At 59.4% G+C, this 87,060-nt stretch carries 79 protein-coding genes, 4 tRNA genes and 1 pseudogene (1 of these 84 running past the window's edge); 47 read left to right on the forward strand and 37 right to left on the reverse strand.

What is annotated here, in order from left to right; translation table 11 throughout:
- From mshE to tldD, 18 genes are all read left to right on the forward strand, one after another.
- Positions 1 to 1,016, forward strand: the 3' portion of a protein-coding gene (mshE, locus tag BN1123_RS19020) for an MSHA fimbrial ATPase MshE (protein ID WP_042029025.1). Its footprint begins 694 nt before the window's first position; 1,016 of the gene's 1,710 nt are visible here — the last part of the coding sequence; its start codon lies beyond the left edge, outside the window; its stop codon occupies positions 1,014 to 1,016.
- A gap of 3 nt (positions 1,017 to 1,019) precedes the next feature.
- A complete protein-coding gene (locus BN1123_RS19025; protein ID WP_042029026.1) occupies positions 1,020 to 2,240 on the forward strand; it encodes a type II secretion system F family protein in 1,221 nt (406 codons plus the stop codon).
- A gap of 145 nt (positions 2,241 to 2,385) precedes the next feature.
- The gene (locus BN1123_RS19030) at positions 2,386 to 2,850 is read left to right on the forward strand and encodes a hypothetical protein (protein ID WP_042029097.1); all 465 of its coding nucleotides are present in this window, start codon (positions 2,386 to 2,388) and stop codon (positions 2,848 to 2,850) included.
- Between the two features lie 73 nt (positions 2,851 to 2,923).
- The gene (mshB, locus tag BN1123_RS19035) at positions 2,924 to 3,595 is read left to right on the forward strand and encodes an MSHA fimbrial major subunit MshB (RefSeq protein WP_026455899.1); all 672 of its coding nucleotides are present in this window, start codon (positions 2,924 to 2,926) and stop codon (positions 3,593 to 3,595) included.
- A gap of 14 nt (positions 3,596 to 3,609) precedes the next feature.
- A complete protein-coding gene (locus BN1123_RS19040; RefSeq protein ID WP_042029027.1) occupies positions 3,610 to 4,089 on the forward strand; it encodes a prepilin-type N-terminal cleavage/methylation domain-containing protein in 480 nt (159 codons plus the stop codon).
- A 57-nt stretch (positions 4,090 to 4,146) separates the two neighbouring features.
- A complete protein-coding gene (locus BN1123_RS19045; protein WP_042029028.1) occupies positions 4,147 to 4,632 on the forward strand; it encodes a type II secretion system protein in 486 nt (161 codons plus the stop codon).
- Positions 4,619 to 5,179, forward strand: a complete 561-nt coding sequence (locus BN1123_RS19050) for a type IV pilus modification PilV family protein (protein ID WP_042029029.1) — start codon at positions 4,619 to 4,621, stop codon at positions 5,177 to 5,179. The genes BN1123_RS19045 and BN1123_RS19050 overlap by 14 nt, the downstream gene beginning before the upstream one ends.
- Positions 5,180 to 5,247: 68 nt before the next feature.
- Positions 5,248 to 6,066, forward strand: a complete 819-nt coding sequence (locus tag BN1123_RS19055) for a PilW family protein (RefSeq protein ID WP_231555619.1) — start codon at positions 5,248 to 5,250, stop codon at positions 6,064 to 6,066.
- Positions 6,056 to 6,529, forward strand: a complete 474-nt coding sequence (locus BN1123_RS19060; RefSeq protein ID WP_042029030.1) for a pilus assembly PilX family protein — start codon at positions 6,056 to 6,058, stop codon at positions 6,527 to 6,529. Before BN1123_RS19055 ends, BN1123_RS19060 begins: the two co-directional genes overlap by 11 nt.
- Entirely contained in the window at positions 6,526 to 9,372 is a 2,847-nt protein-coding gene (locus tag BN1123_RS19065) for a DUF6701 domain-containing protein (protein ID WP_156130739.1), read from the forward strand. Before BN1123_RS19060 ends, BN1123_RS19065 begins: the two co-directional genes overlap by 4 nt.
- A 206-nt stretch (positions 9,373 to 9,578) precedes the next feature.
- Positions 9,579 to 10,619, forward strand: a complete 1,041-nt coding sequence (locus BN1123_RS19070; RefSeq protein WP_005340051.1) for a rod shape-determining protein — start codon at positions 9,579 to 9,581, stop codon at positions 10,617 to 10,619.
- 42 nt (positions 10,620 to 10,661) lie between these two features.
- Positions 10,662 to 11,555 (forward strand): rod shape-determining protein MreC, encoded by an 894-nt coding sequence (gene mreC, locus BN1123_RS19075; protein ID WP_042029031.1) that lies wholly within the window; start codon positions 10,662 to 10,664, stop codon positions 11,553 to 11,555.
- Positions 11,555 to 12,040, forward strand: coding sequence for a rod shape-determining protein MreD (gene mreD / locus BN1123_RS19080; protein WP_026458460.1), 486 nt, complete (start codon positions 11,555 to 11,557; stop codon positions 12,038 to 12,040). The genes mreC and mreD overlap by 1 nt, the downstream gene beginning before the upstream one ends.
- Positions 12,041 to 12,042: 2 nt before the next feature.
- Positions 12,043 to 12,630 (forward strand): Maf family protein, encoded by a 588-nt coding sequence (locus tag BN1123_RS19085; RefSeq protein WP_042029032.1) that lies wholly within the window; start codon positions 12,043 to 12,045, stop codon positions 12,628 to 12,630.
- A 93-nt stretch (positions 12,631 to 12,723) separates the two neighbouring features.
- Positions 12,724 to 14,193: a ribonuclease G gene (gene rng, locus BN1123_RS19090; RefSeq protein ID WP_042029033.1), complete on the forward strand. Its 1,470-nt coding sequence runs from the start codon at positions 12,724 to 12,726 to the stop codon at positions 14,191 to 14,193.
- Positions 14,194 to 18,090 (forward strand): YhdP family protein, encoded by a 3,897-nt coding sequence (locus BN1123_RS19095; RefSeq protein ID WP_042029034.1) that lies wholly within the window; start codon positions 14,194 to 14,196, stop codon positions 18,088 to 18,090.
- A gap of 28 nt (positions 18,091 to 18,118) precedes the next feature.
- Positions 18,119 to 18,940, forward strand: a complete 822-nt coding sequence (locus tag BN1123_RS19100; protein WP_042029035.1) for a carbon-nitrogen hydrolase family protein — start codon at positions 18,119 to 18,121, stop codon at positions 18,938 to 18,940.
- A gap of 409 nt (positions 18,941 to 19,349) precedes the next feature.
- On the forward strand, positions 19,350 to 20,798 hold the full coding sequence (gene tldD, locus BN1123_RS19105; RefSeq protein ID WP_042029036.1) for a metalloprotease TldD: 1,449 nt from the start codon (positions 19,350 to 19,352) through the stop codon (positions 20,796 to 20,798).
- Positions 20,799 to 20,942: 144 nt separating this feature from the next.
- Here the strand turns inward: tldD and BN1123_RS19110 are convergent, their stop codons facing one another.
- The 3 genes from BN1123_RS19110 to BN1123_RS19120 form a co-directional block, all read right to left on the reverse strand.
- Complete coding sequence (locus BN1123_RS19110) at positions 20,943 to 21,146, reverse strand: hypothetical protein (protein ID WP_026457710.1); 204 nt, start codon at positions 21,144 to 21,146, stop codon at positions 20,943 to 20,945.
- A 168-nt stretch (positions 21,147 to 21,314) separates the two neighbouring features.
- The gene (locus BN1123_RS19115) at positions 21,315 to 22,025 is read right to left on the reverse strand and encodes a MarC family NAAT transporter (RefSeq protein WP_042029038.1); all 711 of its coding nucleotides are present in this window, start codon (positions 22,023 to 22,025) and stop codon (positions 21,315 to 21,317) included.
- 142 nt (positions 22,026 to 22,167) lie between these two features.
- Positions 22,168 to 23,484, reverse strand: a complete 1,317-nt coding sequence (locus BN1123_RS19120) for an MFS transporter (protein WP_042029040.1) — start codon at positions 23,482 to 23,484, stop codon at positions 22,168 to 22,170.
- 166 nt (positions 23,485 to 23,650) lie between these two features.
- Between BN1123_RS19120 and BN1123_RS19125 the strand changes: the two genes are divergently transcribed.
- Together BN1123_RS19125 and aphA are read left to right on the forward strand one after the other, a co-directional pair.
- Positions 23,651 to 24,325 carry a Dph6-related ATP pyrophosphatase gene (locus BN1123_RS19125; RefSeq protein ID WP_042029041.1) on the forward strand — a complete coding sequence of 225 codons (675 nt, stop codon included), beginning with the start codon at positions 23,651 to 23,653 and terminating at the stop codon, positions 24,323 to 24,325.
- Between the two features lie 103 nt (positions 24,326 to 24,428).
- Positions 24,429 to 25,148, forward strand: a complete 720-nt coding sequence (gene aphA, locus BN1123_RS19130) for an acid phosphatase AphA (RefSeq protein ID WP_042029042.1) — start codon at positions 24,429 to 24,431, stop codon at positions 25,146 to 25,148.
- A gap of 81 nt (positions 25,149 to 25,229) precedes the next feature.
- Here aphA and BN1123_RS19135 read toward each other — a convergent pair whose 3' ends face one another.
- A complete protein-coding gene (locus tag BN1123_RS19135) occupies positions 25,230 to 25,496 on the reverse strand; it encodes a hypothetical protein (protein ID WP_042029043.1) in 267 nt (88 codons plus the stop codon).
- A gap of 169 nt (positions 25,497 to 25,665) precedes the next feature.
- Here BN1123_RS19135 and BN1123_RS19140 point away from each other — a divergent pair, with 169 nt between their 5' ends.
- Both BN1123_RS19140 and BN1123_RS19145 read left to right on the forward strand, forming a co-directional pair.
- Positions 25,666 to 26,487, forward strand: a complete 822-nt coding sequence (locus tag BN1123_RS19140; RefSeq protein ID WP_042029044.1) for an HDOD domain-containing protein — start codon at positions 25,666 to 25,668, stop codon at positions 26,485 to 26,487.
- 126 nt (positions 26,488 to 26,613) lie between these two features.
- The gene (locus BN1123_RS19145; protein WP_042029045.1) at positions 26,614 to 27,135 is read left to right on the forward strand and encodes a GNAT family N-acetyltransferase; all 522 of its coding nucleotides are present in this window, start codon (positions 26,614 to 26,616) and stop codon (positions 27,133 to 27,135) included.
- Positions 27,136 to 27,252: 117 nt separating this feature from the next.
- On the opposite strand, the gene BN1123_RS21545 is transcribed toward BN1123_RS19145, so the two are convergent.
- Positions 27,253 to 27,429 carry a hypothetical protein gene (locus BN1123_RS21545; RefSeq protein WP_124239471.1) on the reverse strand — a complete coding sequence of 59 codons (177 nt, stop codon included), beginning with the start codon at positions 27,427 to 27,429 and terminating at the stop codon, positions 27,253 to 27,255.
- Between the two features lie 556 nt (positions 27,430 to 27,985).
- Between BN1123_RS21545 and BN1123_RS19150 the strand changes: the two genes are divergently transcribed.
- The 3 genes from BN1123_RS19150 to mdtD all read left to right on the forward strand — a co-directional run bounded on the left by BN1123_RS19150 (position 27,986) and on the right by mdtD (position 32,007).
- Positions 27,986 to 29,380 (forward strand): D-arabinono-1,4-lactone oxidase, encoded by a 1,395-nt coding sequence (locus BN1123_RS19150; RefSeq protein ID WP_042029046.1) that lies wholly within the window; start codon positions 27,986 to 27,988, stop codon positions 29,378 to 29,380.
- 43 nt (positions 29,381 to 29,423) lie between these two features.
- Complete coding sequence (locus tag BN1123_RS19155; RefSeq protein WP_042029047.1) at positions 29,424 to 30,551, forward strand: CobW family GTP-binding protein; 1,128 nt, start codon at positions 29,424 to 29,426, stop codon at positions 30,549 to 30,551.
- Between the two features lie 61 nt (positions 30,552 to 30,612).
- Positions 30,613 to 32,007: a multidrug transporter subunit MdtD gene (mdtD, locus tag BN1123_RS19160; protein WP_042029049.1), complete on the forward strand. Its 1,395-nt coding sequence runs from the start codon at positions 30,613 to 30,615 to the stop codon at positions 32,005 to 32,007.
- On the opposite strand, the gene BN1123_RS19165 is transcribed toward mdtD, so the two are convergent.
- The 4 genes from BN1123_RS19165 to folB form a co-directional block, all read right to left on the reverse strand.
- Positions 31,992 to 33,827, reverse strand: a complete 1,836-nt coding sequence (locus BN1123_RS19165) for a methyl-accepting chemotaxis protein (RefSeq protein WP_042029050.1) — start codon at positions 33,825 to 33,827, stop codon at positions 31,992 to 31,994. The genes mdtD and BN1123_RS19165 overlap by 16 nt on opposite strands.
- A 303-nt stretch (positions 33,828 to 34,130) precedes the next feature.
- On the reverse strand, positions 34,131 to 34,619 hold the full coding sequence (locus BN1123_RS19170) for a YbaK/EbsC family protein (RefSeq protein WP_042029051.1): 489 nt from the start codon (positions 34,617 to 34,619) through the stop codon (positions 34,131 to 34,133).
- A 108-nt stretch (positions 34,620 to 34,727) separates the two neighbouring features.
- Positions 34,728 to 35,237 carry a 2-amino-4-hydroxy-6-hydroxymethyldihydropteridine diphosphokinase gene (folK, locus tag BN1123_RS19175; protein ID WP_042029052.1) on the reverse strand — a complete coding sequence of 170 codons (510 nt, stop codon included), beginning with the start codon at positions 35,235 to 35,237 and terminating at the stop codon, positions 34,728 to 34,730.
- Positions 35,237 to 35,608, reverse strand: a complete 372-nt coding sequence (folB, locus tag BN1123_RS19180) for a dihydroneopterin aldolase (protein WP_042029053.1) — start codon at positions 35,606 to 35,608, stop codon at positions 35,237 to 35,239. The genes folK and folB overlap by 1 nt, the downstream gene beginning before the upstream one ends.
- Positions 35,609 to 35,766: 158 nt before the next feature.
- Between folB and plsY the strand changes: the two genes are divergently transcribed.
- From plsY to BN1123_RS19215, 7 genes are all read left to right on the forward strand, one after another.
- Positions 35,767 to 36,429, forward strand: a complete 663-nt coding sequence (gene plsY / locus BN1123_RS19185; protein WP_042029054.1) for a glycerol-3-phosphate 1-O-acyltransferase PlsY — start codon at positions 35,767 to 35,769, stop codon at positions 36,427 to 36,429.
- Between the two features lie 47 nt (positions 36,430 to 36,476).
- Positions 36,477 to 36,552: transfer RNA gene (locus BN1123_RS19190), tRNA-Phe, on the forward strand.
- Positions 36,553 to 36,604: 52 nt separating this feature from the next.
- Positions 36,605 to 36,680, forward strand: a tRNA-Thr gene (locus BN1123_RS19195).
- Positions 36,681 to 36,683: 3 nt separating this feature from the next.
- Positions 36,684 to 36,759: transfer RNA gene (locus BN1123_RS19200), tRNA-Phe, on the forward strand.
- An 8-nt stretch (positions 36,760 to 36,767) separates the two neighbouring features.
- Positions 36,768 to 36,843: transfer RNA gene (locus BN1123_RS19205), tRNA-Asn, on the forward strand.
- A 393-nt stretch (positions 36,844 to 37,236) separates the two neighbouring features.
- The gene (locus BN1123_RS19210) at positions 37,237 to 38,274 is read left to right on the forward strand and encodes a sensor domain-containing diguanylate cyclase (RefSeq protein WP_026455834.1); all 1,038 of its coding nucleotides are present in this window, start codon (positions 37,237 to 37,239) and stop codon (positions 38,272 to 38,274) included.
- 160 nt (positions 38,275 to 38,434) lie between these two features.
- The gene (locus BN1123_RS19215) at positions 38,435 to 39,013 is read left to right on the forward strand and encodes a hypothetical protein (RefSeq protein ID WP_042029055.1); all 579 of its coding nucleotides are present in this window, start codon (positions 38,435 to 38,437) and stop codon (positions 39,011 to 39,013) included.
- Between the two features lie 217 nt (positions 39,014 to 39,230).
- On the opposite strand, the gene BN1123_RS19220 is transcribed toward BN1123_RS19215, so the two are convergent.
- Positions 39,231 to 39,548 (reverse strand): DUF6968 family protein, encoded by a 318-nt coding sequence (locus BN1123_RS19220; RefSeq protein WP_042029056.1) that lies wholly within the window; start codon positions 39,546 to 39,548, stop codon positions 39,231 to 39,233.
- Between the two features lie 325 nt (positions 39,549 to 39,873).
- On the opposite strand from BN1123_RS19220, the gene BN1123_RS19225 reads away from it, so the two are divergent.
- The gene (locus BN1123_RS19225) at positions 39,874 to 40,761 is read left to right on the forward strand and encodes a sensor domain-containing diguanylate cyclase (RefSeq protein ID WP_026455836.1); all 888 of its coding nucleotides are present in this window, start codon (positions 39,874 to 39,876) and stop codon (positions 40,759 to 40,761) included.
- Positions 40,762 to 41,429: 668 nt separating this feature from the next.
- A complete protein-coding gene (locus tag BN1123_RS19230) occupies positions 41,430 to 42,485 on the forward strand; it encodes an amino acid permease (RefSeq protein ID WP_224212328.1) in 1,056 nt (351 codons plus the stop codon).
- Between the two features lie 64 nt (positions 42,486 to 42,549).
- On the opposite strand, the gene BN1123_RS19235 is transcribed toward BN1123_RS19230, so the two are convergent.
- Together BN1123_RS19235 and BN1123_RS19240 are read right to left on the reverse strand one after the other, a co-directional pair.
- Complete coding sequence (locus tag BN1123_RS19235; RefSeq protein WP_026455838.1) at positions 42,550 to 43,188, reverse strand: exopolysaccharide biosynthesis protein; 639 nt, start codon at positions 43,186 to 43,188, stop codon at positions 42,550 to 42,552.
- 138 nt (positions 43,189 to 43,326) lie between these two features.
- Positions 43,327 to 43,632, reverse strand: a complete 306-nt coding sequence (locus BN1123_RS19240; protein WP_026455839.1) for a monooxygenase — start codon at positions 43,630 to 43,632, stop codon at positions 43,327 to 43,329.
- A 119-nt stretch (positions 43,633 to 43,751) separates the two neighbouring features.
- Between BN1123_RS19240 and BN1123_RS19245 the strand changes: the two genes are divergently transcribed.
- Together BN1123_RS19245 and amt are read left to right on the forward strand one after the other, a co-directional pair.
- Entirely contained in the window at positions 43,752 to 44,084 is a 333-nt protein-coding gene (locus BN1123_RS19245; RefSeq protein WP_026455840.1) for a winged helix-turn-helix transcriptional regulator, read from the forward strand.
- Between the two features lie 621 nt (positions 44,085 to 44,705).
- Positions 44,706 to 46,121, forward strand: coding sequence for an ammonium transporter (amt, locus tag BN1123_RS19250; protein WP_042029058.1), 1,416 nt, complete (start codon positions 44,706 to 44,708; stop codon positions 46,119 to 46,121).
- A gap of 76 nt (positions 46,122 to 46,197) precedes the next feature.
- On the opposite strand, the gene BN1123_RS19255 is transcribed toward amt, so the two are convergent.
- From BN1123_RS19255 to BN1123_RS19295, 9 genes and pseudogenes are all read right to left on the reverse strand, one after another.
- A complete protein-coding gene (locus BN1123_RS19255) occupies positions 46,198 to 46,665 on the reverse strand; it encodes an outer membrane lipoprotein (protein ID WP_026455841.1) in 468 nt (155 codons plus the stop codon).
- A 98-nt stretch (positions 46,666 to 46,763) separates the two neighbouring features.
- Positions 46,764 to 47,261, reverse strand: coding sequence for a GNAT family N-acetyltransferase (locus tag BN1123_RS19260; RefSeq protein ID WP_042029059.1), 498 nt, complete (start codon positions 47,259 to 47,261; stop codon positions 46,764 to 46,766).
- A 101-nt stretch (positions 47,262 to 47,362) separates the two neighbouring features.
- Positions 47,363 to 47,767, reverse strand: coding sequence for a nitrous oxide-stimulated promoter family protein (locus tag BN1123_RS19265; RefSeq protein WP_026455843.1), 405 nt, complete (start codon positions 47,765 to 47,767; stop codon positions 47,363 to 47,365).
- Between the two features lie 88 nt (positions 47,768 to 47,855).
- The gene (locus BN1123_RS19270) at positions 47,856 to 49,658 is read right to left on the reverse strand and encodes an aminopeptidase P family protein (protein WP_042029060.1); all 1,803 of its coding nucleotides are present in this window, start codon (positions 49,656 to 49,658) and stop codon (positions 47,856 to 47,858) included.
- Between the two features lie 32 nt (positions 49,659 to 49,690).
- A complete protein-coding gene (locus BN1123_RS19275; RefSeq protein ID WP_042029061.1) occupies positions 49,691 to 50,356 on the reverse strand; it encodes a GntR family transcriptional regulator in 666 nt (221 codons plus the stop codon).
- A 190-nt stretch (positions 50,357 to 50,546) separates the two neighbouring features.
- Positions 50,547 to 52,171, reverse strand: a pseudogene (gene pckA, locus BN1123_RS19280) (phosphoenolpyruvate carboxykinase (ATP)).
- A 148-nt stretch (positions 52,172 to 52,319) separates the two neighbouring features.
- Positions 52,320 to 53,204: an Hsp33 family molecular chaperone HslO gene (gene hslO / locus BN1123_RS19285; RefSeq protein WP_042029062.1), complete on the reverse strand. Its 885-nt coding sequence runs from the start codon at positions 53,202 to 53,204 to the stop codon at positions 52,320 to 52,322.
- Between the two features lie 86 nt (positions 53,205 to 53,290).
- Complete coding sequence (gene hslR, locus BN1123_RS19290; RefSeq protein WP_026455848.1) at positions 53,291 to 53,689, reverse strand: ribosome-associated heat shock protein Hsp15; 399 nt, start codon at positions 53,687 to 53,689, stop codon at positions 53,291 to 53,293.
- Positions 53,690 to 53,933: 244 nt separating this feature from the next.
- A complete protein-coding gene (locus BN1123_RS19295) occupies positions 53,934 to 54,311 on the reverse strand; it encodes a hypothetical protein (RefSeq protein ID WP_042029063.1) in 378 nt (125 codons plus the stop codon).
- A gap of 193 nt (positions 54,312 to 54,504) precedes the next feature.
- Between BN1123_RS19295 and BN1123_RS19300 the strand changes: the two genes are divergently transcribed.
- A complete protein-coding gene (locus tag BN1123_RS19300) occupies positions 54,505 to 55,902 on the forward strand; it encodes a bifunctional NUDIX hydrolase/phosphatase PAP2 family protein (protein WP_042029064.1) in 1,398 nt (465 codons plus the stop codon).
- Entirely contained in the window at positions 55,899 to 56,990 is a 1,092-nt protein-coding gene (ydiK, locus tag BN1123_RS19305; RefSeq protein WP_042029066.1) for an AI-2E family transporter YdiK, read from the forward strand. Before BN1123_RS19300 ends, ydiK begins: the two co-directional genes overlap by 4 nt.
- A 248-nt stretch (positions 56,991 to 57,238) precedes the next feature.
- Here the strand turns inward: ydiK and BN1123_RS21095 are convergent, their stop codons facing one another.
- From BN1123_RS21095 to BN1123_RS21555, 3 genes are all read right to left on the reverse strand, one after another.
- The gene (locus BN1123_RS21095) at positions 57,239 to 58,621 is read right to left on the reverse strand and encodes a hypothetical protein (RefSeq protein WP_082037579.1); all 1,383 of its coding nucleotides are present in this window, start codon (positions 58,619 to 58,621) and stop codon (positions 57,239 to 57,241) included.
- Positions 58,618 to 59,097, reverse strand: a complete 480-nt coding sequence (locus tag BN1123_RS19315) for a membrane protein (protein ID WP_042029068.1) — start codon at positions 59,095 to 59,097, stop codon at positions 58,618 to 58,620. The genes BN1123_RS21095 and BN1123_RS19315 overlap by 4 nt, the downstream gene beginning before the upstream one ends.
- A gap of 154 nt (positions 59,098 to 59,251) precedes the next feature.
- Positions 59,252 to 60,064 (reverse strand): hypothetical protein, encoded by an 813-nt coding sequence (locus BN1123_RS21555; protein ID WP_156130741.1) that lies wholly within the window; start codon positions 60,062 to 60,064, stop codon positions 59,252 to 59,254.
- 454 nt (positions 60,065 to 60,518) lie between these two features.
- Between BN1123_RS21555 and dhaR the strand changes: the two genes are divergently transcribed.
- The gene (gene dhaR, locus BN1123_RS19325; protein ID WP_042029102.1) at positions 60,519 to 62,420 is read left to right on the forward strand and encodes a dihydroxyacetone kinase operon transcriptional regulator DhaR; all 1,902 of its coding nucleotides are present in this window, start codon (positions 60,519 to 60,521) and stop codon (positions 62,418 to 62,420) included.
- Between the two features lie 87 nt (positions 62,421 to 62,507).
- Here dhaR and BN1123_RS19330 read toward each other — a convergent pair whose 3' ends face one another.
- The 7 genes from BN1123_RS19330 to BN1123_RS19360 all read right to left on the reverse strand — a co-directional run bounded on the left by BN1123_RS19330 (position 62,508) and on the right by BN1123_RS19360 (position 69,619).
- The gene (locus BN1123_RS19330; RefSeq protein ID WP_042029071.1) at positions 62,508 to 63,590 is read right to left on the reverse strand and encodes a glycerol dehydrogenase; all 1,083 of its coding nucleotides are present in this window, start codon (positions 63,588 to 63,590) and stop codon (positions 62,508 to 62,510) included.
- A 136-nt stretch (positions 63,591 to 63,726) separates the two neighbouring features.
- Positions 63,727 to 64,443, reverse strand: coding sequence for a dihydroxyacetone kinase phosphoryl donor subunit DhaM (dhaM, locus tag BN1123_RS19335; RefSeq protein ID WP_042029073.1), 717 nt, complete (start codon positions 64,441 to 64,443; stop codon positions 63,727 to 63,729).
- Positions 64,444 to 64,445: 2 nt separating this feature from the next.
- A complete protein-coding gene (dhaL, locus tag BN1123_RS19340; protein ID WP_042029074.1) occupies positions 64,446 to 65,075 on the reverse strand; it encodes a dihydroxyacetone kinase subunit DhaL in 630 nt (209 codons plus the stop codon).
- Positions 65,076 to 65,084: 9 nt separating this feature from the next.
- Positions 65,085 to 66,155 carry a dihydroxyacetone kinase subunit DhaK gene (dhaK, locus tag BN1123_RS19345; protein WP_042029076.1) on the reverse strand — a complete coding sequence of 357 codons (1,071 nt, stop codon included), beginning with the start codon at positions 66,153 to 66,155 and terminating at the stop codon, positions 65,085 to 65,087.
- A gap of 230 nt (positions 66,156 to 66,385) precedes the next feature.
- Entirely contained in the window at positions 66,386 to 67,744 is a 1,359-nt protein-coding gene (locus BN1123_RS19350) for an NCS2 family permease (RefSeq protein ID WP_042029078.1), read from the reverse strand.
- 301 nt (positions 67,745 to 68,045) lie between these two features.
- Positions 68,046 to 68,258: a transcription antiterminator/RNA stability regulator CspE gene (cspE, locus tag BN1123_RS19355; RefSeq protein WP_026458175.1), complete on the reverse strand. Its 213-nt coding sequence runs from the start codon at positions 68,256 to 68,258 to the stop codon at positions 68,046 to 68,048.
- 458 nt (positions 68,259 to 68,716) lie between these two features.
- On the reverse strand, positions 68,717 to 69,619 hold the full coding sequence (locus tag BN1123_RS19360) for a cation diffusion facilitator family transporter (protein ID WP_042029080.1): 903 nt from the start codon (positions 69,617 to 69,619) through the stop codon (positions 68,717 to 68,719).
- Between the two features lie 424 nt (positions 69,620 to 70,043).
- On the opposite strand from BN1123_RS19360, the gene BN1123_RS21930 reads away from it, so the two are divergent.
- Positions 70,044 to 70,166 (forward strand): hypothetical protein, encoded by a 123-nt coding sequence (locus tag BN1123_RS21930; RefSeq protein WP_005306071.1) that lies wholly within the window; start codon positions 70,044 to 70,046, stop codon positions 70,164 to 70,166.
- Positions 70,167 to 70,240: 74 nt separating this feature from the next.
- On the opposite strand, the gene BN1123_RS19365 is transcribed toward BN1123_RS21930, so the two are convergent.
- On the reverse strand, positions 70,241 to 70,984 hold the full coding sequence (locus BN1123_RS19365) for a substrate-binding periplasmic protein (protein ID WP_042029081.1): 744 nt from the start codon (positions 70,982 to 70,984) through the stop codon (positions 70,241 to 70,243).
- A 124-nt stretch (positions 70,985 to 71,108) separates the two neighbouring features.
- Positions 71,109 to 71,675, reverse strand: coding sequence for a single-stranded DNA-binding protein (locus BN1123_RS19370; protein ID WP_026456622.1), 567 nt, complete (start codon positions 71,673 to 71,675; stop codon positions 71,109 to 71,111).
- 381 nt (positions 71,676 to 72,056) lie between these two features.
- On the opposite strand from BN1123_RS19370, the gene uvrA reads away from it, so the two are divergent.
- From uvrA to BN1123_RS19395, 5 genes are all read left to right on the forward strand, one after another.
- Positions 72,057 to 74,882 carry an excinuclease ABC subunit UvrA gene (uvrA, locus tag BN1123_RS19375; RefSeq protein WP_042029082.1) on the forward strand — a complete coding sequence of 942 codons (2,826 nt, stop codon included), beginning with the start codon at positions 72,057 to 72,059 and terminating at the stop codon, positions 74,880 to 74,882.
- A gap of 117 nt (positions 74,883 to 74,999) precedes the next feature.
- A complete protein-coding gene (locus BN1123_RS19380; protein WP_042029084.1) occupies positions 75,000 to 76,706 on the forward strand; it encodes a sensor domain-containing diguanylate cyclase in 1,707 nt (568 codons plus the stop codon).
- Positions 76,707 to 77,140: 434 nt separating this feature from the next.
- Complete coding sequence (gene ompW / locus BN1123_RS19385; RefSeq protein WP_042029086.1) at positions 77,141 to 77,755, forward strand: outer membrane protein OmpW; 615 nt, start codon at positions 77,141 to 77,143, stop codon at positions 77,753 to 77,755.
- A gap of 220 nt (positions 77,756 to 77,975) precedes the next feature.
- Positions 77,976 to 79,955: a HAMP domain-containing methyl-accepting chemotaxis protein gene (locus BN1123_RS19390; RefSeq protein WP_042029087.1), complete on the forward strand. Its 1,980-nt coding sequence runs from the start codon at positions 77,976 to 77,978 to the stop codon at positions 79,953 to 79,955.
- An 8-nt stretch (positions 79,956 to 79,963) separates the two neighbouring features.
- Entirely contained in the window at positions 79,964 to 81,343 is a 1,380-nt protein-coding gene (locus tag BN1123_RS19395; RefSeq protein WP_042029089.1) for an ABC transporter substrate-binding protein, read from the forward strand.
- A gap of 76 nt (positions 81,344 to 81,419) precedes the next feature.
- On the opposite strand, the gene BN1123_RS19400 is transcribed toward BN1123_RS19395, so the two are convergent.
- The gene (locus tag BN1123_RS19400) at positions 81,420 to 82,217 is read right to left on the reverse strand and encodes a GNAT family N-acetyltransferase (protein WP_042029091.1); all 798 of its coding nucleotides are present in this window, start codon (positions 82,215 to 82,217) and stop codon (positions 81,420 to 81,422) included.
- A gap of 324 nt (positions 82,218 to 82,541) precedes the next feature.
- On the opposite strand from BN1123_RS19400, the gene metF reads away from it, so the two are divergent.
- Positions 82,542 to 83,438, forward strand: coding sequence for a methylenetetrahydrofolate reductase (gene metF, locus BN1123_RS19405; protein WP_026456938.1), 897 nt, complete (start codon positions 82,542 to 82,544; stop codon positions 83,436 to 83,438).
- 162 nt (positions 83,439 to 83,600) lie between these two features.
- On the opposite strand, the gene BN1123_RS19410 is transcribed toward metF, so the two are convergent.
- Positions 83,601 to 84,767, reverse strand: a complete 1,167-nt coding sequence (locus tag BN1123_RS19410) for a benzoate/H(+) symporter BenE family transporter (protein ID WP_042029092.1) — start codon at positions 84,765 to 84,767, stop codon at positions 83,601 to 83,603.
- 108 nt (positions 84,768 to 84,875) lie between these two features.
- On the opposite strand from BN1123_RS19410, the gene BN1123_RS19415 reads away from it, so the two are divergent.
- Positions 84,876 to 85,445 carry a helix-turn-helix domain-containing protein gene (locus tag BN1123_RS19415; protein ID WP_042029093.1) on the forward strand — a complete coding sequence of 190 codons (570 nt, stop codon included), beginning with the start codon at positions 84,876 to 84,878 and terminating at the stop codon, positions 85,443 to 85,445.
- A gap of 16 nt (positions 85,446 to 85,461) precedes the next feature.
- Here BN1123_RS19415 and BN1123_RS19420 read toward each other — a convergent pair whose 3' ends face one another.
- Together BN1123_RS19420 and BN1123_RS21745 are read right to left on the reverse strand one after the other, a co-directional pair.
- The gene (locus tag BN1123_RS19420) at positions 85,462 to 86,658 is read right to left on the reverse strand and encodes an NnrS family protein (RefSeq protein ID WP_042029094.1); all 1,197 of its coding nucleotides are present in this window, start codon (positions 86,656 to 86,658) and stop codon (positions 85,462 to 85,464) included.
- Positions 86,659 to 86,725: 67 nt separating this feature from the next.
- On the reverse strand, positions 86,726 to 87,060 hold a 335-nt coding region (locus tag BN1123_RS21745), incomplete at its 5' end, for a hypothetical protein (RefSeq protein ID WP_197064531.1).

The following is an 87,060-nucleotide window of genomic DNA, read 5'->3' on the forward strand; positions in this document are numbered from 1 at the left end:
TCGCTCAGGCGCTGGTGCTGCGCCTCAAGCTGGTGGCGGGGCTCGACATCTCCGAGAAGCGCCTGCCCCAGGATGGCCGCTTCAACATGAAGGTGCGTGGCCGCGATGTGGACGTGCGGATCTCCACCATGCCTGTGCAATACGGTGAGTCGGTGGTGATGCGTCTGCTGGATCAATCCTCCGGCATCCTGTCGCTGACCGAGACCGGCATGCCGCCGGAGATCCTGACCCGCTTTCGCCGCCAGCTCAAACGTCCCCACGGCATGATCCTGGTGACGGGCCCGACCGGGAGCGGCAAGACCACCACCCTCTACGGCGCCCTCTCCGAACTCAATCAGGCGAGCCAGAAGATCATCACGGTGGAAGACCCGGTGGAGTATCGCCTGCCGAGGATCAGTCAGGTGCAGGTCAATCCCAAGATAGGGCTCACCTTCTCCCATGTGTTGCGCTCCACCCTGCGTCAGGATCCGGACATCCTGCTGGTGGGGGAGATGCGGGACAACGAGACGGTGGAGATAGGTCTGCGCGGCGCCATCACGGGTCACCTGGTGCTGACCACGTTGCACACCAACGATGCGGTCACCAGCGCCTTGCGCCTCATCGACATGGGGGCTCCCGGCTATCTGGTTGCGAGCGCGCTGCGGGCCGTGGTGGCCCAGCGCCTGGTGCGGCGGGTGTGCGAACACTGCGTCGAGGAGAAGGCGCCGGACGAGGGGCAGGCCACCTGGCTTACCGTGCTCTCCGGCGAAGCGCCCGGCCAGCACCGCTATCACAAGGGGCGTGGCTGCCAGAGCTGCAACTTCACCGGCTATTCCGGCCGGATCGGGGTCTACGAGCTGCTGGAGCTGGATCAGCCCATGATGGATGCCCTGCGCCGCAACGATGCGGAAGGATTCGCCAAAGCTGCCCGCGAACACGAACACTATCGGCCGCTGGCCCTGACCGCGCTCGATTATGCCCGCAAGGGGATCACCTCGGTGGATGAGGTGTTGAGGTTGGCCGAGGATCTGGGGTAAGCGATGGCCAACTTTGCCTACAAGGGACGCGACAGCCAGGGCAATGCCACCAGCGGCGTGGTGGAGGCCGCCAACGAGATGGCGGCAGCCGAGCAGCTGATGCGCCGCGGGGTGATGCCCACCGAGCTGAAAGCCAGCAAGGCCAAATCGGCGTCCATCGACTGGTCACTGTTGCTGGAGGGGGGCGTGCGGCTCGAGGAGCTGGTGATCTTCAGCCGCCAGATGTATGCCCTGACCCGGGCGGGGATCCCGATCCTGCGCGCCATCGCCGGGCTGGAGGAGAGCACCCACAGCAAGCCCCTCAAGCGGGCACTCCACGCGCTGGGGGAGGATCTGGGCAACGGCCGGCCGCTGTCGAGCTCGATGCAGGCCCATCCCAAGGTATTCAGCAGCCTGTTTGTCGCCATCATCCATGTGGGGGAGAACACGGGTCAGCTGGAGGAGGCCTTCCTCCAGCTCGCCACCTATTTCGAGCTGGAGCTGGAGACCCGCAAGCGGATCAAGACCGCCATGCGCTATCCCAGCTTCGTGCTGATCGCCATCGGTATTGCCATGGTGATCCTCAATGTCATGGTGATCCCGGTGTTTGCCGGCATGTTCGCCAAGTTCGGGGTGGAGCTGCCGCTGGCGACCCGGATCCTGCTCGCCACCTCCCACTTCTTCGTCCACTACTGGTGGCTGCTGCTCGCCATCCTCAGTGCCATGGTATTCGGCTGGCGGCGCTGGACCGCCAGTGAGCAGGGCAAGCTGACCTGGCACAGATGGCAGCTGAAACTGCCCATCGTCGGCACCATCATAGAGCGCTCCCTGCTGGCCCGTTTTGCCCGCAGCTTTTCCATGATGCTCAAGGCCGGGGTGCCGCTGAACACGGCGCTGACCCTGGTGGCCGACGCGGTGGACAACGCTTACATGGCGGGGCGGATCCGCGATATGCGGGCCGGCATTGAGCGGGGCGAAAGCCTGCTGCGCACCGCCGGTGGCAGCGGCCTGTTCACCCCGCTGGTGATGCAGATGATCGCCGTGGGGGAGGAGACAGGTCAGGTGGACGATCTGCTGCACGAGGCGGCCGAGTATTACGAGCGGGAGGTGGATTACGACCTCAAGAGCCTCACCGCCCGCATCGAGCCCATCCTGATCGGGATAGTGGCGGTCATGGTGTTGATCCTGGCGCTCGGTATCTTTACGCCCATGTGGGACATGATGCGGGCCGTTCGAGGTCAATAGGCTGCATCTTTACGGTCATATGGTGGGACATGATGGGCGCCGTTCGCGGTAAATAGACGCATCTTCACAGCCATAGGATGGGATATGTATTGCAAGTGGTGATGGAGTCGTCGCGGCAATGGATGGCCGGGGAGTGCGGGACGAGATGAGCAGGCAGTCACAACAGGATGAACGCTGGTTGAGCGGCTATCGGCTGGGGATCACCCTGATCCTGCTGATGATCATCGTCGCTAACCTGGTGCAGAACTATCAGGGCAACCGGGAGGAGGCGCAGCGGGTCACCCTCACCCTGCTCGGGGAGCAGTTTGCCGAGCGGGTACAGCGCTTGCACGGTCTCTGGCTCGACGAGCGACGGCCGTCACTGCTCCATGCCGGTGAGCTGACGTGGCAGTTTGATGAACGGGGTTGGCCGCTTGCGGTGATGCCGCCGCAATCTCCCTCCGGCAACTGCCGTCAGCTTTGGTTGACACTGGTCGGGGAGGCGGAGAGCGGCATGCCACCTCTGCAGTTTCTGGCCCGTCCGGATGGCAGCGGATGCGAAATTGGTTGGGACGGTTATTGGCTGATGTATCAATTTTCTGACGGGCGTGTGACGAAGCGCTCTGAATGAGGCCTGATAAATGGGTCAACTACATGATTTTTTTGAACTCACATGAAATAATAACGTCCATTTCGGAGGGAGTATGGCAATGAAATCAAGGGCATCAACAATCCCGCACAGAGGGATGGTGAAGCTGGCTGCCGGCTTCTCCCTGATCGAACTGGTGATCGTCATCGTGATCCTGGGGATCCTGGCGGTGACGGCGTTGCCACGCTTTCTCGACGTGACCGACGAGGCCAAGAAGGCGAGCGTGGAAGGGGTTTCTGGCGGCTTTGCCACCGGCGTGTCGCTGGTGCGGGCCCAGTGGGAGGCCGAGGGGCGTGCCAAGCAGGACGGGCTCAATACCGTGCTCTATGACGGTTCCCGCTTCTACCTGACCACGCCGACCGAGACCCAGATCAGCAATGGCGAGCTCTCGCCAGGCTATCCCATGGATACGTCCGCTGAGGGTGGCATCGATGTGGATCCGGCCAACCTGAGCGCCCAGCGCTGCCTCAAAATTTGGGAGGGGTTGTTGCAAAACCCGCCCAAGGCGACGGCAAGTTTCAGTGAAGTGCGCAGTAGTGGCAATGACCTGAAATATTATGTCAGCGTGACCAATAACGGTCTGGATTCGGTCTGCCGTTACTATCTGGTCAACAGCCTGAGCAAGGGCAGCGATGGCAAGTATCAGGATCCGCAGGGCAGCACGGATGCCTTTATGAGTTTCAGTTACCGTCCGGCCTCCGGCCAGGTGACCACCAACATCAATTAACAGAGGAAAATGAAATGAAAAAACAGGCGGGTTTTACCCTGATCGAGCTGGTCATCGTGATCATCATTCTGGGCATTCTAGCGGTGACTGCTGCACCCAAGTTCCTGAATCTGCAGGATGATGCCAAGAAAGCCGCAGCAGATGGCGTCCTGGCTGCAGTACAGAGCTCAGCTCAACTGGTCTATAGCAAGTCTGCGCTGGAAGGTGAAGAACGCTCTGATGATGCGGCAGTGTCAAGCTCTGATGGCACTTCTATCAAGACAGCTTATGGTTATCCCAAGGCTTCTGATGACGGTATCAAGCTTGCGGTAACTATTGATGGTTCTTGGAACGGCAGTGTGGTTGCAAATGCAACACCGGCTCAGTACCAGTTCAAAGCAGACAATGATTTGAAAAAAGATGCCAAGTGTGTGTTGTATACCGAAGCGAGTAGCACGGCTACAGCAACCTCTAAAATTGGTAAACTAGCAGCCGATAAAGGCGATTGCCAGTAACCTCTTGAATTAGCGAGGCTTCGGCCTCGCTTTCTCTTTCACCTGATGAGAAGACCCATGGCTGCAACCAAGGGCTTTACCCTGATTGAACTGGTCGTGGTGATCCTGCTGCTCGGGATTCTGGCCGCCTTTGCCGTGCCCAAATGGCTGGGCAAAGGCGGCGTTGAAACCCAAAGCCTGCGCGATGAACTGCTGACCCGGCTGCGGCTGGTACAGACAGTTAATATGCATGAACCCGCCGACCGCTGTACCCAGCTGGTGGTTGTCTCCCCCCGTTTTGCCCATCGTACCTATGCTAGCTGTCCTGCCAGCGATAACTTGAGCGGCTGGAGCGACAACATGTTGACTCGTGGCCGGCTGGTGAGCGCCTCGCAGGGCTTGCAATTTTCCTTGAACGGTAGCGGCAGTTTTGTGTTGCGCTTCGATCGGATGGGGCGCCCGCTGGGGGTTTGCAGCAATGGGTGCATAGTGCAGGTCAGTGATGGGCGGGAAACCGGTCGTATCCAGATCGAATCCGAGGGGTATATCCATGAGATCCCCTGAGCGCGGCTTTACCCTGATTGAGCTGATCGTTGGCATAGTGCTGCTGGCGGTGGCGCTGACCGGCATACTCGGGTTGCTTATCAACCAGGCCCCCAGGGCGGTGGATCCGGTACAGCAGGTGCGCGCCGCCCAACTGGCCCAGCGTCTTGCCGGCGAGATCCTGCAAAAGTCCTTCGATGAGCAGTCGGATCACAACGGTGGCCGCTACCGCTGTGGCGAGACGGTCACCGGTGTCACCATCCCGGCCTGCTCGACCAGCTATGGCCCGGACGGTGAACCGGCTCCCTACGCCTACAACGATGTGGATGACTTCGATACGGCAGGCAACTGGGTCGATGCCAATCGCTTCACCCAGACCTCGGCGGGCGTCAGTGGCGACGAGTACCCCAACTATCAGGTAAAGATCGCGGTGAGCGGCGTCGATTTCAGCGATGGCAGCTTTCAAAGCTGTAGCGAACCCTGCTCGGTGGGCAAACGTATCGAGCTGCAGGTACGGCTGCCCGATCGCAGCGTACTCGACTTCTCCCTCTATCGGGGGAACTACTGATGGGCAATCCGATATTCACGAGACACTCCGCAACCGGGTCGTGCAGACTTGGCGCCCCCCGGCAGTCCGTGCGCGGGTTTACCCTGGTCGAGCTGGTGATGGTGATCCTGCTGCTTGGCATCATGGCGACCTTCAGCAGCCAGTTTATCGGTATCGGCAGCCAGATCTACGGCGAGGCCAGCAGTCGCGAGCAGCTGATGAGCGATGCCCGCTTTGCCATGGAGCGACTCAATCGCGAGGTGCGCGATGCCGTGCCCGGTTCGGTGCGTATTGAAACGGCGACAGGTGACTGGGTGGATAGCGGCACCTGCCTGCGTTTTTGGCCCATCAGTGCCACCAGTCGTTATCTCATCCTGAACCGTGCCGTCTCCGGCAGTGCCGGCACCCTGGAACTCTTGATGCAGACCCCGGCCTCGGCGGCCAATCCGTTGCAGGATGATGGCGATGCCGTGGCGGCAAACCGTGATCTGCTGGTCGTGTTTCCCATCCCCCGCAGCGATGGTGACTCCCTCACACAGGGATGCGTCTATGGCAACTGCGTAGCCAGGGTGAACGCAGTACAGGCACCGGTGACCGGCGTACAAGCGGTTCATTATGCCGCTTCCGAGCTGCTGGATGGCCTCTCCCCCGCCAACCGGGTCTACTTCGCGCGCCAGCAGGTGCGTTATTGCGTGGAAGGGGGTCGATTGCTTCGCAGCAGCGGGCCGATTGACGGGGTTCTCTCCTCTCCGGCTAGCCTGATGGCGGAGTGGATCCGTACCGGCAGCTTCTATCGGGAACCGGCCGCCTTCAATGCCTCGGGGGAGGTTGGTATCCGGTTCGTGTTCGAGCGCAAGGGGGAGTCGGTTACCTTCAACCACAAGATAGGGGTGAGCAATGTGCCCTGACGTGAGAAGGCCGACCCGCGCAAGAGGCAGCGCCCTGATGATCGCTCTGTTCGTCATCGTGGTGATGGCCCTGCTGGCGGCGGCGCTCGGTCGCATGCTGACGGACAGCAGCGAGAAAAATACCGTGGAGGTGCGCAGTGTGCGTGCCTTGCTGGCGGCCCAGAGCGGGCTGGAGATGGCCTTGTCTCAACTATTTCCCAAGCTCCCAGCCGCACCAGCCCCGGCCAACCTCTGCGATCTGGTCAATGTGCCCCCGACCTTTGGCAACGATCAGGGCCTGGCCAGCTGTCAGGTGCGGGTCGAGTGTGTGCAACTCCCCATCACCTATCAGGGAGAGACAGTAAACGGCTATCGTCTGCTCAGCACGGGGATCTGCGGCCAGGATGATCTGGCCAGTGCCAACCCGGATTTTGCCGTCAGTCGCACCTTGGTTATCGAAGTTTTTGATGGAGTATCCCCATGACAATAAAAGGGATGGCGCTGGCCTGCCTGGCGATGTTGGCCTCAGGATGGGCGGTCGCTTTCGATGCGGTGGATATCGGCACCTATTTTCCCGATGTGGTTCAGGGGCATCATGGTGACAACAGCAACCTCTGCCATCAGATCAACTCTCCCCAGTTCAAGCAATACAACAGCAGCCGGATCAATGGCACCCTGGGTAGGGATCTGAAATTTTGCGGCATCAACTCCACTTATGAGCGCCCCGCCACCGGCTGTGATACGGCCTTGGGGGGAAACCGCTATTGCTCCGATACCAACTACGATATTCGTGGCTTGAAAGTCGATGGTTACAACTATTTTCTGGGGAGCAGTGGTGCTGCCGGCAGCGTCTGGAGTTGCAGCAATGGCGACACGCTATCGCTGGGCAGCAACGGCAATCAGTATGGTACAGTGCAGCTCTATGCTCGCTGCACGGCCTCGGTCAGCGCCCGCTACTCGGAGTATCGCTTCAACACTCTGGAGCTTGGTAACGGTGCCCGCTTGGTCCTGACTCAGGGGGATTACTGGGTTGATCGGCTCTCCATCACTGACGGGGGAGAACTCATCCTGCAGGGGGATGCGCGGCTCTTTATCAACAAAAATGCCGTCATCAGCAGTGGCTTGATGAATATGGATGGCAAACGCAGCCTGCTGTTGGTTGCTTATGGCGATCTGACCATGACAGGCAACAGCCAGATCAACGGCTATGTCTACTCCGACAACAAGCTTGCCATGAACAACAATTCCTTGATCAACGGTCGTGTGACCAGCCGCTACCTGTTTATGGAAGGGCAATCGCAGATCAACAAGAAGGACTATGTTGGCGACAGCTTGGATCATTACGAGCTTTACTACCCTTCGCAGTCATTGACCTGCGAAGGGGCATCAATCCAGCTGTTGGCCTGCCAGAACAATAATTGCAGCCAGCGTTACGTCAACGGAGCCCAGGTGACCCTGTCTCCAGCCAGTGGCTGGAGCAGTAATCCGGTGACTATTGGGGCGTCTGGCCTGGCGGCGCTGACTCTCTCCCGCCTGACCAGCGGGAATGTCACCCTGGGACTGACGAGCAGCGCCCCGAGCGCACCATTGCGCTGCTATCGGGACGGAGTGTTTGATAACAGTTGTTCCATGAGTTTTACCGATGCGGCCTTGCGCTTTGATTTCTCTACCTTTTATGCCGGTGACACGGCCAGCACGACGATCCGGGCTATCCGTTCCAACGATGCCGGATCAACCCGGGTCTGCGTCCCCCTGCTGACGGGTAACCAGACCCTTCAGTTTGGCCACGCCAAGCTGGTGTCCGAGCCGACCAGCAGTTCAGTCCCGTCGATCAATGACAGTGCGTTGACGCCAACTGGCAGCGTAAGCGTGCTGTTCGATGGCAACGGGGTGGGCCAGCTGGCGCTGAAGTATCCGGATGCCGGCGTGTTGCGGCTGGATGCCACTTTTCAGAAGAGCGATACCACCGGTACCCTGACCCTGACCGGCAGCGATACGGTGGCCGTGTTGCCAAGTGCCATTCTCTTGCGCGGTCAGGATCAACCGGCCTGTAGTGGTTCGGATGATGCCAGCTATATGGGGAATTGTGGCGTATATCGCAAGGCGGGGGAAACCTACACACTACTGGCTCAGGCGATCAATCGACAGGGCGTGACCACGGTCGGCTTCGGGGCGACAAACTTGCCTTTGCAGTGGGCGACCTTGGCTCCGAGCTCAGGGGGTAGTGGCACACCGTCACCGACATCTCTATCTGTCGCTAACGGTATGAGTCTTACCGCTGCGCAATGGGATGAGGTGGGGGTGCTCAAAGCGGGGGTCAGCAATTTTATCCCCTATCCCGGTTATCAGACCGAGTCACCACAACTGGAGGTGCCTCTGCGCTGGAGCAGTCCCATTGGGCGCTTTGTGCCCTGGGATTTTAATCTGGTTCGCGGGGATATCATCCCGGCCTGTGGCCAGTTCAGCTATATGGGTCAGCCTTTTGGTGTCCAGCTGGAGATCATGGCGCGCAATCGGGCCGGGGGGCAGACTCAAAACTACAAGGATGCCTTTGCCAAGGGCAGTGCTTATCTGACCACGGCCAATGACAGGGATGGTCACTCCCTTTCAACCCGGCTGCGCAGCTTGCCATCCCTTTCCTGGGAAAACGGGTTGGCCCGGCTGGATGATGTGAGCGAGTTTGTGCGCCTCTCCGATACCCAGCCGGATGGGCCCTACCGCTCCTTGTTATTCGGCCTCTATATGCACGATCACGATGGTGACCATACCCTGATTGCCGATCCGGATTTCAACGAGGCGCTGCAGGGAGCGTGCAGCAGCGGCCAGTGCAATGCCAGATTGATCGATTCTGCCGCCATGATCGCCTATTTTGGTCGCGTGAGTGCGGGTACGGAGGCGGGGCTTGCCTCGGCCCCCCTCGCCATTGTCCAGCAGATGCAATATTACCAAGCCGGTAACTGGCAGTTGAACACGCAGGATCAATGTACCGCACTCTCGCTGGCCAATGGGGGATTCAGCTTCCCTGGCGCGGGCCAGCACTTCGATGAAGTCAGCCGGGATCTCGATTTGGGTGATAACCGCAAGATCAGGCTGGGGCTGGGGCGCTCGGCCCCAGGTGGCGTATCTGCCATCGCCAGCGATGGCGAGCTTCTGTTCCACTTCGCCCCGCCCGGGATAGCGGTGCGCATTCCCTACCGGATCGATCTGGCCAGGCAACCTGCGGCACCCCTCTGGCTGAGCGATCCCGATTCCCTGCAGGGGGAGGCCATTTTTGGCTCGGCGCGGGGCAATGACCGGATTATTTATCGACGCGAGGTTTTGAACTGACAGAATCCGACAGGGGGGGACAGGTGAGTACCTTTACCCTGATTTTCGGTTTATGAGCGTTTATAAGCCCGGGACAGTGAGTGACGACTCGCATTTTTGTCGTGTGTGATTGATTGGCGACAGTTTGAGCGCTTGCCCATTGGGGTGGGCATTGGTAAAGTTAGCCGATTTTCTGCACCTCCCAATTCTTAGGATTTCCCGTAGCCATGTTCAAAAAGCTCAGAGGCGTTTTTTCCAACGATCTGTCGATCGACCTGGGAACTGCCAACACCCTGATCTATGTAAAAGATCAAGGGATCGTCCTTAACGAACCCTCAGTTGTCGCCATTCGCCAAGAGCGCGGGAACGCCAAATCGGTCGCTGCCGTTGGCCATGCCGCCAAGCAGATGCTGGGCCGTACCCCGGGCAATATTTCCGCGATTCGCCCGATGAAAGACGGCGTGATCGCCGATTTCTACGTGACCGAGAAGATGTTGCAACACTTCATCAAGCAGGTTCACGACAACAACTATTTCCGCCCCAGCCCGCGCGTGCTGGTGTGCGTACCGTGCGGCTCCACCCAGGTGGAACGTCGCGCCATCAAGGAATCCGCACTGGGCGCCGGCGCCCGTGAGGTTTACCTCATCGACGAACCCATGGCTGCCGCCATCGGTGCCGGCCTGCCGGTCTCCGAAGCGACCGGTTCCATGGTGGTGGATATCGGTGGTGGTACCACCGAAGTGGCCATCATCTCCCTGAACGGTGTGGTCTACTCCCAGTCCGTACGCATCGGTGGCGACAAGTTCGACGAAGCCATCATCAGCTATGTCCGTCGCAACTACGGCAGCCTGATCGGTGAAGCCACCGCCGAGCGTATCAAGCACGAGATCGGCTCCGCCTATCCGGGTGAAGAGGTGCGCGAGATCGAAGTCCGTGGCCGCAACCTGGCCGAAGGGGTACCGCGCAGCTTCACCCTGAACTCCAACGAAATCCTGGAAGCGCTGCAAGAGCCGCTCTCCGGCATCGTCGCGGCCGTCATGGTAGCGCTGGAGCAGTCTCCGCCCGAGCTGGCCTCCGACATCTCCGAGCGCGGCATGGTGCTGACCGGTGGCGGTGCCCTGCTTAAAGACATCGACCGCCTGCTGATGGAAGAGACCGGCATCCCAGTGGTCGTCGCCGAAGATCCCCTCACCTGTGTGGCCCGTGGTGGCGGCAAGGCGCTGGAGCTGATCGATATGCACGGTGGCGATCTGTTCCACTACGAATAAGACCCAAAGCCGGCCAGCGTGCCGGCTCTTTTTTGACGACCCATGAAACCCATTTTTGGTAGAGGCCCTTCGCTTCAGTTACGGTTGTTTCTCGCCGTCATCATCTCTATTGCAGCCATCGTCGCGGACTCACGCTTCGGTGTGTTCACCCATGTCCGCGTCTATCTGAGTTCACTCGTCAGTCCGTTGCAATACATGGCCAATGCCCCCGGAACCCTGCTCGACACCATGTCGACCCAGGTGCAGACCCGGGCCGATCTCATCGAGCAGACCAAGCAGCAGGAGCAGCAGCTGTTCACCCTGCGCTCGCGCCTGCTGAAGATGGATCATCTGGAGCATGAGAACCAGCGCCTGCGCGAGCTGCTCGGTTCTCCGGTGCACAAGGATTCCCGCAAGATGGTGGCCGAGCTGCTGTCGGTGGATTCCGACCCCTTCAGCCACCAGGTGCTGATCAACAAGGGGGCGCTGGATGGCGTCTACAACGGCCAGGCGGTGATCAATGATCAGGGGGTTATCGGTCAGGTGCTGCATGTGGGTTCTACAACCAGCCGGGTGCTGCTCATCACCGACTCCAGCCACGGCATTCCGGTGCGGGTGCTGCGCAACGATCTGCGCGCCATCGCCTCCGGCAGTGGTGAGCTGGACAAGCTGGAGCTGCGCAACCTGCCGCGCAATACCGACGTGCAGGTCGGCGATCTGCTGGTTACCTCCGGCCTTGGCGGACGCTTCCCGGAAGGCTACCCGGTGGCCACAGTGACCCGCTCCGACTATGTGGAGGGTAAGCCCTTCGCCCAGGTCGAGGCCAAGCCGCTGGTGGAGCTTGATCGCCTGCGCTACCTGCTGTTGCTGTGGACTGACAAGAAACCTGACGTACGAGATGATGAGGAAGGCGAACGGGCCGCATCGGCAGCGTCCGCCGCAGGAGCCACCCGCTGATGTTACAACCCGCCAGCGGCAGGGTCTGGATCTGGATTTCCATCCTGCTGGCCTTGAGCCTGTCGATCCTGCCGCTTCCTTTCGAATTTGATCCTTTCCGCCCCGACTGGTTGGCCATGGTGCTGATCTACTGGGCGCTGGCGCTGCCGCACCGAACCAACGTCGGCACCGCCTGGGTGGCCGGCCTGCTGCTGGACGTGCTGCTGGGCAGCACGCTCGGGGTGCGGGCCATGGCGATGGCCATCACCACCTATCTGGCGGCCTTCCAGTTCCAGAAGATCCGCAACTTTTCTCTGTGGCAACAGGCGCTGATCATCGGCGGCCTGTCACTGGTGGGCAAGGTGACGGTATTCTGGGCAGAACACCTGTTCAGCCGGGCCAGCCTCAACTTCGCCTATTTTTGGTCGACGTTGACGACGATGCTAATATGGCCCTGGGTGTTTCTGGTGCTGCGCAAGGTGCGGCGCCGTTTCAATATCAGGTAAATATGAACAAGAACAACGAACCGCAACTCTATCTCGCCTCGGGCTCGCCCCGCCGTCATGAACTGCTGACCCAGCTGGGCTACCGCTTTGAGGTACTCAGGCTGGACGTGCCGGAACAGCGCGAGGAGGGGGAAAAGGCGCAGGATTACGTCTGCCGCCTCGCCCGTGACAAGGCGATGGCCGGGCTGGCGTGTGCGCCGACGGCGTTGCCGGTGCTGGGGGCCGACACCATAGTGGTGCTGGGCGACCGGGTGCTGGAGAAACCGTCCGATCTGCTGGATGCCAAAGACATGCTGGAGGCGCTCTCCGGCAAGGTGCACCAGGTGATGACGGCGGTGGCGCTGGCCACCCCGGAGCGCTGCGACGTGCGGCTGGTCACCACCAACGTGGCCTTTCGCAAGCTGGATGAGGCCGAGATCGAGGCCTATTGGCAAACCGGTGAGCCCTGTGACAAGGCCGGGGCTTACGGCATTCAGGGTATTGCGGGCAAGTTCGTCAGCCGCATCGAGGGGAGCTACAGCGCCGTAGTCGGCCTGCCCCTGCTGGAGACGGATCTGCTGATCAAACACCATCTGGAACAGCTCAAATAATTTCCCGTCAGCTGGGCTCTGCTGCGTCTTCCTTGCGCGAGTTGTGCCGGATTGGCTTCATAGAATTCAAAACTGGAACAGGCAAGGTTACTTATGTCGGTAGAACTACTGGTTAACGTTACCCCCTCCGAAACCCGGGTCGCTCTGGTCGAAAACGGCCAACTGCAGGAAGTGCACGTCGAACGTCAGGCCAAGCGCGGCATCGTCGGCAATATCTATAAAGGCAAGATCAGCCGGGTGCTGCCCGGCATGCAGGCGGCCTTCGTTGATATCGGCATGGACAAGGCGGCCTTCCTGCACGCCTCCGACATAGTCCCGCACACCGAATGCGTGGCGGTGAAGGAGAAGGAGCAGTTCCAGGTCGGCAATATCGCCGAGCTGGTGCGCCAGGGGCAGGATATCATGGTGCAGGTGGTCAAAGACCCGCTGGGCACCAAGGGGGCGCGCCTCACCACCGATATCACATTGCCTTCCCGCTACCTGGTGTTTATGCCGGGCAGCGCTCACGTGGGGGTTTCCCAGCGCATCGAGTCCGAAGCGGAACGGGAGCGACTCAAGCGCACCGTGGCTGGCTATGTGGACGAGCTGGGTGGCTACATCATCCGCACCGCCGCCGAAGGGGTGGGGGAGCAGGAGCTGGAGCAGGATGCCGCCTTTTTGAAGCGCCTGTGGCGCAAGATCCTCGAGCGCAAGCAGAAGTATCCCCCCTGCAAGATCCTCTATGAGGATCCCAGCCTCGCCTTTCGGGTGGTGCGCGACTTCGTCGGCACCGAGCTCGACAAGATCCGGGTCGATTCGCGCCAGAGCTTCGAGCAGCTCAAGCGCTTCACCGAGGAGTACGTGCCCGAGCTCGCCGGCAAGCTGGAATACTACCCCGGCGAGTCTCCCATCTTCGATCTCTACGACGTGGAGAACGAGATCCAGCGCGCTCTGGAGCGCAAGGTGGAGCTCAAATCCGGCGGCTACCTCATCATCGACCAGACCGAGGCGATGACCACGGTGGACATCAACACCGGTGCCTTCGTCGGCCATCGCAACCTGGAAGAGACCATCTTCAACACCAACGTCGAGGCGACGGCGGCCATCGCCCGTCACCTGCGGCTGCGCAATCTCGGCGGCATCATCATCATCGACTTCATCGACATGCAGTCGGAAGATCATCGTCGCCGGGTGCTGCACAGCCTGGAGCAGGCGCTGGCCAAGGACAGAGCCAAGACCAACGTCAACGGCTTCTCCCAGCTCGGCCTGGTGGAGATGACCCGCAAGCGCACCCGCGAGAGCCTGGAGCACGTGCTCTGCTCCGAGTGTCCCGAGTGCAAGGGGCGCGGCCGGGTCAAAACGGTGGAGTCGGTCTGCTTCGAGATCCTGCGGGAGATCATCCGGGTCAACCGCGCCTACGATGCGGATCAGTTCACCGTCTATGCTGCCCCGGCGGTGGCCGACTATCTTCACGGCGAAGAGTCCCACAGCCTCGCGGAGCTGGAAGTCTTCATCGGCAAGCAGGTACGGGTGGTGAGCGAACCTCTCTGTGGTCAGGAGCAGTTTGACGTGGTGATGATGTAATTGGTCTATCGCTGGCTGAGTCGGGGCTGGCTGGCCCTGGGGATCCTGTTCGTACTGCTGGCCATGATGGTCACGCTGGTACGGGTTGGGGGTCCTTTGCTCAATCAGCACCGTCAGGCACTGCTCGATACCCTGCTGGCCGACAGCCAGCTGAAGGTAAGTGTGGGAGAGGTAGGGCTGGATTGGACCCGTGCCGGCCCTGCCCTCGAACTGCAGCAACTCTCCATCGCCCCGGACTCGGGGCGTTTTGCCGTCAAACTGGGCAAGGTCTGGGCCCATCTCGACTTCTGGCGCTCCCTCAACGAACTCAAGCCGGTCTTTGGCGAGTTGATTCTGGGGGATGGGGAGATCACCCTCGATTTCAGCCAGCCGGCCGATAAGACCCCATCCAGCCACGATCCCCAGCAGCGGGCGCTGTTGCGCTTCCTGCTGACCCAGCTCTCCACCTTCGATGTGCTCAATACCCGCCTCAACGTCACCACCGCTCTCGGCGAGCTGCGTGCGCTGGATATCGCCCAGCTGCGCTGGCAGAACCGGGGCAAGCGTCATCAGGGGGTCGGCAAGGCCTATCTCATCAACGGGGTAGGCGAGAGCACCCTCGATCTTATCCTGGATGTGGATGCGTCGAGTACCCGGCTCGATACCCTCAAGGGGCGGCTCTATCTGGGGGCCAGCCAGCTCGACATCACCCCCCTGCTGGCGCGGATCCATGCCGGTGAGCCCAAGATTGCGGGCCAGCTCGACTTCCAGCTCTGGAGCGAGTTTGCCGATGGTCAGCTGGGGGATAGCCTGCTGGCCTTTGGCAACAACTACCTGATCTGGAAAGATCCCAAGAAGCGCAAACTGCATCGCCTCGCCCTCGACGGCGGCAAGATCCAGCTGCGCCGGGATGGCGAGGATTGGCAACTGGCCAGCCACAACGTGACCTTCAAGCTCGATGACAAGCCCTGGCTGCGCAGCCGGTTGCAGCTCGAACGGGTCGGTTCGCGGATCCGCGGCTATGTGCCGCAGATCGATCTCGATCAGGTTACCAACCTGAGCCAGCTGGTCTCCGGCCTCTATCCCGAGCTGGCCGAGACCCTCAAACGCACCAGCCCGAGCGGCAAGATCCAGGATCTCGTCCTGCAGGCAAAGGCCGACTGGCAGGAGCTGTCGCTGAGCGGAAACCTCTCGCACATCAGGGTCAATGCCTGGCAGGATGTGCCCGGGGTGCAGGACCTCAACGGCGAGTTCTGGCTCACCCCGAGCGGCGGCAGCGCCAGGCTGGCGCTGGGCAAGGACAAGCTGGATCCGGCCCGTCACTTCAAGGAAGTGATCCCCATCGACAGCTTCTCGGCCCGCCTCGACTGGTGGCGCGAGTCCCAGGGCTGGGTGCTCTATGGCCAGGACATAGCGCTGGACAACCCGGATCTGCGCCTCGCCAGCCGTTTTCGGCTCGATCTGTTCGAGCACCCCTTTCTCGCCCTGACCGGTCGCATCGACGTCAAGAATGCGGGCAACGCCGATCGCTACTTCCCGCTGCAGGCGATGGACAAGGAGCTGGTGGACTACCTGAGCGGTGCCATCAAGGGGGGCAAGGCGAAGGGGGCCGACCTGCTCTGGTACGGCGAGTTCCGGGATTTCCCCTACAGCAAGGGCGAGGGGATTTTCCAGGTGGCGGTGCCGCTGGAGAAGGCCACCTACGAGTTCTTTCCCGGTTGGCAACCGCTCACCGACCTGCAGATAGATCTCCTGTTCCAGAACGCCAGCCTGGACATGCGCAGCCGTTCCACCCGCCTCGGCAAGGCCAGCTCCGACTCGGTCCATGCCTGGATCCCGGATCTCTATCCGGGGGCCCATCTCTATGTGGATGCCAGGGTGGCGGGCGAGGGCAAGGCCATCAGCGACTACCTGCAGGACTCCCCGCTGGGGGGGACCGTGGGGCAGGCGCTGCGGGAGGTCGAGGTGCGCGGCCCCTTGAAGGGGACAGTCAAGCTGGATATCCCCCTCGATGGCGAGAGCGAGGTGAAGGCGAGCGGCGATGCCACCTTCAACAACAACAAGGTACGGGTTGCCAGCCTGGATCTGCCGCTGGAGCAGGTGCAGGGCAAGCTTGAGTATGACAACGAACAGACCCGTTTCAGCAATCTCAAGGCGACCCTGTGGAACCAGCCGCTGACCCTCAACTATCAGGGCCGTCAGCACCCGGATCGCTATCAGGTCGACCTCGGCTTCAAGGGGGAGTGGGACAGCCGTCGCCAGCCCCCCGCCATCGCCTCGTACGGCATCCTCGCCGGCCGCAGCAACTGGAGTGGAAAGCTCGATCTGGCCCTGCCCGATGACAAGCCATTCAGCTTCCATCTGGCGCTCGACTCCAACCTGCAGGGGATGGGGCTGGACTTGCCCAAACCGCTAAACAAGGCGGCGCCGGACCGGTTGCCGCTCAAGGTGACCGCGCGGGGCCGCGACGGCAGTGCCGACATTCGCGCCGTGCTGGGAGCCGATGTGGATATGCAGACCCGGTTGGTGTACGGCGAGGGGGAACCTCATCTCAGCCGGGTGCGGGTCGATGTGGGGCAGCCCGGTGCCAGGATATTGCGGGATGTGCCCATGTTGCTGGCCATCAACCAGCAGGAGGCCGATGTGGGAGGCTGGCTGGCCCGCCTCAAGCAGTGGCTGCCAGCCCAAGGCAAGGGCGGCAACGCCGTGGTCGGTCCCTCCTTCCTGCCGCAGGATTGGTGGGTGGATGGCCAGCTGGCCCGAGCCAATATCGGCAGCGCCACTCTCAAGGCGACCCGTTTCACCGTGGGGCCGGTCAAGCAGGCCACCGAGGTGATGATCGACAGCCCCGACGTGATGGGGGTGATCCGCCTGCCGGTTGTCCCCAATCAGCCGGTCGATGCCAAGTTTGCCCGCATCTATTGGTCAGGCAAGAGTTCGGATCTGCGCCCCGAGCCCGATGCGAAGCAGGACAAGGCCATCATGGACGCCATCCCCTGGCTCACCTTCAGCTGCGTGGATTGCCGTTTCGGCGAGTTGCCGCTGGGCGAGGTCAAGGGGGAGCTGCTGCCCGGTGCCGACAGGCTGACCCTCAAGGGACTGGACATGCGACTGGCGGGCAGCCAGCTGACCGGCAGCGTCGATTGGCGCAACGATGGCGGGCGGATGCAGACCCGGGCCCGTGGCAAGCTGACCAGCAACAACAGCGAGCTGCTGGTCAAGCGCCTTGGCTATACCTCCCCCATCAGCGACGCGCCGGGCTCACTATCGTTCGATGTGAACTGGCAGGATGCTCCCTATCGTCTGAGCCTGCCCACCCTGGCGGGCAGCGCCAACTACCAGCTGGAGGGGGGGACAGTGCGGGAGGTCAGCGACAAGGGGGCACGGCTGCTCTCATTGCTGAGTCTGGACTCCCTGATCCGCAAGCTGCGCCTCGATTTTCGCGATGTGTTCGACAAGGGCTTCTACTTTGAATCCATGTCGGCCTCGGTCAACATCAAGCAGGGGCAGGTGAGCAACGACGATTTCTACATGAAGGGCGCCGCAGGCAACCTGCGCGGGGAAGGGGTGGCTGATCTGGTGCGCTGGCGGCTCGACTACGAGCTGAGCTTCTCCCCCAATCTGGGGGGAACCCTGCCGGTGGTGGCGGCCTTCTCCCTCACCCCGGTGACCGGCCTCTATGTGCTGGCTCTCTCCAAGTTGCTGGAGCCCGTGGTGGATGTGGTGACCCGCATCGATTTCTGGATCTCCGGTCCCCTCGACGCTCCCAAACTGGTCGAGGCGGGGCGTGACAGGGCCAGGATCAAGCTCAACCAGCAGCAGAAAGAGGCGGTGGAAGAGGTCGCGCCCACCCTGCCTGCCAACGAGGTCAGCCCCTTCCTGCTGACCCCCAAACACAGCGGGCCGGACCAGCGTTGATGGTGCCCCCAATCTCAAGGAGTGAGTCATGTGGTTAGCCGCAATACAGCTGGTGTCTGGCCGTCACTGGCAGGATAACCGGGCGCAGATTGCCGCCGAGCTGGCGGCATTGCCGGCCGAACGGCCGCTGCTGGTGCTGTTGCCTGAGAATTTTGCCCTGTTTGGCGAGCGCCAGGGCTATCTGGACGGGGCCGAGACGATCGGCCCCGATCTGAGCGGAGCAGCGCCGATCCAGCAACAGCTTGCCGCGTGGGCCCGCGAACATGGCATCTGGCTGGTAGCCGGGGCCATGCCGACCAGGATCCCGGGATCGGATCACATCCACACCAGCTCGCTGGTGTTTGATCCGGCTGGCGTGCTCAAGGGGCATTACCACAAGATCCACCTGTTCGACGTGGATGTGGCCGACAATCAGGGGCGTTATCGGGAGTCGGAGACGTTCAGCCCGGGGGATGCTGCCGTTACGGTGGACTCCCCCTTTGGTCCCCTCGGCCTCTCCATCTGTTATGATTTGCGCTTTCCCGAGCTCTATCGCCAGCTGGCCCGTGCCGGTGCCCGGGTGCTGCTGGTGCCCGCTGCCTTCACCGCCGTGACCGGTGAGGCGCACTGGGAGCCGCTGCTGCGGGCCCGTGCCATCGAAAACCAGTGTTATGTGGTGGCCGCCAACCAGGGGGGCACCCATGAGACGGGACGCCGGACCTGGGGTCACAGCATGGTGATCGACCCCTGGGGTCGGGTGCTGGCCTGCCAGAGCGCGGGGCGCGCCACCGTGCTGGCGCAGATGGATGGCGGGCTTGTCGATGAATTGAAACGCACCATGCCCGTGATGGAGCACGCCCGTTTGCTCTGATGCTGTGGTGAAGAATTGAAACGCAGTCGTTTGCCGGTGCTGCAACACACCCGTTTGCTCTGATGGTGTGGTGAAGAACTGAAACGCAGCCGTTTGCCAGTGCTGTAACACGCCCGTTTGCTCTGATGGTGTGGTGAAGAACTGAAACGCAGCCGTTTGCCAGTGCTGTAACACGCCCGTTTGCTCTGATGCTGTGGTGAAGAATTGAAACGCAGCCGTTTGTCGGTGCTGCAACACGCCTAGTGGCTGTGAACATGCGCAGGTTCGATCCGCCCTGTGGCGGGGGGAGCGGATGCTCGCGAACCCGATGGTGTCTTTGACGTCCGATTACGCTTCGCCAATCGACCCTCTGGTCGATTCGCACGAATTAACTGTTACGACATCTCGCATCGAGATTGGAGAGAAAGATTTGAGTCTATTGAGCCAGGTTAGTGCCTCCCTGTTGGCCCCGAACGATCTCGACGAAGGACGCCTGCAACAGCTGCTCGGCAGCCTGATGAGCCATCAGGTGGAGTTCGGCGACCTCTATTTCCAGCGCAGCTGGCATGAGTCCTGGATGCTGGAAGATGGCATCGTGAAAGATGGCAGCTACAACATCGATCAGGGGGTCGGGGTGCGCGCCGTCTGCGGCGAGAAGACCGGCTTCGCCTACTCGGACGAGCTGAGCCTGCTGGCGCTGCAGCAGTCGGTGACCGCTGCTCGTGGCATCGCGGCTGCCGGTGCGCAGGGCAAGGTGAAGGCGTGGGCCAGAACCTCGGCAAACCTGCTCTACCCGGCGCTGGATCCGCTGCAGACACTCGACAAGCAGCAGAAGATCGCCCTGCTGGAGCAGATGGACAAGTTTGCCAGAAGTCTGGAGCCCGCCATCAATCAGGTGATGGCCTCCATCAGCGGTGTCTATGAAGAGGTGCTGGTGGCCGCCACCGATGGCACCCTGGCCGCCGACGTGCGTCCGCTGGTACGCCTCTCGGTGACCGTCATCGCCGAGAAGGGTGAGCGCCGTGAACGCGGCAGCGCCGGCGGTGGTGGCCGTTTCGGCTACGACTACTTCCTCGAGCTGGACGGGCTGGAGAGCCGGGCGTTTGGCTATGTGCGCGAAGCGGTGCGCCAGGCGCTGGTCAATCTGGAGGCCATCGACGCACCGGCCGGCACCATGCCGGTGGTGCTGGGCTCCGGCTGGCCCGGCGTGCTGCTGCACGAGGCGGTGGGCCACGGTCTGGAGGGGGATTTCAACCGCAAGGGCTCCTCTGCCTTTGCCGGTCGCATCGGCGAGCAGGTCGCCTCCAAACACTGCACCATCGTCGATGACGGCACCCTGCAGGGTCGGCGCGGCTCCGTCTCCATCGACGACGAGGGGACACCGGGCGGCTACAACGTGCTGATCGAGAACGGCATTCTCAAGGGCTATCTGCAGGACAAGCAGAACGCCCGTCTGATGGGCGTGCCGCTGACCGGCAACGGCCGCCGCGAATCCTACGCGGCCCTGCCGATGCCGCGCATGACCAACACCTACATGCTGGCGGGTCAGTACGATCCGGCGGAGATCATCGCCTCGGTGAAGAAGGGGATCTATGCCCCCAACTTCGGCGGCGGTCAGGTGGACATCACCTCCGGCAAGTTTGTCTTCTCCGCCTCCGAGGCCTACCTCATCGAGGATGGCAAGATCACTGCGCCCATCAAGGGGGCGACCCTGATCGGCAACGGCCCCGAGGCCATGAGCCAGGTCTCCATGGTAGGTTGCGATCTGGCGATCGATCGCGGGGTGGGTGTCTGCGGCAAGGAGGGGCAGAGCGTGCCGGTCGGAGTGGGTCAGCCCACCCTCAAGCTGGATCAGCTCACCGTGGGCGGCACGTCGTAAGTCGGCTTGGCCAGCTCACAGCGTCAATCGATGCGGTGAGCGCAAACTCAAACCCCGGCCTTGTGCCGGGGTTTTTGCTGGCGGGTTGGCGGCGGGCAACAAAAAGCCCCGGTCAGCTGGCCGGGGCGGATCCAATCATTGGCATCAATTGACCGAGATGGCGCGGGCGTCGATGAAGTAGCGGGCATTGCCCTGCTTGTCGATCTGGATCTTGGCGACCAGGTGCTCCTGATCCTTGTACTCCCAGCGCTGCTCGATCTTGGCAAGGGAAGGGCTAGTGATCCCAACTACATTCAGGTACTCGTGAAACAGGCTATGGCTCCCTATTTCGGTCAGCATCTTGTCCATCAGCATACTCTCCTGAAATTGAATGGGTATTCACCAACAAACCTACCAGCGTCCTTCTGAATAGAGTCTGTATGAAAAACAGACTAACTCATTTGTGTGTCAATAACATGATCAGGGACAAGATCAATGCAGATCGTCAGCCTGTTCTGACAACGCTTTCACTCAGTGCTAGCGGGCACCCGGCAGTTGCTCGAGATTGACGGGAGCCGGCGCGGGAGCCGTGATCGCCTGGGTAGCCGGCACTTCATGGAATACCGGGTCCTGCGCTACCTCCTTGATTCCATTGATACAAAATTGCATACCCATGCACACCAGCAGAAAACCCATGATCCGGGTCATGGCGTCGATGCCGGTGGCGCCCAGGATCTTGCAGACCGGATCCGCCAGCTTCAGCACGCCCCAGCTGAGCAGGCTCATCAGGGCGAAGGCGGTGACCATGGCGGCATAGATGGTCATGCGGTTGTAGTCATCGGGCAGTTCCGCGATCTGGGCGGCGCCGCTGATCACCAGCGCCATGGTTCCCGGCCCGCACATGCTGGGCATGGTGAGCGGCACGAAGGCGATGCTCTGGTTGATATCTACCCCGTCGGCCTGGCTCGGTGCCGGGAACAACATGCGAAAACCGATGAAGCCGATGATGAGACCTCCCGCCAGCCGCAGACCCGGGATGGAGATCCCGAACAGATCCAGGATGGAAGAGCCGATAAAGAAGGTGATGCAGAGGGTGCAGAACAGGTAGATGGCGGCCAGATTGATCTGGCGGCGGACATGTTCTCGCGACATTCCCTTGCTCAGCCCCAGCAACAGGGTGGCCGTGGTGGGCGGATTGACCATGGGCAGCAACGCCAGTAAGGCGAGCAGAACGACCTGAAAGTACATGTATTGCCTCGGATGAACAGGGGTAGATGGATGAAGCCGGCACCAGGCCGATTTCGAAAGGGTGGTTATATTATGCCCTGCAAACTGAACCCAGGCCGTATAAAAAGCCCCGACCTGGGTCGGGGCTGAACTGAGAGTGGTATCAGGCCGCCTGGGGCAGCGTCTGGCGCTGGTTGCGCTGCTGGACCCAGAGCCAGAGGCCGATGACAAAGCCGAGGGCCGACAGGCTCATCACATAGTGGGAGGGGGCCAGCACGTCGCTCTTCATCCACAGGGTGACCAGCATGGGGGTCAGGCCGCCGAAGATGGCGTAGGCCACGTTGTAGGAGAAGGAGAGGCCGGAGAAGCGCACCACCGCCGGGAAGGCGTTGACCATTACATAGGGGACAGCGCCGACGATGCCGACCGCAAATCCTGCCAGCATGTAGAGGGGCACCAGCTGGGCCGTGCCCGCCACCAGACCGTGGTAGAAGGCATAAGTGGAACCCGCCAGCAGCAGGGAGCCCAGCATGAAGGTCAGACCGCTGCCGAGGCTGTCGATGAGGCGACCATAGGCGATGCAGCCCAGGGTGAGCGCGACTATGGCCAGGGAGTTGGCGGTCAGCGCCTCGGCGGGAGTGATGCCATACACCTTCTGCAGGTAGGTGGGGGTCATCAGGATCACCACCACGATCCCGGCGGAGAGCAGCCAGGTCAGCAGCATGGAGACGACGACGCTGCCCTTGTGCTCGCGCAGCACCGTCTTGAGCGGCAGCTCCTCGGCCAGGGACTTGTTGGCCTGCATCTCGGCAAAGACCGGGGTCTCGTGCAGCCAGCGGCGCAGGTACATGGCGACGATGCCGAATACCCCGCCGAGGATGAAGGCCAGGCGCCAGCCCCACTCGCTCACATCGCTCGGGCTCATGCTGCGGTTGATGGCGGTGGCGACCAGGGAGCCGAGCAGAATGCCGGCCGTCAGCCCGGCGGTCAGGGTGCCGCAGGCGAGGCCAATCCGGCGGGTGGGCACGTGTTCGGCCACAAATACCCAGGCCCCTGGCACTTCACCACCGATGGCGGCCCCTTGCAGGATCCGCAACAGCAGCAGCAGCAGCGGGGCGGCGATGCCGAGGGCCGCATAGGTGGGCAGCAGGCCAATCAACAGGGTTGGCAGCGCCATCATGATGATGCTCAGGGTGAACATGCGCTTGCGGCCGATGAGATCGCCGAAGTGGGCCATGATGATGCCCCCCAGCGGGCGGGCCAGATAGCCGGCGGCGAAGATGCCGAAGGTCTGGAACTGGCGCAACCATTCGGGAATATCGGCCGGGAAGAAGAGCTCGCCGATGACCACGGCGAAGAAGACGAAGATGATGAAGTCATAAAATTCCAGCGCGCCGCCCAGCGCCGCCAGGCTCAGGGTCTTGTAATCCTGTCGGTTGAGGGGGCGACTGTGATCGTAGTGTTGTGTGGCTGTCGTCATATCCTTATGTTTCCCATCGCTTTTTTTAGTTATTGTTCCCCATCCTTGCCGGGGACACGCTCCTCTTCGAGGGTATGCTTTTGCATCCCGGTATGTAAATCGCGCAATTCGCAACACTGTCTTGCATCTTTTTGGGGCATATTGACGCCCGTCAGGGGGAAGAATCATGGAAAAGAAACGGGTATTGCTCTCATGGAGCAGCGGCAAGGATTGCGCCTGGGCGCTGCATCGCCTGCGCCAGGATCCGGCCATCGAGGTGGTGGGGCTGTTCACCACCCTCAATCAGGCCTTTGAGCGGGTTGCGATGCACGGTGTGCGCAAGCAACTGTTGTTGCAGCAGGCCGAGTGCGTGGGGCTGCCCATCATCTGCATCGATCTGCCCTGGCCCTGTAGCAACGAGGATTATGCGCGCATCATGGAAGGCTTCATCGCCGATGTGCTGGCGCAGGGGATCCGTCACATGGCGTTTGGTGATCTCTTCCTTGAGGATGTGCGGGCCTATCGCGAGCGGCAGCTGGCGGGAACCGGTATAGAGCCGCTATTTCCGCTGTGGGGCAGCAAGACGCCCGAGCTGGCGCGGGAGATGATGGCGGCAGGCATGAAGGCCAGGATCAGCACGCTGGATCCGAAGAAGCTGGATGCCGGTCTGGGTGGCCACGATTTCGATCCGGCCCTGCTCGCCGCCTTGCCCGAGGGAGTGGATCCGTGTGGCGAAAACGGCGAGTTTCACACCCTGGCCTACGACGGGCCCATGTTCCGGCGCCCGCTGGCGATCCGGGTGGGGGAAACCGTGGAGCGGGACGGTTTCATCTTCACCGACCTGCTGCCAGTCACCGATTGATTATTGGGCGTCAAACGCTCCCTTCTGTAGGGTAACTCACAGTTTGGACAAGGGGATGGGGGCACCATGAGCCCCCTCTTTTGTTTGAAGAAGAAGACGTGCGATGAAATTTGTTTCCCGTCCCGTGCTGCTCGCCTCTCTGCTGGCAGCCGTCCTTTCTCTCCCGGCTGTTGCCGACGTTACCGCCACACCCCAACCGGCCCCTGCCGGCGTGACCACCGCCTCGCTGGCCGAGCAGGCGCCCGTTCACTGGGTGTCGCTGGCCCAGATTGCCGCCAGTCTGGATGGTCTGCCGCCGATGGCGGTGGGCTTTGACATCGATGACACCCTGCTCTTCTCGAGTCCCGGCTTCTATCGCGGCAAGCAGGAGTTCTCCCCGAAAGACGAGAGTTATCTCAAAAACCCCGCCTTCTGGGAGAAGATGAACAATGGCTGGGATGCGTTCAGTGTGCCAAAACAGGTGGGTAAGGCGCTGATCGCCATGCACCTCAAGCGGGGCGACAGCATCTACTTTGTCACCGGGCGCTCGGCCACCCGCACCGAGACGGTGACCCAAACCATGCAGCAGACCATGGGGATCCCGGCCGATCGGCTCAATCCGGTGATCTTTGCCGGTGACCAGCCTGGGCAGAACACCAAGGTGCAGTGGCTCAAGGATAAAAAGATGAAGGTCTTCTACGGCGATGCCGACGGGGACATCAAGGCGGCGCAGGCGGCGGGCATTCGCGGCATCCGCCTGCTGCGGGCGGCCAACTCCACTTACCGGCCACTGCCGCTGGCGGGGGCGCTGGGGGAAGAGGTGATCATCAACTCCCAGTATTGATCGGTCAAAAGCTGATGCATGAAAGAAGGGCGGGGCCATCGGCACCCGCCCTTCTGTTTGCTCGTCGTACGGAGACGTGGTTCAGTCGGCCCAGGGCATCTCGGGCAGGCTGTCGAGAAACTCGCCGTAACGGGTCAGGTTGAAGGGGCCCTGTTCGGCTTCCATCGCCATCAGCTCGGCGCCGAGGGCGCAGGCGATGTATTGCAACGCCTCTTCTCGCGGGGTGCCCGTCATCACCAGCCGCATCAGGGTCGCCTTCACCTGGGGCGGCTGGCCGTCGGCGAGCTGGTTGTCCACCAGCTCCAGCAGGGCGGCTTCGTCGAAAAATTCCTGAGAGTCGTCGTTCATGGGATATCCGCAACAGTGAATGTGGCGGCCAGTATAGCCCGAATGCTAGCTAACACCTTGAGTCATGGGCAAATAAAGAATCCGTTATAGCGCTGGCTTGTTACTCATAATTAGTAGGCGTTTGCCCCGCAAACAGGTTTGCACACATACCAGATGGATGGATAAGCCTATGCCTACGATAGATGCCCTGCTGGCACAGCCACACAACCTGCCCCAGATCCCCGAAGTGATGCGTGAACTGATCCAGACCTTCAACGAGAAGGAGCCGGATCTGAGCAAGATCAGCAAGCAGATAGCCAAGGATCCGGTCATTTCGGCCAAGTTGCTGCGCCTGGCCAACTCAGCAAAATTCGGCGGCAGTCGACAGGTTGCCACAGTCAACGAAGCCACGGTACGGCTTGGGTTGGCCATGGTGCGCAACATGGTGCTGGCCTGCGGCCTGACCGAGTCGGTCAAGGCAGTGCCCGGCCTCGACCTCAGGCACTTCTGGGGTTGCGTCTTCAACGTGGCCGAATTGGCGCGCCGTTTGGCGGTGCGAAAAGGGATGAAAGGAGAGGAGGTCTTCACCTGCGCCCTGCTGCACGATCTCGGGCGCCTCATCATGCATGTGGGGCTGCCGGAAAATACCGTGCTGCACATCAAGGATCTGGAGCTGCACAAGGGGCGGGCCAAGGCTGAGGAGCTGGTGGTCGGCTTCAACTATGCCCAGGTGGGAGCGGCCATGGCCAAGTTGTGGAAGTTTCCCGACACCATCTGCAGCGCGGTGGAGTACCACTACAACCCCATGCTGGCCAAGGAGTTTTCTACCGAGGCAGGGCTTATTCACCTGGCCATAGTGCTCGCGGCCCAGTCGGATGTGGGGGAGGCGGCGCCCCCCGAGTGGCCTGACAAGGTGGCCGACAAGCTGGGGCTGCCCTGGGCTGACTGCGCAGCCGAGTTCACCGCACTGCGCGAGCAGGGCAATGGCTATGCCGGATTGCTGGCGGCCTGACGCCACCGGGTTGCAAAGGGGGCCGAGAACGGCCCCTTTTTCATGCCAGCAGCCGCGCGGGCTTGCCAGTACGGGATGAGGGGAGCACTCTTTGCTCTCTATCTCCTTGTTTTGAGAGCCGTTGTCATGATCTTCACACCCCGTCTGACCCTGCGTGAGATGCATCTCGCCGATGCCCCCTTTATCCTCGAATTGCTCAACGATGCCGATTTTTATCGCTTCATCGGCGATCGGGGAGTTCGTACCCTGGAGCAGGCGCAGGAGTATATCCAGCAGGGGCCCGCGGTCAGCTATGCCCGTCACGGTCACGGCCTCTATCTGGTGGAACGCAGGGAGGATGGCGCCAGGCTCGGCATGTGCGGCCTTATCAGACGCGACAGCCTGCCCTGCGAGGATATCGGCTATGCCTTTTTGCCTGCTTATCGCGGGCAGGGCTATGCCATCGAAGCCGCACATGCCGCCTTGCAGGATGGCCGCGAGCGGCTCGGGATCGAGCGGGTCATCGCCATCGTCACCCCGGGCAACGAGCGTTCAATTGGCCTGCTGGCCAAGCTGGGGCTGGTGCGCAGCCGTCTGGTTAAGCTCGCAGAAGATGCCGACGAGTGCCTGCTACTGGAGGCGGCGGACGTCGAGCCGTGCCGGATCTGAGAGCGGTTCTCTGATCGGAGAGGCTGATTATTCGGTTGTAAGGGAGATGGCTGTCGCAAAGAGGCCGCCGTGAGTTGCGGCCTGTCTGCATCGGGCGCTGCCGTGTGGCAGGCAGGATCAGTGGAGGTCTTCGATGGAAAACTCGCCAGCGATGCCATCACAGGAGATGGCGAAACCGCCGCTGAAGCGGGTGCTGAACTGGATCAGAAACCCATCGTCATCGTGCTCTTGCACAGGCAGGTTGATGGGTTTGCTGCGACGCAGGGGCTTGTGTGTTTTTACTGCTTTCATCATGGTATTTCTCTATATAAATTAAATGTTTGCTCCTTGTGTTGGCAAATGACAGGTCAATGGGCGCGGTCAGCCCAGATGGCTGACAGGCGCGCAGGAATACCCAGCCCGTCTCACGGGCGTCTGCACTTTCAAGGAATATGCCAAGGAATATGCGGATGCATGGTTCACATGGGTGGGCAGATCGGGTCTGCGCCGTGAGAGCCGGGCAACGCAGGCGGACAGCCTGACGGTTCTCGAGGCGAGTAAATCAGAAGAAGGTTATGCGGGTACTGACAGGATTCATCGTGAGGTGAAGCATTGCAGGGTAAACATAAACAGGGCTGATTAACTAGCCGGCGCGCATTCTGGCCGTGAAATGAATAAAAAGCAAACAATTATTTTGTTGTGGCGTAAATAAGTGCCCGCACTTCCTCCTCATCGAATGACGAAAGGTGCTTGAATGGCCGCCACGACGCATTTCCCCTCCTGATCGCAAGGGCTTGTTTTTCATGCCTTGGCGCGGACTTTTCGGTAGAATCGTCGCTCATTTTGACGTCAGATAGAGATGAGGCGCGGTATGACGGTTCAGTTCCAGGCATTTCACAGCATCAAGGCGATCGACAATCGGGAGGTGCTGTTCAACTGGTCTAGAACCAATCCGCTCGGGGCGCTGGAGCAGGTGTGGCGCCCTAAGAATCGCGACGAGCTGCAGGCGCTGCTGCGCGAATTTCCGGAGCGCAAGCTGCGGCTCATCGGCTCCGGTCTCTCCTTCGAACCCATCCACAGTGTCTATGCCGAGGGCAATCAGGCGCTGCTGGTGGACCTGCACCATTTGCGCGGCCAGCTGGCACAGACCGCCGATACGGTGACCTACCAGGCAGGCACACCGCTCGACACCGTCTACGCCGAACTGATTGCCATGGAGCGGATGCTGCCCGCCTCCCCCGGCGTCATCGGCATACAGACCCTGGGCGGTGCGCTCAGCACCGGCACCCATGGCCAGGGGCTGCACCAGTCAGCCCTGTGTGACGCGGTGGAGGCGCTGACCGTGATGCTGGCCAGTGGCGACATCATCCGGGTGGATCGCACCGACCCGCGCTTCGGCGCCTTCGTGATGGGGATGGGGATGCTCGGCATCCTGCTCGACGTCACCCTGCGCACAGTGCCGAACCGCATCATGCGCTGCACCAAGTTCACCACCGACTACTCCTTCCTGCTGGAGCACAACGAGCGGCTGAACCGCGAACACGGTTTCGTGAAGAGCTGGTGGTTCGCCTGGACCGGCGAGAGCCACATCTGGCTGGTGGATCCCGCCAGTGAGGAGGAGGTGGCCCGCTACCGGGCCGCGGGCAGCGAGCCGCTGCTGCTGGATGGCGACATCGACGCCCGCATGAATGCCACCATCGACGCTACCCTGCAGAAGATGGCGAAGGACACCAAGGACGAGGCGCTGGCGGGGGAGCACTTCGAGACGGTGCGTCGCTTCAAGGATGCTTCGGACCTGGTGGGCAACGTCTACCAGATCCTCTGCAAGGGGATCCCGGCGCCCCAGATCAACTGCGAGGTGGCGGTGCCGCTGCATCGCATGCAGGAGGCGCTGGAGATATTGCAGGCGTGGCAAGAGGCCAACCCCGGCGTGCTGCACTACCCCTTTATCCTGCGCTGCACCGGCCCCTCCGAGGCCTGGCTCAGCGCCGCCTATGGCCAGTCGGTGTGCTGGATTGGTTTCCTGGTCTATCTGGCGGCGGACGGCACCTTCGTCAACGGCTCCATGGAGCAGATGCGCGAGTTGCAGCAACTGCTGGAGCCCCTCGGCGGCATCCCGCATTTTGGCAAGCACCTGGCGATGGATCTTTATGACTTCCCGGCTTTGCTGCCGCGCTGGCACGACTTCCTGGCCCTCAAGGGCGAGCTCGACCCCCATGGCCGCTTCGAAAACCGCTGGCTTGCGGATCTGTTTGCCAACAAGTGAGCGTGGTTGGCCCTCTCATCACGCCAGGTTTTAAGGATTTGACATGACCGATATGCAAGATACCCGCATCCCTGTGACCCTGCTGACCGGCTTTCTCGGCAGCGGCAAGACCACGTTGCTCAACCACTGGGTGAAGCAGCCCGAGCTCGGCGAGTGTGCCGTGCTGATCAACGAATTCGGCTCGGTGGGGCTGGATCATCATCTGGTACAGCAGGTGGACGAACAGGTGGTGCTGCTCGATTCCGGCTGTATCTGCTGCTCGGTGCAGGGCTCCCTGGTAGAAGCGCTGCAAGGGCTCTTTATGAAGGCCATCCAGCGCAAGATTAAACCCTTCAAGCGACTCATCATCGAGACCACGGGGCTGGCGGATCCGGCCCCCGTGCTGTTTACCCTGCGCGAAGAGGGCTTTATCGCCCAGCGCTATCGCTTCGACGGCACAGTCACAGTCGTCGATGCAGGTCATATCGAGCAGCAGCTTATCCAACAGTATGAAGCGGTGAAGCAGGTGGCGCTGGCGGATCTGCTGGTGGTGAGCAAGGGGGATTTGGTGGATGAGGAGACCCTGACACGGATCGAGAGCCAGCTGGCGGCCCTCAATCCGGCGGCGCCCATCGAGTGGGTGATCAATGGCGAATTGTCACCGATCGTGCTGGAAAAATTGGGCGCCTACAACGAGGCGGCGGGGCGCGACGTGCGCCAATTGCTGGCCTGGCTGCGCACCGAGTCCCCCAAACAGGGGCTGGCCTCGCCGATGCAACCCAAGATGAAACCATTCGCCGCCAAGGTGGGGACGGCTGTGCCGACCCATTTCGAGCATGGCAACATAGAGAGTTTTTCCCTGCGTATCGGCGAGCCGCTCAAGCCCTCTCGCCTGCTGGCGGCCATCGATGCGGTGCAGGCGCAGTACGGCGATGCCCTGCTGCGGCTCAAGGGGATCTTGCAACTGGAAGGGGAGAGCCAGCCGGTGGTGATCCACGGCGTGCACGGTCAGCTCTATCCACTGCAAGCGCTGGGGGAGTGGCCGGAGGGCAAGGCCCAGTCGCGGCTGGTGTTCATCGTGAAGAGCCAGGACAAGGCGGGGATAGAGCGGTTGTTTCTGGACACCCTCAAGGCGCCCGAACCCAGTCTGGAAGAGCAGCTCAGAGCCATGCTCGGCCAGCCGGATGCCTGATAGTCTGATGTGACCCGCTTTCGTGCGGGTCTTTTTTTGTCTGAAGAGGAGGTGGCTGCTCATGCCCGATAGCACACACATGGTTACCCCGGCCCAGCGCAAGTGGCTGCCTCTGCTGACGGCGGTCGGTTTCTTTATGCAGACACTGGATGGCACCATCCTCAATACGGCTCTGCCCAGCATGGCCGAGGCGCTGGGGGAGAGCCCGCTGCAGATGCAGTCCGTGGTCATCGCCTACATGCTGACGGTGGCGCTGCTCATCCCTGCCTCCGGCTGGCTGGCGGACAGGTTCGGCACCCGTCGCATCTATCTGACGGCCATCCTGCTGTTTACCTTGGGATCTTTGGCCTGTGCTGCCGCCAATACCCTGCCCGTGTTGGTGGCGGCCAGGGTGTTGCAGGGGATAGGCGGTGCCCTGCTGATGCCGGTGGGCAGGCTGGCGGTGCTGCGGGTCTACAGCAAGCACGAACTGCTGCGGGTGATGTCGTTCGTCACCATTCCGGGGCTGCTTGGCCCCTTGATGGGGCCGGCACTCGGGGGCTGGCTGGTAGAGGTGGCGAGCTGGCACTGGGTGTTTCTCATCAACCTGCCGGTGGGGGTACTCGGTTTTCTCGCCAGTTGGCACTTCATGCCGGATCTGCGCCAGGAGACGGCGAAATTCGACTGGCAGGGGTTCGTGATGTTCAGCATCGGCATGGTGCTGGTGTCGGTAGGTTTGCAGGGATTGGGGGAGCACAGCATCTCCACCGGCTGGGCGCTGTTTGCCCTCATCTTCGGGTTGGCGGCCATGGCGAGCTACTGGCTCTACGCGGCCAATGCGCAGGAACCGCTGTTCAGCCTGGCGCTGTTCAAGACCAACACCTTCGCCATCGGCATCTGGGGCAACCTGTTTGCTCGCCTCGGCAGTGGTGCCATGCCGTTTCTCACGCCACTGTTTTTGCAACTGGGACTGGGATTCTCGCCGAGCAAGGCGGGGATGACCATGATCCCCACTGTGCTGGGGGCCATGCTGACCAAGACGCTGGTGAACAAGCTCATTCCGCGCATCGGCTATCGCCGCATTCTGATCGGCAACACCCTGGCGCTGGGGGCCATGATCGCCAGCTTCTACTTTATCGACAACCAGCTGCCTTACGAAGTGCTGCTGGGCTGGCTGGCCCTCTTTGGCGCGCTCAACTCCTTGCAGTTTTCTGCCATGAATACCCTGACCCTGCAGGATCTCGGCCCGACCCACGCCAGCAGTGGCAACGGCCTGCTGTCGGTGGTGATGCAGCTCTCCATGAGCCTGGGGGTAGCCATCGCCGCCAGCCTGCTGGGGCTCTTCTCCGCCGGGGCTGACGCCGCCGGCGGGCAGTGGCTGGCGGGTTTTCACCTCACCTATCTCTGTGTCGGGCTGCTCTCCATGCTGGCGGCGCTCATCTTTGCCCAGCTGGAGCGGCCTCAGACCTTGAATTGATCGATGGCGCTGGCCAGCTCGCTGGCCTGTTGCTCTACCTGCAGGGTAGCGGACAAGGACTCCTCGGCCTGGCCACGCACCTGGTTGGCGATGTCGCGGATCATCACGGCGTTGCGGTTGATCTCGGCGGCGACCGAGCTCTGCTCTTCCACGGCGGTGGCGATCTGGGTATTCATGTCGAGCACTGCCTCCATCCGCTCCGTGATGAGATTGAGTTGCTCTCCGGCCAGCTGGGCCGCCGAGACGCTTTGCTCGCCATTGTCGCGGCACTCACCGATCTGCGCCACCATGCTGGCGGTGCGTGACTGCAGGCTGCCTATGATGGTGGCGATCTCCGTGGTGCTCTGCTGGGTGCGCATCGCCAGGCTGCGAACCTCGTCAGCCACGACGGCGAAGCCTCGCCCCTGATCCCCGGCCCGAGCCGCCTCGATGGCGGCGTTGAGGGCCAGCAGGTTGGTCTGTTCGGCGATGGCCCGGATCACGTCCAGCACGCTGCTGATGGTCTGGCTCTCCTGTGACAGGGCTTCACCCTCATGGCCGGTTTCATCCAGCCGCTCCGAGAGCTGACGTATGGTCTGGCCGGTCTGCTGCACGCTGTCACGGCCCTGTTCGGCGGCGCTGTGGGTGTCGCGGGCGCTGGCGGCGGCGGTTTCTGTGTTGTCTGCAATATTGGCGATGGTGGATTCCATCTCGGTGGCGGCGCTGGCCACCAGATCGCTCTCCTCAAGCTGTTTTGACAAGGCCTGCTGGGTCAGCTCTGCCTGTTGGCTCAGCAGCCGGGTCTGGGACTCCAGGTGCCCGACCGAGCCTTTCACCCGTTCGATAAGGGCGTGAAAGTGATCCAGCATGGTATCGAAGTCACGGCCCATGGCGGCCAGTTCGTCCTTGCCGGTCAATCTGGCACGCAGGGTGAGATCGTTGTTGCTGGTGACCCGACGCATCACGTCGGCCAGCTTGTCGAGGCCACTCATGATGCTGCGACCGATGGCAAGGTTGAGCAGCAGGGCGGTGATGATGCCAACAGCACACAACATGATCAGCATCCAGGTCTGGCGATCATGCTGGGCATTGACGTAAGTGGTCAGCTCCTTGAGCAGGGTGGCACTTGCCGAGGCCATCTTCTGCTCTTTCTGGATCAGGCTTGCGCGCAGGCCATCCTTGCCGGTCAGGCCCAGTTGCTGTTCAGCGCTAACCAGCTCCTTGAAGTACTGGCGGTAGCGCTGGAGCAGCTCGGCCTGTTCCGGATTGGCGGCCAGCGCCTCGGCCAGCGGCGTTGCGTTGGCTTCCAGCTGATCTAGGTAGCGTGCATCCCGGCGCAGCATGAAGTCCTTCTCGTTGCGGCGAAGCTGCAACAAGATGACTTCAAGGCGGGGATCGTCGCGCTCCTTGAGGGCCGACTCAAGCGCATGGGTAGCAGCTCTGAGCTTGCCGTAGAGGCCTGCTTCCGGCGTGAGGCCGATCCGTTCCTGCTCGCTCTGCAGTCGTTTGAATTCAGCCTGGTAGTCATCGAGTGCACCACCGAGCACGGTCAGGTGCGCATCCATCTCCGCAGGCAGGTAGCCTTGGAGCAGCTGGATGGTCTCCCGGATCCGCTGGCTCTGGGCGGCGAACTCGGTGATCAGGGAGGGATCCTTGCGCAGCAGGTATAGCTTCTCGTCGAGCGCCAGCTGGGTGCGTTCGGAGTCAAGCTGCTGGGTCAGTCGCTGTGCCATGGCAAGCTGCTCGTTTCGCTCCGAGAAGTAGGATAGGCCTCCGACCAGCAGCAGCTGGATCAGGGTGATGAGGAAGGCGGACCAAAGTAACTTCTGTTTGACGCTCATTACTGCCTCACAGCAACAGGGGAAGTACCCGTCATTATCGTTCAGTCGAGCAAAAACTTTAATATTATGTTTATTGTCAATAAGTTGTCGCTTTGTCTGTCACCTGACAGCTTGTGAGGAAGCCAGACAATTCCGTTCGGGATCAGGCAGTTGTTTTGTTGGTGGCTGGCTGACCTCAAAGTGAGGAAGTACTTCCTCATGGCAGCAGGGAAGACAGTCCTCAGGGGGATGGTTGTCGTGAACGTGGCATAAGGCGCATCCGGAGCGGTGACGCAGCTCTTGGGCCCATAGAAGTGGACGGATTCAGGTCATGGCCACGGGCAGATAGCTGACCTGGCAGGGCAGCTGTGCCAGCACCCGGGGCAGGTGGGCGGTTTCCAGCAGAAAGGTTTGTTCCGGGTGACCCGGGGTCCAGGTAAAGGCGTGATGGGCGAGCAGCTGCGGGTCTATCAGCAGCGGGATGTCGGCGCGCGGCAGAAAGGGGCAGACGGCTCCCGGCAGGCAGCCGATCTGCGCCTGCATCTCCTCGGCCGTGCAGATGGAGGGCTTGGCCCCCAGGGTGGCCTTGACGGCCTTGTTGTCCAGCCGCCCGTCCCTGTGGGTCAGCAACAGGGCGAAACGGCCATCCTTGAACTTGAGAAACAGGGTCTTGCTGAACTCCGCCTGCCAGCCAAGGCGTGCCTTGACCTGCTCGTCGGTGGCGTAATCGAGGATGGGCTCGTGTTGATAACGCTGATGGGGCAGATCGGCGAGCAGCTGGCAGTTGAAGTGATGGATGGTATCGAGTGGCATCTATTCCTCCTTATTCATGGGAATTATCCTGCCAGCAGTACAGGGCAAGGGCCAATCATGCTTTCTAATCTGTCATAAGCGACAAGGGCACCGAGGTGCCCTTGTCGATCAGCTGTGCTGCAATGCCGGTGCTTCCCAGTGAAAGGGAATGGGGCAGAGCCGCTGGGAGGCCTTGTCATAGGCGTGCCACAGTTCGTCCATAGTGCGGCCATCGAGCGGATGACGCAGGGCCGGTGCCAGCTCGGCCAGTGGCCACAACACGAAGGCGTTGGTGAGGATCTCGCCGCGGGGCAAGGTGATCGGTGTGTCACAAACCAGATCGCCATAGAGCAGCAGGTCGAGATCCAGGGTGCGGGGTGCGAACTTCTTGGCATCCGGTTCGCGGCCGTGGGCAAACTCCATGGCGCGCAGGCGCTGGCAGACGGTCGCCAGTGGAAGAACGGTCTGCGCCGCCACCACCAGGTTGTAGAAGGGGCGACCATTGAAGCCCACCGCCTCGCTCTCGAATACCCGTGACACCAGCAGCTCGCCAAACTCGCCGTACAGGGCATCAAGACCGGCACGGATATGGCGCTCCCGCTCTATGTTCGAGCCCAGGCTGATATAGAGGGTGGTCATCAGTTGGCGCTCGCTACCGGTGTGCGATGGCGCAGGATCTCGACGCCGACGCCTTCGGCATTGGGTACGGCACCTGGCTTGGTGAGAGTCACTTTGACCCACTGTACCCGCTCATCGGCAAGCACCAGGGTGGCGACCTGCTCAGCCATAGTTTCGACCAGTTCGACTACCTTGCCGCTGACATGTTCACAGATCCGGTTGGAGAGGTCGGCATAATCCAGTGCCAGCTTGATATCATCGGTTGCGGCGGCGGGGCGGTTGTCGAACCCCATCTCAAGGTCAAACCGGAGTTTCTGGCGAATGCCCTTCTCCCACTCATATACACCTATGGTGGTCAAAACCTCGAGTCCGCGAATAAACACCTTGTCCATGACTGTACTTCTTCTTTACTCTTGATGGGCTGTGATGACAGCGCAGGGATGCTGGCCGGGCGACATGCTTGCCGAGGCTGTCTGGTTGGGCAAAGGGTCCAAGCCAGCGTATGTGGCCCGCATCATACCCCATTCATATCGTGGTAAAAACGACCAAGATGACGGCCCTGACGATTTTGATGATTATTCTGGCCTACCTGGGTGGTTCACTATCCAGTGCTGTGCTGGTCTCCCGCTTCACCGGTCTGCCTGACCCGCGGGATCACGGATCCCACAATCCGGGGGCGACCAATGTGCTGCGCCTCGGTGGCCGGATGGCGGCTCTGGTGGTCTTGCTGCTCGATGTGATCAAGGGAATGGCCCCCGTCTATCTCGCCTGGTTTCTGCAAATCAAACCCGTCTATCTCGGCTTTATCGGCGTGGCGGCATGTCTGGGCCACATGTATCCCCTCTTCTTCCATTTCCGGGGAGGCAAGGGGGTAGCAACGGCGCTGGGCACCATGCTGCCCATCGGTTATGGCATGGGGGGCGCCGTGATAGGCACCTGGCTGCTGGTACTGCTGGTGAGTGGCTACTCCTCCTTGGCTTCCATCATTACCGTACTGTTGACGCCGCTCTTTACCTACCTGCTCAAACCCGAATATACCTTGCCGGTTTCGCTGCTCTCCTGCCTCATCCTGATCCGCCATCACGAGAACATTGCCCGTTTGCTCAAGGGGGAAGAACCCAGGGTGTGGGGGCGCAAGCGCAGGGCCAGTGAGGGTGAAGTGAAGGAAATGGAGCGCGTTGAGCAAAAAAGAGACGAACGAGACAAAAAGTGAAATTTCCCGTTGACCACCAGCCTTAAAATCCGTTTAATAGCGCCCACGCCCAGATAGCTCAGTCGGTAGAGCAGGGGATTGAAAATCCCCGTGTCGGCGGTTCGATTCCGTCTCTGGGCACCAAATTTTGGTGTCATGAAGTAAAAATTCGTTCATGCGCAATGGTTTGAAGTGTGCCGGCTTAGCTCAGTAGGTAGAGCAACTGACTTGTAATCAGTAGGTCACCAGTTCGATTCCGGTAGCCGGCACCATTTGCCCAGATAGCTCAGTCGGTAGAGCAGGGGATTGAAAATCCCCGTGTCGGCGGTTCGATTCCGTCTCTGGGCACCACTTACAATTCCTCCTTAGTTCAGTCGGTAGAACGGCGGACTGTTAATCCGTATGTCACTGGTTCAAGTCCAGTAGGAGGAGCCAATACAAAAGCCCAGCTGAAAAGCTGGGCTTTTTTTTATCCGTTTCGTCATGGTGACGAGCGGCTCGCCTGTTGCTGTCGTCGGCCGTCACCATCTGTCGCCGGGCGTTGACTGTTTGTTGCCAAGCCATCTCATCCGCAAATAGGGTTCCACTTTGATCCATTATGGGGATACGGGGCCAGGATGGCCGGAGAATATCGCTTCCTCATTATTAATCTGCACATGACTGGCTATAGTAAATAATAAAGTTAATTACTTTATAATCGACATTTACAATGCGGTTTATCTGTTCTATATTTATTTGAATGGTTGTTTTGTTATGCAGTTGAAGTTCATTTTATAGCTGATAGAACAATTAAATGCAGTCTATTTGATGAGATATATGGGGAATGTTATGCATAATGAACGTTATCTTGATACAGCCGAACTGGATAAATTAAATTCCGGCGGTGATATAACCATGCCAGTATCATTTATCCTTGATATATCTCGTTCCAAATCACTGCAAGATGTATTGAATGTGGTGGCAAACTGGATTCACCATTTATTTAAAGCCGAACGAGTCAGTATTACAATTAAAGAAAATGAACATTTCCTGAAGCTTTATTCCATTTCCGGTAATCGGGCCATTCCTCTTGATTTTCTTATGCCCATTAAAGATACCTTTGTCGGTGGTGTATTTTCATCGGGTCGTTTGGCCATCTGTGATGATTTGAGCATGTCTGACAAGCTGGACTGCCAGATGTTGTATCACAAGGGGATGGGCTGTTGCATGGATGCCCCCATGCTGCAAGGTGACAACTGTATCGGCACCCTGAATGTGGCGCATCAGGATAAATTTTTTTACTCAACGAGAGACGCTGTCATTTTACAGTGTCTGGCCCATTGGCTTGCCCTCAATATCCAGCTCTATCTGCAAGTCGATGAAATGAAAGTGCTGGCTTCTACCGATTATCTTACCGGCATATACAACCGCAGGGCATTCATGGCAGAAGGGCAGAGCCGGGTCGCCCATTCGTTATTGACGGGGGTTCCCTGTACCGTGGCGATTCTTGATATCGACAATTTCAAGGAGTTGAATGATCGCTATGGTCATGAGGCGGGAGACCTCGTGCTCAGGCAGTTGGCTGCTGCCGTTTGCACCGTCGTCCGGGAGCATGATGTATTTGCCCGCATTGGCGGGGAAGAGTTTGCATTGATTATTGCCGGGGGCTCCCATGATGACAGCGATGATATTTTTGAAAAAATAAGAGCCTTGATTGAAGAGTTGCTTATCGAATATGGCGAATACACCATTCAAGTCACGACCAGCATAGGGGCGTCAGTCTCCACCCCTGCGGATGTCGAGATCGGACATCTTCTGCGAAGAGCGGACATGGCGCTCTATCAAGCCAAGAGTGCCGGCAAGAACAGGGTAATCTTCGAGTTGTAACTGACTTCTGTACTGGCCTGCGAAGGCGGACGGATCGCTGGGGCAGCCCCTGTCGCCCGCAATGCTGCGGGCATCGATCTTCCCCGAAAATTTACCTAGCATGGAAACTTTGGCGAGCCAAACATGCCGCCGTTACCTTACTGTCGAGAGAATCCACAAGATGAAAATGCGTCCCCTGTTGTTGCTGAGTGTCCTGCTGCTGGGCGGGTGTAGCGTCAATCCCTATCGTTGGCCCGGCAGTGAGCCCCAGACGCCTGCGCCGAGCGAGCCAGTCACCCAGCCTCCCGTGACTCAACCCGAGGTGAAACCACCGGTACAAAAACCGGTGGCACCGACCGCGCTGGCCGTGGCCATGGCGGATGCCTTCGTCCAGGCCCCCGAGGTGCGGGAGCTGGCCAATGGCAACCCTGTGCTGCTGCTCACGCCACCCCAGAATGGAACGGGGGAATCTCTCGACACGCGCCCCATGGCGGCGGCCATGATCAAGCGGATCCAGTCCAAAAGCGAGTTTCGCTTCGTCGACCCGGGCCAGGTCGCGGCCATCACCAGCCAGCTCGAATATCAGCAAGGGGGGGTCAATCCAGCCTCTTTGGTCCGCCTGGGGCGACAGACCGGTGCGGGTTACATGCTCTACGGGGATCTGGTGCAACAGGGGGGACGTTATCGGCTTGCCATGAGCCTGATGGATCTGCGCAGTGGCGAACTGCTCTGGAATGCGAGCCGCTTCGCCAGCCGATAGTTTGGACTTTGTCGGGGTCACCACGGCACCAGGCCAGAGGTGACCCTTGCGGGACGGTGGGGGGATGGCAGCCCCCTTCAGTAGATACCGGCTGTCGCGTTCCTTTCCCCTGCCCATACGCTATGGCCAGCGAGGCCGATAGTGATTGCTCGCTTGCCATCATCAACAATTCCTCACACCAGAGCCGCCATGGCAGTCGGTGGCACGCCACCTTGTCTCAGAGCATCGGGAAGTAGCAGGCGGTGATATCGACGGGCTGATCCGCGCAACCCGGTTGATAAAACTGCCAACCGGCGTCCGAGAAGGCGCGCAGCTCGCTCTCGACAAATGCCAGCGCCAGGCTCAGGGCCTGCAAGGCATCAATACCATGGATAAAGGTCTTGTCACGCAGGCCGGCAAGCTTCACCTTGCAGCGATGGTCACCGTTGGCGGATCTGGTGTCAGGTCTGGGCCTGTGGATGGCAATCTTCAGGCGAAGTTGCTCACCCTCTGGGCTGACGACATCGAACCTGGCGGTGACTAGGGTCTTCTTCATCCGGATATTCCTTTTCCGTTGGTGGGTACAGGCTTGATGAGCCCTGGCCGGGGACCAGAAGGCGCTCTGGGGTATCAGCCTAATGGAACCTGGAGACTCAAACAATCTGCTGTCAGCTCATGGCTGATGCCAAAATGAATCAGAGCCTCTCATGCTAGTGCTGCTGAATATCGGCAAAGAGCTCGGTTGATTACCAGGTTGAACATTATTTGCGCATTAAGATTCATCACTGATTGAATTTGATGTTCGCTCCGGGTCCGGCACGGTACGATATTTTGACAGTCAGCCAGCCTTTCGCTGCCTGAGGCTCGCAGGAGGAGACGGAATGGAGCTTTCGGTCAAGCAACTCTATGAAGTGATGGCCCAACTGCCGGATCCTCTCTTTATCCTGAGCGAAGATGGCTACTACATCGAATACCTGGGCGGGATGGAGGAGCAGTCCTATCAGGACGGCAACCCCCTGACGGGAAAGAGACTGTTCGACGTACTGCCTGCGGTGATGGCGCAATGGGTGATGGAACAGGTGATGCTGGCACTGGATAGTGGCCAGATCCAGGTGGTGGAATATGATCTTGCGGCCACTGAGGTGGCGGGGATCGATGCAGCCGTCGGGCCGCAAGGGATGCAGCGATTCGAGGGCAAGATTGCCCCCTTGCCCTCTCTGTATGAGGGGAAGCGAGCGGTCGTCTGGGTAACCCGCAATATTACCTGCCAGCACGAGCTGCAACAGCGACTGAAATTGCAAAGCGAAACCGATCAGCTCACCGGTCTCTACAACCGGCGATTCTTCTTCGATCACTGGGCCCGGTTGCAGCAGGGAGAGGGTCATGGCCTCATCATGCTGGACATCGACCACTTCAAGCAGGTCAACGATCGTTTCGGCCATCAGGAAGGGGATCGGACGTTGCAACGCTTCTGCGAGTGTGTGGCGACCCAGTTGCGCAGCGAGGATCTCTTTGTACGCAGCGGCGGCGAGGAGTTTCTGGTACTGCTGCCGCGACTGGACGAACTGACGCTATTGCGCATTGCGGAGCGGATCCGTGCGGCCGTGGCAGCCCTGGCCGCCGACCCTGTTACGCTGACCGTCAGTCTGGGTACGACGCTGGTGCGACCGGGTGAGGATATCAATCTGGCGTTGGCGCGCGCCGACGAGTGGCTCTATCGTGCCAAGCGGGCAGGGCGCAACCGGGTGGCTCACTGCCCATCGCGCTGACGGCTGGCCATCAGCGATTAATAATATCGTCCACCTTCGCTATTATTTCATTGAGGTGGAATTAAGCTCATTTTATTTATTGAAGGTTTTTTACGCCATCATGTTAATATTAATAGGTCGGCCTGGTCTCATTAATCTTGTTGAGAAAAAAGCCGTGGTTTTACCATTATGTTATCAGGACGCTGTCGCACAGCTCTGACAAGACTGGAATGATACATTTTATTGTTTTTTGAAACATCTCGGTTTAAACGGTCATGAATTATTAACCTTGACCTTGATGATGATTTCAATGATGGTAAAACGGCATTTTCGTATTGCCCCGGCGTGCATTATTGAATGTCGGTGGATTTATTATGGTACGAAGTATTCGATATTTTATTGAATATCGCTTGCCAGTTATTTCTGGCCAATAAAAATAATGATGACAGAACAATAAGGTATGTATCGCAATGAGTCTTGCTATTACAGAAAAGAGTAATACTGTTTCAAAGTTGAAATGGGAGAAAAGTGATTCGGTATGGACCATGGGGCTATATGCCACAGCAGTGGGTGCCGGCACTTTATTTCTCCCGATTACCGTAGGCAGTAACTCCCCGGTTATCTTGCTGTTTATTTTATTATTGGCGTTTCCACTTTCTTATTATTCTCACCGGGCGCTGAGCCGGTTTGTGCTCTCCAGCTCCCATCGGGAGGGAGACATCACCCATGTGGTGGTGGAGCACTTTGGCGCCAGAGCCGGCCAGTTGCTGATGCTGGTCTACCTGATGGCCTTTTACCCCATCATTCTGGTCTACAGCATCTCCATCACCAATGCGATCCAGAGCTTCCTGGTGAACCAGCTGGGGAGTGCCGCGTTCCCTCGTGGCTGGCTGGTACTCGGGGTCATGCTGGGTCTGCACCTGATCCTGCTGGCGGGCAAGCATATAGTGGTATCGGCCATCAGCGTGCTGGCACTGCCCATGGTGGCGTTTCTGCTTGGCCTCTCCTTCTATCTGCTGCCCCAGTGGAGCCTCTCCTATTTTACCGAGAGCCAGGCGGTGGATTGGCATGATCCCGCCTTCTGGAAATCCCTCTGGCTTATCGTGCCTGTGATGGTGTTCTCCTTCAGTCATGCTCCCATCATCTCCTCATTCAGCGCCGCCCAGAAGAAGCGGGATCATCAGCATGCAGACCAGCTCAGCAGACGCATCATCAAGTGCAGCAGCCTGCTGATCTGCGGCAGCGTGATGTTTTTTGTCGTGAGCTGCGTGATGAGCCTGAGCCAGGCCGAGATGGCGCTGGCCCGTACCGACAATATCTCCGTGCTGTCGGCGCTCGCGAACAAGTTCTCCAACCCGTTGATTGCCTATGTGGGGCCGCTTATCGCCATCCTGGCCATGTCGAAATCCTTCCTCGGCACCTCCATGGGGGTGAGCGAAGGAACGGTGAGCATGGTGAGTGGCGCCTGTCAGGGGCTCGGGCTCTCCCTCAAGGAGTCGACCATTACCCGGGTTTCCTCCCTCATTCTGTTCGTCGTGACCGGGGTCATCACTTACCTCAATCCCAACGTGCTCGACATCATAGAGCGCATCAGCGGGCCGCTCATCGCCGTGATCCTGTTTCTGCTGCCCGCCTGTTCCATCTATCGCTTGCCCGCGCTCAGGCGCTATCGCGGAGCGAGCACCCTGTTTGTGCTGGTGATGGGGCTGCTTGCCATCTCGGCCCTTATCTACGATCTGTTCTGACGAACCGGATCCGGCACAAAGCAAAAAGGGCGGCCCATGGCCGCCCTTTTCATATTTCTGGCTGTCAGCCAAACAGGGTCGAGATATTTTGTCCCGCCATCAGCAGGCCGATGGCCAGGGCGCTGAACCAGACCAGGGTCGCCGTGACCAGCAAATAACCGCCAGCGACGAACAGGCCATCGCGCTGCAGCATGCCGGTGCTTAGCAGCAAAATGGCCCAGGCCGGCATGGCGTTGGTGAAGGGGATGGCACCCAGAGGCAGCATCAGCAGCAGGGCCGCCAGCATGATCAGCAGGCCATTGCAGCGGTTGATGGTGGTGCTGCCCGTCAGCAACAGCAGGCGTGGGCGGATGAAGCGATCGATGCGGGCCAGCAGATCCGCCCCCTTGTGCAGGGTCGGCTTGAGCTGATCCGCAGCGAAGCGGCGTTCCATCAGAAAAGCAGGCAACCAGGGCACCCGGTTGAGAGTGATGCCGATGCCGATAAACAGGATCAGCAGACCAAACGGAGTACTGACGCCCGGAATGGAGACCGGCAGCAGGAAGGGCACGGTGAGCAGCACGCAAAACAGCAGCATGCCCTGTTCCCCCACCAGGGTCAGCATCTGGCGCAGGCTGATGTGGCTCTCGTCGATGGCGTGTGCCGTGGATCGCAGGGTATCCGAGAGCGTGCTTTGTGGATCTTTGAGTTGCGCGGCAACCATGCCTGATGTCCTTCTGATGAGTGCTGAGGGTCACCATGACCCGGTTGCGCGTCAGAATACGGGGGCAAGGTTAATAGCGGATGAATAGGGGGAGCAGATAGCGAAGCGCCGCCCCGATCGGGCGGCGGGGCGAGCGGATCACTTGATGCCGAATGTGATGCGGCTGAGGGGCTCGTTGACGTCGAACAGCTTGTATTGCACGTCGCTGGCGCCCATGGCAAGCACTCGCTGTTCGTGCATCTGCACGTATTGCCGTGCGCTCGCCTCATCCTCGAACAGATAGATGCCACCCGCTTCGCCGGTGCGCGGGTTCTCCGTCCATATCTTGGAGATAAACCCGGGCTCGCGGGTGATGGATTCGGCCAGCGGCACGGCGGCCTCGGTCAGTGCCGGCCCCATCTGCTCGGCGGGAAAGGTGAAATGGATTTGCAGCAAACTGGGCATGACGGCTCTTCCTGTTGAATGATACGACTCGTCGCATCATAGGAAGCCGGCATTTTGGCTGCAAGAAGGCACATTTTCGTGGCATAGTTACCCTGAAGTAACCATTAGCGAGGCACGCCTTGAACCCGCCCCTCTGTCCTGCCTACGAGGTATTGCGACTGCTGAACGGAAAATGGAAACCGGCCATCCTGTTTCATCTGCAAAGCCAGACTCTGCGTTTTGGCGATCTGCGTCGCCGTTTGCCCGCCGTCAGCCAGAAGGTGCTCACCGCCCAGCTCAAGGAGCTGGAGAGTGACGGTGTCATCAGCCGGACCCTCTACCCCAGCGTGCCTCCCCGTGTGGAGTATGCCCTGACACAATTGGGTACGGCTTTGCTGCCCCTGTTGCAACAGATGCATGACTTTGCTCTTGCCAACGCCGGGTTGCTGGCACAGCAGCAGGATGTGACTTAGGCCTCCTGGGGCCGGCCATGTCTCATATCCGCAGATGATCAGGGGAGGGATGCCCTTCGCCAGGGGATGAGCCTGACCCGATACCCGGTGTCAGTGAGCTCTCGCTGCACTCTTTCCTTGCGCCAGTTCCCGAATGCCTGCGCTCATATCCAGCCAGATCTGTCCTGTTCGTGGGTCACGCCCGTTTTCCTGCCATATCGCAGCCAGATCATTCCTGGTGATGACGGATTTTCCCGATGTTGGCTCGCGCGTGGTCAAGAGGCGCCCCTGATTTGGCTGCGCCGTTCTGGTGCGCCCGCCATGACCTGCCCTGTCACGGGGCGGTCGAGGGCTGGATGGCGCATCTCGTGCGCCAACTTGGTGCGTCAAGTGCTAGGTTGTAAGTTAATCACTTGATTTTATTGGGTTTTAATTTTTGGCTCACTTTATGCTTTTTATCTGTCAGGTGGTGTCTGCGGCCATCGGTGACAGCAGTCATGATGGCGCTCCTGTGCAGACCCCTCCCCGTGCCGGGCACGGGCGTGATTTTGGCAAGCCGTGAACAGTGCTGCGGCCGCCACGGATTCAATCAAGGAAACGGAGCCGGTCATGGACCGGCACGACAGGGAAGGAGAGTGCTCTATGGTCAAAAAATGGATGATGGCGGGTTTGCCAATACTGTCTGCCTTGCTGGTTACCCCAAGTTGGGCCGAAGAGGTCGCTCAGGTGCAGGCTGCGGCCACTATCACCATCAACAAGGGGGACAATACCTGGATGCTGCTGTCGGCAGCGCTGGTGATCCTGATGTCGATCCCCGGTCTGGCGCTCTTCTACGGCGGCCTGGTTCGCGCCAAGAACATGCTGAGCGTATTGATGCAGGTATTCACTCTGTTTGCCCTCATCTGCGTGCTGTGGGTGATATACGGTTATTCGCTGGCCTTCACCGAAGGAGGCAGCTTCTACGGATCCTTCAGCAAGGTGCTGCTCGCGGGGGTCACGCCTGATTCTATCGCCGCCACCTTCAGCAAGGGGGTCGGCATCAGCGAATTCATCTACGTGGTGTTCCAGGGGGCATTTGCCGCCATCACCTGCGGCCTGATCGTGGGAGCCTTTGCCGAGCGCATCAAGTTCTCCGCCGTGCTGCTGTTTTCGGTGATCTGGTTTACCTTCGCCTATATCCCGCTGGCCCACATGGTGTGGTACTGGGCGGGCCCCGATGCCTACACGGACGCCGCCGCAGCTGATGCTGCAAACGCCACCGCGGGCTATCTGTTCCAGCATGGGGCCCTCGACTTTGCCGGTGGCACAGTGGTGCATATCAACGCCGCCGTGGCCGGTCTGGTCGGCGCCTATCTGGTGGGTAAACGCCTGGGTTACGGTCGCGATCCCATGACTCCCCACAGCCTCACCATGACCATGATCGGGGCCTCCCTGCTCTGGTTTGGCTGGTTCGGTTTCAACGCGGGGTCGGCTCTGGAGGCCAATGGCACGGCGGCGCTGGCCTTCGTGAACACCTGGGTGGCCCCAGCGGGTGCGGCCCTTTCCTGGACCTTGGCCGAGTGGGTGATGAAGGGACGTCCTTCCCTGCTGGGCGCCGCTTCCGGTGCCGTCTCCGGTCTGGTGGTGATCACGCCGGCGGCCGGTTTCGTCGGGGTCGGTGGCGGTCTGGTGATGGGCCTCATAAGTGGCGTAGCCGGCCTGTGGGGGGTGCACGGTCTCAAGCGCTGGCTGGGCGCTGACGACAGCCTGGACGTGTTCGGGGTGCACGGGGTGTGCGGCATCCTGGGGGCCCTGCTGACCGGTGTCTTTGCCAGCCCGGACCTGGGCGGTACCGGGGTGTGGGACTATGTCTCCAACCAGGTGGCCGATGGTTACTCCATCCTGGCCCAGGTGAAGGTTCAGGCCATCGGGGTGGGGGTCACCATCCTCTGGTCCGGCGCCGTGGCTGCGGTGGCCTACAAGGTGATCGACATGGTGATCGGATTGCGGGTGAAGGACGATGCAGAGCGGGAGGGGCTGGATGTCACCACCCACGGCGAGAAGGCCTACAGCATGTGATCCTGGTTATGCCAGAACACAAAAAACCGCCGGGAGACCGGCGGTTTTTCATTGTTATCGAGAGAGGGGGAGCTGCTTAGTTGACCACGGCGACGTTGATGGTGCCGTTGCCCTGGGTCATGCGAACCCGGGCGCCCGGGACGAAGGTCGGGCTGGCTTTCTGGACCACCACGATGGATTCCCCGGTCTCTTTCTTGATCTCGAGCTCGACGCCATCAACCTGGTTGAACTTGTCTCCGGCGGCCTTGCCTGCGGCTGCACCGGCGATGGCGCCCCCGGCTGCAGCCAGGTCACGGCCGGTACCGCCGCCAATGGTGCTGCCCAGCAGGCCGCCGACCACGGCGCCACCTATGGTGCCGAGCAGGGCGTTCTCTTCGGCCTGGATCTTGACCGGGCGGGTCGAGATGATGGTGCCGTAGCTGACGGTTTGTACCTGTTTGGCGCGATCCTTGGTGTAGACATCGCCGGAGTAAACATCGCTATTGGCGCAGCCAGTGATGGTGGTGGCGGCAAGCATGGCAATGATGGTCATACGTTTAAACATGGTGGTTCTCCTGCACTGCACACAATTTGAACAATCTGGTTGGTGAGTCGCACTCTACTCCAACCCGGTTGCACATGAAATTGGCAAAATGTAACCAATTATGTGTCCTGAGGGTGGCTTTGTCCTTGAATCCAGCCTGTACCAGAGAGTTTTTTCGCCAGCACCAGACGATCTTCTCCCGGGCCGAAGTAGCCTGCGACTTCCTCCATCAACTGGTAGCCGAGGCGGTAGTAGAGACGCTGGGCCGGGTTGGCGGGATCGACGGTGAGGCGCAGCTCGTCGACGTTCAGGGCGCGCTGGTTGACCTCCATCTGGCGCATCATCCGCTCGGCCAGACCGAATCCGCGTGCCTCTGGCAGCACCGCCAGCGACAGCACCCAGCCTTGCGCGCGATCCTGGCCAAATCCCCCCAGCACATAGCCCACCAGATGCCCTTCATGCTCTGCCACCAGCAGCAGCTGTGGCCACAGATCCATGGCCTGGCGGAAGAAAAAGGCCGGATAGAGATCCTCGCCAAAGACCTTGGCATCGATCTGCCAGATCCCGTGCATGTCGGCATGGGTGGCGGTGCGCAAAACGGGCGGGGTGTGGTGCATCAGGACTCCATGGTTGCAGCAGTTCGCCGTTGAGCGGGAGGTCAACGGCAATAAAGGAGTCATAGGGTACTGGCCATCCCTTGCCCGATGCAAGGGGGCATTCAGGGGGGCAGCGGGCGACTGTGGGGCAGTTTGGGGGCCTTGCGCAAGCGGTCGAGCAGGTGGCGCAGGGTTAGCCAGGGGTGATGCCACAACATGCGCGGGCCGCTCCATTTCATGACCTGGAGGATCTGCTTGCGCATCGCGGAGGCGTAACAGTGAATGCTGCAGTTGGCGCAGGTCGGTTTGTGATCGTGGCCATAGCGACAGCGATTGAGCCTTTGGTAGGCAAAATCCCTGAGCTGGTGGCAGCGTTGGCAATGGGGATCCTGGTGATGATGCTGGCAGTAGAGGCGGATCATGGCGCTGACCGTCTTTTGCTCGCGCATCAGTCTGGGGTGGTCACTCGTCTCGCTGTGGGTAGCAGCGTGTGAGCCCCCGGCTGGGCTGGCATGATGACTTTTCATGAGCGCCATTTTCCTGACCCGCCCGCCGAGGGTGTTGATACAGGTCAAAAGGGGGGGCAAAAAAACAGGGCCCGTGGGCCCTGTGTCATCAGATGAGGCTGGTTGCCTGCTCAAGCCAGGCGAGATCGTCCCCGTCGAGCAGCGGGCTCAGGCGGCGGAACACCTCGGCATGGTATTCGTTGATCCAGCGGAACTCGTCCTGGCTCAGCAGGCTGCGATCGATGAGGCGGATATCGAACGGCACATAGGTCAGGCGCTCGAAGCCCAGCATCGGCAGCTCGCCGACCTGCTCCTGCTCGGTCACCACCACCAGATTCTCACAGCGGATGCCGAAGGCATCTTCCCGGTAGTAACCCGGTTCGTTGGAGAGCACCATGCCCGGTTGCAGGGGGACCATGCTCCCTTTTGGAGAGATGCGCTGCGGACCTTCGTGCACGCTGAGGAAGTGGCCGACCCCGTGACCGGTACCATGGTCATAGTTGTAGCCGGCTTGCCACAGCGGCATGCGGGCCAGCACGTCGAGCTGGATACCGGCGGTGCCGCGCGGGAAGCGGGCCTGATCCAGGGCGATGTGGCCCTGCAGCACCCGGGTGAACATGGCCTTATGTTCGTCGGTCACCTCGCCCACCTTGATGGTGCGGGTGATATCGGTGGTGCCGTCCAGATACTGACCGCCGGAGTCCACCAGATAGAGGCTGTCCTGACCGAAGGGGCGCGGTGTGCCGTTGCCATGGTGGTAGTGGCACATGGCGGCGTTGGGGCCCAGCGCCGAGATGGTATCGAAGCTCGGCTCGATATAGTGTTCCTGCTCGCGGCGGAAGGCTTCCAGCTGGTCGGCCAGGGTGCCTTCGTCCATGCCCTCGAAGGAGCCTGCGGCGATCTGCCGATCCAGCCAGGCGAGGAAGCGGGTCACGGCCACGCCGTCGCGCAGGTGGGCGGCGCGCATGCCCGCCAGCTCCACCTCGTTCTTGCAGGCTTTCGGCAGCATGGTGGGGTCCTGGCCGGCCACCAGGATGGCGCCCGCCTCTTCCATCACCAGCTGGGTCCAGGCATTGGCGCTGTCCGGGTCGGCCAGCACCTTCTGCTGATCCTCACCGATGCGTACCAGCACGTCACCCAGCTTGTCGATGGGGTAGACGGAGACGTCCTGACCCACGTGCTGGCTGAAGGCGAAGCAGTCGATCTTGTCGGTATCGACGAAGAAATCCACAGTGGTGTTGGCGTACAGCACCGCAAAGCCCAGCACCACCGGCAAGCGCTCGATGTCGCGGCCACGCAGGTTGAGCAGCCAGTTGATGGGCTCGGCCTGGGTCAGCAGCACCGCATCCAGACCGCGCTTGCGCAGATCCGCCGCCAGCAGCTCACGCTTGGACTGGCTGGATTGGCCGGCCAGCTCCTCGCTGTAGAGAATGACCGGGCTCTTGGTCGGCGCGGGGCGATCGGTCCAGTGCAGGTCGATGGGGTTTTGCTCGACGCGCACCAGCTCGATGCCGCGCTCGGCCAGCAGCGCCTTGGCTTGCTTGTACCAGGTCAGGCTGTGCAGACGGGCGTCGAAACCGACCCGGGCGCCGGACGGCAGCTGTTCGGCCAGCCACTGCACGTGGGGGTTGTCATTCAGGTGAAGAAACTCGAACAGCTCGGCAGGGGTCTGCATGCGGGCCTGCACCGTATAGCGGCCATCGACAAACAGGGCGGCGCGCTGGGCCATGATGATGGCGACGCCGGCGGAACCGTTGAAACCCGTGATCCAGTCCAGTCGCTCGGCGTAGGCGGGGATGTACTCACCCAGGTGCTCATCATCGTGGGGGATGATAAAGGCGTCCAGCTCCTGCATGGCCAGCTCGGCCCTGACCTGGGCGACGCGGGTTTCAATCAACTCGAAATTATTCATATCGTTATGCCAGATGGTTGCTATATGAGTGTTCAGTTGTTGTGGCTGCTGTCCAGGATCCGCTTGATCGACTGGCCTGCGGCCTCGATATGCTGCTTGAGCAGCACCACCGCCTCGTGCTTGCGCCGGGCGCGGCACAGCTCCAGCAGCTGGGCGTGTTCACGCTCCGCCTTGTCCACGCCATCGCTGGCAAACAGCAGCTCGAAGCGGACATAACGGTCACAGCTCAGGTTGATCTGGGCGATGAGATCCAGTGCCTGGGGGCGGCCGGCAGCCTGATAGAGGGTGGCGTGAAAGCTGTGGTTCAACTCGGCCCAGTGTTCGATCTGGGTGCCTGACTCCAGGGCGTGATCGAACTGGGCTAGGATCGCCTCCGCTTGTGCGAAGGTGGCTTCGGTCATCTTGTCGACGGCATGAAACAGGGTATCGGCTTCCAGCAACGCTCGCAAATAAAACAGTTCCTCGATGGCCGAGGTGTCCAGCATGGTGACCACGGCACCGCGATGGGCTTCGAACTTCACCAGCCCCTGGGCCTCCAGCTGCATCAGGGCTTCCCGCACCGGGATGCGGCTCACCGCCAGCTCCTTGGCGATGGCATCCTGGCGCAAGGGGGCGCCGGCGGGAATTTCCCCACGGAGGATCCGGCCACGGAGGTTTTCCATCACCATCTGGGTTCGGGTCTTGTAGGGTGGGGTCATGGCAGGGTCACGATAGCGCGTTACGAAATTGTATATTGTATAAAGTTTGGCTGAATCTACCCCGTTGGGGCGAGCAAGGCAAGGTTTACGGGCGTCCAGCCCAATGCCAGCAGCGTTCGGAGCTTGTGTAAAAAACAAAAATGCCGGTCAGCAAGGCTGACCGGCATGATTCACTCGTCGCGAGGAGTTATTACAGCTGCGGACCTGCCGCCACCAGGCGCTTGCCCTCGTCGTTGTCAGTGAAGCGCTCGAAGTTCTTGATAAAGCGCTGGGCCAGATCCTGAGCCTTGGCATCCCACTCGGCCTTGTCGGCGTAAGTGTCGCGCGGGTCGAGGATCGCCGGGTTCACGTCGTGCAGCTCGGTCGGCACTTCCAGGTTGAAGATCGGCAGCACCTTGGTCGGCGCCTTCTCGATGGAGCCATCCAGGATGGCGTCGATGATGGCGCGGGTGTCCTTGATGGAGATGCGCTTGCCGGTACCGTTCCAGCCGGTGTTGACCAGGTAGGCCTCGGCGCCCGCCGCTTCCATCCGCTTCACCAGCTCCTGGCCGTACTTGGTCGGGTGCAGGGAGAGGAAGGCCGCGCCAAAGCAGGAGGAGAAGGTCGGAGTCGGCTCTGTGATGCCGCGCTCGGTACCGCCAGCTTGGCGGTGAAGCCTGACAGGAAGTGGTACTTGGTCTGCTCCTTGGTCAGCTTGGCGACCGGCGGCAGCACACCGAAAGCATCGGCGGTCAGGAAGATCACCTTGGTGGCATGACCCGCCTTGGAGACCGGCTTGACGATGTTTTCGATGTGGTAGATGGGGTAGGAGACGCGGGTGTTCTCGGTACGGGAGCCATCGTCGAAGTCGATGGTGCCGTCGGCGGCCACGGTCACGTTCTCCAGCAGCGCATCGCGGCGGATGGCGTGGTAGATGTCCGGCTCGGCCTCTTCGGAGAGCTTGATGGTCTTGGCGTAGCAGCCCCCTTCGAAGTTGAACACGCCGTGGTCGTCCCAGCCGTGCTCGTCGTCACCGATCAGCTGGCGCTTGGGATCGGTGGAGAGGGTGGTTTTGCCGGTGCCGGAGAGGCCGAAGAAGATGGCCACGTCGCCGTCCTGACCCACGTTGGCGGAGCAGTGCATGGAGGCGATGCCGCGTAGGGGCAGGAAGTAGTTCATCATGGAGAACATGCCCTTCTTCATCTCGCCACCGTACCAGGTGCCGCCGATGAGTTGCATCTTCTCGGTCATGTTGAAGGCGACGAAGTTCTCGGAGTTGAGGCCCTGCTCCTTCCAGTTCGGGTTGGTGCACTTGGCACCGTTCATCACCACGAAGTCCGGCTTGAAGGTCTTGAGCTCTTCTTCGCTCGGGCGGATGAACATGTTCTTCACGAAGTGTGCCTGCCAGGCCACCTCGGTGATGATGCGCACGGCCAGGCGGGTGTCCGGGTTGGCGCCGCAGAAGCCGTCGACCACGAACAGGCGCTTGCCGGAGAGCTGTTTGGTTACCAGGGATTTCAGATGTGACCACACTTCCGGGGTGATGGCCTTGTTATCGTTCTTGCCTTGGTCAGACCACCACACAGTATCCTGGGTAGTTGCGTCTTTGACGATATATTTATCTTTCGGGGAGCGGCCGGTGAAGATACCGGTGTTGACGTTGACGGCGCCCAGCTCGGTCACTACGCCGCGCTCGAATCCTTCCAGGTCGGGGCGAGTCTCTTCTTCGAACAGCTGCTCGTAAGAGGGGTTGCGTACAATTTCCTGGCTGTTTTTGATGCCGTACTGGTCCAGACCTAATTGTTGGGCCAGGGTGGGTTCTGCCACGATTGTCATTGTATTCTCCTGGGGTCAGAGGTTGTAGGGTTCTATCTGGCGTCCATCCTATCACTTAGGTGGTAGAGTTTAGCGATCGCCATCAAACTTTATAAAATAGGGTATTTTTTTGTTATTAAAGTTAAAGGCGGGTTTTGCCCGCCTTTAATTAGTGTAACTTGTTTGCATCATTGCCGGGAGCCCTGCTGAACAGGGTTTCGACGTCGATCCCATTAAATTGGTACTGGGCGCCGCAGTAATCACAGTGCATGTCGATCTTGCCGAGCTCCTGCACCATATCCATCACCTCTTCCTTCTCGATCTGCAGCAGAGCCCCTTCGCAACGCTCGCGGGAGCAGGTGCAGCGGAACTCGACCGCCTGCGGATCGAATACCCGCACCTTGTCCTGGTGGTAGAGGCGGTAGAGGATCTCTTCTGCTTCCAGACCGAACAGCTCTTCATCCTTGATGGTGCTGGTGAGCTGGGTCAGGTGGTCAAAGTCATTGCTGTGATCCTCGCTCTGGGCGGGCAGCTCCTGCAGCATGATGCCGGCCGCGCGCGGGGCACCTTCATGGTAACCGGTGCGGATCCACAGCTTGGTCGCCAGCTGTTCGGATTGGGCGAAGTAGTGCTCCAGGCAACCGGCCAGGGTGTCGGCGTCCAGCGCAATGATGCCCTGATAGCGCTCGCCCTGCTCCGGGGTGATGGTGATCACCAGCTGGCCGTTGCCGATCAGGCTCTGCAGCTTGTCGTCGTTTGGCAGCTCGCCCTCGTAGCGGGCCACGCCACGCAACTGCTGATTGTTGTCGCCGTTGATGACGGCCAGACGGACCGGGCCGTCCCCCTGCAGTTGCACCGTGATGGAGCCTTCGAACTTGAGGGTGGCGGTCAGCAGGCTGGTGGCCACCAGCAGCTCACCCAGCAGCTTTTGTACCTGCACCGGGTAGTTCTGGGCTTCCACCACATGGCGATAGGTGTGATCCAGCTGGACCAGCTCGCCACGTACTTCGTACTCTTCAAACAGATAGCGATACAGCAGATCTTGGTTGCTCATCATGTATTCCTGGGTTGTTCGGTGAGGTAAATCGGTCGGGTTGGCTCCTGCCTCGCGGTGGCCAGCCCGTCGTTAAATGGGTCGGGTCAGTATTGCTTGACCTTGAGCAACTGGCGCCGCTCCTGTTTGTCGGGGCGACGCTCCGGGCTCGGGGCAAACTGGCTGTTGAAACGGCGGGCTTCGCTGTTCTCGGCCCGTTTCTTCAGGCTGTCAGCCGTCTCTTCATAGAGTTGCTGGGCCAGCGGTGCCGACTTGCGCTGCTCGCTGAGGGCCAGCACTCGCACTTCCCGTTCATCCTGGCCCTGCCAGAAGCGGATTAGTGCCCCTACTTCCACATGTTTGCCCGGTTTGCTGCGCTGACCATTGTAGTGCACCTTGCCCCCGTCAATCTGATCCCGCGCCAGCGAGCGGGTCTTGTAGAAGCGTGCCGCCCACAACCACTTGTCGAGACGAACCTCGAGGGTGCTTTCTGCATGTTTGGACATGAACGGGCTCCATAACGGGGAAAAGAGGCGGTCGATTATACCAGAGGCGATGGCCGGGATAGAAACCGGGCGACAGGGGAGCCGGCATTGGCGGGCATCCGTGTCACCATCATGTTGGCAGCCTGCTGATTGGAAAGGAGAAATATTGCCGGGCTGGATAAACGTCAGGGCTTGGCGCAACACGGTGTCGAAGGCATAAAAATGCCGCCTGGTGGGGCGGCATCGAGGGGCGGCGGGGCCGGGATCAGAAACGATCCTGTTGTTCCGGCTTGTTGCCCTGCTCTTTTTCGCTGTGTTCGATGGCGGTACGGATGAGATCCACCCCGGCGCGGATGATCAGCACCCCCATGTTGACCAGCTTGACGCAGACCCACATGAAGGCGATCAGCAGGATCAGCTTGAGCACTGTCTGGAACGCCTCCAGGAAGTTCTGCTCCAGATTGGCGGTCAGGCCGCTGGCGCTGCTCATCAGCCAGGTGTAGACCTCGCGCACGAAGGGGATGCGGCTCGGCATCTCCAGCACGTCGAGGGCGGCGGGCAGGGCCTGGAAGATGACGATGCTGCCAAACAGGATCAGGATGACACCGAGGGAGATGCCAAGGAAAAAGCCGAACTGTCTCATTAAGGGCTCCAGCATTTGCTGTGTGACATTGAGGTTAGCCCTCAATAGTAGGGAGTCACTCCTCTGACCGCAATCGTGGCGGCGCAGGAGTGAGGGGCAAGCCCGGGCTGGCAAGGGGCGACCGGTGCGATGGCATTGCCCGTTTGACGGATTTCTGGGAGGCTTGTCACCCAGCTTGTCTGAGTGACGGATCATGTTGAAAATCCTGTTGTTACTGTTGATTGCCCTGGGGGCCGGCCTGTCGGTTCAGGGGGCCGAATTGCCGCCGCAAACGGCGCCAAGTGCTGCCGTTTGCGCGATTCGGCACCAGGGCGATGTCTTGCTGGTGCAGGATCGCATCTCTTCCCGCTATAGCCTCAGTGGCGGCTATATCGACGAAGGGGAAACGCTGGTCCAGGCGGCGCTGCGAGAGCTTTATGAAGAGACCGGACTCTCGGGCGAGGTGATTAAACCACTGGGGCGCTGGCAGCGGGCGGAGATCTTCGCCTGCCGCACCCAGGAGCCGATAGTGGCGCAGCAAGGCTCGGGATTTGTCTCCCTCCTGCAGGCCCCTAATCTGGGTGGAGAGATCCTCAACGCCCGTCTGATTGCCATCGATAAGCTGCCCGCAGCAGAGCGCCGCTTTCCGGATCAGCTCGACTGGTTGCAGGGGCGGCTGGACGAGGTGCCCGAGAGCGAGGTGAGCTGGCAAGCGGACTTCGTGGCGCAGGGCAGTGCCCTGCACCGGGCCGAAATCCCTCTGATGGTGCGGTTGCAGCAGTGGCTGGGGCCTGATGTATGGTGGCTCTCGGTCAGCAACCTGTTTGGTTCAGGAGGCTTTCAGCTGGCCCTGATACCTTTGCTGCTGCCTCTGCTGGGCTGGCCACGGTTGCGCCAACTGCTGTTTGCCATGCTCTGGCTCGGTCTGCTGGTGCAGGTGGGCAAGGAGAGTATCGGCTGGCCACGTCCCTTCCATTTGTTGCCGGAGCTTGCGGCCAGCAGTGCTCAGGGATTCGGCATGCCGAGCGGCCACACCGCCTCGGTCATGGTGTTCTGGGGGGCGCTGCTCGGCTGCTTGTGGCCGGCACACCGCTGGCGTGCCACCCTGCTGGCGCTGGTGCTGGCTCTCACCACAGGGTTGGCGCGAGTCTGGCTCGGTGTGCACTTTATTTCGGACGTGGTCGTCGGGCTGCTGCTTGGCGCCCTGGTGCTGGCGATGCGAAGCGCCTGGCGCCATGACGCCCGAACCGCTGGCTGGCTGGTGCTGACCACGTTTGCCTTGATTGGTGCTGGTTGGGCCCAGTCGACTCATTTGGCTGGGATTGGCGTGGTTGCCCTCGGGCTTTGGCTGGGGGGAACCGCTTCGCTGGCACGAGATGGCCACCCTCCCGTGCTGACCGGTGTCGTCACGCTGGCAGGTGGAGCACTTTTGGGAACCGGCCTGTGGGCCCTGCCGCTGCTTACCAGCAGTTCGCTGGGGATCCTGCTCGGCCAGCTGTCGCTCTTTTTCGGACTGGGGCTCTGGTTGAGCGCCGGTCTCTGGTGGATACTGTCTCTCCTGAATACTGACTCTCTACCCCGGGGAATGGGCCCCGATAAGGGAACGCTATGAATATGAAAAAAGTGGATCTGGCCAAGATAACCCTGGGGGTGCTGTTTATCAGCATCCTCATCATCTCCTGTTTCATGGTGCTGCGCCCCTTTCTGCCCGCGCTGGTGTGGGCCACCATGATCACCATCGCGACCTGGCCGCTGATGCTGATGGTGCAGCGCCTGCTGTGGGGCAAGCGCACGCTGGCGGCGCTGACCATGACGCTGGGATTGTTGCTGATGTTCGTCATTCCGTTGTTCATGACTCTGGCGAACGTGGCGGAGAAGGCGCCCATGCTGATCGAGCTGGGCACCAGTATCAGCCACTCGCCGCCGCCCGAGTTGCTCTGGCTGCAACAGATCCCGCTGGTGGGCGCCAAACTCTATGACTTCTGGCAGCAGATCCTGGCCAGCGGTGGTCAGGTGCTGTTTGCCAAGCTGGCCCCCTATTTTGGCCAGACCGCCCGTTGGCTCGCCTCCCAGGCCGGCAATCTGGGCCTGTTGTTTGTCCACTTCCTGTTGACCGTGGGGATCTGCGGTGTGCTCTATCACTCGGGGGAAATGGTCGCGACCGGCATCCGCCGCTTTGCCCATCGTCTGGCGGGGGAGCGCGGCGACAATGCCACCGTGCTGGCCTCCCAGGCGATCCGCGCCGTGGCCATGGGGGTGGTGGTGACCGCCATCGTACAATCCTCGGTGGCAGGTCTGGGTCTGTGGATCGCCGGCATTCCCTACACCATGGTGCTGGTGGTGGTGATGTTCATCCTGATCGTTGCCCAGATCGGCCCCTTCCCGGTGCTGTTGGCCTGTATCGGCTATCTCTACTGGAGTGGTGATACCACCTGGGGCACCTTCCTGCTGGTGTGGTCGCTGATCGCGGGCACCATGGACAACTTCCTGCGCCCCTTCCTTATCAAGCGCGGTGCCGACCTGCCCCTTATCCTCATTCTGGTGGGGGTTATCGGCGGCCTGCTGACCATGGGGATCATCGGTCTCTTTATCGGCCCCGTGGTGTTGGCGGTGGGTTACACCTTGCTGGATGCCTGGATAAAGGAAGGAGATCACCTGCCAGAGGCGACCGCTGTGGTTGAACCGCCCAAGGCTGAGTGAAAGTTCAACAATAAATAGCTGATGCAAAGAGCCGCTCATTGGGCGGCTCTTCTGTTTATGGCGATAGCGTCAGGCCGGTTGGTACAGGGTGATGCCGCGGCAAAGAAGCATCCATCTTGGCTGTGCTGGCTACGCGGCGTTTTGCTCAGAACGATGGGTGTCCCAATTTCCGTTGCCATAAACGGCACGAGGAACGAGCGTCCGGCGACCGTAGGGAGCGAATTTCATGGTCTTGTTAGATACTCTGCCTATATTGGAAGTTGTGAGGCTCGATCAGATAAATCATCCAACTCAGTAACTATATCTTGTATATCTTCAATTTCTTTTTGCGCAACTCCATCCCACAACTTGAGATGACGATCAAAAGCAACCCATTTAAGTGCATGAAAACCATTCCAAGCCAGCCCCATCCATGAAGCATAATTCGCATCCAAAATATTTTTTGTGACATAAACCTTTCCGGCATTAACTGAACTGCTAGTTCCATAAGCTAAAGCAAGCATTATTCTGAAGCGTGGATTCATTTTTAATGGAATTGTATCAATAAGTGATTCACCAAAAGGTTTATCATACAATTTCATTTGTTTTATAGCATAAAAAGCTCGCAGTATTACTTCCATTATCGCCATTGGAATGCTGGTCACAACAAATTGTCTAAAGTCATATCCATTTACATACATCCACTCTATTTGTTTCCCGAAGTTTGAATCGCCGACAGGTATTCCTTCAAACATGCGTAGGATACCCATGAAAGGCGCTGGCAAACCCATTCCACGATTGCCATTCGCAGAAGGTGCATTAACATCCGAAAGCAAATGGCCTAGCATTCTTCCCAGAAGCTGAAAAATACTTCCCTCTGTAGCTGGCTTTGTGCTAGGAAAACTCTTTATAGTACCATTAACCACAATGGTGCAAGTCCCATTTAACATATCCATTACGCCAAATATGAATCCCAAAATTGGGTCATGTGCTAAAGATCTTAGCCTATGATTTGTTGGATTGATTGATTTTGGCGGTGCACCAACAAGGTCGGCAATAGTAGAGGAGTCTGGCGCACCAGTCGGATTGGCCTTGCTAAGAGCCTCACTTAAATCAGGAGGAAGAATCTTGTTGAAAGCTTGTTGAACCCATTTATTGAAGACGCCATCAACTTCCTTCTCCCATTTTACTGTAGGCTTAGGTGGAGCTTTAACGAATAGGATATCCAACATTGCAGCAAAAAGACCACATGACCCTGCGATAGCATAATCCCATCCATCTAATCCATATTGGTCATTGAATGCTTTTACTCTTAGATTAATTTTATTGCTAACTTCCACTGAATCCTGCACAGTCAACACATCACTCAATAAAACACTGTCTTTAAAAGCATTTTCAGCCGCATTATAAATCTGCTCTAAACTCGACTCTACCAACTGGCTAGGCCGAGACATAGACTCTAAATACTTCTCCTTACTCTTAATAAAATCTGAGGAATTTAGTTCTTTTTCATTATCTATCAGTCCTGACAGTGCAGCCTTTATTGAATCTAAATCAGTATTTATTGATTCATGAGCTATAGATATTTTAGATGACCTTTCCTGCAAAAGTTTTATTGCTTTCAAATCTTTCTGATACGGGTCTTTTTTCATTTTGGTTTTTTCTTTGTAAGGAGGTCTATTGTTGCTTTAATACTTGCTATTTCTTCTTTGAAGAATTCAGCATTTTTCAAAAGCCTCTCTTGCACATCATACAGTTTTCGAATTGCGGTGCCCAAAGCCACTGCCAGCTTTGCATTTTTCTTCTTCTTAGCAATGGCATATGCCCCAACGCCAAGGATTGCAACAGGCGCAGCAAGAACGCCTATTCCAGCAGCCATCCCACCACCAACAAGTGCGCCTGCTGCGGATAAGCCTGATGTTATGCCTGCAGCAGACAGCCCGACGACTTTGCCGCCAAAATAAAGAGCCCCCAATGATCCTAGGGCTCCTGTACCAGAACCCAATACAGTAGCCAATCCCTCAGTAATGCCCGGATAATCATTCTCTAAAGAATTAAGGACGGACGAAACCTCTTCTGTTGCTTGCTTCCTGATTTTTTCAATTTGCTCTTGTGTCATGTTTTCCATCATCATCTCCAGATTTAGCTAGCTCTTGATTAATTATCTAACGCCCTGTTAAGGGATGAGCAACGCAATACCAAAGCCGCCGCATACTCCTTAATTACTAAAATCAACGCATAGTAAAAATGCCATGCGTTGCGAATCCCTCTTGAACAGTTTGTTAGGCGATATTATCAACCTGCTTTTCGATCTTTTTCTTGTACATATCAAAAGGGAACAAACCATCAAATATCATATTTCTCATATCTGGTAAACTTTCAATTGAAGCATGAACTGCAACAGGAGAATATTTAAACTTGGTATCACCAATAGTTACTAGCTGTGCCGGAAAAGAACTTTGCACAGTCTTAAGCTCTGATGCTCCAAGAATCAACATACTACTATGAGGAACTCCTTGGCTTAGCATTTGAAATCTGACCTCAGGGCTAATTATATCCTCTATTTCAGAAATAGCTTGTTCTGCTTCTTTAACAAGAATTATCTCGGGTATAAATTTCTTCTTATTACCTGAGTACGGTTGTTGTTTTAACGATATATCGACGATTGAAAATGGAGGAGCATAAACCCAAGCATGACCAGCAGTGAAGCTGCCGTTGTCAGCAGACCAATAATATGTTGTCTCTTCGCCAGAGTTTTCAGGAAATTCAATTGTTGTAGAGCCTTTAATACAAGCACACCAGACACCCTTGCGTTCAAGTATTCGGGCTAGTATCCCAGTAATATCAACACAAGCTCCCTCGCGTCCATTTTCCTTTAACTCATAACTCAATATTTTCACGATTTCCTGAATTATTGCTTCGGCTTTTTCAAGGTATTCATGTGAATACGGTTGCGAGTCAACAAACTTAGCGAATTTGATTAAATAACTAGGATCTCTTTGTTCTGCTTTTAAAAAATTAGGGTGATCATAAAAATCAGTTTTATCAACGGGAATTCCTTTATTTTGAAACTCTGTTTTTAATTGTTCATACATATTCTAAATGATCTCCATATCGCCTAACAGTGATTAGATGGAAGGCGGTACTAATCCGTTGATAGAGCCTTCCATATAACTCCGGTTTACCCTGACCGCCGCCACGAAAAAACATTTTAAATCACAGCATTGTCGACAAATCTCTGGTGCTGAACGCATTCGCCAAACATTTCCCTTTGGCTCCATTTTTCGCTACTGAGCAAAAATACACTTAAGGGGCGGCAATGGAAAGTGCCATCTGGCCTCCTCTTCATAAACAAGCCAGTAGTGTGATCGGGACGATATATCAAGAGAGCGAAGGAGTACCGCGCCTTCTGCCACTGGCTCGGTCAGCAATGTGTCGACGGTGAACCCGCCCGGAATAAGGACGGGGTTACCACCCTCTGAGACAGGTCACTGAATCTGGCCGGCAAGGGTGGTTAAATGAAGGTTTCTCCTTTTGCCGGATCTTGCCGTGAGCCTTTCGTCTCTTTCCCAGTCGCACCAACCCTGGCCGGAATATCTGCAGGCCTCCTGGCTGCGCTGTGCCCACCAGACCAGCGCGACACTCTGGCACCCGCCTCACTGCGCCAGGGGGCAGACTTTGCAAAGCCTGCGTCAGCGCAAGCGGGAGCTGCTCACCACCGGCGAGATGGCCCTCGAAGATCTCTACGAATTTATGGAAGAACGCCCCTGCGCCCTGCTGCTCACCGACGAGAGCGGCTGCCTGCTGGCCCGCACCGGCCACGGCGAGACCCTGAAGGCGCTCGATGCGCTGGGTTTTGGCCCCGGCGCCTTCTTCAGCGAGGGGCGCATCGGCACCAACGCCATCAATCTGGCGGCGCTGGAGGGGATGCCGCTCTGCGTCAGCGGCTCCCAGCATTTCAACCACACCCTGCATCCCTGGCACTGCTGCGCCAGCCCGGTTTACAACAGCAATGGCCGCCAGGTCGCCATCGTTGCCCTGATCTGCAAGGTGGAGGCGGCGACGGCGGGGGATCTGGCGCTCACCGTCAGTGCCGGCCGCGAACTGGCCCATCTGCTGCAGGCGGAGCGCCTGATGCAGGAGTCCCAGCACCATCTGAGCGAGCTTTACGCCCTGCTTGATGGCATGGATGACGGCGTGCTGGCCTGGGATCCCCAGGGCCGGCTGCGCTACCTCAACGCTCTGGCGGCCAGGCGGTTGCGGCTCGAGCCGGATCTCTGCCTCGGCCAGCCGCTTGAGCAGCACCTGCTGCTGCCCCAGCGACTGCAACTCGCCATCAAGGGGCAGACGCCGCTCAGCCACGTGGAGGTGACGTTGGAGCGCACGGGCACAGGGGAGTTCATCAATGCGCTGGTGAGCCTCAAGCCGTTGCCCGGGCCGGATGGGATCAGCTTTATCGTCCTGCTCCATCCTGTCGACAGGCTGCGGGCCATCCATCAGTTGCGCCAGACGGTGCCTGAGCTGTCGGCGCTGGTGGGGGAGTCGAGCGCCATGCGCAAGCTGCTGCGCTACGCCCGTCAGGCGGCTCAGGGGCAGGGGCCAGTCCTGCTGCGCGGCGAGGAGGAGGTGGGCAAGGCCCAGCTGGCAGAGGCCATCCATTTCGGCAGCGATCGGGCCGCCGGCCCCCTCGTCACCCTCAATTGTCAGGCATTGCCGAGCGAGCGGATGGCGCTGGAGTTGATGGGTTCCGACGAGGCAGGGCAGGAGCGGGCCGGCAAGTTCGAGCTGGCCCACGGCGGCACGCTAGTGCTGGAACAGATCGAGTTTCTGCCAGCCCCCATGCAGGCAGCCCTGCTGCAGCTGCTCAAGACAGGTCGCCTCCAGCGCTTCGACTCGGCTCGCGTGTTGCCGCTCAAGGTGCGGATCATCGCCACCAGCAGCGCCCCGTTGGAGCAGAAGGTGCAGGAGGGACGTTTCGGCCGTCAGCTGCTCTATGCCCTGCAGGCGTGCGAGCTCTGGTTGCCGAGCCTGCGGGAGCGCACGGCGGATCTGCCCGGGCTTATCAGCCAGCAGCTGGCGGCGCAGGGGCGTGAGCCGGTGCGCCACTTCAGCCCGGCGGCCCTCGACTGTCTGCTGGCCTATTCCTGGCCCGGCAATCTGGGAGAGCTGCGCAGCGCCATCGAGCATGCTTTGCTTCACTCCAGCCAGGCGCAGATCCCGCCGGAGGCGCTGCCGGCCGCCATTCGTCATGGCTATCGGCTGGTTGAAGACGAGGTGGTCGGGCAGCCGCTGCTCACCCTGGCCGAGCTGGAGCGCCAGGCCATCCTGCGCACCGCTCACGCCTGCAAGGGGCAGGTCAGTCTGATGGCCAGGCAGCTTGGCATAGGCCGCACCACCCTCTGGCGGCGGCTGAAAACCCTGGGTATCGATCCCGCCGACTACCACGGGTAACGGCTGTGCATTGGTCTGTGCCACCGGAAAGTCGCAAAACAACAAGGCCCCGCAATGGCGGGGCCTCTTCATATGGCCAGCGTGTCGTTACAGCCCCAGTTGGTGGGCGGTGACGATGGCCGCCAGCACATCTTCCGCAGTGACCTTGAACGGCATGTTGTGGATGGTCTCGCCCTCGGCGGTGGAGGCCCTGGCTACGTCCATCAGGCGTGCCATATCCAGCTCCTTGACCCCCATCATGTGCAGGTTGGTCGGCAGGCCCACCGAGCGGCAGAAACCCAGCACCGTCTCGATCTCCGCCATGGGGGCATTCTCCAGCACCAGTTGCACCAGAGTACCGAACGCCACCTTCTCGCCGTGGTAGAGGTGATGGCACTCATCAAGCTGGGTCAGGCCGTTGTGGATGGCGTGGGCGGCGGCCAGACCACTGCTCTCGAAGCCGATGCCGCTGAGATAAGTGTTGGCCTCAATGATGTTCTCCACCGCTCTGGTGCAGAGCCCCTGTTCCACCGCCAGCTTGGCCTTGTAACCATCGGCCAGCAGGGTCTGGTAGCAGAGCTCGGCGATGGCCTGAGCCGCCAGGGTGGAGGCGCCACCGGCCATGGTTTGGCAGCCGGAGAGCTTGTTGGCGCGCGCCTCGAAGTAGGTGGAGAGCGCATCCCCCATGCCGGAGACCAACAGCCGCACCGGCGCGCGGGAGACGACACCGGTATCCATGATGACCATGTCGGGGTTGGTCGGGATCATCAGGTATTCGCTGAACTGCCCCTGTGGGGTGTAGATGACGGCCAGCGCGCTGGTGGGGGCATCGGTGGAGGCGATGGTCGGCACTATGACCACTGGCAGTTTCTGGTAGAAGGCGACAGCCTTGGCGGTATCGAGCGTCTTGCCGCCGCCGATGCCGATGATGATGTCAAAGGGCGTCTGGCTGCAGCGGGCCAGCAGCCGGTCGATCTCGGGGCGGGAGCACTCGCCGTTGAAGCAGTCGAACTCGGGCTGGATCCCGGCCCCGTGGCAGCTGGTGGCGACCGTGTCACCCACCAGTCTGGTGACGAAGGCATCGGCCAGGATCAACGGCCTGCTGCCGAGCGCCTTGACGTAGTTGCCGAGATTGGCGAGGGCCCCGTTGCCTTGTACATATTTGCTGGGGCTGATGATGATGCGATCCATTTTCTATCCCTCTTTCTGTGAGAATCGGGGCGAAGTGTCCGGGGATAGCCCCGGAGCACCTCGTCTTGAAAAGGCGCCAAATGTGCGGCGAATCGGGCCGATACGGCGCCTGAAACAGCAGACCGGTGAGCGGCGGTCAGTCGCCGAAACGCTCATCGGCAAGCTGCCGGAAGCAGGCCAGTACGGCCTCGGCATCCTCTCCGCGGGCCAGCAGGGTCAGGCGATCCCCCTGGCGCACGTCGAGCATGGCGAGCCGGGTCAGGCTGCGGGGATTGGCCTCTTTCTCCCCCTTTTGCAGTTTCAACTCGGCGGTGAAGGGCTTGAGGCTGGCTACCAGACGGGCGGCGGGGCGCACGTGCAGACCGTGGGCATTCTCCACCACCACTTCGCAGCGCAGCCAGCCCTGCTCGGCTGCCGGGGTTGGGTCGGTAGTGTCTTGGGGCGCGCTGGTCGGCAGCATGGCCTGTTTCGGGCCCAGGGCCCCCAGTGCCTCGGCGGCCACCTCGTCCAGGCTGAGGCCGGAGCCGGCTGCCACCACGGCGGCCAGGGTGCCCTCGACCAGCGGGGCAGGGCAGAGTCGCACCCGGGCGCCCAGCTCGGGAGGCAGCAGCTCGAGGGCGGTCTCGGCGCTCAAGAGAGCGCTGCCAAGATCCATCAGCACCAGCACGCCGCTGCCGTCATCTGCTTCTTCGATCGCTCTCATCACGGCGATGGCATCGGTGCCGATGGGGTGGTCGGGGTCATTGACCCCGGCCGCCAGCCGCAACCGGGCCGGGCTACCCAGCTGACCGGCCAGTTCCTGCAGACCGGCCGCCAGGGTGGCGCTGTGAGAGACAACTACGATTCCTATCATGTTTACAACCTCGCTCTGTCACGCAGGGCGGTCAACAGCAACAGGGTCGAGGTGGCCCCGGCATCCTGATGGCCTATGCTGCGCTCGCCGAGATAACTGGCGCGCCCCTTGCGGGCCTGCATCTGTATGGTGGCCTCGGTGCCGGCGGTAGCGGCTGCCACCGCCTTGTCCAGTGCCTCGGGCAGCGGCAGATCCTGCTGCTCGGCCTGCTGCAGTGCAGCCAGGGCGGGCCACCAGGCGTCGCACATGGTCTTGTCGCCCGGCTCGGCGCGACCGCGGGAGACGATCCCCTCCACCCCGTCGCTCAACATCTTGCAAAGCTGGTTCAGGTTCAGGCTCTGGCAGGCATCGCTGCTGGCCGCGGCACGGATGAAGAAGGTGCCGTAGAGGGGGCCGCTGGCGCCCCCCACGGAGGAGAGCAGGGTCATGCCGGTGGTTTTCAGCACCTGGCCGATGTCCTTGTCCGCCACTGCTGGCAGCTTTTCGGCCACCTTGACAAAGCCGCGCTGCATGTTGAGGCCGTGATCCCCGTCGCCGATGTCGGTATCAAGCGCGGTGAGATAGTCACGCTGATCGGTGAAGATGTGCTCGCAGTCGAGCAGCCAGTTGACGATTTGATGCTTGCTTAACATGGACATTCCTTAGCAGCCGCGACGCAGGGCGGGGGTGTTAACGGGGGCATCCCACAGGGTCATCAGCTCATCATCCACCTTGAGCAGGGTGATGGAGATGCCGGTCATGTCGAGAGAGGTGCAGTAGGGACCGATCAGGTTGCGCACCAGATGAATGCCCGCCTCTTCACACAGGGCGGCGAGTCGGCCATAGACGCCGTAGAGCTCGGAGATGGGGGTTCCCCCCAGGCTGTTGACCAGCGCGATGACCCGGTCGCCCTTGTTGAGCGGCTCGATAAAGGTGTGCTCCTCCTGCCAGCTGCCACTGGCGCGATCCAAGTGACGCAGGGTACGGCCATAGGGACGGTTGTCAGTCAGCTCCTTGAACATGTCGTCCACCAGGGCGTTGAGGTCGGTGAAGGGGCGGCGCTCGATGCCCGGCTCGCCATGGATGCCGACCCCGAACTCCACCTCGTTGTCGGCCAGGGTGAAGGAGGGCTTGCCGGCGGCCGGCACTGTGCAGGCGTGCATGGCCACCCCAATGGTGCGGCTCTGATTGTTGACGCGGCGGGCCAGGGCCTCGCAGCGCGCCAGGTCATAGCCCGCCTCGGCGGCGGCCCCGACCAGTTTCTCGCACAGCACGGTCGTGGCGACGCCGCGACGGCCCGCGGTGTAGAGACTGTCTTTGACCGCAACGTCGTCATCGATGAGGGCGAAGCCCACCTTGACCCCGTCACCGTGCAGCAGTTCGACAGCGGTCTCGAAGTTGAGCACATCGCCGGTGTAGTTCTTCACCAGAAACAACACGCCGGCACCACCGTCGACCGCCTGGCCACACTCGTACATCTGATCCGGGGTGGGAGAGGTAAAGATCTCGCCGGGACAGGCACCATCCAGCATGCCCTTGCCCACCAGACCGCCGTGCATCGGCTCGTGGCCGCTGCCACCGCCGGAGACCAGCGCCACTTTGCCCTGTACGGGGGCATCGGCGCGGGTGATGTAGTGGGGTTCGATACGGACCTTGAGCTCGGGATGGGCGGCAGCCATCCCCATCAGTTGTTCACGGACCACGGCATCGACGGCATTGATCAGTTTCTTCATGGCTCACTCCTTGGCTTGCCACCGCATGGTGGGCAAATGGTTGGTGGAGCCAGTCTAGCGAGAGAAAGCGGGAGAAAAATGACGGCCGTTCCGGTTCGGATCTGAAACAGCCTGAGGACGCTGGTTGTTTCAAACTGAAACGCCGACGGGGGGAATGGAAGGGAAATGTTAGCCGGGTCACAACCACGAAAAAGGGCCCCCGCAGGAGCCCTTTTCGATAACCGGAGGTATTAGATGGCCCAGCCACCGGCGTAGAAGATCACCAGCGCCACGGCGATGATGACGGTGCCGATGTTGAGCTTTTTCCACTCGGCGGCAAACAGGCGGCCGATCACCAGCGCCACGAAGCCCAGCATGATGCCGGTGACTATGTTGCAGGTCAGCACGATAAAGACGGCGCACAGCATGCCGGAGAGAGCATCGACCGAATCGCTGAAGTCCAGCTTGGTGACGTTGCCCAGCATCAGCAGACCCACGTACATCAGGGCCGGTGCGGTGGCGTAGGCCGGCACCAGATAGCTCAGTGGAGAGAGGAAGATCATCAGCAGGAACAGCACGCCAACCAGGGTGGCGGTCAGGCCGGTCTTGCCACCGGCGGCGGTGCCTGCGGCCGATTCGATGTAGACCGCGGCCGGTGCACCACCGACGGCGCCCGCCACCATGCTGCTGACGGAGTCGGCGGTCAGGGCCTTGCCGCCACTGATGATGTGGCCACGCTCGTTGATAAGGCCGGCCTGGCCAGCTACGGCACGGATGGTGCCGGTGGCGTCAAACACGGCTGTCATCACCAGCGCCAGCACGGTGGGGATGACCACCGGGTTGAGGGCGCCCAGCAGATCCATGCTGCCTACCAGAGAGCCTTTCTCGCCGGTCAGGCTCGGCATGGCGAAGAAGCCCTGCCAGGTCACTTTCGGGTCGAATATGAGGCCGAGGATGGAGATGGCGATGATCACCATCAGGATGCCGCCCGGCACCTTGCGGCGCTCCAGGCCGAAGATGGCGGCCAGACCCAGTACCGTCATGATGACGGGGAAGGCGGTCACTTCACCGAGCTGGACCGGCAAACCGGCCCCTTCGTTCTTGATCACCATGCCGACGCCGTTGGTGGCGATCAGCAGCAGGAACAGGCCGATCCCGATGCCGGTACCATGGGCGATGCCGGAGGGGAGGTTGTCCAGGATCCATTGACGCACGCCGGTGACGCTGATCAGAGTGAACAGCACCCCCATCAGGAAGATGGCGCCGAGGGCGACCGGGATGCTCAGCCCTTGCCCCAGCACCAGGCTGAAGGCAGTAAAGGCGGTGAGGGAGATGGCACAACCGATGGCCATGGGCAGCTTGGCCCACAGACCCATCAGCAGGGAGCCGAAGGCGGCGATCAAGCAGGTAGCCACGAAGACGGGACCCTGCTCGAAGCCGGCGGCACCCAGCATGTTCGGCACCACTATGATGCTGTAGACCATGGCCAGGAAGGTGGTAAGCCCCGCAACCAGCTCCTGACGCACGCTACTGCCGCGCGCAGAAATGGAAAAATAAGAGTCCAGAAAGCCGCCGTTCCCTGCTTGGGCGGCCATATCTTGCTTTGCCATAACTAATCCTGAAAGTGTGAAGGAAATCGTTTGCGTTGGTGGCGCGCAAAATAGCAAGAAATCGCGACAAAAGCAGCGGATAACCCGAAATTTTCGTCAAGATCTCCACATAAGGAGCCATTCGGGGTTTTTTTCGAGCCAAAGCGACTCGAGCAGGAGAGGCATGTGTGATGCTGGTTGTCTGGTGGGAGGTTAAAGGAGTGACATATGGATAACAAAAAACCCGCCAAGGCGGGTTTTTTCAATGCTTGCAGTGTACTCAGCCAATGGCATGAGTCATCGCCAGACGGTTTGACCTGAATTACAGGGCAACGACGTTGGCAGCTGCCGGGCCTTTCTGGCCTTGTTCGATGGTGAACTCTACGCGCTGACCTTCTTCCAGGGTTTTGAAACCGTTGGACTGGATGGCGGAGAAGTGAACGAACACGTCCTTGCTGCCGTCAACCGGGGAGATGAAACCAAAACCTTTCTCGGCGTTGAAGAACTTAACGGTACCAGTCACTTTGTTAGACATAATAATTTCTCTTTAAATAGTGTTTGAAATGCCATTACGGCAGTCGGTGATTATTCGTCAGCAATACGTATGGGGAGCACTAAAGAAGGAGAATTATTTGACAGGAATTATAAAGATAACGCCTATTGTAATCACTGCTTTACTAAAATGTCTGCCTAACATAAACAGGTCTGAACTGCCGAACCATCGTGAAGGATTAAAACACTCTCCCATTTCTAAAGCAAACTTTATCTTGAAATCGCACATATGTAACAGCAAGTTTTCCTTGGTCGCGTCACAAAGATGATATTTTTCAATCGCATAGAGACAATGGATAATGTTCTTGCATTTTCGAGAAATGCCATCACATCTCATTTTTCCTGTCAAAGGGAGTGGCGGATCATTTGCGCAGAAATGAAGTGGAAGGGCGAACAGGCGGGAGCAGGCAGCGAGAAACCCAGCTCCGCCTGATAGGACCATCAGCAGGGGGTTGCCGCGAGAGCCCCGCTCTGTTCATCAGGTTCGACGTGGATCAACACGATGGCGTGCGGCAGCTGCTGCATGATGGCCTCCTCTATCCGGTCACAGATGGTGTGGGCTTCGCCGATGCTCATGGTGGTCGGCAGGGTGAGGTGAAAATCGATATGGCGACGACGACCCGCTCGGCGGCTGCGCAGATCGTGAAAATCGGCACCCGGTGGGCAGCAGTCGGTGATGATGCGGCTGGTCATCGCCAGTTCCTCGGGACTCATGCTGCGATCGATCAGGGGGTGAAAGGCTTCCATCAGCATGGCGATGGCTTCCTTGACGATAAACAGCGCGACACCGATGGCCACCAGGGGATCCAGGATGGCAAGAGAGTAGCCAAACAGGCTGGCCAGCCAGATACCGCCAAGCCCGGCAGCCACGCCGGCCGAGGTGAGCACGTCGGCCTTGAGATGAAGGGCATCGGCAGCCAGGGCGACGGACTCCTCTTCTCTGGCCACCTTGTAGAGGTACGCCGAGACGACACTGTTGACCAGAGCCGAGATCACCATCACCAGCACACCCCAGCCGATGCTCTCTATGGGGGAGGGGTTGAGCAGCTTGCCGATGGCTTCAACCATGATCCAGCCTGCGGCCAGCAGGATCAGCAGCGCTTCAATGACGCCGGAGACATTTTCAATCTTGTCATGACCATAGGGGTGGTGCTCGTCGGGGGGCAGATCCGATTTCTTCACCGCAAACAGGGCGATCAGGGCGGCGACCAGATCCATAGCCGAGTGAATGGCTTCCGAGATGATGCTGACCGACCCGCTGATGAGACCGGCCACCAGCTTCATGATGATCAGGCTGATATTGGAACAGACGGAGACCAGGGCTGCGCGAGATTTTCGGGACATGATTCGGGTTCCTGACTCAATAACGGCATTTGCAAAGTGGTGCATTATATATTTCAGCCACCAAATAATCCGTGCCACTTTGTAATATTATGTTTCCGGTGATAGTGAGAATGCTTATTAAAATATTGTTCTTTGCAGTCACATATATTTCATCTGGCAAATGCATATAAATTATTTGGCGGTGTCATATCAAAATGACGATCGTTAATCGCGTTTTTTTATTGCCAGAACAGATCGATCGGAAAATTGTCGCAGCGGCAAGTTTGCGCGGAAACCGGGCTGGATCCCGGGGCATGGCGGGGGTATGCTGGCTCTGGTGATGGCCTTGCGCCATCGCACCAAACGTACTGATGTTGATGATTCGGATGACATGCTGGCGCCCTCACGGGACCAACTGTCTGGGTAACATTTTTGGAGTTTGATGATGAGTAACAAAGAACATCACAACGGCAAAGATGCCAAGAAAAAACCGCAGATGTCACTGAAGGAAAAACGCGAAGCCAAGCGGCAAAAAGCCGAGCTGAAAAATGGCAGCGCAATGAAGTAACGCTCCTCTTGCTGTTGTTCCTCCGGAGCCAGTACAAAGCCAGCCTGTGATGGGCTGGCTTTTATGTTTGTGCGTCAGGGCGTGGCGCCGTATGTCTCGAATACTTTCAGATAGCGACCATCCTGCTTCATGGCTGCGAGCTGGCGGTCAAACAATTCCCGTGTGTCGGGTGAGCGAAACGCAAAGTGATAGATGGTGGGAGGGAACAGATCCGCCTGATTGATCTGGGCTCGTTGATAGCGTTCGCCGGAATGGGGATGGGTGATCAGCTGGTCCAGATAGTAGTAGAACACCCGCTCTTCCAGCACGATGGCATCGACTCTGCCACGCAGCAGCTGGTGTACCTGGCCTTGCTGCTTGGCAACCTCTTCATAGCGGGGATTCTGGCTGACCATGGTGGCAAAGTCTTCTCCCAAGATGACTTTTGCGCGCTGAAAAGAGGTGACTCTCAGGTGTCGCAGCTCATCCAGGGTGGTGACGGGGTGGTCGTACAGGGTAAAGACCCGGTTATGAAAGGTGATGACAGGCTGGGTCAGGAAGCGGCTATCCATCATGCCTGGTTTGACGTTGATGATGGCATCCAGTTTGCCGGACTTGAACATGCGAAAGGTGCGCTCCAGCGGCAGAAATTCGAACTGAAGCTGGTATCGGGTGCCGGTAAAGGCTTGCGTCAGCAGATCCAGTTCTATGCCTCGCTTTTCCCCTTCGATGACATAGGGAGGAATGGCAAAACTGACTCCGACCCTGAGAGGTTTTGCCAGCAGGCATCCGGGGGCAAGGGCGATCAGCAACAGCAGGACATGGATAATCAGCTTCATCGCACCTCGTACGAACGATCCTGTCGATACATCAATCTGGTTGGAGTGCCTTAAACTGGCAAAATTCTGCTTACTGGCAGCTCAAAAAAAGCCCTGGCTAGGCAGGGCTTTGCATTGCTTCATTTTAGAACGGAATATCGTCGTCGAAATCCATCGGCGGCTCGTTATAGACCGGCGGAGCTGACTGGGGCTGCTGAGCCGGACGGCCGTAACCACCCTGCTGCTGCATGTTCTGCTGCGGAGCGGGACGCTGCTGGTTCATCGGCTGCTGCATGGCCTGCTGCGGCTGGCCCCAGCCACCCTGGTTCTGGCCACCCATACCCTGACCGGCACCTTGCGGACGGCCACCCAGCATCTGCATCACGCCGCTGAAGCTGTCGACCAGCACTTCGGTGGTGTAGCGTTCCTGGCCACTCTGATCCTGCCATTTGCGGGTTTGCAGCTTGCCTTCCACATAGACCTGGGAACCCTTTTTCAGGTATTCGCCGGCGACTTCGGCCAGCTTGCCCATGAAGACGACACGGTGCCATTCGGTGCGCTCTTTCTGCTCGCCGGTTTGCTTGTCGCGCCAGGTTTCAGAGGTGGCCAGGGTAATGTTGGTCACAGCACCGCCACTCGGCATGTAGCGTACTTCCGGGTCTTGCCCGAGGTTACCGATCAGAATGACTTTATTGATGCCTCGACTGGCCATAATCTCTCTTCCACCTTTATATTCCGGCCAGGCAGCAAGCCTGGGCCAACCAAATGAGTTCCGCGATTTTTATCTGTGCCATGCTGTTATCGCATTGAACAACATGGTTTTCTATAACCCTTGTAGCAGTCAGGCTGATGATCGCTGATTACCTGGCACAGGTTTAGCGCACAATAGTAACAGCTGATGCGCCCCTGCGCATCCTCCAGCGAGCGTACTCGCAGGTCAGGCGGCGGGTGAAGGGTCTCTGTTGACAACCCGCTCCGGCGTGGCCGCTTATCGTCAAAAAGGATAACCGCGATAGATAATGCCTGTCTATTCATCCAGTAGTCTCTGTGCCATACTGGCTCGCTCTGGTCTGTGTATCGAGCGTGCAACAAGATGGAAAAGATCGTGGTCCGGGGTGCCCGCACCCACAACCTTAAGAACATCAACCTGACCCTGCCCCGCGACAAGCTGATCGTGGTCACCGGCCTCTCCGGCTCGGGCAAATCCTCCCTGGCGTTCGATACCCTCTATGCCGAGGGACAGCGCCGCTATGTGGAGTCGCTCTCCGCTTATGCCCGCCAGTTCCTCTCCCTGATGGAGAAGCCGGACGTGGACCACATTGAGGGGCTCTCACCGGCTATCTCCATCGAACAGAAGTCCACCTCCCACAACCCGCGCTCCACTGTCGGCACCATCACCGAGATTTACGACTACCTGCGTCTGCTGTTTGCCCGGGTCGGCGAGCCGCGCTGCCCGACCCACGGCATCCCGCTTACCGCCCAGACCATCAGCCAGATGGTGGACCAGGTGCTGGCCCAGCCGGAAGGCGCCAAGCTGATGCTGCTCGCCCCCGTGGTGCGTAACCGCAAGGGGGAACACGTCAAGCTGCTGGAGAACCTGGCGGCCCAAGGTTATATCCGCGCCCGCATCGACGGGGAGGTGTGCGATCTCTCGGATCCCCCGACCCTGGAGCTGCAAAAGAAGCACACCATCGAGGTGGTGGTGGACCGCTTCAAGGTGCGTGACGATCTGCAGCAACGCCTCGCCGAGTCGTTCGAGACGGCGCTGACTCTCTCCGGCGGCATCGTCCTGGTGGCGCCCATGGACGGGGAGGAGGGGGAGACCCTGACTTTCTCGGCCAACTTCGCCTGCCCCGAGTGTGGCCACTCGGTCTCGGAGCTGGAGCCGCGCATCTTCTCCTTCAATAACCCGGCCGGCGCCTGCCCCACCTGCGACGGTCTCGGGGTGCAGCAGTACTTCGATCCGGACAAGGTGATCCACGATCCGGGCCAGAGCCTGGCCGGTGGTGCCATCCGCGGTTGGGACAAGCGCAGCTTCTACTACTTCCAGATGCTCAAATCCCTGGCCGAGCACTACGACTTCGATCTGGAGGCGCCCTGGGAGGATCTGCCACCCAAGGTGCAGGAGGTGATCCTGCGTGGCTCCGGGCGCGGCGACGTGGAGTTCCGCTACATGAACGACCGCGGCGATGTTGTGGTGCGCAAGCACCCGTTCGAGGGGATCCTGCACAACATGGAGCGGCGCTACCGGGAGACCGAGTCCAACGCGGTGCGTGAAGAGCTCTCCAAATACATCGCCAACAAGCCCTGCGCCAGCTGCGGCGGTAGCCGGCTGCGGGAAGAGGCGCGCCACGTCTTCATCGAGAACCGCAACCTGCCGGCCATTGCCGAGGACTCCATCGGCGATGCCCTCACCTTCTTCGCCGGCCTGACCCTGACCGGCCAGCGCGCCCAGATCGCCGAGAAGATTTTGAAAGAGATCGTCGAGCGGCTCGGCTTCCTGGTGAACGTCGGCCTCAACTATTTGAGCCTGTCGCGCAGCGCCGAGACCCTCTCCGGTGGCGAGGCCCAGCGGATCCGGCTGGCCAGCCAGATCGGTGCCGGCCTGGTGGGGGTCATGTATGTGCTGGATGAACCTTCCATCGGCCTGCACCAGCGCGACAACGAACGGTTGCTCAAGACGCTCACTCACCTGCGGGATCTCGGCAACACGGTGATCGTGGTGGAGCACGACGAGGACGCCATTCGCCTCGCCGACCACGTGCTCGACATCGGCCCGGGGGCCGGGGTGCACGGCGGCGCCATCGTCGCCCAGGGCACACCGGCGGAGATCATTGCGAACCCCGAGTCCCTCACCGGTGACTACCTCTCCGGTCGCAAGCAGATCGCCATCCCGGCCGAGCGCACGCCGCTCACCGGCAAGTGGTTGAAATTGAAAGGGGCGAGCGGCAACAACCTGCGTAACGTCAACCTGGATCTGCCCATCGGGGTGATGACCTGCGTTACCGGGGTCTCCGGCTCCGGCAAGTCGACCCTGATCAACGACACCCTGTTTCGCATCGCCCACCGTGAACTGAACAAGGCGACCGAGTCGACCCCGGCTCCCTATCGCAGCATCGAGGGGCTGGAGCACCTGGACAAGGTAGTGGACATCGACCAGAGCCCCATCGGCCGTACCCCGCGCTCCAACCCGGCCACCTACACCGGCCTGTTCACCCCGATCCGCGAGCTGCTCTCCGGCACCCAGGAGGCGCGCTCGCGCGGCTACCAGCCTGGCCGCTTCTCCTTCAACGTGAAGGGGGGCCGCTGCGAGGCGTGCCAGGGGGACGGGGTCATCAAGGTGGAGATGCACTTCCTGCCGGACGTCTACGTGCCGTGCGATGTCTGCAAGGGCAAGCGCTACAACCGCGAGACCCTGGAGGTGAAGTACAAGGGCAAGAACATCCACGAGATCCTCGAGATGACGGTGGAGGACGCGCGCGCCTTCTTCGATCCGGTGCCGGCGGTGGCGCGCAAGCTGCAAACCCTGATGGACGTGGGCCTCTCCTACATCCGCCTCGGCCAGTCGGCCACCACGCTCTCGGGGGGCGAGGCGCAGCGGGTCAAGCTGGCGCGCGAGCTCTCCAAGCGGGATACCGGCCAGACCCTCTACATCCTGGACGAGCCGACCACAGGGCTGCACTTCCACGATATCCAGCAGCTGCTCAAGGTGCTGCACCAGCTGCGGGATCGCGGCAACACCATCGTCATCATCGAGCACAACCTGGACGTCATCAAAACCGCCGACTGGATTGTCGATCTGGGCCCGGAAGGGGGCTCGGGGGGCGGCCGCATCCTGGTCACCGGCACGCCGGAGGCGATCTGCGCCAACAAGGAATCCCACACGGCGCGTTTTTTAGGGCCGATGCTGGCGAAATAAACTGCGTAATGAGAGAGGGGCCATCGGCTCCTCTCTGCTATCAAATCCACTAGATTGAAAGAGGCATTTCAATGTCGACAAGCTACTGAACTGCCATTGGCAACTACATGGTGACGTATGACCAGATCTCCCCGCTCCCTCGATCATCTGCTGGCATATTCCATGATCCCCATCTGGGTCGGGGCCATCTTGATGTTGCTGGTGTTGATCGCGCTGACGCAGGTACCGGCTGCCACCCGTATCGAAGAGCAGCGGGTGAAAGAGCATCTGGTGCGAGTGCTCAAGGCGATTCAACTCGATATCAGAGCGGTGGATGCCTTTACCCGGGATTGGGGGATCTGGGATGACAGTTACTACTTCATCACTCATCACAACCGTGGCTATATCGAGGCCAATCTGCTCAGCGACATGCCGATGCGGGATTTCGGTCTCAACCTGATCAGCTACATGGACCTTCAGGGGAACGAGATCTGGCCCCACACCCAGTTGCCGGAAAATAACGACTCCGGTACCACGGCCACCGAGTTGCCCAATTTCCTCGATGATCTGAAACGTCAGCTGCGTCAGGACTCCCTGGCGCAAGGCACGGTCAATCTGCACGGGATCCGGAATTCCCTGTGGGGGCCCCTCATCTTCTCCTGGCAGCCTATCCGCCTCAGCGATGGCAGCGGTACGCCCAACGGTTTTTTGCTGGCATTGCGCTGGCTGGATCGTCCCTACATCGAGCAGATTTCCGAACGTACCGCACTGCCGATCATGATTGCCCCCGCTCGCCAGGGTGAGGGGGAGACGGGTTTTCAGCCACTGCAGGCGCAGATGACCTATCGCCTCATCGATCTTGGCCTGCAACGGGTTCGTGGTGAGGGGCGTCTGCTCAACAATGCTGGCCAGCCGGTGGTGACCCTGGTGCTGGAAGAGGAGCGGAAGGTGCTGCAAGCTACCCTGGAGGGGGCCTTGCTGACGTTTGCCGGCATGCTGGTCGTGAGTGCGCTGTGCATGCTGCTCGCCATGCACAGGTTGAAGAGCATAGTGCTGACTCCCCTGCATCAGTTGATGACGGCGTTGCAGCGTTTTGGCGACAAGCCGGATGTGGCGCTGATCCCCCATATCGACAGCAGTACCGAGTTGGCGACTCTCAGCAGCAAGATGCGTGAAATGGCTGGCAAGGTGAGTCAGCAACACGATGAGTTGTTGGCCAGATCCAACCTTATGGAGATGGCGGCCTTTACGGATCCCCTGACCCGCTGTTTCAACCGCCGTTACCTTGAGGGGTGGTTACAGGATCACAGGGCTGAACCCTGTACGCTGTTGCTGCTGGATCTCGATCACTTCAAGCGGATCAACGACAAATTTGGTCACGACGTCGGGGATCTGGTGCTGCAACAGTTGGCTGAGCTGCTCAGAAAGCTGGTGACAACCGATGTCGGGCCGATCGTCCGGCTGGGGGGAGAAGAGTTTCTGCTGTTGTTGCAAGTCGAAGACGAATGCGAGATTGCGCTGTGGGTGGAACGGCTCAGGCTGCGCGTCGCCAGTCATCGTTTCGGCAGGGAAGAGACACCGCTCTGGCTGACGGTTTCCTTGGGATATTGCCGTTATCCGTTACACCCTTCGATGCTCGACAGCTTCTGGAGCCATAGCTTCAAGTTGGCGGATATGGCTCTCTATCGTGCCAAGCAGGAAGGGCGCAACCAGTGGCAGGGTTACATGGGAACCTTGCCACCAGATGCGATCGCGCTGACTCCCGAGCAGATTGTCGATGGTGATCATCTGCAGCTGAACAGGCTGGAGTTCCGGGATCAGCCCTGTCGCACCAGTACCAGATAAGCCATGGCGACGATAAAACCGATCAGGATAAAGAGAAAGGATCCTATCCCCCACACGGCGGCGAGAAATGCCCCCACCTTTTGCCATCTCGACTCATTCTTCATAAATAAATAATTACTTTCCAGTAACTTGCGTGCCACAAAAATACGCTCGTCAGGCCTTGCACACAACTGTTAATTGTTTATCCCGCAAAATGGATAAGATGCCTTAATTCGGCATATTTAGTCGCAATCAGACGGGCGAAATAAAGTCGTGTGAGTGATGGCTGGTGTGTCGCAAATAGTGTGACGGCAACGAAAATTTGCCAATAAAGATGCCATGCCAATCAATCTATTTCTGCTTAACATTTGTCCCAAATCAATAACCATGCACTTACAAGCTTTTATAGTCAGCACGCTTACAGCATCGAATGACAACAAAAAAAGGACTTAGTGATGAAAAAGATTCTTCCTCTGATGATTGCAGCAGCCCTGACCTCTCCCTTCGCCATGGCACACCAGGCTGGCGATATTCTGGTGCGTGGTGGTGTCGCGGTAGTTTCTCCTCAAGAGAGCAGCGATGACGTATTGGGCACAGGTGAATTCGACATCAAGAATGACACGCAGCTGGGACTGACTCTGAGCTACATGATCACTGACAACTGGGGCGTCGAGTTGCTGGCTGCTACTCCTTTCTCCCACAAGGTCAGCACTCCTGGCCTGGGTGAGATAGCCAAGGTTAAACATCTCCCTCCGACACTGATGGGCCAATACTACTTTGGCGATGCCCAGAGCAAAGTTCGTCCATACATCGGGGTTGGTGTGAACTACACCACCTTCTTTGATGAGAAAGGAGTAGGGGCTCTCGATGGCGCCAATATCAACCTTGACGATTCCTGGGGCCTGGCTGGTCAAATCGGCATTGATATGGCGATTACCGACCGCTGGTTTGTAAACGGTTCGGCTTGGATCATGGATATTGATACTGATGTCAATGTTGAAGGTGTCGGCACCTTCAAGACCAATATCGATCCCATGGTCTTTATGGTCGGCGTCGGCTACCGCTTCTAATAACCGGATTCTGATGGCGTAATGCCGCAGATATATAGCTAAGCACGTCTCCTTTCAGCCCGGCTCGGTCCGGGCTTTTTTATGTCTGCCATTAATTACAAAGTGATTAATTAGCCTCGGCAGATCAATAAAATAGCTCCTCTCCTCCCTCTATAATGCGCCGTTTCTGCCGATAGTGACTATGTTCACTTTACCTTTCCCCACGAGCGAGGATGTCTCCATGGGTTTATCTATTGTGCAGCGGATCATCGCCGGATTTGTGTTGATGCTGCTGTTGCTGATCCTGCTTGGTGTGATCAGCACCTTTAAAATCAAGGGTATCAATGACGGTCTCTCCGCCGTCTCCGATCGGGCGACCCCCCTGGTGGTGGCGGTAGCCAATCTCAAGGGGGCATTGCAAGAGAGCAATCGCTGGGTGCTGGTTTATCGCACCAGTGAAGATGCCGCCCAACTGCCGCAGTTCGCCAACCAGTTCAAGGAGCAGCAAGCCCGTTTCACCCAGCTGAGCCAGGAGATGGGCAAGTTTACCGAAGTGGCGGAGGCGCGTGCTCGCTTCCGGCAGGTAGAGAGTGCGACCGGCCAGTTTTATAGCCTGGCGGAACAGGTACTGGCCCAGCATGGCAAGTGGGTCGATGCCCTGGCGCAGCGGCACAAATTGCAGCTGGAGTTTATCCGGCTCGAGGACACCTATCAGTGGGCCGCCGATCTGCTGTTGCAGCAGAGTGCCAGCAAGCGTTCCATGCGCAACAAAGCCGAGCTCATCACCTCGGGGATCGCACGGGATCTGAAGAATATTCGCCGAGCCGATGCCAAGACGGATCTCAATGAGCTGGAAAAGGTGCTCAGCAAGGACATAGAGATGGCCCGCAAGCGCCTGGAGCGCGTGCTGGTGCCGGATGATGTGAAGCAGCGTTTCGTGACCAATCTGGATCGGATGCAGGAGCTGGCGCTGGGCCCGCAAGGCTTGCTGGCCACCATGCGCCAGGCACAACAGCTGGAACTGGCACTGGTCAGCCTGAACCAGCAGTTGGATGCCAACCTGGCCAGCAGCCTGAGCCTGCTGGACGAGATGGGTCAGTCGGCCGGTTCCATTGCCAGCGAGAGCCGCGTCAATGCCGATGCCGCCGTCAGCAGCGCCAGTGTCTGGATCCTGATCGTGGCCACCGTCTCGGCGGCTGCGGCGCTGCTTATCGGTTACACCACGGCACGCAGCATTCAGCGTCCATTGCAGATGATCAACCGGGAGCTGGAGTATATGGCGGCCGGGGACATGACTCGCCGCATCAATTACCACAGCAGTTGCGAGTTTGGCAGCCTTTCCCGCTCCATCGATACACTGGCGGGCAAGACCGGAGAGCTGCTCTCCCAGATCAATGCGGGTTCCCGTCATCTGGTGGAGGAGGCGAGCCGCGCCGCCGAGATCAGCGAACGGGCCATGTCCCGGGTACAGGATCAGAAGAGCCAGACCGATCAGGTGGCGGCTGCCATCACCGAGCTGGAGGTGAGTGCCACTGAGGTGGCCCGTTCCACCGATGGCACCAAACATGAGGTGGATCTGGCCGATGAGGAGGCCAGAAGCGGCCGTCAGAAAGTGGCGACCACCCGTCGCATCACAGAACAGCTGGCCAGCGCCATGGAGGAGGCGGTCGGTATCACCTACAAGCTGGGGGAATTCAGCAACAACATCGGCAGCATTCTCGACGTGATCCGCAGCATCGCCGAGCAGACCAACCTGCTGGCGTTGAACGCGGCCATTGAGGCGGCCCGGGCTGGCGATGCCGGTCGCGGTTTTGCCGTGGTGGCCGACGAGGTACGGGCACTGGCCAACCGGACCCAGACCTCGACCGAGGAGATCCAGAGCATGATCGAAAACTTGCAGAGCTCCAGCAAGCATGTGGTGGAGGTGATGGGGCGCAGCCAGGAGCAGACCCATAGCTGTGTTGAGCAGACCCGCGAGATGGATGCGGCACTGCAATCCATCGCCGATCGGATGAGCGCCATCAAATCGATGGCGGATCAGGTAGCCAATGCCGCCCAGGAGCAGATCTCCGTCAGCCAGGGGGTGGCTCGCCATATCGCCGGCATTGCCGATGTGGCCTACGAGACGGAACGGGAGGCCCGGGAGTCAGCCAGCAGCAGTGAAGTGCTGGCGGATCTGATCGCCAAGCAGCAACAACTTATCGCACATTTCAAGGTCTAGGAGGGCTTATGGCTAACAAGTGGATTGGAGCCCTGAGTCTCCTGTTGTGTGGCCAGCTGATGGCCAGCGAGCTGGTGATCGAGAGCTGGCGTGCCGATGACAAGGCGCTGTGGGAGCAAAAGATCATCCCGGCGTTCGAGGCGACGCATCCGGGGATCAAGGTGACGTTTCATCCGGTGCAAAACGTCAACTATATGCCTACCTTGTTGGAGAACCTGAAGGCCGGCAAGGCGGGGGATCTCATCACTTGCCGCCCGTTTGATGACTCCCTCGCGCTGTTCAAGGCCGGTCATCTGGCCGAGCTGACCGAGATGGCGGGGATGGAGAACTTCCCGAGCTTCGCCCAGTCGCCCTGGCAGACCGACTCCGGTGCCCAGACGTTTTGCGTACCCATGGCGTCCGTTATTCACGGCTTTTTCTACAACAAGAAGATCTTCAGTGAATTGGGGCTGACCCTGCCGCAGACCCGCGACGAGTTCTTCGCCGCGCTCGACAAGGTGAAGGCCGATGGCCGTTATGTGCCGCTGGCCATGAGCGGCGGCGAGAGCTGGGTCTCCTCTGAACTGGGTTTCCAGAACATTGGTCCCAACTACTGGAAAGGGGAAGACGGGCGCCTGGCGCTGATCGGCGGAAACGAGCGGTTCGACAACCCGCATTATGTGAAGGTGTTCGAGGAGTTGTCCCGCTGGCGCCCCTATCTGGGTGAAGGGGGTGAGAGTCGGGATTATGCTGCCACCAACGAGCTGTTCACCTCGGGCAAGGCCGCCTTCTATGTGGCCGGTTCCTGGGAGATAGCACCCTTCACCGGCAAGGTCGATTTTGGTGTCATGCGCCCGCCGGTCGCCAAGCAGGGAGCTGGCTGTTTCTTCACCGATCACACCGACATCGGCATGGGGATGAACCCGGCGAGCAAAAACAAGGAGGCCGCCATGGCCTTCCTGCAGTGGCTGACTACGCCCCAGTTTGCCGAGCTCTACACCAACGCGTTGCCGGGCTTTTTCTCCCTCTCCAACCACTTCTTCGACGTCACCAATCCGGCGGCCAGAGAGATGATGGAGTGGCGGGATCAGTGCGATTCCACCATACGAGTGGCCACCCAGATCCTCTCTCGCGGCACTCCCAAGCTGGGGGATGAGCTGGCCGAAGTGAGTCAGGCGGTATTGCTGGGCAAAATGGAGCCCAAAGCGGCGGCCGAGCGACTGGAACAAGGGCTTAAAGGCTGGTATGCCCCCCATCAGGGCAGCAAGGTCACAGGGCAGGAGTGCCAGTGTGATACCGGCGTGACTCAGACAAGTGCCGTTACTGCGACGCAAACAGCGCCGCAACCTGCCGCGCAGGATGCCGTCGAGCAGGCGCTTTCCAGCGAGTTGGAAACACCGCAACAGTAGAGCATGACCAGTAGATTCTTATTGTGCAGAAAACGGGAGGCATCAGCCTCCCGTTTTTATTGGCGAGTCTGACGGTTCAGGTATCGGAGGGCCAGCGGCAGAGGCTGCCGATACGGGCCACGGGAGTGAATCCGAGCGAGCGATAAATCCGCTGGGCGTGGTAGTGCTCATCGGCCACTATGATCAGCCGTTCTACCCGCTTCAGCCCTTGTCGTGCCACATGGCTGAGCAGCCGGCGGCATAGCCCCCTGTTGCGCCATGCCCTGTGGGTGCGTACCAGCTGGAAACGCCCCATGGTATCGGTAAAGAAGAGGCCACAACTGGCGATCAACTGGCCCTCCTGCCAGATCCCCCACCAATCGCCGAGTCCATCGGCGATCATGGCTTGGTAAAGCCGTTGCCGTGAGTGCAGATAGGCGAGATAGCTGGCCTCGTTATGACTCATGTCTCGCTCATGGAGTTCGAAGTCGAGCCACGTCTGCCAGTCGCTTGCCTGAAATGCACGAAGTTCCTGACCCGGATGAGAAAGCATCACTGGTTGCCAGCTCTGCTCGTCGAGCGCCAGCACCACACACTCCAGATACTGATAACCCGTTGTTACAAATCCGGCTATTCGGCTGTTTTGTCCTTCCGCCAGCGGCCATTGGAAAGTGCGGTGACGGATCCTGGGATCCTGGCCGATCAGTTGATCAAAGGTGGCTTCGAGCCAGCCCTTGTCTCTGTCACTGGGAGGGGTCGGGAGCAGCAGATAGTTGCCGAAGTAGTAGTCGGGGGCATCCGGAGTACGCACGGCCCAGAACTCGTCATGCCGGGTGACTTCGCCCTGATAGCGGTCGAACAGCAGATCCGTGGCAAAGCCGGGGTGGGTGTCCATGGTGATACTCCTGCAAAGATTCAATCTGTTATCGGCAAGAGCGGGGGGAAGAAAAGGGGCCGGAGAAATCTCCGGCCAAACAATCACACGCAGATTCAGAACGTCCAGGACGATCCGGCTTCATCATAACTCGACCTTGGTGATTTTGGGATGGGGTCAGGGGGTTACTTACCGTTAATTTTGTAAATATGGGACGGCCCGAGTGGAAGAGTGACAAATCAGAGTTGACTTTGGGACGCTTTGCTCATAAAAATAGAGACGTTTAGACGTCCAAACATCCGTTTTGACGTACACAGATGGATTGCAGGACAGGGAGAAGAGCAGATGGGATTTCACAGTGCACGTCAGGTTGAGGCGCTCAACCAGAGTCTGGCGGATTTGAATGGCGATATATCGGTCAGCTTCGAGTTTTTTCCGCCCAATAGCGAAGGAATGGAAAATACCTTGTGGCAATCCATCGAACGCCTGAAAGTGCTGGAACCCAAGTTCGTCTCCGTGACCTATGGCGCCAACTCCGGCACTCGGGATCGCACCCACAAAGTGATCAAGGACATCAAGGAGCGCACCGGCCTCATCGCGGCGCCGCATCTGACCTGTATCGATGCCAGCCGTGATGAGTTGCGTTCCATCGCTCGTGATTACTGGAATAGCGGCATCCGGCACATAGTGGCGCTGCGTGGAGACCTGCCTCAGGGGGTCGACAAGCCGGACATGTATGCCACCGACCTGGTTGCCCTGCTCAAATCTGAGGCCGATTTCGATATCTCGGTAGCGGCTTATCCGGAAGGGCACCCGGAAGCGAGAAGTGCGCAGTCGGATCTGCTCAACCTCAAACGCAAGATAGATGCGGGGGCCAACCGTGCCATCACCCAGTTCTTCTTCGATGTGGAGACCTACCTGCGTTTTCGCGATCGCTGTGCGGCCATCGGTATCGACGCCGAAATCGTGCCGGGGATCCTGCCGGTCTCCAACTACCAGACGTTGGCCAAGTTTGCCGGTTTCACCAACGTGAAGATCCCGCGCTGGATGCATCAGCGCTTCGAGGGGCTGGAGCATGACCAGATGACCCGTAACATGGTCGGGGCCAGCATCGCCATCGACCAGGTCAGGGTGTTGAGTCAGGAAGGAGTGAAAGATTTCCACTTCTATACCCTGAACCGCTCCGAACTGACCTATGCCATCTGCCATACCCTGGGGGTCAGGCCGAAAGGACAAGCCTGATACAACAGATGCAAGATCAAAACAGCCAATGAGTTTCTCATTGGCTGTTTTTGTTATGGCGGCCGGCCATCATCCGGCAGGGGCTATGAAGAGATGATCTGGACTCCTGAGATCAACCCGGCTGGTTGGTGTTACCAGGTGTGTCCGTGTTCTTTGCCTGGTTTACTGCTTTGCGCGACCCCGCGGCCGTGGTTGGAGCAGGTGCAGGCCAAACCCGATGAGCAGTCCCCAACAGGCGGCGCCGACACCGAGCAGGCTGATGCCGGATGCCGTGATGATGAAAGTGAGCAGGGCCGCTTCTCGCGCCTCATCGTGTTGCAACGCCGTGTGCAGGCTGCTGCCTATAGTGCCAAGCAGCGCCAAGCCAGCCACGCAGGTGATGAGTGTCGCAGGGAAGGCGGTAAACAGAGCCGCGACCGTGGCGCCGAAGCAACCGGTCAGCAGATAGAAGCAGCCCGCCCAGACGGCTGCCGGCCAGCGGCGGTTGGCATCCGGATCCACCTCTTTTCCCATGCAAATTGCGGCGGTGATGGCTGCCAGGTTGAAAGCGTAACCCCCGAAGGGGGCGAGCAGCAGGCCGGTCAGGCCGGTCCAGCTGATAAGAGAAGAGGTCGCTGGTTGATAGCCATGAGCCCGCAAGATAGTTATCCCGGGCATGTTCTGGGAGGTCATGGTGACGATAAACAGCGGCAGAGCGATGCCAAGCAGGGCATCGAGGGAGAAAGTCGGCGAGATCCAGACCGGAGTGGCCAGTTGCCAGTGCACGCCGCCAAGTTGCAGCTCTCCTCGCAAAGCACAGATCGCTATCCCGCTCGTCAGTACCAGTACCATAGTGTAACGGGGCCAAAGATGGCGGCCCAGCAAAAAGGCCAGCAACAATGAGCCAAGCAGCAAGGGATCCTGCGGAGCAACCTTGAACAGATCCAGGCCGAATCTGAGCAATACCCCGGCCAGCATGGCGGCGGCCAGTGGGGCTGGAATATGGCGCATCAGCCGATCGAACCAGCCACTGATGCCGCACAGGGTGATCAACAGAGAGGAAATGATAAAGGCACCGATGGCCTCAGCCAGAGTAAAGTTGCCGAGACTGGTGATCAGCAGGGCTGCCCCCGGGGTGGACCAAGCTGTGAGCGCGGGGATGCGGTAATAAAGAGAGAGACCGATACAGCTAATCCCCATGCCGATACCGAGCGTCCATAGCCAGGAGGAGACCTGAGCCGCATCCGCCCCGGCTGCCGTTGCCGCTTGAATGATCAGGATGACGGAGCTGGTATAGCCGACCATCACGGCAATAAAGCCTGCCACTATATGGGGAAGCGCGAAGGGCATGGGTGACTCCTGTCGGTTTGTGCGTTATAGCGTACAATATGTCGCCAACTATATCGTTGTGCGTTATAGCGCACAATCGAATTACGCAGGATCTATAGAGGGGTAACCATGCAAGAGATAAATCAGCATCTGGCCCATCGCCTGAGGGGGTTGCGCAGTGAGCTGGGTTGGAGCCTGGATGTAGCGGCGCGGGAGACCGGAGTCAGCAAGGCTATGCTGGGGCAGATCGAGCGGGGAGAGTCCAGCCCCACGGTGGCGACCCTGTGGAAGATTGCCACCGGTTTTCGGGTTTCCTTCTCCAGTTTTATCGAACCCGCTCCGGTTACTCAGGGAGAGGCGCTTTATCGTACTGCCGATGCCATCCGTCAGCAGCCGGCGGGGGAGGGAATGCAGGTTGCTCCTCTCTTTCCCTATGAGAGCCGGTTTGGTTTCGAGTTGCTTGAATTGACTCTGTTACCTGGCTATCAGCGTGAATCCGACCCCCATGAGCCAGGGGTGACCGAGCATGTCATCGTCATCAGTGGCGTGATGGAGGTGCTGGTGGAAGGGGAGTGGCGCTCGCTGACCCAGGGGGAGGCGGTTCGGTTTGCGGCCGACTCCCCCCACGGTTATCGTAATCTAGGGGTGGCTCCCGCCATCTTTCATAACCTGATCCACTATCCGGTGAATCGGTCATGAAAAATTTTCCGGGCGATTACCCCGGGCGGCCATCCGCTCTGGGGCTGGTCAGGATGGGGGCATACACCCAGACAAACAGGCCATAAGCCAGGCTCCAGGCTAGGCCGCTCAAGTTCCAGCCATGCAGGGTGTAAGCAGGCCAAAGCAGCGGAACGAGCACCCGCAACAGCGCTGCCGCAATGATCAGGACAAAAGCACTGCGGATATGGCGTCCCACCTGCAAGGCGCGACCACTATGGCCGAGAGAAACCCGTGCGATCATGCCCAGGATCATGGTGCCCAGACAGCCTGCGCTAAGCAGGTGGCTGGCCAAGGAAAGGGTTATGGACATCCCGGCAGCTTGAGCCGCGAGCGCGAGCAAGCCCAGAGGGATGAATAGATAGGCGAGGTGCAACGACCATAGCAGGGGATGACCCAAGGTTGTAGGTAACCGCCAGCGCAGCTGGCGCCACAGGTGCAAGCTTGCCGCCACTATATATAGAGGCATCATATAAACGCTGGTCGTCCATTGATTTGGAAAGAGTAGCCAGATCAACAAGAGCAACCACAAAGAGGCGAGCGCGCCACGTTCCAGCCATACCAGCGGAACCGCTTTATCCAAACCAGTGGCTCTGGCGGTAAAGAAGGGAATGACCCTTCCTCCCATCACGGCAATCAGGGTGGTAAACAACAATACCGTGGTGATCAACAAATGTTCTAGGGTGGCCCACTCGCCGTGCCATATCCAGCTTGTTCCATTGAGCAGCGTCAATACCAGCAGTAATGGAACAAAGAAGAGGTTGCGCCATTGCCGGGTGATGATGATGGGCTTGGCGAGGAACCAGGCGCAAAGTGGCAGCCAGGCAAGATCCGCCACCATCAAAAAGGTATTTTCTTCTCCAAACCAGGGTAGTAGTAGCCGGGGCAATGCCCACAGACTCACAACCAGAGCCAGTGGCCAGCTTCGCACGCCTGGATGGGCCGTCCAGTTTTGTACCGCGGTCAGCAGAAATCCTGCGACGATGGCTGCACCGAACCCAAACAGCATCTCATGGGCATGCCACCAGACAGGGTTGCTGATTCCAGGCATCGACAGCCAACCATTGAGTTGCCCTATCCAACCCAGCATGGCCAGAGTGGAAAACAGGGCGCCCAACAGGAAGAAAGGCCGAAACCCCAAACGAAACAGGGGGAGTATCCGCTCTTCCTTGCGGCTATCCAGAATCTGATGCATGACGACAACCTCAAACAAACATTTCAAAAGTTAATTATAAAATGACTTTTGAAATGTTCAATTTAAATCAGTGCTGATGATGCCTTGGTGTAAAAACCATCGAAAAACGCATGGTTTGATTGGTATTTGAGCGGTTGAGTCGATATTCGCAATAATCTTCAAAAAACGCCTTGCCAAGCTGATTCACGGCCCTATAATGCGCCTCCATCGACACGGCAAGCGGCAACGCAAAGCCCGAGTCGATAACCTCGAAAAGCCTTTGAAAATAAGGCTTGACTCGAGAAGGCGGTTGAGTAGAATGCCACTCCCGCAGCAGCCAAAAGCTGCGTCGCTCTTTAACAATTTGAATCAAGCAATCTGTGTGGGCACTCACAGCATCGAGCATCAAAAACAATTTTTGAT

It is taken from the genome of Aeromonas enteropelogenes (genome assembly GCF_000819845.1).
Taxonomy (GTDB): Bacteria; Pseudomonadota; Gammaproteobacteria; order Enterobacterales; family Aeromonadaceae; genus Aeromonas; species Aeromonas enteropelogenes.

What these genes read in the sequence shown, in the direction of transcription:
- BN1123_RS21095 (WP_082037579.1), bottom strand. Translation starts at nt 58,621, where the DNA reads ATGAAAAAAGACCCGTATCAGAAAGATTTGAAAGCAATAAAACTTTTG.
- mshB (WP_026455899.1), top strand. Translation starts at nt 2,924, where the DNA reads ATGGCAATGAAATCAAGGGCATCAACAATCCCGCACAGAGGGATGGTG.
- BN1123_RS19215 (WP_042029055.1), top strand. Translation starts at nt 38,435, where the DNA reads ATGAAAATGCGTCCCCTGTTGTTGCTGAGTGTCCTGCTGCTGGGCGGG.
- BN1123_RS19030 (WP_042029097.1), top strand. Translation starts at nt 2,386, where the DNA reads ATGAGCAGGCAGTCACAACAGGATGAACGCTGGTTGAGCGGCTATCGG.
- BN1123_RS19370 (WP_026456622.1), bottom strand. Translation starts at nt 71,675, where the DNA reads ATGGCCAGTCGAGGCATCAATAAAGTCATTCTGATCGGTAACCTCGGG.
- BN1123_RS19395 (WP_042029089.1), top strand. Translation starts at nt 79,964, where the DNA reads ATGGCTAACAAGTGGATTGGAGCCCTGAGTCTCCTGTTGTGTGGCCAG.
- mdtD (WP_042029049.1), top strand. Translation starts at nt 30,613, where the DNA reads ATGCCCGATAGCACACACATGGTTACCCCGGCCCAGCGCAAGTGGCTG.
- BN1123_RS19140 (WP_042029044.1), top strand. Translation starts at nt 25,666, where the DNA reads ATGCCTACGATAGATGCCCTGCTGGCACAGCCACACAACCTGCCCCAG.
- uvrA (WP_042029082.1), top strand. Translation starts at nt 72,057, where the DNA reads ATGGAAAAGATCGTGGTCCGGGGTGCCCGCACCCACAACCTTAAGAAC.
- metF (WP_026456938.1), top strand. Translation starts at nt 82,542, where the DNA reads ATGGGATTTCACAGTGCACGTCAGGTTGAGGCGCTCAACCAGAGTCTG.
- amt (WP_042029058.1), top strand. Translation starts at nt 44,706, where the DNA reads ATGGTCAAAAAATGGATGATGGCGGGTTTGCCAATACTGTCTGCCTTG.
- BN1123_RS19300 (WP_042029064.1), top strand. Translation starts at nt 54,505, where the DNA reads ATGTTGAAAATCCTGTTGTTACTGTTGATTGCCCTGGGGGCCGGCCTG.
- aphA (WP_042029042.1), top strand. Translation starts at nt 24,429, where the DNA reads ATGAAATTTGTTTCCCGTCCCGTGCTGCTCGCCTCTCTGCTGGCAGCC.
- BN1123_RS19295 (WP_042029063.1), bottom strand. Translation starts at nt 54,311, where the DNA reads ATGAGACAGTTCGGCTTTTTCCTTGGCATCTCCCTCGGTGTCATCCTG.
- BN1123_RS19315 (WP_042029068.1), bottom strand. Translation starts at nt 59,097, where the DNA reads ATGGAAAACATGACACAAGAGCAAATTGAAAAAATCAGGAAGCAAGCA.
- BN1123_RS19400 (WP_042029091.1), bottom strand. Translation starts at nt 82,217, where the DNA reads ATGGACACCCACCCCGGCTTTGCCACGGATCTGCTGTTCGACCGCTAT.
- BN1123_RS19330 (WP_042029071.1), bottom strand. Translation starts at nt 63,590, where the DNA reads ATGGATCGCATCATCATCAGCCCCAGCAAATATGTACAAGGCAACGGG.
- BN1123_RS19120 (WP_042029040.1), bottom strand. Translation starts at nt 23,484, where the DNA reads ATGACGACAGCCACACAACACTACGATCACAGTCGCCCCCTCAACCGA.
- BN1123_RS19275 (WP_042029061.1), bottom strand. Translation starts at nt 50,356, where the DNA reads ATGACCCCACCCTACAAGACCCGAACCCAGATGGTGATGGAAAACCTC.
- BN1123_RS19255 (WP_026455841.1), bottom strand. Translation starts at nt 46,665, where the DNA reads ATGTTTAAACGTATGACCATCATTGCCATGCTTGCCGCCACCACCATC.
- BN1123_RS19145 (WP_042029045.1), top strand. Translation starts at nt 26,614, where the DNA reads ATGATCTTCACACCCCGTCTGACCCTGCGTGAGATGCATCTCGCCGAT.
- cspE (WP_026458175.1), bottom strand. Translation starts at nt 68,258, where the DNA reads ATGTCTAACAAAGTGACTGGTACCGTTAAGTTCTTCAACGCCGAGAAA.
- BN1123_RS19240 (WP_026455839.1), bottom strand. Translation starts at nt 43,632, where the DNA reads ATGCCCAGTTTGCTGCAAATCCATTTCACCTTTCCCGCCGAGCAGATG.
- folB (WP_042029053.1), bottom strand. Translation starts at nt 35,608, where the DNA reads ATGGACAAGGTGTTTATTCGCGGACTCGAGGTTTTGACCACCATAGGT.
- folK (WP_042029052.1), bottom strand. Translation starts at nt 35,237, where the DNA reads ATGACCACCCTCTATATCAGCCTGGGCTCGAACATAGAGCGGGAGCGC.
- BN1123_RS19025 (WP_042029026.1), top strand. Translation starts at nt 1,020, where the DNA reads ATGGCCAACTTTGCCTACAAGGGACGCGACAGCCAGGGCAATGCCACC.
- dhaK (WP_042029076.1), bottom strand. Translation starts at nt 66,155, where the DNA reads ATGAAGAAACTGATCAATGCCGTCGATGCCGTGGTCCGTGAACAACTG.
- BN1123_RS19260 (WP_042029059.1), bottom strand. Translation starts at nt 47,261, where the DNA reads ATGCACCACACCCCGCCCGTTTTGCGCACCGCCACCCATGCCGACATG.
- BN1123_RS19115 (WP_042029038.1), bottom strand. Translation starts at nt 22,025, where the DNA reads ATGTACTTTCAGGTCGTTCTGCTCGCCTTACTGGCGTTGCTGCCCATG.
- BN1123_RS19065 (WP_156130739.1), top strand. Translation starts at nt 6,526, where the DNA reads ATGACAATAAAAGGGATGGCGCTGGCCTGCCTGGCGATGTTGGCCTCA.
- BN1123_RS19125 (WP_042029041.1), top strand. Translation starts at nt 23,651, where the DNA reads ATGGAAAAGAAACGGGTATTGCTCTCATGGAGCAGCGGCAAGGATTGC.
- BN1123_RS19155 (WP_042029047.1), top strand. Translation starts at nt 29,424, where the DNA reads ATGACCGATATGCAAGATACCCGCATCCCTGTGACCCTGCTGACCGGC.
- dhaM (WP_042029073.1), bottom strand. Translation starts at nt 64,443, where the DNA reads ATGATAGGAATCGTAGTTGTCTCTCACAGCGCCACCCTGGCGGCCGGT.
- BN1123_RS19070 (WP_005340051.1), top strand. Translation starts at nt 9,579, where the DNA reads ATGTTCAAAAAGCTCAGAGGCGTTTTTTCCAACGATCTGTCGATCGAC.
- BN1123_RS19410 (WP_042029092.1), bottom strand. Translation starts at nt 84,767, where the DNA reads ATGCCCTTCGCGCTTCCCCATATAGTGGCAGGCTTTATTGCCGTGATG.
- BN1123_RS19050 (WP_042029029.1), top strand. Translation starts at nt 4,619, where the DNA reads ATGAGATCCCCTGAGCGCGGCTTTACCCTGATTGAGCTGATCGTTGGC.
- rng (WP_042029033.1), top strand. Translation starts at nt 12,724, where the DNA reads ATGTCGGTAGAACTACTGGTTAACGTTACCCCCTCCGAAACCCGGGTC.
- ydiK (WP_042029066.1), top strand. Translation starts at nt 55,899, where the DNA reads ATGAATATGAAAAAAGTGGATCTGGCCAAGATAACCCTGGGGGTGCTG.
- BN1123_RS19265 (WP_026455843.1), bottom strand. Translation starts at nt 47,767, where the DNA reads ATGAAAAGTCATCATGCCAGCCCAGCCGGGGGCTCACACGCTGCTACC.
- BN1123_RS19060 (WP_042029030.1), top strand. Translation starts at nt 6,056, where the DNA reads ATGTGCCCTGACGTGAGAAGGCCGACCCGCGCAAGAGGCAGCGCCCTG.
- BN1123_RS19225 (WP_026455836.1), top strand. Translation starts at nt 39,874, where the DNA reads ATGGAGCTTTCGGTCAAGCAACTCTATGAAGTGATGGCCCAACTGCCG.
- BN1123_RS19135 (WP_042029043.1), bottom strand. Translation starts at nt 25,496, where the DNA reads ATGAACGACGACTCTCAGGAATTTTTCGACGAAGCCGCCCTGCTGGAG.
- hslO (WP_042029062.1), bottom strand. Translation starts at nt 53,204, where the DNA reads ATGAGCAACCAAGATCTGCTGTATCGCTATCTGTTTGAAGAGTACGAA.
- BN1123_RS19350 (WP_042029078.1), bottom strand. Translation starts at nt 67,744, where the DNA reads ATGGCAAAGCAAGATATGGCCGCCCAAGCAGGGAACGGCGGCTTTCTG.
- BN1123_RS19150 (WP_042029046.1), top strand. Translation starts at nt 27,986, where the DNA reads ATGACGGTTCAGTTCCAGGCATTTCACAGCATCAAGGCGATCGACAAT.
- BN1123_RS19390 (WP_042029087.1), top strand. Translation starts at nt 77,976, where the DNA reads ATGGGTTTATCTATTGTGCAGCGGATCATCGCCGGATTTGTGTTGATG.
- BN1123_RS21555 (WP_156130741.1), bottom strand. Translation starts at nt 60,064, where the DNA reads ATGTATGAACAATTAAAAACAGAGTTTCAAAATAAAGGAATTCCCGTT.
- BN1123_RS19165 (WP_042029050.1), bottom strand. Translation starts at nt 33,827, where the DNA reads ATGAGCGTCAAACAGAAGTTACTTTGGTCCGCCTTCCTCATCACCCTG.
- BN1123_RS19170 (WP_042029051.1), bottom strand. Translation starts at nt 34,619, where the DNA reads ATGCCACTCGATACCATCCATCACTTCAACTGCCAGCTGCTCGCCGAT.
- BN1123_RS19360 (WP_042029080.1), bottom strand. Translation starts at nt 69,619, where the DNA reads ATGTCCCGAAAATCTCGCGCAGCCCTGGTCTCCGTCTGTTCCAATATC.
- mreD (WP_026458460.1), top strand. Translation starts at nt 11,555, where the DNA reads ATGTTACAACCCGCCAGCGGCAGGGTCTGGATCTGGATTTCCATCCTG.
- plsY (WP_042029054.1), top strand. Translation starts at nt 35,767, where the DNA reads ATGACGGCCCTGACGATTTTGATGATTATTCTGGCCTACCTGGGTGGT.
- BN1123_RS19040 (WP_042029027.1), top strand. Translation starts at nt 3,610, where the DNA reads ATGAAAAAACAGGCGGGTTTTACCCTGATCGAGCTGGTCATCGTGATC.
- dhaL (WP_042029074.1), bottom strand. Translation starts at nt 65,075, where the DNA reads ATGTTAAGCAAGCATCAAATCGTCAACTGGCTGCTCGACTGCGAGCAC.
- BN1123_RS19085 (WP_042029032.1), top strand. Translation starts at nt 12,043, where the DNA reads ATGAACAAGAACAACGAACCGCAACTCTATCTCGCCTCGGGCTCGCCC.
- BN1123_RS19415 (WP_042029093.1), top strand. Translation starts at nt 84,876, where the DNA reads ATGCAAGAGATAAATCAGCATCTGGCCCATCGCCTGAGGGGGTTGCGC.
- BN1123_RS19420 (WP_042029094.1), bottom strand. Translation starts at nt 86,658, where the DNA reads ATGCATCAGATTCTGGATAGCCGCAAGGAAGAGCGGATACTCCCCCTG.
- BN1123_RS21545 (WP_124239471.1), bottom strand. Translation starts at nt 27,429, where the DNA reads ATGATGAAAGCAGTAAAAACACACAAGCCCCTGCGTCGCAGCAAACCC.
- ompW (WP_042029086.1), top strand. Translation starts at nt 77,141, where the DNA reads ATGAAAAAGATTCTTCCTCTGATGATTGCAGCAGCCCTGACCTCTCCC.
- BN1123_RS19100 (WP_042029035.1), top strand. Translation starts at nt 18,119, where the DNA reads ATGTGGTTAGCCGCAATACAGCTGGTGTCTGGCCGTCACTGGCAGGAT.
- BN1123_RS19210 (WP_026455834.1), top strand. Translation starts at nt 37,237, where the DNA reads ATGCATAATGAACGTTATCTTGATACAGCCGAACTGGATAAATTAAAT.
- BN1123_RS19110 (WP_026457710.1), bottom strand. Translation starts at nt 21,146, where the DNA reads ATGGACAAGATGCTGACCGAAATAGGGAGCCATAGCCTGTTTCACGAG.
- BN1123_RS21930 (WP_005306071.1), top strand. Translation starts at nt 70,044, where the DNA reads ATGAGTAACAAAGAACATCACAACGGCAAAGATGCCAAGAAAAAACCG.
- BN1123_RS19270 (WP_042029060.1), bottom strand. Translation starts at nt 49,658, where the DNA reads ATGAATAATTTCGAGTTGATTGAAACCCGCGTCGCCCAGGTCAGGGCC.
- mreC (WP_042029031.1), top strand. Translation starts at nt 10,662, where the DNA reads ATGAAACCCATTTTTGGTAGAGGCCCTTCGCTTCAGTTACGGTTGTTT.
- BN1123_RS19045 (WP_042029028.1), top strand. Translation starts at nt 4,147, where the DNA reads ATGGCTGCAACCAAGGGCTTTACCCTGATTGAACTGGTCGTGGTGATC.
- BN1123_RS19380 (WP_042029084.1), top strand. Translation starts at nt 75,000, where the DNA reads ATGACCAGATCTCCCCGCTCCCTCGATCATCTGCTGGCATATTCCATG.
- BN1123_RS19365 (WP_042029081.1), bottom strand. Translation starts at nt 70,984, where the DNA reads ATGAAGCTGATTATCCATGTCCTGCTGTTGCTGATCGCCCTTGCCCCC.
- hslR (WP_026455848.1), bottom strand. Translation starts at nt 53,689, where the DNA reads ATGTCCAAACATGCAGAAAGCACCCTCGAGGTTCGTCTCGACAAGTGG.
- BN1123_RS19220 (WP_042029056.1), bottom strand. Translation starts at nt 39,548, where the DNA reads ATGAAGAAGACCCTAGTCACCGCCAGGTTCGATGTCGTCAGCCCAGAG.
- BN1123_RS19235 (WP_026455838.1), bottom strand. Translation starts at nt 43,188, where the DNA reads ATGGTTGCCGCGCAACTCAAAGATCCACAAAGCACGCTCTCGGATACC.